The following is a 113255-nucleotide window of genomic DNA, read 5'->3' as shown; positions in this document are numbered from 1 at the left end:
CTTCGCATTCGTAGCCCACGCCGTGCACATCCAGCAGCACATGGGGCGGGGTCTTTTCCAGCAGGATGCCACTGAGACGACCGATCACGGCACGCACCTCATCACCGGACTGAACAGGCGTTTCATCATTGATGTTTCAGCGCGGAACATGGCCAAGGACAGAAGTGACTTCATACCAGACGCCCGCCGCGCACACGAAAACCAGCGGTAGCCAGCTTGCCCATGCCTTGCCCGCCGTGCGCATGACAGATGGCACAGGCCAGCGCATCAGCCGAGTCGGCCTGGGGTGCGGCGGGCAGATTGAGCAGACGTTTGACCATTTCCTGTACTTGCTCCTTGGCAGCGTGGCCATTGCCGACCACCGCTTGTTTGACTTGCAATGCAGTATATTCTGCCACAGTCAGGTCATTTAGCACGGCCGCACAAATGGCGGCACCGCGCGCCTGACCCAGCAGCAAGGTGGATTGCGGATTGACGTTGACGAAGACTTTTTCGACCGCCACCTGCTCAGGCTGATGCAACTGGATGATCTGCTGCAGGCCTGCTAGGATGATCTTGAGGCGGGCCGGCAGATCTTCGGTGTCCTCACCCTTGGCCGCTGCCGTCTTGATGACGCCACTGGTCACATAACGCAGTTGTTCGCCGACCTTTTCGATGACACCAAACCCGGTGCAACGCAGGCCAGGGTCTATGCCGAGGATACGCATCATGTTGCCGACAGGGTGTCAGCCGCGGACTGCATTCAGCCCTCGATGACGGCGGTAGTGTAAACGTCCTGTACGTCGTCGAGATCGTCCAGCGCGTCCAGCAACTTCTGCATCTTGACGGCATCGTCACCGGTGAACACGGTCTCGTTGCCCGGCTTCATGGTCACTTCTGCAAACACCGCCTTGAAGCCGGCCTGCTCCAGCGCCTCTTTGACAGCGCTGAAATCAGCCGGGGCGGTCAGCACTTCCACGCTGCCGTCATCGTCGGTGATCACGTCCTGCGCACCGGCTTCCAGCGCTGCCTCCAGTACCGCGTCTTCGCTGGTGCCTGGCTCGAACACCAGGCTGCCACAATGCGTGAACAGGAAGGCAACCGAACCATCGGTACCCAGATTGCCACCGTATTTGGTCAGCGCATGGCGCACATCGGCGACGGCACGCTGCTTGTTGTCGGTGAGGCAGTCGATGATGATGGCGGCACCGTTGATGCCATAGCCTTCATAGCGGATCTCTTCGTAACTCACGCCTTCCAGCTCACCGGTACCCCGCTTGATGGCACGCGTGATGTTGTCGGCCGGCATGTTTTCTTCTTTGGCTTCAGCCACCGCAGCGCGCAGGCGCGGGTTGAAATTGATATCACCGCCGCCCAGGCGGGCCGCCACGGTGATTTCCTTGATCAGCTTGGTAAATATCTTGCCGCGCTTGGCATCCTGACGGCCTTTGCGGTGCTGGATATTGGCCCATTTGGAATGACCTGCCATGTGTAGAACCCTTCAATTCGTAACTGCCCGGATTCTACCATAGCGCTTGAAGCAGATAAGCCCGACCGGGTTCAATCCTGCCCCATGGCAGGCTCCACTGCCTTGTGCAGGCGCATGGTCTGCACTGAGATGATCACCAGCGCCACACCGATCAACAGCATGCCGAACGCTACACTGGGGACTGGTACCTCACCCAGTTGCAGCCAGGCGGCCAGCACGCCGATCACCGGCGCCAGCATGGAGGCCATGCTGGCCACACCGGCTTCCAGACGCTGCAAGGCATACAGCCACAGCAGCCAGGCCAGCGCATTGCACAGCACCGCATTGAAGGCTACGGCGCCGATGAAGCCCGCAGTCCACTGGATAGGGGGTGCGGGGATCAGCAGCGCCACCGCCACCAGCGGCAGTGAGCCGAACAGCATCTGCCAGGCCGTCAGTGACAGCAGATCCAGATCGGGCGCGCGTTTGTGCAACTTCTTGGCAACGATCACCGACAAGCCCCAGAACGCGCCGCCCAGCGTGGCCAGCATCATGCTGAACATGTCGGCGCCCAGATGCAGCGGATCCAGGATGAACAACAGGCCGGTCAACGCGGAGATCACCGCCAGCCATTGCCAGGCACCACGCACCTTCTCACCCAGCAGAGGCCAAGCCAGCAGCAGCACCCAGATGGGCATGGTATAAGTGAGCACGGCAGTCTTGCCTGCGCCGCCTTCCACCAGCGCCCAGATGATGAGGCCGGTGAAGCCGCAGGTCTGCAGGATACCCAGCACGATCAGGGTAGGCACTTCGCGCGGACGCAGCGGCCTGCGTAACACCAGCAGCAGGGCCATCAGGCACAAGGCACCGATAAAGGTGCGCAAGGCGCCGAACTGGAATGCACCGGCATACTGCAATGCGCCTTTCATCACCACCCAGTTGTAGCCCCACAACAGGGTCAACAACAACAGTGCAGCAAAGGCACGCACGGTCTCTGACTTCCAGGCCATCTATTGCTGACTTTCTGCTCGGTGCTTACGTCCCAATTGGCGACAACTTCCCGCTCAGTTCCAGATATGAGTGAAGATCTTCCAGCCACCTTCGGGCTGCTTGCGGTACAGCAGGTGCAGATTGCCGCTGAACTGCTGACGCTGACCTTGTGCGTCCACCGCTGCGGCGCTCCACAGACCACGCTGGAACGCGAACTGCTCATCGCCGCCCGCTTCGATCAGCTCGATCTTGTGGTCGACGATGCCCTGCGCCAGGGTATTGGTCCAGAATTCCAGTATGGATTTTCCGCAGCTCACTTGCGCAGCACCTGCCGGCAGCACGGTCGCTTCGTCGTCATAGAACGACGCTACCAGCGTGGCCTGCTGGCTGTTGAACGCGGCATCCCACTGGGCATTCATCTCGCTGAACTGGGCTTGCAGTTCGACATTACCGTTATCGATCTTCATGATGCTCTCCTTTGAATCAAACAAATAAAATAATTAGCCAGCTAACCATTGAGGCAATAAAGCGGTGTTTTCAGGACATGGCGCAAACGCTGGCCAACAACAACGCCTAACGCGTGAATGCGTCCACATTGCTGGCGATATGCCCCAGCATGGCTTGCAACTGGGCGCGTTGCGCTTCATCCAGGCCCGCCATGCACAGACGCAATCGGGAGTAATAATCCGGCATCACCTGATCCAGCCTGGCCTGGCCACTGGCGGTAAGGCGTATCGACACACGCCTGCGGTCTTGTGCGTCGAAGATGCGCTCCACCAGCCCATCGCGTTCCAGCCCGTCCAGCAGACCGGTCATGGTGGCGCGTGTGACACCGGCCTTGTCTGCCAGTGTAGACGGCATCGATGACAGGCTCTCTTCACGCATCAGCAGGATCAACACCCACCAACGGCCTTGCAACAAGCCATGGCGCTGCAGGCATTCGTCCAGCGCGCTGGAAAGGTCGGTCGCCACACGCAACAGATGCAGAAAGCTGGAGATGGCGCTGATGTCAGCTTCCGGGTAGCGCTGCGCGAATTTCTGCAGGGTTTCCGGCGTAGGAAGGTCACGTAATTGCAACATAGTTAGCCACATTATAGTTAGGAAGCTAACAATGTCAAGCTTTGCTTTAGCCCATGGAAATTAAGGTGTATATTTTTGTTTAAAACAACAACGACATTGAGGAGGCCATCATGAAAACCGTCCATCAACTGCTGGAAACCAAAGGCAATGCGGTTTACTCGGTGTCAGGCCAGGCCACGGTCTATGAAGCACTGGTGATCCTGGCTGAAAAGCACATCGGGGCCATCACCGTGGTCGATGACGGCAAACTGGTCGGCATCCTGTCGGAACGCGACTATGCGCGTGAAGTGATCGTCAAAGGTAAATCTTCGAAGACCACGCGCGTGGAAGAGATCATGTCCACACAGCTGGTCACGGTGACCTCCCACCAGACCGTGGAAGAATGCATGAACCTGATGTCGGAGCGTCGCATCCGCCATCTGCCCGTAGTGGATGACGGCAAGCTGGTCGGCATCCTGTCCATAGGCGATCTGGTCAAGGAGACCATCGCCTACCAGCAGTTTCTGATCAAGCAACTGGAAAGCTACATCCAGGGTTAGATCCGCGGTTTGAGCCCGTCTCATGGCGGATAGGCTCAAACCACAACATGGTCACAGCGACTATTCGCCGATGATCTTCACCAGCACGCGCTTTTTACGGCGGCCATCGAACTCACCGTAGAAGATCTGTTCCCAAGGGCCAAAATCCAGACGCCCCTCGGTGATCGCCACCACCACTTCACGCCCCATCACCTGACGCTTCATGTGCGCATCGGCATTGTCTTCGCCGGTGTCATTGTGGCGGTAACTGTTGATGGGCTCATGCGGTGCCAGTTTTTCCAGCCACTGGGTGTAGTCATGATGCAGGCCGCGCTCGTCATCATTGATGAACACGCTGGCGGTGATATGCATGGCGTTCACCAGCACAAACCCTTCACGCACACCACTTTCACGCAAGCATTCCTGCACCTGTCCGGTGATGTTGATGAAGGCCACGCGCGTGGGCGGATTGAACCAGAGTTCCTTGCGATAACTTTTCATGGTCATCTCCGCTCAATCACCGCCACGCAGGCGGTCCAGCTTCTTGTCCGTGTTGTATTCGCTGAGTGCATACACGGACCAGATCGCCGCCGGGATCCAGCCGATCAGCGTGACTTGCAGGATCAGACAAATGATGCCAGCGATAGGACGGCCAATGGTGAAGAACTGCAGCCAGGGCAGGAAAATTGCCAATAACAAACGCATGTCACATCTCCAATCTACAGTAAGCTGATCTCGATTCTACACAGCACGCCTGACCAGTACCAGCCATGCCAGGTCGTCACTGCCAGCACATCGTGCGATAATTCATACACCACTTATCAGGAATCACCATGACCGCCTCCGTCACTGTATCCACACTAGAACTGATCAGTCTGGTCTTGTTTGTCATTGCCCTGCTGCACACCTTCGGCGCCAAATCGTTCGAGATCCTTGCGCACCGCTACCCTGCCCACGGTGGCATCTTCCATCTGCTAGGCGAGGTGGAAGTGGTGTTCGGCTTCTGGGCCATGGTGCTGATCGTCATGATGGCGGTGGTCGGTAGCGGGGCAGACGCGATCACGTACGCCGAATCCCGGCATTATACCGAGCCCTTGTTCGTATTCGTGGTGATGGTGGTAGCCGCCTCGCGCCCGGTGCTGGAATTCGTGCGCAGCGCCATGGCCATCACCGCCAATATCGTGCCCATCCCCACTACTACCGCACTGGTGTGGCTGGGGCTTGCGGCCGTGCCTTTGCTGGGCTCGCTGATCACTGAGCCTGCTGCCATGACCCTGGCAGCGCTGATGCTGGCACCGCAGATCTTCTGTCGCGGCGTGCCGGAATGGCTCAAATATGGCGCACTGGGAGTCCTGTTCGTCAATGTCTCCATAGGCGGCACGCTGACCTCATTCGCCGCACCGCCGGTGCTGATGGTGGCAGCCACCTGGCAATGGGACAGCGCCTTCATGGCGGCCAATTTCGGCTGGAAAGCGGCGATCGCGGTGCTGATCAACGCCACGGTGGTGACTTTTTTATTGCGCAAACACATACAGGCCGCCAAGGATGTGAGCAAGGACAAGGCCGTGCCCTGGCTGGTAAGTGGCGTGCATCTGCTGTTTCTGGCCGGCGTCGTGATGTTTGCGCATCACCCGGTGATCTTCATGGGCCTGTTCATGTTCTTCATCGGCTACACACAAGCCTACAAGCGCTATCAGAACCCCCTCATCCTCAAGGAGGGCCTGCTGGTCGGCTTCTTCCTGGCCGGGCTGGTGGTGCTGGGTGGCATGCAGCAGTGGTGGTTGCAACCCATCGTCAGCAGCCTGGAACCGCTGGCACTGTTCTTTGGCGCGCTGGGCTTGACCGCCATCACCGACAATGCCGCGCTGACCTATCTGGGTTCGCTGATCGTGGGGATTTCGGATGAAGCCAAGTACATGCTGGTGGCGGGTGCGGTCGCAGGTGGCGGGTTGACCGTGATCGCCAATGCCCCCAACCCGGCCGGGGTGGCCCTGCTGAAAGCAGGCTTCAATGACAATTCCATCGGTGCGCTGGGCTTGCTGCTGGGGGCCTTGCTGCCCACACTGGTGGCGGGGCTGCTATTCCTGCTGTGACCCGGCAGGCGGCTTGAACACATAGAACAGATTGGGTTCGCTGACGATATACACGCTGCGGTCCGTGCCTATGGTGATACCCTCGGCCTGTGGCACATTGCGGTGCAGACCGTGAAAGCCTGCCCACAGCGCCAGCATGCTGACCGGTTGCATGGCGGTGTCAAATTCTACGGCCAGCTTTGATTCGTCACTGAGTAGCACGAAATGGCCGTTATCGTCTGCGGTCACCGAGGACAGGTCACGCAAGCCGATCAGGGCGTCAACCGGGGCCTGCAGGTTCTTGATGCGCATCACATGGGCGCGCTCCAGCAAGCCTTCGACGGACAGCAAACGCAGGGGGTCACGCTCCTTCACCACCAGCAGGCGCTGCCCTGCGTCGTCCCAGGACACGCCTTCCAGACCTTTGTTGACGCTGCGTTTTTCGAAATCCAGCGAGATCTCGCGGCCCGCGCTTACGTCGATCTCGCGCGTGTCCTGGTCGATCTCCACCTCGAACAATCGCTGGCCGTTCTCGTCACCGAGCACGTACAAATTAGCCGATACATGTGTGATGCCTTCCATGTCCTTCACGCCATGTACCAGCATCTTGCGCAACACCTTGCCATCCAGTGACAACTCCGCCACCACCGGCTCGCGGTTCAACACTGTGAACAAGGTGTCGGTATGGCGGTTGTGGGTCAAGCCGGAAACATCATCCGCCAGACCTTCGATCCTGGCGCCTTCGATGACCACCTGGTAATGCTGCAGCTGCAAGGCATCCGCAGGCGCTTCTGCCGTGTACGTGTGCCAGCCATACCAGAGCAAGGCCTCCAGACGCCAGTAATAGACAGCGGCTGGCAGTGCCAGTACCAAGGAAATGATCAGGAATGGTGTTATGCGCATGGCCTTGCACTTGCTCGTATAGATGGTCGTGTGTGAAGCAATCAGGATGCCAGAAATCATCAGACCCGCTCACCTTAGCGGTGAGCGGGTCTGTAGAGCAACCATAACCTTAGAACCAGTCGCGGCTGACCTTGCGGGTTTCACCGGTTTTGGCGTCGATGTCCACATCCCACTCGACACCGGCCGCATCGACGATCTCGAACTCATAATCCCAGCCTTTGGGCCATTTGCGATCCTCCAGTTCGACTTCGATCACAGTACCTGGCTTGGCGACCAGGGCTTTTTCTGTCGCTTGCTCGACACTGATCAGGCCAGCCGCCTCGATGATGCGCTGCATCTTGGCTGGGTCGTCATCGGCATGGGCAAGGCCCAGACTGGCAGTCGCCAGCAAGCCTGCCAGCAGCATGGATCGCACCGGCTTGAAGTCGGCCTTGAGCATGGTGTTCATACGGGTCATGATGTACTCCTTTGAATGTGGTGGTAAGCACACTCTAGGCAGTCAAACTTAATTCAGCATGAATTATGGCGAAGGGCGCTCATGGCCAGCGAAGATGCGTGTCTCGCCATGGCGCAACAGCAAGAACGCCTCATCTGCCACACCCAGCCTGGCCCTGGCAGCGGGCAGGTCGCCCATCACCTGATCCAGAGGCTCATCAGAAAGCTCGAAGGTGCCCCAGTGCACACCGATGGACTGGCGAGCTTTCACATCACGATGGATCTGCACCGCCTCTTCTGGATTCACATGCTGATTCTTGATGAACCAGCGCGGTTCGTACACCCCCACCGGGATGGTGGCCAGATCGAAGCCGCCGAAGCGGCTACCGATGTCCGCAAAATCAGCGGAATAGCCAGTGTCGCCGGAATAATAGAAACTGAAGTTCGGCGCTTGCGCCACCCAGCCGCCCCACAGCACCCGGTTGCGGTCACCAAGGCCGCGTGCCGACCAGTGCTGTGCAGGCACGAAGGTCAGCTTCACGTCGTTCAGCTCGGTCTGTTGCCACCAATCCAGCTCCAGGCTGTTCGCCAGACCCTGCGCCTTCATCCAGCTTTGCATGCCCAGCGGCACCAGGAACAAAGGCGAACCTCCAGGCTGCTTGCTGAGCGCTTTCAGCGTGGGCAGATCCAGATGGTCATAGTGATTATGGGAGATGACCACCACCTCGATATGCGGCAACTCACTGAGCGGAAACGGTAGCGGCGTCTTGCGTTTGGGCCCTAGCCAGGAAAAAGGCGAGGCGCGCTCCGAAAAGATCGGATCGGTGAGCAGATTGATGCCGCCCATTTGCACCAGCCCACTGGCATGCCCGATCCAGGTATAGGTGGTTTGTGTACGATTGCTGCGCAGGAACGCCGTGTCGGTCTTCACCAGCGGAAAGTGATAACCCTGCACGAACTGCGACGGAGCGGCTGGTTTGCCCTTGCTTTCACGGTACCAGCGCACGATGTCGGAAAACGGCACGTTGATGGGAGGCAGGTAGTTATTACTGAACCCATCGACACGGTGATGCGCTTTGTTGGCGTCGTAATGCGGATTGAGGTGGGTGCAGGCACTGCAGGCCAAAAACAGCAACAGAACGAAACAGGATGGCGGTCGAATTGGCATGACTGCAGTATAGCCCAGCTGGTTTGCACACAAAACATGTGCCCACAAAAGAGACCGTTGTCAGGGCCTGCTGTAAAGCCCTGCTGAAATGACAAAAGGAGGCTTACGCCCCCTTTTGTCACGATCTTTGCAAGCTTGACCGTAACGCTGTTTCTTGCTTACAACTTTAGCGGTTGCGCTATTGCTTGTTTGCAAGCTTGGCGGTTGCGCTATTGCTTGTTCGCAAGCTCAATGGTTGCGCTGTCGCTTGTTTGCAAGCTTAACGGTTGCGCTATCGCTTGTTTGCAAGCTTAACGGTTGCGCTATTTTTTGTTTGCAACCTTAACGGTTGCAAACGTACATCGTCACTTCAAAGCCAAAACGCATTTCGGTAGCAGCTGGGGTGGTCCACATGATGATTCTCCTAAACAAGATTGGAAAGTTTTTCAGCACCGCGCTCTACAGACTGGTGCAAGTGCGTGGTGTGAGTGCATTATGGCAACTTCGTCTTGGCGCCACACGCCCGCATTCATGAATCCCCCATGCGGATTTCCATGAACACAGGCTGGTTTACACGCTGAGTCTATACAAACAGCCCGGATACAAACCGCATGCCCTCCAACACCACCACCCCCTGCATCCAGTGGACTGAAACCACCCCCGACGGCGCATCCCGGCTGCGCAAGGCACGCTGGTATTCAGATAAATCCGCGCCCGGACCCAAACGCGTGATGGCGGTCGATGACCGCCTCAGTGCCGATGAGGCATTCCGGCTGGCCAGCAGCGGCACCGCGCTACTCTGGCAAGGCGATTATCACAATGCGCGCCAGCTGCTACAAGCCATGGCCAGACGCATGGACAGCCGTGCAAGCAAACGCAAGGCCATCCACCATGACAACCCTGCAGAGGCCTTCCACCAGCACCGTCAATCGCAGGCACAACGCGCCAACACCTTGGGGATGCTGCTGATCCCGCTGCAGCAGGATTACCACATCCCCTTGCGACGTGCCCCCGATGTGCAGGCCGCCTGCGAGGCAGCGTGGGGCCCCTATCAAACGAGTCACCAAACGGCCAGCCACAATCAGGCCAGCAGTGAAGATCAAACTAGCCATGAAGAGCAGACAAACTGCGAGGCGGTCCTGCCCGGCGCCGTGTCCCTGCGCGCCCTGCAGGGCGTGACAGGCGCTTATGAATGGTACCGGCAGGGCGTGGAGGTGACGGCCTTGAACGGCAGGATCCACCCGCGCTATGGGGTGTTCTCCCCCGTGCGTGGTGAGTATGTGGCCCTGCTTGCAGAAGCCGCGCTGCCCGCCGCCTTGCAGCAGCACAGTCTGGCGTTCGACATCGGCACCGGCACCGGCGTGCTGGCGGCCATGCTGGCCAAGCGTGGCATCAGCAAGGTGATCGCCACCGATCAGGACCCTCGCGCGCTGGCCTGCGCGGCCGACAACCTGCAACGTTTGCAGTACACACAGCAGGTGCAGTTGCTGGCAACCGACATGTTCCCGGACGGACAGGCGGCACTCATCGTGTGTAATCCGCCCTGGATCCCGGCACGCCCCAGCGCACCGGTGGAATACGCCATCTACGACCCGGACAGTCGCATGCTGCGCAGTTTTCTTGCCGGGCTGGCAGCGCACCTGCTGCCTGGCGGTGAAGGCTGGTTGATCCTGTCCGACATCGCCGAGCATCTGGGCCTGCGTGATCGCGCTCAACTGCTGGACTGGATAGATACGGCTGGCTTGCAGGTGATGCAACGGCTGGATACCCGGCCTCAGCACCCCAAAAGCCAGGATCATGATGATCCGCTGCATCAGGCACGCAGTCGCGAGCTCACCTCGTTGTGGAAGCTGGCACTAAAATAAACTTGGCAATGTCACAAGCCGGTAATGCCTGAATTTACAGGTCAAAGATGACAACACGCGGAGAGCACATGCCTGAAGATAGCGCTGACCATACACTCACAACGATGCTTGCCGCCTTGCTTCTCGCCTTCAGCCTGGTGTGCAGCGCCCATGCTGCCGCGGAACCCAAGCCCGAGGCGGTATACAAACTGAAAGGCTCCATCGTCAAGATCCATACCGTGACGCGTGACGGCGGCCAGGGTGTGGGGTCCGGCGTAGTAGTCGCGGAGAACCATGTGGCCACCAATTGCCATGTGCTGGGCAGTGCCAGCGGCATCAATATCGCGGCCTCCGGCGAGACGCATAGCCCGGTGGCCATCAAGGAAGACTGGCGCCATGACATCTGCATCCTGCGTTTCAAATACCTGCCATTCAAGCCAGTACCGCTGGGCGACAGCGCGCACCTAGAGTACGAACAGGGCATCTTCTCGATCGGCTTTCCAGGCGGACCACCCAAGCCGCAAACCACCTTCGGCAACATCAAGGCCATATATCCGCTGGACGATGGGCACATCCTGCGCGTCTCCACCTCCTTTGTGCTGGGTGCCAGCGGCAGCCCGGTGTTCAACGAACAGGGCGAGCTGATCGGCCTCAGCACCTTCAAAAGTCCGGGGCGCAACAGCTATTTTTACGCCGTGGGCGTCAACTGGCTCAAAACCTTGCTGGCGAGTGATCAAGAACAACTCAAGGTCAGCGACGGCACACGCCCCTTCTGGGATGCGCCACCGGCAGATCGGCCGTTCCTGATGCAGGTGGTGATCCCCATGCAGAACAAAGACTGGAAAAGCGTACAGCAGATCGCTGCCGCCTGGGTGCAAGCCGAGCCATTGAATGCCGAAGCCCACTATTACCGGGCCTTGGCACTGCAACAGCAGGGCGAACCCAGCCTGGCCAAACCGGCTTATGCCACGGCCCTGCAATACAACGCCAAACACGCCAGCAGCATCGCGGCGCTGGCCAGCCTGGCCCGACAGGAAGGGGATACTGGTGGATACGCCAGTCTGATGACCAGACTGGAATCACTGGATGCTGACTTGGCGGAAAGCGTGCGTTCCCAGCCACAATGAGTCAACGCTAGCGCAATCGCTATAGATTCAGGCTGGCCTGCGCCGCAACCGTCACCACGGGCGGCAAGGCCAGACAGCGCACTGCATCCCCACAACGGAGGGTGCCGCCTTGCACGATGCGCGCATTCAGCCCGCCATGACCACGCATGGCGTTGTAGCCGCCTGACCCCAGCACTTCTTCCATATGGGAACATGGCTCGCATGGGCCGGTGATCTCCAGCACGGCCTGCCCGATCTGCAGCCGCAAGGGCTGGTCTTGGAACAAGCTGCGTGCTGCCAGCAGATTCAAACCGGATACCAGCAGATTGCGTCGCAGCAGCCTGGGGTCCACCTCGGCCTGGCCCAGAAATGCCGCGATCAGCACAGGCCTGCGCCGTTCTGGACGCAGCAGGATCAACTCCAACCGCCCCGGGTGCGGGAAACGGCTGGTCAACGCGCGTAGATCTGTTGTTTGTTGCATCTGGCCTGCTGCACCGGGTTTGCGATATCAAACTGCATCTGCCATGGCCTGGTGAAAGGTCACCAGATTGCCATCCGGATCCAGAATAGCGAATTCCAGAGTGCTCCAGGGTGTTTCGGCCAGAGGGGCATGCGGGTGCACGATGCCTGCGTTTACACAGCGCGCATACAGCGCTTCGATGCCATCCACGCGGATGCGGCAGCCGGTAGCTTCGGCGATACGTTTATCTGCGCAGGCCCAGAAATGCAGCTGCACCGCGCCCTGCTCCACGATGCCATAGCTGCCTTGCTGCAGATACACCTGCGCGAAGCCAAGCTGCTCAACGAAAAAGGCGACGGAGCGCGCGATATCCAACGAAGCCAGCACCGGTGTGGCACTTACAAAAGCTGTGGTAGTGGTCATGTTCGCCGCGCTAACTTGGCAGGCTTACTTGCCAGCGATCTTGCAGCCGGTATAACGCAAGGCGCCATCGCTCAGGCTGCCAGCCTCCGGGCTGGTGTTGAGCACGGCGATGCCGTTGCTGTACAGATCGGTACCGGTACGCTCCAGACGCAGCTCACGATCCGGCAGGATCAGCCAGACCGCATTGCTTTCCTTGTCCAGCTTGCGCACGTAGAAGCGCTTGAACTGCTCGCATTGATAGGTGATGGAATTGGCAGGCGCGACCGGGTCCGGATCGATGCGCTCTTCCTTGAACGGATTCAGTGATTTGACGGTACCGCAAGCGCTCAGCAGTAAAGCGGCAACTAGGGAGATACTGATGGAATTAAGCAGCATGGGATCTCGCAATCTAAACTCGGAATCGACACAAAAGGACAGGGCGCCCGCAAGCGCCCTGTAGTCTATCAGTTTCTAACTGCCTGGTTACACATCCAGTTGTGGACGTGCAGGATCCGGCCAGTCCACGTGGAAGAACTTGCCACGCGGCTGATCCACACGCTCAAAGGTGTGCGCACCGAAGTAGTCACGCTGGCCTTGCAACAGGTTGGCTGGCAACACCGCGCTGCGATAACCATCGTAGTACGCCAGTGCCGCACTGAAGCCTTGTGCCGGGATGCCGTTGGTGACCGCCAGCGCGATCACTTTACGCCAGCCTTCCTGACCTTCGTTCATGGCCTGGGTGAAGTACGGGTCCAGCATCAGGTTCTTCAGGCGCGAGTTCAAGGCATAAGCGTCGGTGATCTTCTGCAGGAAGCGTGCGCGGATGATGCAGCCGCCGCGCCAGATCTGGGCGATCTCGCCGAAATTCAGCTTCCAGTTGTACTGCACCTGCGCCTTGTCCATGAGCTGGAAGCCCTGTGCGTAGGCACAGATCTTGGAGCAATACAGTGCGTTCTTGATCGCTTCGATGATGGCCTGCTTGTCGGATTCGGTCTTGATGACCGGGCCCTTGAGGATCTTGCTGGCTTCGACGCGCTCTTCCTTCACGCTGGACAGTGCACGTGCGTACACAGCCGCGGCGATCGCGTTGGCGGGTGCACCCAGCTCCAGCGCATTGGCAGCGGTCCACTGACCAGTGCCCTTCTGGCCTGCGGTATCGAGGATCTTGTCGACCAGGAAGCCTGGGCCGACCGGGTCCTTCTGTTGCAGGATGTCACCGGTGATCTCGATCAGGAAGCTGGATAGTTCGCCCTGGTTCCACTCTTCGAACACCTTGCCGATCTCGTCGGCTTCCATGCCCAGCAGATTCTTCATGAGCCAGTAGGCTTCACAGATCAGCTGCATGTCGATGTATTCGATGCCGTTGTGCACCATCTTGACGTAGTGGCCGGCACCGTCAGGACCGATGTATTCGGTGCAGGAGAAGCCACCTTCGATCGGCTTGCCTGGGGCAGCGCCTTCCAGCGGTTCACCGGTCACGGCATCCACCTTGGCGGCGATGTCACGCCAGATGGGTTCCAGCGACGCCCAGGCCATGCGGGTACCACTTGGCATCAGCGATGGGCCGAAACGTGCGCCGGTCTCGCCACCGGAGACGCCGGAGCCGATGAACTCGATGCCCTTGGCGCGCAGCTCTTTCTCGCGGCGTATGGTGTCGGTCCACAGGGAGTTGCCACCGTCGATGATGATGTCGCCCTGTTCCAGGAACGGCACCAGCGCGTTGATGGTGACATCGGTCGCGCTACCGGCTTTGACCAGCAGCACGATCTTGCGTGGACGCTTGATACTGAGTACGAAGGACGCCAGATCCTCGAACGGCAGCAGACGCGCATGGGATGGTTCGCTTTGTTTGGCTTCTTCGATGAATTTACGGGTCTTGCCTGGATCGCGGTTAAACACAGCGATGTTGTAACCATGATCCGCGATGTTCAGTGCGAGGTTCTGGCCCATGACGGCCAGACCTACCAAGCCGATATCGGCGTTGTCAGTTTTCATAGGACTCTCAAATGTTGGGAATAAACGATATTGGTGAAGAACAGCACTATTATACTAGCGATGAAACATGATAAAAATGTGTTTTGTGTCATTTATTTAACAGCTTAGACTCCTTCATGAAATCCACTGATTTTGTAGCTGACTCACTGCGTCGCGCTGTCGATGCCGCACTGGCGGACGACTGGGATCTGGCTCACCAGATCGCCCAGGATTCCAGCCACCCCCTGGCGAATTGGCTGCACGCCGTGTTGCACAAGATCGAAGGTGATGCATGGAACAGTCGCTATTGGTACTCCAGAACCGACAAAAAGTTCGAGGATTTTGACGATCATCGTGCCGAGTTGATGGCCATCGCAGTTGAATTGAGCAAACTGAACCGCCAAGCACCCACTACTCCGCTTTAAGCCGCCAGCGGTTTGAGCCATAATGGATTCCTGACTTTTGCCATAGCAGAACCTTCCATGCCATCGCTTTATTTCAACCGTGAGGAACGTGTACAGGACGTGGTCGTGGCCTACCTGAATCCGGAAGCCTCCACACGTTATTCACTGACCCACGGTGCCCGCTACCTGCCGTTCAGCGAGGCTGAAAAAGCCGCGCTGCGCGAAGACCGTGCCTGGGCACTGGCGCGCTTGTGCATAGACAAGGTGATGCGCCTGCCTGACACGCACTATCAAACCCAAAGGCAGGGCTGAAAGCGGGTTCACTAGCAGCAGGCGCAGACGGGACAAGCTGCCGGGGAAACCAAGCCACCAAGCAAAATAAGGTGCCGAGGAAAACAAGGCCTCAAGAAAAATAAGATGCTAAAAAATAAGGTGTTAGTGCGCCTGATCTATAGCGGCAGCGTCACACCAGGTCAATGACGACTCATCGGCTTGTTCGCACAAGCTTACTGCCTGATTCACTGCACTAACCCGTTCAGTTTAGCGCCTCACCCGGTTTACCGCTATCATCCTGCCGGCTCACCTCAACGACATCCATGCTCCAGTCCATGCCTCCAGCACCCCATCGCAATTTCAAATTCCTGCAAGTGCTGTCGTTCCGCTTCCAGCTGGTACTGGCTTACCAGATGATGGCCGTGGTGGTGGGCTGGCATATCTACCAGATCACCGGTGACCCCCTCGCGCTGGGCCTGGTAGGCCTGGCCGAAGTGGTGCCTTACATGTGCACCGCCCTGTTCGGCGGTTATCTGGTCGATCATTATTCGCGGCGCTGGTTCGGTGTATTGGCCGCCGTGATGCTGCTGATCAATGGCCTGGTGCTGTTAGGGGTCTCCAACGGCTGGGTGGAAGGCGACCCTGAACTGTGGATCTACGTCTCCATCGCCTTCACCGGCTTTGCGCGCGCCTTCATCGCCCCCACTTACAGCGCCTTGTTCGCCCTGGTGCTGCCGCGCGACCAGTATGCACGTGCCGCCGGGCTGGGTAGCTCGGTATTGCAGATCGGCATGGTCACCGGCCCGGCCATAGGCGGCATCCTGATCGGCTGGGCCGGCACCGGCGCCGCCTACCTCACCGCGGTGGTGCTGTGCTTCGGGGCGATGTTGTCACTTGTCCTGCTCAAGGTGAAGCAGCCGCCTCGCGCCGAGAGCGCCCCCGTATTCACCAGCATCGCGCAAGGCCTGCGCTTCGTTTACAGCAACCAGATCATGCTGGGCGCGCAATGTCTGGACATGTTCGCCGTGCTGTTCGGTGGCGCGGTCGCACTATTACCCGCCTTTGTGAACGACATCTACCACTACGGCCCGGAAGGGCTGGGCATCCTGCGTGCAGCGCCAGCCGTGGGCGCCGTGGTGATGGGCTTGTGGCTGGCACGTCACCCCATCAATCTGCATGCCGGACGCTGGCTGCTGCTGGCGGTAGGCGGTTTCGGACTGTGCATGATCGCCTTCGCACTCAGCACCCACTTCTGGGTGGCGGCTTTTGTGCTGCTGCTGTCCGGCGCCTTCGATGGCGTATCGGTGGTACTGCGTACCACCATCATGCAACTGATCACCCCGGACGAGATGCGTGGACGTGTCTCCTCCATCAATGGCATCTTCATCGGCTCGTCCAACGAACTGGGCGCGTTCGAATCCGGTGTCGCGGCCAGGCTGATGGGCCTGATCCCGTCGGTGATCTTCGGTGGCAGCATGACCATGCTGGTGGTCGCCGTCACGGCCTGGCGCGCACCCAAGCTGCGCAAGCTGGAGTTGCAGCAGCTGCACTGAGCAGACCATGACTGGCAAGCCAGACAGGCTTTGAGTATGCTGTGACTTTAGTGTATTGAACGAGACACCCATGCTGATCACTGACGGGGCGCGTGCCCATGCGCAACACCTGCTCGATTTCATCGACGCCAGCCCCAGCCCGTGGCATGTGGTGAATACCGCCAGTGAGCACTTGCTGACTGCTGGCTATATACCGCTGGAGGAGACGCAGCCCTGGGCATTGGAGGCAGGTGGTCGCTATTTTGTCGCCCGTGGCGGCGCGCTGATCGCCTTCACGCTGGGGACCGCCGCGCTGCACGGCCACGGCATGCGCATCATAGGCGCGCACACGGATTCGCCCGGGCTGCGCCTCAAACCTCATGCCGACCACTGCTGTGATGGCATGCAACGCCTGGGCGTTGAAGTGTATGGCGGGCCTATCCTGGCTACGTTCACCGACCGCGACCTGAGCCTGGCGGGCCAGGTCATGGTGCGCAGCGCACACGGCCATGACCGCCACCTGCTGCGCTTCGACAGCCCGCTGGTGCGCCTGCCCAACCTCGCCATCCACATGAACCGCGAAGTCAATGACAGCGGCCTCAAGCTGCACAAGCAGAACGAGCTGCCCTTGCTACTGGGCCGCCAACTGGATGCCGACACGCCCGGCTTCAAAGCGCTGGTGGCCGGGCAACTGGACATCGCGGACAGTGACATCCTCAGCATGGAATTTAATGTCTACGACACCCAGCCCGGCAGTTTCTGGGGCGTGCATGAAGAGTTCATCGCCGACAGCCAACTCGACAACCTGGCTTCCTGCCATGCCGGGCTGACCGCACTGCTGGCAACCGCCAGCACCGAACATGGCTGCATGCTGGCGCTGTTCGACCACGAAGAAGTAGGCAGCAGCAGCCATAGCGGTGCTGACGGCAGCCTGATCGCGGATGTGATGCAGCGTATTTTCGCGCTTCAAGGCCTGAACGAAGAACAGCGTCAGATCGCTCTGGCGCGCAGCTTTTTCATCAGCGCCGACATGGCACATGCCTACCATCCGAATTTCCCGCAAGCCTACGAGCCGCAACACCGCGTCATGATCAATGGCGGCCCGGTGATCAAAGCCAATGCCAATCAGCGTTACAGTACCAACGCAGAAACAGCTGCGCGCTTTGTGAGCTGTTGTGAACAAGCAGGTGTCCGCTATCAACAATATGCGCACCGCACCGACCTGGGTTGCGGCAGCACCATAGGCCCACTGGTCGCCGCCGGGCTGGGTGTACCCAGCGTGGATGTGGGTGCTCCGATGTGGGCCATGCATAGCCTGCGGGAAAGTGCCGGTGTGCAGGACCACGCCGACATGATCGCGGTGCTGAGCATCGCGTTATCTGCGCCGCGCTGATGACAGCCAGTTGAGCTAGCGCCCAAGCCGGCCCCCACGTAAGTCGTATTGATGTGCACCCTGCCGTGGTAGCACGATATGGGGAATGGTCGCTGCGTAAGGCTGAGCATCAGGGCAAAGCATCAGAGCTGAGCATTAGCGCTGCTAGCGCTAGCACATCAAAAAACAGCACAGGTAAACAAATACGGCGGGCACACGCTGGCAGACTGGTGGTGATGACACGCCAGGCGAGGGAGAGAAGCGATGATGATGGTCTATCGTATGGCGGCAGCACCAGGGACCTTGTACCTTTGGGTGGGGCTGTTCAATGTGCCGCAGCCTGCCATGCCTGTGGCCAGCACATCTTCGGCACCAGTCAATGTCAGCATCCACAGCCCGCTACGCGCCATCCGTGATGGTATCGCCGATAACGACCAGCACCCGCTCAATCATCGTGTGGTGTTCAAACTCACTGGTCTGGCAAACGATCAGGACGCCGAGATCACCATCCGGTCCGGCACCGATCTGCAGACACTGCGCTGTCGCAGCCTGCCTGCGCAAGTGCCCTGGGCCATGGACGGCAGCTTCAATATCCTGCTGTGTTCCTGTTATTCCCAACCCGATGATGGTACCGGCCTGTTAAGCAAGATTGTCTCCGCACCCCATCTGCGCCCCGACCTGACGCTGATGATGGGTGACCAGATCTACGGCGACCTGCCGCTGTTCGAAGACCTGCCTACCGACACGCCGGGCCTGGCACGCAAGCTGGGCCGCAAGTACCTGAACAACTGGCGGCCCATGCAACAGGGAGAATCCGGCTCCGGTCTGAGCAGCGTGCTGAGCAAGGCGCCCTCCCTGTGTGTAGCCGACGATCACGAATACTGGAACAACTACCCCTACCGGCAATACCAGTTACCCAAGACCTATACCGCCAAAGGGCGTGCACAATGGCGCGCAGTGGCGCAGGCCTTGTATCAGGATTATCAGCTCATAGACCCGGCCCTCCCCATCGACCCGGAGATGGACAAAGTGGTGTTCCACAACACAGCTTTGCAGGTGGACCCGGCGCGGCCCACGCTGGATGTGGTGCACAGGCTGGATATAGACCCGCTCAAGCTGCTGGTGGTGGACTTGCGCAGTGACCGCGACCCCGGCTACTGGCAGAAGGACTTTCCCGTCAGCGCGCCGCATGCCCAGCCATTTGACAGCTTGGTCAGCCCCAAGGTGATGGCCGAGATGCGCCGCTGGGCGGACGACCTGCTGCTGGCCAAACAGAACAGGCAACCGGCCTTCGGGCTGTTCAGCTCGGGTCAGGCTTTTCTGATCCCGCCTGCCGAGGAAAAGGACCGTGAGAAAGTCGATGCGGAAATGGCCAATTACCGCCAGTTCAATGAGCAGATCATGCCCATCTTCGAACAGCTGGCAGCCGCCGACATCCCCGTGGTGTACATCACCGGCGATGTGCATTGGGGCCGGCTGGCGCAGGCACGCCAGTCTGGCAGCAGCCACACCACGCTGCACGAGGTGATCAGCTCGCCGTCCTTCGTGATCCATGTGGCCGCCACCGACAGCTTCAAGCTGATCGGCAACTCGGTACGCCGCCTGTTTGGCCAGAGCGACCCCTGGCCCAGGCACCCCAGCGTGCCCCAGCCACCGGGCAAGGTCGGGCGCCTGACCCTGCCGCAGTTCGACCCGGAGCACGGCAGCGGCCTGCGGCAGCGTGGTGACCAGATCGCCATGCTGTCGTTTCGCCGTGCCGGCGCCGGCATCGATTTCGATGTGACCTACCACGCGGTCACCGATAACAGGAAACTCCCCCCACAACAGTACAGCCAGACCTTCAGTCTGCGCGTACTTTAAGCTACCCAGGAGGCATGCTCATGATCCGCCAGACCCGCTCCAAAGCCACCGAACGCAATCCCGAATTCCCGGAACAGCAACGCGAGCCAGGCGAAAGCAACCTGGCCTGGGGCCGCCGTGCGGTCAAGGCCATGGGCATCAAGGACCCCAAAGCCTGGAGCTACATCGTCCTGCTGGGCGGCAAAGACACCATGGCCTACCGGCTGCGCATCGCGCAATCGCAACTGCGCCCGGACCTCAAGCCCTCGCTGTGGTCCGAGGCCATTCTGGTGGAGCTGCAGCACAAGCAGCTGGATGATGCACACGCCATCCATGTGCCACTTCTGCAACCCGCCGAGAGCGGCTTCGCGCCGCCACGCAACGGCGTGGTAGTACGTGACCTTGCCGATTTCGACGACCCGGCACACTACCCCAATATCGCGCTGATCGCACTACCGATCGCGCAGCAGCGCGTCATGGAAAGACTGGAAGCCTTCAAGATGAGCCGCTCCACACTGGACACGCTGGAGCATGTGGTGCGCTGGCTGGCGTTCTGCTGGAGTGCAGGCAACACCGGCAACCCGCTGCTGGAAAGCGTAGGCCTGCCCTCGGCCTGCATGCTGGAAACGCTGCTGGGGGCAGAAGGCTTTGACCTCACGCCCGGCCTGGAGTCACGCGTCTCCTGCCCGGAAGCGATCTGGAGTGCCACCAGCTACTGGCAGGATTATTTCGACCAGTCCGGCAGCAGGCCCCCCATAGGCCGCTTTAACCATGAGCATTTCTACGACATCGTGGAACCGGCCTGAACCAGGCAGGTTACTCAGCACACCTACATGCAGCGCGCATAAAAAAACAGGCCCTCAGGCCTGTTTTTTGTCTGAGCCTGCGGACTGCAGGATCAGGGCGACCTTGCTATTAAGCTCGCTTTACTTCTCGACGAAGGCACGCTCGATCACGTAGTCCCCCAGGTCACCGATACGCTTGGACACCTGCAGGCCAGCCGCGTCGAGGATGCGGCAGGTATCGGTCAGCATCTGCGGGCTGCCACACAGCATGGCACGGTCGGTTTCCGGGTTGAGTGGTGGCAGGCCGATGTCGGCGTACAACTTGCCGCTTTCCATGAGGTCGGTCAGGCGGCCCTGATTGCGGAATGCTTCACGTGTCACGGTCGGGTAGTAGATCAGCTTGTTGCGCACCTCTTCACCGAACCACTCGTTATCGGGCAACGTCTTGGTGATGAATTCTTCATAAGCCAGGTCATTCACGTGGCGCACACCATGCACCAGGATCACTTTGTCGAACTTCTCGTAGATCTCCGGATCCTGGATCAGCGAAATGAACGGTGCGAGGCCGGTGCCGGTGGACAGCAGGTAGACGTGCTTGCCCGGCTTCAGGTCGGACAACAGCAAGGTACCGGTGGGCTTGCGGCCGACCAGGATGTCGTCACCCACCTTGAGGTGTTGCAGGCGCGAGGTGAGTGGGCCGTTCTGCACCTTGATGCTGAAGAATTCCAGATCATCGGCATAGTTGGGGCTGGCCACGCTGTAGGCGCGCATCAGCGGCTTGTCGTTGACTTGCAGACCGATCATGACGAACTGGCCGTTCTCGAAACGCAGGCCCGCATCACGCGTGGTCACAAAACTGAACAGGGTGTCGTTCCAATGTTTGACCGACAACACTTTCTCGGTATTAAAAGCACTCATTGCTATCACTTTCGCTGGATTCGTTGACGCCTGCTACTGCGCGTCGATTCATGAAATTAAGATTTACAAGCCTGACGCTGACTGGCCTCAACCGGCAGCCAGCGCCGCATCCAAAGCAGGCACCGCCTGGAACAGATCCGCCACCAGGCCATAGTCAGCATGCTTGAAGATGGGTGCATCCGGGTCGTGGTTGATGGCCACGATCACCTTGCTGTCCTTGATGCCGGCCAAGTGCTGCATGGCACCGGAGATGCCGATGGCAATGTACAGATCCGGCGCGACCACCGTACCGGTCTGGCCGACTTGCAGGTCATTGGGCGCAAACCCCGCATCCACGCACGCGCGCGTGGCGCCTATGGCAGCGTTCAACTTCTTGGCCACCGGGTCCAGCAGCGGGTTGAACTGCTCGCCCAGACTGCGACCGCCCGAGATCACTACACTGGCGGTTGCCAGCTCAGGGCGCTCGGACACAGTTTTGTGTTCGCTCACCCAGCGCGCTTTGCCGAATGGAGCAGGCACGGCAGCGCTGACGATCTCGGCCACCCCTGCATTGGCCGCCGGGGTGAATGCGGTAGTACGTACCGACACCACTTGTAGCGCATGGGCGTTCTTGACCGTGGCCAGCACGTTGCCAGCATAGGTGGGGCGCACATAGGTATCGGGGGCCTGTATCGAGACCACATCAGACACCATGCCCACACCCAGCAGGGCCGCTGTGCGTGGCAGGGCGCCCTTGCCCAGCGTGCTGTGTGCCGCTAGGATCACGCTATAGCCAGCCGCGTTCTGCAGCAAGGCGGCCGCGACATCTTCGGCCAGCACATGGGTCAGATGCGGGGCTTCGACGCGCAATACGCGGCTTACGCCCGCGATCGCCGCAGCTTCATCCACCACGGCAGACAGGTCGCCGCCCACCAGCAAGAGATGCACGTCCTGTTGCCAGGCGCCGGCCGCTGTCACCAGTTGACGGGTGGATTGCTTGATGTGGTGGCCGTCATGTTCGGCCAGGATCAGTACGCTCATGCCAATACCTTTTCAATACGCAGTTTTTCGACCAGCTCCGCGACGCTGTTGACCAGCACGCCAGGCTTGCGCGGGGCCGGTTCGGCCACCTTCTGCAAGGACAGGCGGGGCGCGTAGTCCACACCCAGCTCGGCGGCGACCAGGGTTTCGATCGGTTTCTTTTTAGCCATCATCATGTTGGGCAGCTTGATGAAGCGCGGCTCGTTCAAACGCAGGTCGGCCGTGACCACCGCTGGCAGTTGCAGCGCCACCAGCTCGCTGCCGCCTTCCACTTCACGCTGCACTTCCACCTCATTGCCGTTCAGCGTGATCTGGGAGGCGAACAAGCCTTGCCCCACGCCCAGCAAGGCCGCCAGCATCTGGCCGGTTTGGCCGGCATCATCGTCAATGGCCTGCTTGCCGAGCAGGATCAGTTCGGGCTGCTCGCGGTCGATCACGGCTTTCAGCAGGCGGGCCACGCCCAAGGGTTCCAGCGCACCTTCCGCCTGGATCAGCACGGCACGGTCCGCACCCATGGCCAAGGCATGACGCAGCGTGTCCTTGCTGTTGTCCGCACCGATGGAGACCGCGATGATCTCCTTGGCGATGCCTTTTTCCTTGAGACGCAGCGCTTCTTCCACGGCGATCTCGTCAAACGGGTTGATGCCCATTTTCACGCCGGCGATCTCGACATCGCTGCCGTCCTGTTTGACGCGCGGCACGATGTTGTAATCCACCACGTGCTTCACGGCCACGACGATTTTCATACCCACACTCCCGGAAACTATTGCCCGCTATTGTAGGGGACACTAGAATATCTAATAAATTGATTATATTGATAACGTATATCTGCAAAACCAATATGCAAATCCTGCTTGCACTGACCATACTGCCATGCGCTACACACTGAGACAGCTCGAGGTGTTCGTCGCTGTCGCCCGCACCGAAAACGTGTCGCGCGCGGCTGAAACACTGGCACTGTCACAATCGGCCGCCAGTACTGCACTCGCCGAATTGGAACGCCAGTTCGACTGTCAGTTCTTTGATCGCGTGGGTAAATTGCTACGCCTCAATGACCTGGGCCGCAGCCTGCTGCCGATGGCCGCCGCACTGCTGGAGCAGGCTGGCGAGATCGAGAATATCCTGCAAGGCAAAACATCGGTGGGGCTGCTCAAGGTGGGCGCCACACTGACGGTCGGTAATTATATCGCGACACTGCTGATCGGCGCATTCATGAAACAGCACGCAGAGTGCCAGATCCAGCTGCATGTGCAAAACACCAACACCATCCTGCAGCAGGTGGCCAACTACGACCTGGATCTGGGGCTGATCGAAGGCAATTGCCAGCACCCGGATCTGGAGGTGGAACCCTGGATCGACGACGAACTGGTGGTGTTCTGCGCGCCCGACCATGTGCTGGCAGGGAAGCAGCATGTCAGCATGGCCGATCTGCTGGCAGAAACCTGGATCCTGCGCGAACTGGGCTCGGGCACACGCGAAACCTTCGATCACGCCATGCGTCATCATCAATCCGCGCTTAAAATACGCCTGGTGCTGGAACACACCGAAGCGATCAAGCGCGCGGTGGAATCCGGCCTCGGTATCGGCTGCATCTCGCGGCTGGCGCTGCGCGATGCCTTCCGGCGCGGCAGCCTGGTGCCCATCGAGATGCCCACGCTGGACCTGCGGCGCCAATTCATGTTCGTGTGGCACCGCAAGAAATACCTGACGGCCAGCATCCGGGCCTTTCTCGATTACTGTCGCGCCTACACGGTGGATGCCGCACGCAGCGACGAACTTAACCTGCCATTGATCAAGTAGCCATTTATGTCACAGCCTCAACGCGATGTCATGCAATATCAAGTCCTGATCGTCGGTGCCGGCCCTGCCGGCCTGTCCGCCGCCATCCGCCTCAAACAACTGGCCAATGCCGAGCAGCGCGAACTCAGCATCTGCGTACTGGAAAAAGCCAGCGAAGTAGGTGCGCACACGCTGTCCGGCGCGGTGATCGACCCCATCGCCCTCAACGAACTGCTGCCGGATTGGCAAGCCTTGGGCGCGCCGCTCACCACGCCGGTCAAGGAAGACCATTTCCTCTACCTCACCGAGCATAAATCGTTCACCATCCCCGATGCGCTGCTGCCACCGTTGATGCGCAATCATGGCAATTACATCATCAGCCTGGGCGCGCTCACGCGCTGGCTGGGCGAACAAGCCGAAGCGCTGGGCGTGGAGATCTACCCCGGCTTCAGTGCGGTAGAACCTTTGTATGACGCATCCGGCGCACTTAAAGGCGTGATCAGCGGCGACATGGGCCGTGCCCGTGACGGCAGCGAAAAACCGGGCTTCGCGCAAGGCATCGAACTGCATGCCGATTACACGCTGATCGCCGAAGGCACGCGTGGCTCGCTGACGCGTCAGCTGGAAGCCAGATTCGATCTGCGCCGTGAAGCCGAACCGCAGAAATATGGCCTGGGCTTCAAGGAGCTGTGGCAACTGGACCCAGCACAGCACAAGCCCGGGCTGGTGCTGCACGCGCAAGGCTGGCCACTCGATGACGCGACAGGTGGCGGCGCGTTCATCTATCACCTGGAAGACAACATCGCCGCCGTGGGCTATGTGGTGCACCTCAACTACAGCAACCCGTACTTGAGCCCATTCGAAGAATTCCAGCGCTTCAAGACCCACCCCGCCATCGCCCCCATGCTGGCTGGTGGCAAACGCCTCAGTTACGGCGCACGCACCATCAACGAAGGCGGCCTGCAATCGCTGCCGCAGCTTTATTTCCCGGGTGGCGCGCTGATCGGCTGCGCGGCGGGCTTCGTCAACGTGCCACGCATCAAGGGCAGCCACAATGCCATGAAATCCGGCATGCTGGCGGCTGAAGCCGTGTTCGAAGCCCTCTCGGCCGGGCGCAGCCAGGACAGCCTGATCGCTTACACCGACAAACTGCACGCCTCCTGGGTATGGCAGGATCTGGATCAGGTGCGCAACGTCAAACCCGCCATCTCGCGCTTCGGCAATCGCCTGGGCTCGCTCATCAGCGGCGCAGAGATGTGGCTGGCCAGCTTAAAGGTGCGCCTGCCCTGGACACTCACGCACGGCAAAGCCGACCACGAGACACTGGACCCCAAAGATCAAGCCCGGCCCATCGCCTACCCCAAGCCCGACGGCACGCTCAGCTTCGACCGCCTGTCATCGGTGTTCCTCGCCAACCTGCAACACGACGAAGACCAACCCGTGCACCTCACCCTCAAGGACGCCAGCGTGCCTATCGCGGTGAACCTGGCCCGTTACGACAGCCCGGAACAACGCTACTGCCCGGCTGGCGTGTATGAGATCGTGGAAAGAGAAACCGCACCACGCCTGCAGATCAATGCGGCCAACTGCGTGCACTGCAAAGCCTGCGACATCAAAGACCCGACGCAGAATATCGTGTGGGTGCCCCCAGAAGGTGGGAGTGGGCCTAGCTACATGCATATGTAATATGGCTTTAAGGTCAGGTGCTTCCAGTTTCCAAAGGTACGAAAGCTATTCAACAACAGCATTCAGGCAATCGGAAACGATTACACACCGTCATGGGAAACCACTTTCCTTATCATCATGCGGTAGCACCAGAAGAGTTAAGCACCTAGCCTCCCACGAAAGTAGGAGTGGGCCAAGCCGAACGAATAGGTAGAATGTTGTGGCAAACCCCAACACCATCCACCGGAGCCTGCCACTGTGAATCGATTGCTCATTCTGTTTATCGCCAGTTTGTTTTTAGCTGGATGTGCAAGTTACGGCCCTTCCGTTCCGACCGACTACGCCGGGCCGCAAGCCTCGATCAAGGATTCAGCGCAAACCCACAGCGCGAGCAAAGTGGATATCTTCTACGTCACCCATGTGGATGGCCGGGAGATCGAGAATAGCCTGATCAAAACGCGCACCACCAACCGGGGGCGCGGGTTGGCCATCACAGCCCAGCTTCTGGAAAACCGAATCCCCGCAAGAGCGACCACGGTTTATATCGTCGGCCGAACCGAATACGCAGCCCCGATCCTGGCGCTTACCAACACCGTGTATCAGGTGAAAGGCTCGGTGGAATTCATACCCGAACCCGACAAGCGCTATGTGGTGCGTGGTGAGCTTGGCGAAACCTACTCTGCGGTCTGGATAGAGGAAGAGGCTTCCAGCCTGCTCATGGGCAACAAAGTGGAGATCCACGGTTCCAGCAAACTCGGCACTTTCGAGAAGTAAGGCGTTCTGTTCACATCAGTTTATGGTCAGGTTTATCTGGTGACATGTATGGAAGATGCCAACGACCATCCATGAATACTGTGATGTCCAGCTAAAAATCCATTCTCGTCAACATTAACAGCCAGGCAAATCCTCAAGCCATCAGGGAAATTCGCTCAAGGTATTACCGCAAGCCATTGCAATCCCGCCCACCGCACCCACCTACCCATCATTCAGCGCATCTCGCCATGCGCGCAAACGAAGCAACTGCCGCGCAAAATGCGCTACGATAAAGTATGAGAACCATCGTCAAGATCGCCACCTCCAAGCTGCCCACCGAAACGGGTGAGTTCGATATCCATATCTATCAGGAGATCAAAACCGGGCTGGAACACGTGGCGCTGGTGAAAGGCGACATCACGCACGGCCAGGATGTGCTGACGCGTGTGCATTCCGAGTGCATGACCGGCGATATCTTCGGTTCGCAGCGTTGCGATTGCGGTGAGCAGCTGCATCTGGCGCAGCAACGTATCCAGACCGAAGGCACGGGCGTGCTGATCTATCTGCGCGGGCATGAAGGGCGTGGCATCGGGCTTTCCAACAAGATCCGCGCTTATGCACTGCAGGACCATGGCCTGGACACCGTGGAGGCCAACCTGGCGCTGGGCCTGCCCGTGGATCAGCGTTCGTTTGCGATCGCGGCCGAGATGCTCAAGTGCCTCAAGGTGTGCAGCATCCGTCTGATGAGCAACAACCCGGACAAGAACTCCTCGCTGCAACGGCATGGCGTCACCGTTAACGCCATCGTGCCGCTGCGTATCCCGGCGAATGCCAACAGCCGCAAATATCTGGAAACCAAGGCCAGCAAACTGGGCCATCTGTTCTAGTAACTGCTTACTATTGGCAGGGAAAATACTCTGCTTTTTAAGCTGCAAGACCGTGCCTATGTCAGAAATCTTCGCTGCGCACTCTTGTTGTAGTGCGCTGAAAAGGCCGTGAAACCGCCATTCAGCGCCGTTTTTGGCCTAAAACCAGCCTGATTATGCTCAGTTACAAAATAGTGTTTGCTATTCGTTTGGTTATGGAGCATAGTCTGCATTGCGATTTCAAGCAGCCTTGTTGTGTTCCGGTTTAGTTCTCCGCTTCAACAGTGTAGTCATTCCCGTGTTACCTTAGTCTTCTTGATATTCGCCCCTGATCGGGGCCAAGCTCCGTTTATTATTATTTTTTAGGAAATCAAGATATGGCAACAGGTACTGTTAAGTGGTTCAACGACGCTAAGGGCTTCGGCTTCATTACTCCAGAAAATGGTGGTGCTGATCTCTTCGCTCACTTCTCCGCGATCCAATCCTCCGGCTTCAAGACTCTGACCGAAGGTCAGCGCGTGACATTCGACATCACCACTGGCCCTAAGGGTCAGCAAGCTTCCAACATCCAGCCTGCAAACTAAGCATTGATTCTGAACCAGGTTCAGAATCAACAAGGGTCTGCCTGGTGCAGACCTGCTTGACCGTCAAGCTACGCAGCCCGGCTTATGCCGGGCTTTGTCTTTTCAGCTAAGGAGTTTGCATGGCAAAAGAAGAATTGATCGAAATGCAGGGCAAGGTCATGGAAGTGCTGCCCGATTCACGTTTTCGCGTCACCCTGGACAATGGTCACGAGCTGATCGCTTACACCGGCGGCAAGATGCGCAAGCACCGTATCCGCATCCTGGCAGGTGATAGTGTCACACTGGAACTGTCCCCTTACGATATCAACAACGGCCGCATCACCTTCCGCCACATCGAAAGCAAGGCGGCGTTCACGCCAAGAAAGCGTACATTCTAAGGCCATTGCCAGCACTGGCCATCGTGCCGGTTATTCGCAGGCCTTTAATCTGCAAGCGCATTTGCATTAAACTGGCAAGCTTTGAGTTTGTCGTTAGTCAAAGGATTGGTATGTCGATACAAGTAGAACACGCCCCCTCCACCAGCAAGCTGGAGACGCTAGGCGTTTCCAAATGGGCGACCTGGAAGAAGGAGGTTTCCGTGTTCCCGTGGGTGTTTCCAGAACAGGAAATCGCTTATATCCTCGAAGGCGAATGTGTGATCACACCTGAAGGTGGCACACCAGTCACTTTCGGCAAAGGTGATCTGGTGACTTTTCCCGCCGGCCTGAAGGCGAGCTGGGAAGTGAAACAGTCCCTGCACAAGCATTACAAGCTGGACGGCAATACATTGACCCAGATCTGGCGTCGCCTCAAACTCAAGGTCTGTGGCTGAAGGTATAGTCCGCTATGCAGGCAGCTCGTCCCTAAGCAGGATGGGCAGGCCAGTCAGCACGCCATTCTCCTCTCTGCCGGCATGCGCGATAAGGGTCACTCTCTTATCCGCAGCGCCTATCCGTATTACCAGACACCCCACACCGACTTAGCATCATGGCTGGATCGGTATTGGCCGACCCAAGCTTGTTGTTTATCATGGCCTGTCAGCATCAGGCACCCCTGAAAAGAAGCCGCCCATGTCCACCCTAGGCATTGCCCACATCAATATCCGCGCACCGCGCGCGTTACTGGAACAGTTGCATGCGTTCTACCGTGAGGTGGTCGGCCTGCAGGACGGCCCACGCCCGCCTTTCACACGCTTCGGTTACTGGCTGTATGCCGGTGGTCATGATGTGCTACACCTGATCGAAGCTTCGCCCGAAGAGCAACGCCTGGTGAATGTGATCACCACCGTAGACCATATCGCGTTCAAATGCACCGACCTGCCCGAAACCACCAGGGGCTTGCAGCAACGTGGCATCCCTTATCGGGTCACCGCCATTCCATTATCGCAACAGCAGCAGATCGTACTTAAAGACCCGGCTGGCAACACCGTGGAACTCAATTTCGCTGACGCCAGCTAGAGCGGCGTGTAGCCCACATCTCAACGCGGTTTGTATTGACTGTAGCAATAGGCTCGCGTCACCTTCGGGCTGCGCAAAGCAGCATGCTTGGTCTTGCGCCCGCTGACGCGTGCACGCCACATGCGGAACGAGCTGGCTTTCATCTCACAGCGCATCAGCGTAATCACCTGAGCTTCACTCAATCCATGCGTCGCCTGTATGGCCTCGAACGGCGTGCGGTCTTCCCAGGCCATTTCGATGACGCGCGAGATCTGTTCTGCCGTCAATTGCTGACTTTTCATATTGCCTTTCACCATGTGCACCTACGGACGGTATTTTGTCCACCGCATTATGAGCGCCAGCACGGCAACAGGTTCGACCGCCATGTGCAAAAGGGGCCACATGTGGCCCCTTTTTCCTACGCTGCGAACCTTGCAGGCTATCTGGATGGGCTGCCTGGCTGCACCAGTAGCGCAACCACACGCTCCACCCAAGGGCTTACCACCAGGATGGAAACGAACACCACCGGGCACGCCGTTACGAAGGCGGCCAGCCACTGCGGCACAAAGGCGACACCTGTCGGCAGATGTAACCAGGTCAGCACCGCAGAAACGATGAGCGACATGCTGACCGACATCACTACGGCATACACCATTCTATGAAAGCGGGCGGGAATACGCATTACCAAGGCAGGCTAGCGTGCTCATGGAAGAACCCGCCCGTCACACCATCGGCTGGCAGGGTGGCGAGGAAGAGACTGGTCTTGTTGCTGTCCACCAGCTCCATCGGAGCATGTTCGCCGCCCAGCTCGGTCTTGACCCAGCCCGGATGTGCAGAATTGACCTTGATATTGGTGTCGCGCAGTGCATCAGCCAGGTGCACGGTCCAGCCGTTCAGGGCCGTCTTGGAGGTGTTGTAGGCAAAGCTCTTGGCTGGCGCGATCGGCGAATCTGCCATGCTGTGCAAGGTGAGCGAGCCCAGGATACTGGACAGGTTCACAATGCGGCCAGCCTCGGCCTTGCGTATCAATGGCAGCAGGCGCTGGGTGAGCGCAATCACCGCAAACAGGTTCACCTCGAAGGTATGGCGCACCGCATCCAGCGCCACGTCCGCACTGTTGTTACCGCCCATCAACTGCTCTTCGGAGATGCCAGCGTTGTTCACCAGCACGTCCAGCTTGCCGAATTGCGCGGCGATGTAGTCATGCACGGTGGCGATGGTCTTGCTATCGTCCGCATCATAGTGCACTGCCACGGCTTGCAAACCCTGTTCACGCAGCGCAGCCGCAGCGGCATTGCCTTTTGCAAGATCACGCGCGCCTATGATCACGGTCATGCCCAGTTCAGCCAGCCCCCTGGCGGTTTCCAAGCCGATTCCACGATTAGCGCCGGTGACGAGCGCGACTTTAGTTGTATTTGCAGACATGCTGATTTCCTTTTTTGTAGTGAGATTCAGGTACTTCATTTATTTAATTACCAATCGGTAAATAAATAATAGTTCGCCTCCCCACAGACTGTCAAATGTTTTTTACTAAGTGGTACAATATTCATATCAATTCAGCCAAGAGCACTACCATGACCACCACCAACAGCACCGACGCCCCACCCCGCCCACGCGGAAGACCTGCTGCATTCGACCGCGAAGCCGCCTTGCAACAGGCGTTGCTGGTGTTCTGGTCACACGGTTATGAAGGCGCCTCCATGGCTGAGTTGACGGCTGCCATGAACATGAACAAGCCCAGCATCTACGCCGCATTCGGCAATAAGGAAGAATTGTTCCGCCATGCCTTGCATGCCTATACGGCCAGGACAGGCACGTTCATCCGTAAAGCGCTTGAAGCGACCAGCGCCAGGCAAGTGGTCGATCAGTTACTGAACGCGGCAGCGGCCATGCTCACCGACACCAGCCACCCGCCGGGCTGTATGATCGTGCAAACCGCATTGGCATGTGGCGCCGCATGTACCGAGATACGTGAGGAATTGACCCGCTATCGCCATCGTATGCGACAGTTGCTACAACAACGCTTTGAACGCGCGCAAGCGGAAGGCGACCTACCTGCCGATGCCGTACCCGCAGATCTGGCACGTTATGTGGCGGCCATACACCAGGGCATGTCCGTGCAGGCCAGTAGCGGCGCTAGCCGCGAAGAGTTACAGGCACTGGTGCGTGTGGTGCTGCAACTATGGCCATCGCGTTAGCAGGCAGTGCGGTTGCCCGTGCAGATCGCTGCAAAAACCGGCTGTACGCTACAGGAGCTACAGTCACTCAATGAGCAATTGACCCGTTTGCGTAGCCGCCTGATCGCGAACTTGTAACAGCGGATTCTTAAATTATTTTCAACTTGAGGAATGGCCATCATGAACAAAACGCGCATCGCATTATTGGTGGCACTGAGCTTCTCGCTCAGCGCCAACGTCTACGCAGAAGCTGACAAACCCGTCACCGAACAACTGGTCGATACCCTGACCAAACTGTCCGGCGGCCCGCATGCCGACTTCCGCGCCAACCATGCCAAAGGCTTGGTGGTGCAGGGTGATTTCGTCCCGGCAGCAAGCGCCAGCAGCGTCTCCAAAGCCGCGCATTTCACTGCCAAATCCGTACCCGTTACGGTGCGCTTCTCCAATGCCACCGGTGTACCCAATATCCCGGATGCCAACGGCAACAGCTTCCCCAAGGGCATGGCCATCCGCTTTGGCCTGCCCGATGAAAGCTATACCGACATCGTGGTCATCTCTGTGAACGGCTTCCCAGCCGCCACGCCAGAAGATTTTCTCGGCTTGCTGAACGCCGTTGCGGCAAGCGGTGGCGATGCGAAACCCAGCCCGGTGGAACAGTTCCTGGCCACACACCCGGCAGCGCTCAAGTTCGTGACCACCCCCAAGCTGCCACCCGTGAGCTTCGGCACGCAGCCCTTCTTTGGCGTGAATGCTTTCAAATTCATCAACGCCAAGGGTGAGGTGAACTATGGGCGCTACCTGATAGCCCCAGTGGCCGGCGCTGCCTATCTGGATAAAGCGGACGCAGACAAGGCGGACCCTGATTACCTGATGAATGAATTGCCGGCCCGCCTCAAGCAAGGCGCGGTGCAGTACCGCATCGCGGTACAACTGGCCGAGGCTGGCGACGCCATCAATGACGCCACGCAAACCTGGCCAGCGACGCGCAAAGTGGTCGAACTGGGCACACTGAGCGTACGCAACGTGCACCCGCAAGGCACTGCGTTTGAAAAACAGACCATGTTCAACCCGCTGATGCTGACCGATGGCATTGAGGCCTCGGAAGACCCTATCCTGCTGGCGCGCCCTGGCGCGTATGCGGTGAGCTTTGGCCGTCGCCTGAAGTAAGCCGCTACTACTTCACACTCAAAACAAAAGCCCCTGCGATGTTGCAGGGGCTTTTTCATGCTCAGTGAGCGCGTACTCTGCAAAAATCAGGTGCCGCAGAAGGTCTGGTATACCTCATCCGAAGGCGGGGCCGGGCTACGGTAAGCCAGGTTCTCCGGCGTTTCTTCGAACGGCTTGGCAAGCACCGCCAGCAACTGGTGCAAAGGCCCGAGGTCGCCATGGTCGGTGGCGGCATCCAGCGCTGCTTCCACCTGATGATTCCGCGCAATGACTGCCGGGTTGGCGGCACGCATGCTAGTGCTCACATCCTCCGGAGTGGCTGTCTGTCGCCGCACACGCTGTTGCCAGCGCTTGAGCCAGTTTTGCACGTCCGCCGCGTCGGCATTCGGCAAAGTCTGCTCTATGCTCAGGCGACGGAAGCTGTTGGTGAAATCCATGCCGTGGTTCTGCATGCAGGTGAGCAGATCCTCAACCAGCGCCGCGTCATCCTCCGCCTCATCCAGCAAGCCAAGTTTTCGCCGCATGCCAGCCAGCCAGGACTGCTGGTATTGCTCAGGGTAGGCATACACCGCCGATTCCGCCAGGCGGATGGCGATGGCTTTATCTTCATGCAGCAAGGGCAGCAATGTCTCGGCGAACCGCGCCAGATTCCACTGCGCGATGGGCGGCTGGTTACTGTAGGCATAACGGCCCTGCCGGTCGATGGAACTGAACACTGTGGCAGGCGCATAACGGTCCATGAATGCACACGGGCCGTAGTCTATGGTCTCGCCGCTGATCGCCATGTTGTCGGTGTTCATCACGCCATGGATGAAGCCCACCTGCATCCATTTGGCCACCAGCGCAGCTTGGGCCGCACAGACCGCATTAAGGAAGGCCAGGTACGGGTTGTCGGCCAGAGCGGCCTCCGGGTAATGGCGCTGTATGGTGTAATCCGCCAGTGCCTTCAATGCCACCGGGTCCTCCAGCACATAGGCATACTGGAATGTACCCACACGAATGTGGCTGGCTGCCACCCGCGTCAGCACCGCACCCGGCAATGGGGTCTCGCGGTAGACCGGCTCGCCTGTAGTCACCACTGCCAGGCTGCGCGTGGTGGGAATGCCCAGCGCATGCATGGCCTCGCTGATGATGTACTCGCGCAACATCGGCCCCAATGCCGCCCGACCGTCACCACGACGCGAGTACGGCGTCACGCCTGAGCCCTTCAGCTGGATATCGACACGCGTGCCCTGCGGCGTGATGTGCTCACCCAGCAACAAGGCACGGCCATCGCCCAGCATGCTGAAACCACCGAACTGATGCCCCGCATAAGCCTGCGCGAGTGGCCTCGCCCCCTCGGGCACCTGATTGCCGGAGAACAACTGCGCGGCGGCTGTGTCAGTCAACGCTGCCGAGTTCAAACCCAGCTGCTCTGCCAGCGCATGGTTGAAAATGACCAGATGCGGATCGCGTGCCCGTGTGGCGCTTTCACGCACATGGAACGGCGCAGGCAGCTGGGTGTAACTGGTGTCGAAACGCCAGCCGATAGATGAAAATTGTTGTTCAGACATAGACCAGCACTGTACCGTGAAGCAGCCGGGACGTCATGAGTTACAGAAAGCCTATGCTGAACCTGCCACGCTCTGCAGCCGCCTAGGCAGCGTATCAGCCAGCAGTGGCCTCAGGAAACCCGTCAATGCTCACTCCAAAAAAGCTATTCAATTACACCTTATTCATTAATTTCCTGAGTGGGCTTTCATGGTTTTAGGCACCGTTAAGCCAGGTGATGTAACACATCATTACCAGGCTGAATATGAAACGCAGTGCTTAACCATTTTCAAGATAAGGGAGTTACTCATGAAGAACACATGGATCACAGCCGCACTACTGGCTGGTGCTATCAGCGCCTGCAGCGGGGATAAGGCTGGCGACAAGATAGACCGCATGCACTCGGACAAGATGGAGTCGTTCAGCTCTGCCACGCTCAATTGGCAGGATGAAGCCATCCTGCCGCCGGGTGCTCAAAGCGCTCTGCTGGTAGGTGACCCGACCAAAGCGGGGGTGTTCATCGTACGCCTGAAATTCCCACCCAATTACCCCATCCCGGCACACACCCACCCGTTCACGGAGGTCATCACCGTGCTGAGCGGCAAACTGGGTAACGGCATGGGCGAAACGTTCGACACCAGCAATGGTGAGGTGCTCAATGCGGGTGACAGCTTTGTATTACCGGCTGGCCATTCGCATTATGTATGGACCACGGACGAGGAAACCATCGTCGAGTTGATCGCCACCGGCCCGTGGGACATCAGCTACATCAACCCCGCAGATGATCCGCGTAACAGCAAACCATAAGCGCACGGTCAAAGCTGACCAGCAGCGCCGACCAGGAGGCACCATGATAAGACTCAGCGCCCTGATGTTATCCACTCTGTTGCTTGGCGCATGCGATGCGGAACAACCCAAACCGCCGACGCCAGAAACCGCAGGCATCTCCCTGTTCCCAGACCAGCTCACCTCGCCATTGGCGGGCATCATCAACGTGGATAGAAACAGGAATATCGCCAAGGTGCTGGCCGAGCGCGATGTGTGCCAATCAGAAAAATCTGCCCAATACCGGCAGTCGAATTGGTTGGTGGTCAGCAATCAGTGATGTGGCGTGCTGCCAGCACCTCGTTGCAAGAGGTGGGGCAACCGCCGTTTTATCGACCTGAGCTGTATCAGCGCAGCATAAGCGGTATGCCCGGCCTCACTGTTTAAGGCCTTACTACTTGCTGTCTTACTGCTCGGGCTTGATGCCCATGGCCAGTTTGAGGCGGTCCGCCATGGGCGCGTCCAGGCTGTTCAGCATGGCCACCCGACTAAGTGCCTCGTTACGCTTGCCGCCTTCATCTGCGATCAGCCCCAGATAATACAAGGCCTGGGTATGCTGATCGTTTAGTGCCACCACGCGCGCCAGATGCTGTTCCGCCACCTGACTTTCATGCTTGCCATAGGCCGCGGCCGCCAGATAGAACCAGGCCTCGGCGTTTTCCGGCTCGTTTACGGTCCATTGCTGTGCGATCACTTCCAGCGCCTGCCAGTCCTCAGTGAGGTAAGGCTGCACCACGCGCATGAAAGCTGGCCATTTATCGAACGATTCCGCCCAGAACGCCACCTTGTGCGGCTCACTAAAGCTGGCCTGTGCTGGCTGCTGCATCAGCGCCTGTATCCACTCCACCGGCATGAAGTAGTAATAGGCGTTGCGTCCTGGGCTTTTCAGGGTGATCACGCCCACCAGATTTCCTGCATCGTCAAACAAGCCACCACCACTATCGCCCAGCCTGAAGGTGGCCGAAGCACGGACGATGACACTGTCTTCCATGGAATAGAGTGCCTGAACATGCCCAAAACTGGTGCATGCGATCATGGAGAAATTGGGGAAGCCTGTCGCAAAGACCGGTTGCTGATATTTAAGGGCTTTGCTGGAACCGATGCTGGCCACTGGCGCATTGAGACCCTCCACCTTGAGCAGGCACAGGTCATGATGCCAATCCGCCTTGGTGGTTTTGGCCACATACACAACACCACTATTGAGTACACGGATGTTGCCGGCATTAGCCACCACATGGCAGTTGGTCACCACCTCATCCTTGGCCACCACCACCCCGGAACCCACGCCCATGCCGCCATTCGCAAGGCCAACCTGCACCCGCACCACCATGGCGTTGGCTTTTTGCAGCAGTTCATCGGTGGGCAGCGCGGCTGCCGGAAGTACCTGACTCAACAACAATAACGCAAGAACAAGCCGTGTCATGTTTGCCTCCTGTTTACTCAAGCAATCTGGTTACACCTCATAGATCGAAATATCTGAACGTTCAGTAGTACCTAAGCAACGGATATGCCACTTGTCATGCAAGCGGATAAACCGGCCCAGTCGATGTAGAATCGGCAATCGCGCAGTTTTCTTGATGTTAACCCGCTGGTTCAGGAGGCTTTTGATGAAAAAGAGTGTTGTTTTGCTGCTAGTTCTGAGCTTATTCAGTGTGATGAACACCGCCTGTTTCTATAAACCACACCCGCATGGCTGCCCACCGGGTCAGGAAAAGAAGGGGAATTGCTAATAAGCAAGCGAGTAGCTCAACAACGAGCGAGAGCACGGTTTGACACTGACCAACTGATGCTGTGCCAGCAGCTGTTCAGCAGTGCTGGCCAAGTTGCGCAGGAGCACACGCCAATATGGACATGATCAAAGTCAGCGCAGGCAAACTGCGCGCCATCGGCTACCAGCCGCAAACCCGCACCTTGCGCGTAGAGCTGGAGGACGGCAGCGCGCTGGAATATGCAGGTGTGAGCGACAGCCTGTGGCGCAACTTGAAAAGTGCCAGCGCGCAGTGGAGCTATTACCGCGACAACATCGAAGACGAATTCACCGCGCAGCGCGTCTCGACCAAACCCTCCGGTGGCAAGAACCCGCTGGACGAGCTGTTCGGTTCATAGCCAGGCAAAATGCGCTGGCACGGCAAGGTTAAGCGTCGGGGCGTGAGGCTGACGACAGGGCAGGCTGCTGTGGAGCAGGCTTAAGGCGATTCATGAAAATCCGTAGCCGTATCTCATGGTGGGCAGCAGGGTGGAAACGGAACGTGTGGGTATGATGTGAATCATACAAACAAGCAATCATTGCTTATTTGATCAACCAAACAAAGGAGATACATCATGTGGACCAAGCCAGCTGCTACTGAAATGCGTTTCGGTTTCGAAGTCACGATGTACGTTTGCAATCGCTAAGTCGATCTATCGACTAGTCGATACGCATTCAAATAAAAACGGCGCCTAGTGCGCCGTTTTTATTTGTGCAAAGGTTACTAAAGCTGTTTGGCTACCGACAACAAAATAAATGTTCTTGACACCATAACTTGCAGCCTCTTCTGTAGCAGGTGAAGTTATTTACAAGTGGCAGTATCAACATAAAGCACAACTGTACTACTCCAAAAGGTGCAAGTTTATTTACACAATGTACGTATAACTTGCAGCTCGTCTTCTTAAAAACATCCAGTAATCCAGTTGGCGCTGCTTTTCAACACCGAATCCATTGGCTTAGAATCAATCCCAGCCAATTTACGATCGGGAAGAACCAAATGGCATTCGTGTTTCAGCAACCTGGAACTGCAAAACTTCTGCATGCAATTGACAACGCTGCAGTCAATGCGGACAAAGGTGGCGGGGTTTTTGCGTTTGCTTCAAAAGGGGGGATTGATGCGCTCTTCGACAGCCCCAACATTGCCAACATGCTTGCTGCTGGTCGGCACTTCCATTTGATCGTCGGTATCGATGCAATAACCAATGCCGAAGCGTTGCTATGCCTCAGTGAAAGAGTAGCCTCGTATCCTGCATTGTTGGCGGTTAATGTTTTTTTTCACAATCACCCAAATAGCACTTTCCATCCGAAATTCTCGTGGTTTTGGCAGGGAAACAATCTCCGTCTAGTTACTGGTTCGGGGAATTTGACACGACGTGGTCTGGGTCAAGTTAGTATGGACACTCCCCCTCCTGGTAATTGGGAAGCTTTCAGCGTACAGAATCTATCAGGGGCGGATGCAGAAGCTGCCCAATTAGAGATCGATAATTGGCTATCAGCACAGCAGGAAACCGGAAGGCTACTTTCGCTCGATGATGAAAAGGTTCGCGAACAAGCAATGGCTAACGGGCGCGTACGTTTCTCCTCCACTATCGCTGCGGCTCCTCCAGCTCCAGCAGCCGGCGTTCCAGCTCCAGCAGCCCCAGCGATCCATGCAACCCTCGTTGATGGTGTGGATCTAGGTACGCCAGAGGTATTGGTGCGAGAAATACCCGTTAACCGAACAGGCCAAGCCGACGTGGGAAAAAGTGCGTTAATGGAGTTCTTTGGTTATGAAGGGGTAGCGAAAAATGTCTTTGTGCAGCATGTTTCAAGGGATGATGTACTTGGACCTGTCGAATCAATTCGCTTGTTTGTGAATCAGAGCCAGAACTACCGCCTTGAGTTACACGCTATAGCCGACTTGGAATACAAGGTTGGTGCTGATGATAGCCGGATGATTCTGGTTGCTACCAAACTTGATCGCCGCTCTTTCCGCTACACCATAGTTCCTGTCACATCTGCCGACTACACCTTCGTCTCTGAACTGTTGGGACCAATTCCGCCCCATGGACACCGGCGCTTGATGAGAGAGAGGCGTATCTTGCCGGAGAATTTGCGTGCTGCATGGCCCGATGCGCCTCCCAACTTGCTTCCTGTTGAGCTGCTTACGCCAGAACCTTAATCGCTTCACGACAAACTCTTAGCGGAAACACTTGAGAAGTATTTCTGCTTGGTCGCGAGTCTTTAAGGTCAGCTCGCTACTGTTGAGTTTGTTGTGAGTCACCCCGTCGACAGTGCAAACTTCGACTCGATCATAGTGGGCGTGTGCCAGTTCGACTATCTGGTTCATAGACACCACCCGAGGATGCGTCCCATCCCCAGTTTCATGGGGTGAATATGAGAGCACCAAAGGTAGATCATGTTCCCGTGTCGCTTTGAAAAGCGCATCAAAGGCTGCGGGTGCAGCGGATCGAATACAAAATGCTGATTGGTGGCGGTCCTCTCGATACGCGCCACGACTAGGGACGCGTTTACTGTCCTTCATTACCTTCGTGATAGCCGGATTGTCTCGAAGGCACATAGTTTCAAGGACATGATAAAAGCGACTGTAATGATCTCTTGTATAGGGCGGATCAGCATATGCCACGGTGCAATTGGAAGCGTTCTGACCAATTGCGGCAAGGTAATCTTGGCGAATGGCTTGTGACTTGCCTCTTGCGCTTGGCAACCTGGCGTACCGATCCAACCATGTCCGATACAGTTGCAATGTATCTAGCGAACGATCACGCTGAACAACTTTCACAAGTCCGGGCTTCACGGCGCCAGATTTGTTTTTTGGTTGAATTGGCTGAGCGAACTGTTTCCCTACGGTATTTACAAGTTGACTTGCAGTCCCGAGAGCGGCTGCAGTTAATGTGTCACGACATTGTTCATCAGAGGAATTGGCAACAGATAAAAGTGCATCAAGCATGGCGGCCTGAATAAACGAAAAATATAAGCCTCCAAAGTACCGAGACACCGTAGTTTCTGCCGATTGCCACAATCCTTTCCCGTGCAATCTATGTATAGCCTCATGAGCAGCGTCGCCAAGACGGGTAGAAGGAGCGGCAAATTCGGGGATGGAGTGCACCGCTAATGGGGGAGATTCCAGTAATTCGACGAGCTCACTGAAGTCGCCCATGATAGCTTCGCGAATACACTCTCGTTCATGGTCAAGTAGTGGCTGGAGACACCATAGCACCTGTTTCGTAGTTTCATTTGATGCGGCACGAGCAACGATGTTTGTTATCTCGGCCTGCGACAAAGCTGATGGACTTAAAACCGCCGAGCATAGGACACGAGAGTATTCCTGCACATCGACTGTCGTCACTTCGCGACGACACCCTAACGCCGCCCCAACAGAGCCCGTACCAGCAAACAAGTCAAGCAGTCGACCGCCGCTAGGATCTACGTCGTCGATTGCTGCCTGAATGGCTGATGTAAAGCTATTTTTGCATCCCAGATAATAGATGGGGCGAAAAAGGTCTGCCTGTTGCTCTACTTGTTCTCTATAGTCGATAGAAGTCAAAACCGCCGCCACCTTGCCACCCAATCAGTTTGGATATACCACCTTTTTCCCCGCCGACAACTTGCTGCAATCTCTCTACACAGTGTGTCTTGATATGCGCACCGACTTCTATGCCTATATAGCCTCTGCTCATCTTGTGGGCTACTGCCGCAGTGGTTCCGGAACCAAGATAGGGGTCAAGCACCAAATCACCCGGGTGAGTACTGATTTGTAGGATGCGATAAATCAATTGTTCGGGTTTTGGAGTGTCGAATAGGGAGGTCTCCTTGAACAACTCCAGGAGGTGTTTCTTGGCTGTACTCGTTGTCCCAACCTCATCTGCACGCCATAGAGTTTCGGGGGTCAGCCCTTTTTTACGATCAGTCAAGAAACGCTTTAAGCGTGGGACAGCGTTACCGTCTTTGCCAAACCAAACATTGTTTTTCACGATTTCTTCGAGCATTTTTGGTTCGCTATATACCCAGCACCGCCCTTTAGGAGGATGGTGGACCCGTCCATTGGGCGCACGAAGTGCATAATATTGCTGTGGGGTTGCATGTCCTTCTTGGACATTAGCGGATACGGACTGCCATGGGCCACGGGGATCGGAATCTAGATTCTTGTAACGTTTCTTCACATCCTGCGTGAGTGGCAATGAATTACGTACCCTCGACCATGCCTCTATATTTTTTGCATAGACGAGAAGATACTCATGGTTTCTCGAGAGCACTTTGCGGTTTTCCCGTGTCGTCCTGCGCTCCCAAATGATCGTGCCTACAAAATTGTTTCGCCCGAATACTTCATCAGCGGAAACTTTAAGATAGTGAAGCTCGGAATCATCAATGGATATCCAGACACTACCATCTTCGCGGAGCAGGGCTCTGATCTGTTGTAAGCGGGTAGTGACTGCTTCCAGCCACTCATCGTGACTCATACTGTCGAAATAATGCTGGTAGCTTTCACCGTTATTGTACGGAGGGTCGAGGTACGCACATTTCACAGAGCCAGCGTGCGTTCTGGCTAGCAGTCGAAGCGCTGTTAAATTATCTCCGTGGATTAGCGCATTCCCTGTCCCCTCAATGCCAGCAGACCACTTTTCTACGCGTTTTATTGCCTTGTCAAATTGATCACGAGGGCCAGTCGAAACTCCCATCGGGTTATGTATCGCCAAAATGGCTTCGGAGGCGTTATCCAGATTCATGTCATCTCTCACCATTTAAGTCCCGTCTGCAGAGCTATGGTGAATCGCTGCTTTCCACATTGGACTGACCTGCAGCTTCTTTCCATTCGCGTACCACCTTCACAATCTCGTCGTTTTCCAGCAAATTCAGCAGATTCAATAGTGCTTTCATGGCCAAAGGGGCGTTAGTTCCCCGTTGATACTCCAAATAGGTGCGGTGCCCCACACCAATACGATGGGCCATGTCGACTTGAGTAATACGCTTTTTTTCTTTTGCCTCAATTAGATGATGCGTACCGCGTATCAGGTCTTTTAGCTCCACTGAAAATCCCGGCAACAGTTTCCAAGCACCAATTAAACCACGTTATCGCATTAATGCAAAGAATATGTCTTTTATTGATATATATAAATCTTTTTTAGATATAATTATGTCAACATTCGCATTCTAATAATACATATTTATGTATAAATAATACATTTAAGTAACAAATGCATGCTCTCCGACATATCGGCACTATTTTTCTTAACAGCCATGGTTAGTATTTTGGCTTTTGGCCGACCATGGCAATGTCCTCACAGAACGTGTGTCTGGCGAATCACAGCAACGAAACGGTTTACCAGACCTCTTGCACCATCAATGACGCGAAAATCCCAGAAGGTATAAATGGTGATCTGGGGACAGTCATAGCCATGCCGACAGATCAAAGGAGGAACCGCACTTTCTGTTCAATATGACGGAATGTTCACGTCACGTGAACATTCCAAAAAGTGAACAGCCAATGTAAGATTGGCGGGGTAAAAGTTGCGTTAAGCGGGTGAAAAAACGTAGCGCCGCCCGGGCAGCCGGGTGCCACCTGGAGTGGCTAGGTGCGAAAGCACCGAGAGAACCTCGCATGCAACGGCCGCTGAAGCGGCCGTTTGTTTTTTCCGCATTCAAGGCCTCCTCACGCAGCTAGCAGTCTTGACGATGCATCGCAGTGAATACCCAGCAACATGGCTTGCCGCCGCTCAATAAGGCAGCCTTCTGCCGATTGCCCATCGCCATGCCAATTCAGCACTTCAAGCTGTAACTCCTTGCACAGGGCAATGAGTTCTTTTTGCGTAAGGCTCCTTAAAGAATTAAGCGTCAGTTGTCTCATTCAGCAGCTTCAAACTGACCGTCCGCTTAAGTCGATAACGGTCGTTGAGCACAGACAAAAGCCCGCATGTGCGGGCTTTTAATTACTTGCAACTTATGGTGTTAAAAGTTGCAGCTTATGCTGTAAAACCTGCAACTTATGGTGTCAAGAACAAAAGGGGCTCTCGCCCGTTTTAAAAATCAACCGCACTTACTTTCCCCACAATTCAAACACGTCAAACACCCGTCCATCACGATACTGGCCTTGGTGTGGCACTTGTTACATAGCTGCGCACCCTTGGGGAAGCCTTCTTCGTTCACTGGCTCGTCTGCGTGCTTTTGCAGGTATTCGGTCTTCTTTTCTTCGATGAGCTTTTTCTGGTGTTCGTCCGGGCCGGACTTTTTCAGCATGCCGATCTCTTGCAGGTGCTGTTCCAGCACTTCGCCGATCTCAGCCACCAGGCTGGGGATGTATTTGCCGCCCTTTTTAAAATAACCACCGCTGGGGTCGAACACACTGTGCAGTTCTTCCACCAGGAAGGTGACATCGCCACCCTTGCGGAACACGGCGGACATGACGCGGGTGAGCGCCACGATCCACTGGAAGTGTTCCATGTTTTTGGAGTTGATGAACACTTCGAACGGGCGGCGGTGTTCCTGCGGCGTGCCTTCGTGCATCACGATGTCGTTGATGGTGATGTACAGCGCGTGTTCGGTGACCGGGGTCTTGATCTTGTAGGTGTTGCCGACCAGTTTTTCCGGACGGCTCAGCGGCTCGCCCATTTGCACCACTTCAGCGGATTTTTGCGCCGCAGCGTGTGCTTCGGCCGCGGCCTTGGCTTTGTCTTCTTCTGTCACCACGTTGTAACCGGTGATTTTCTTTTCGATCTTGATTGCCATTGTGTTCTCCTTAGTCGAACGTGAAATGTGAAAGGGGAAAAGTGAAATGTATGAACCACCCTACGTTTCACCTTTCACGAGCCGCATAGCGGCATCACGTTTCACAGTTCTTAAAACTTGCCGTAGTAGCCCTCTTTCAGCGCGTCGTACAGATTCGCTGCTGAGTGGATCTCGCCGTCGTATTCGATCTCTTCATTACCCTTGACCTCGATCTCGCTGCCGTCGTCCAGGGTGAACTTGTAGGTGGTGTTCTCCAGATCCTTCTCGGTCACCAGCACGCCCTGGAACGCTTCAGGGTTGAAACGGAAGGTGGTGCAGCCCTTCAGGCCCTTGTCGTAGGCGTACAGGTAGATGTTCTTGAAGTCCTCAAAGTCGTAATCGGTCGGCACGTTGATGGTCTTGGAGATGGAACTGTCGATCCACTTCTGTGCTGCCGCCTGGATATCCACGTGCGCTTTGGCCTGTATGGTGGAGGAGTCGAGGAAGTAATCCGGCAGCTTTTCTTCTTCCGAGGTGCCGAACGGCATGGCCTTGGCGTTGATAAGCTCGCGGTAGGCCAGCAGCTCGTAGGAGAACACGTCCACTTTCTCTTTGGACTTCTTGCCTTCGCGAATCACGTTGCGGCTGTAGTGGTGCGCGAAGGATGGCTCGATGCCGTTGCTGGCGTTGTTAGCCAGCGATAGCGAGATGGTGCCGGTCGGTGCGATGGAGCTGTGATGCGTGAAACGCACGCCTTTTTTGGCGATCTCCTTGCGCAGCGCCTCCGGGAACTGCTGCATGTAGCGGCTATACAGGCCCAGCAGCACCTTGCCCTTGACCTTGGCACCCAGTTTGATGCCGTCTTTGAGCATCTCCGGGCGCTTGGCCAGCATGTCACCGGTGACGATGAACTCTTCTTCCATGATGGGCGCAGGGCCTTTTTCATCGGCCAGCTGCACGCCGATCTCCCAGCCCACTTCAGCCATGATGCGGGTGACTTCTTCGGTGAACTTGATGGAGTCGGCTTCGCCGTACTTCATCTTCAGCATGGTGAGCGTTGACCCTAAGCCCAGATAGCCCATGCCGTGACGGCGCTTGCGCATGATCTCGGCTTGTTGCTCGGGCAAAGGCAGGCCGTTCACTTCTACCACGTTGTCCAGCATGCGCGTGAAGATGGCGACCACATCGCGGTATTCGTCCCAGTCGAAATAGGCCTTGTCGGTGAACGGGGCCTTGACGAACTTGGTGAGGTTGACCGAACCCAGCAGGCAGGCGCCATAGGGTGGCAGTGGTTGCTCACCACACGGGTTGGTGGCGCGGATGTTCTCGCAGAACCAGTTGTTGTTCATCTCGTTGACGCGGTCGATCAGGATGAAGCCGGGCTCGGCGAAATCGTAGGTGGACGACATGATCACGTCCCACAGGCGGCGCGCCTTGATGGTCTTGTAGACACGGCAGGCGACCTTGCCGTCGGATTCGCGCGTGACGTATTTGCCCTTGACCGGCCATTCGCGCCAGACCACCTGCTCGCTGTCGTCCAGGTTCAGGCCATCGGCTTCGGCTTCCTTGGCGCTGACCGGGAAGGCCAGCTTCCAGTCGGCTTCGGCCTTCACGGCTTCCATGAACTCTTTGGTGATCAGGCAGGACAGGTTGAACTGACGCAAGCGGCCGGCTTCGCGCTTGGCCTTGATGAAATCGGTGACGTCCGGGTGGGAGATGTCGAAAGTGGCCATTTGCGCACCACGACGGCCACCAGCAGAAGACACGGTGAAGCACATCTTGTCGTAGATATCCATGAACGACAGCGGGCCGCTGGTGTAAGCGCCTGCGCCTGCCACGAACGCACCCTTGGGGCGCAGCGTGGAGAACTCGTAGCCGATACCGCAACCGGCTTTCAGCGTCAGGCCGGCTTCGTGTACCTTGCCCAGGATGTTGTCCATGCTGTCTTCGATGATGCCGGACACGGTGCAGTTGATGGTGGAAGTGGCAGGCTTGTGCTCCTGCGCGCCAGCATTGGAGGTGATGCGGCCAGCCGGGATGGCACCACGGCGCAGCGCCCACAGGAACTTGTCATACCAGACGGCACGCTTCTCGTCGCTGTCTTCGGCATCGGCCAGCGCACGAGCCACACGCTGATACGTGCCGTCCATGTCCTGGTCCAGGAATTCGCCCTGCTTGGTCTTCAAACGATACTTCTTATCCCAGATATCCAGTGATACGGGTTGCACGGGAACCTGTTGCAGATCCGGTGCTTGATCCGGGCTCGATTTGACGGCCTTTAGCATGGGTTTTCTCTCCTGATGGATGCGGGTTTTAATTAGTCGCGGTTACCGCTTAAACCACAATATGTAGTGATTGGATGCAAAGTTATTTCATTTAGTAGGGGCGGTCAAGCGCATTCTTATTGAAAATCCGTCTCAAAAATACAACACCGCGCTGCAAGCCTTGTCATTCCACAATTCCCGAAAATCAATAGGGTCAAAAATATTTTCTGCAGGCAAAAATGGCTGGCGAAACACGCTGGCAACACAGCGCACCAAACGTCGATTCTTTGCATGGCTTTCCGTGCAGATGCACCGGGCATATTTAGCATGCCGAATGGCGGCTTTGACGCTGGTGTTCATGGCGTCACGCTCCTATCGCAACGCTTGCCGCGCCGCGCAAGCGAAACAGGTGTGCGAGAATACCGCCATGCCGCGTTTGCTCTACACCTTGCTGATCTATGCCCTGCTGCCGCTGACGCCGCTCAAGCTGCTCTGGCGCGGGCTGCGCCAGCCCGAATACCGCCAGCACTGGGCGGAGCGCTATGGCTTTTACGGTCAGCCAGACCAGACTCCCCACTCATCGCAGCGCCCGCCCCTGATCTGGCTGCACTGCGTCTCGGTGGGCGAGACGCGTGCCGCAGCGCCTCTCATCGCGCTGTTGCAGCAACGCTACCCGCAACACCAGATTTTGCTCACCCATGCCACACCGACCGGCCGCGAGGCGGGTGAACAGCTGTTCGGCGAACGCGTACTGCGTTGTTACCTGCCTTATGACACACCGGGCGCGGTGCGGCGCTTTCTCAACCACTTCCGTCCGCAGTTCGGCCTCATCATGGAGACTGAGCTGTGGTTCAATCTGATCGCCGCCTGCAAGGCACACAACACCCCATTGCTGCTGGTGAACGCCAGGCTGTCGGCGCGCTCGGCGCGCGGTTACGGCAAGTTGGCAAGGCTGACCGCGCAGGGCCTGCAAAGCCTGCACGCCATTGCGGCACAAAGCGAAGCCGATGCGGCGCGTCTGCATGCGCTGGGTGCCTGCAGGGTGACCGTGACTGGCAACCTGAAATTCGATGTGACGCCGCCCGCCGATGCGGAGGCCAGCGGCCAGGCATTACGCAAGCGGATAGGCGCTGACCGGCCAGTGTTCCTGGCTGCCAGCACGCGTGAAGGTGAGGAATCCCTGATCCTCGATGCCATTGCCGAAGCCAATATCGCGCAGTTGTTGACGGTGATCGTGCCGCGTCACCCGCAGCGTTTCGATGAAGTGGCCAGCCTGCTGCAGGCCCGTGGTGTACGGTATGCGCGCCGTTCCGGGCTGGGTGACGCGCTATTGCCTAGAGAGACTCAGGTACTGCTCGGTGACAGCATGGGCGAAATGTTCACTTATTATGGCGCCTGCGACCTGACCCTGATCGGTGGCAGCCTCTTGCCCTACGGCAGTCAGAACCTCATCGAGGCCTGCGCCATGGGCAAGCCGGTGCTGATCGGCCCGCACAGCTACAACTTCGCCCAGGCCAGCGCACAGGCGCTGGAATGTGGTGCGGCGCAACAGGTGGACGGGGTGGAACAACTGGCACAGGCACTGCAACACCTGCTACTGCATCCGCTGCAGCGCGAGGCCATGGCGCAGGCGGGGCTAAAGTTCACGCAGGAAAACCGGGGCGCTACAGCGCGCGTTGTAGCGGTGATAGTCAACAGCCTGGCTGCTTCGCTGCACAGCGCCTGAACGGCTCAACCATGGAGCGCCGCAAGGAAGGGCGCGGCTCAACGATTTCGCGCCGCAAGGCACCAATCGCCTGACAGGCTCAGCGTAACAGCTTGCTGATCTGCTTGAACACATCGCCTTCGGCTTTGCCCAGCCACTCGAACACGATGGATTCACTATTGCTGATGATGACGCCAGCCTCGCGCAGCCGCGCCATTGCATTGGCATGATGGCGCGGGTCACGCGAGATGACGGCATCCTCGGCCACGAACACCTGTTTACCCAAGGCCTGCAAGCCCATGGCGGTCTGCAGCACACAGATGTGTGCCTCCATGCCGGCCAGCATCACCTGGGGCCGGTCGCTGTGCAGCTGGCGGCAGAAGGTAGGGGCGGCTGTGCAGGAGAACGCGGTCTTTTCGATGCGCGGCGCTGTGCCCAGCAGCTCCTGCAACATGGGCACGGTGGGGCCCAGGCCACGCGGGTATTGCTCGCTGCATAAGGCCGGCACTTCCAGCAGGCGCGCCGCCTGCAACAGCAGTGCACAGGCGTTCAGCGCTGTCTTTAACTGCGACTCCGGCATCACCGCCACCAGCCTGGTCTGCACATCAATGACCACCAACTGGCTCAAATGGGCTTGCGACAGGGCGCTGCTGCTCATGGCTTATCCTTTGGGCGTGTGCACATCGAGTTGCTGGTTGACGATAGCGAGGTCGTCCGGCGTGAGCAAGCCCACGGCGGCCTTGAGCCTGAGCGTGCTGAGCAGATAGCTGTAGCGTGACTGCAGCAGATCGCGCTTGGCGTTGAACAACTGCTGCTGCGCATTGAGCACATCCACGCTATTGCGCATGCCCACCTCGTAACCCAGGTTGGTTGATTCCAGCTGACTCTCGCTGGAAGTGAGCGCCTGCTCATAGGCCCTGATCTGGGCCACATCGCTCATCAACTGCAGGTAGGACTGGCGCGTTTCCAGCGCTGCCTGGCGACGCGCCGTCTCCACGTCGTCCTGCGCCTTCTGCTGATTGGCCACGGCCTGACGGGCACGCGAACTGATGGCACCGCCCTGATACAGCGGCACTTGCAACTGCAGGCCGATCACGGCGCTTTGCAGATCGCTACCGAAACCGTTGGCGCTGCCATTGGCGTAGGTATCGGTGTAGGCCCCCACCAGATCCAGCGTGGGCAGATGGCCGGCATTGGCACGGTCCACTTCCTGCTGGGCAAACAACAAAGCCTGCTGACGTATGGTGAGCGCCAGATTGTTCTGCTCGGCCAGCTCCACCCAAGGCTCGATCTTTTGCGGCTCAGGCAGTTGCGGCTGAAAGTCGCGGCGCGCACCAGCCAGCGCACTGGCAGGCTGACCGATGATGGCCTGCACGGCATGCCGGCTGGCCTGCAGCTGGTTCTCGGCAGCCAGTTGCTGGGCGGTGACAAGGTCGGCGCGCGCCTGCGCTTCGTTGACATCGGTGATGGCCACCGTGCCCACTTCAAAACTGGCCTTGGCCTGATCCAGCTGTCGCAGGATGGCCGTCTTCTGCGCCCCCAGTAATGACAGCCTGTCCTCGGCCAGCAGCACGTCGAAATACGCTTGTGCCACGCGCAGCATCAGGCTTTGTTCGGCCAGCAGCAGTTCGCGGTCAGCCTGCGCCACCTGGGTCAGCGCCTGCTGGTATTGCACGCTGTTCTGTTTGCGGAACAAGGGCTGGCTGATGTTGATGCCAAAACCGAACACCTCGAAGCTCTGGCGGCCTTCGGTACGGAACACCGAACCGGGACCGATATAACGGATATCGGTCTCGGAACGGTTGGCATTACTGGTGAAATTGACGGTGGGACGGGACAACGCCTTGCCCTGCTCGATCAACTCCTGTGCGGCGCGGTTGCCGCTACGCGCAGAAGCCAGTTGCGGGTCGCTGAGCAGCGCTTGCTGGTAAATATCCAGCAGCGTCTGGGGTGGGCCATCTGCTGCTGCCGGGCCTAACCACAGCGCCAGCAGCAGGGCGGTCAGCAGTGTGGGCAGAGCCCCGGACCGGGCAGATTCAGAACTGGAACTTCTCGGGCTGCGGGGCATGCGCGAGCATGGGCAAACAGGTTTCAAACAACACCTCACGCTTGATGTCAGTGGCATCGGACAACCGACGGAACAGGGTGGCATGCATGACAGGCACCTCGCCGATGACAGCAAACAGACGACCACCCGGCTTCAGGCTGGCTAGCGCCTGCGTTGGCGGCAAGGCCAGCGAACCAGTGTAGACAATGACATCGTAGGGCCCTTCCGCGTTCCACCCCTGGCTGGCATCACCGACACGCAGCTGCACATTGGGGTAAGCCTGCAAACGCTTGGCCGCCTGCTGGCTGAGTGCCGCATGCAGCTCCACACTCACCACCTCGCGTGCGGCACTGGCCAACAGGGCAGTCAGATAAGCGCTGCCGGTGCCGATCTCCAGCACACGGTCGTCCGCCTTGATCTGCAGCCCTTGCAGGATGCGGCCCTCGACCTTGGGCGACAGCATGGTCTGCCCGTAGCCCAGCGGGATCTCGATATCGGCAAAAGCCAGGCCTGCATACTGGGCCGGAACGAAGTCTTCGCGCGGGATGCGCTGCAATAGCGCCAGCACCACCGGGTCCAGCACGTCCCAGGGGCGGATCTGCTGCTCGATCATGTTGAAGCGTGCGGTTTCAGTTTGGATGTCGGTGTGCATGGGAGTGACCAGAACAAAGATTTAACTACGATTATAGCGTAAGCCCATGGCTACGTTGAGAACGTCTGCACGGCCTGTCAGCCGGCATCACACAGCCTGCAACATTGGGATGACTGCGCAAATTTTGCAGGCAAGCAGCCCTGCAAAATTTGTCCACACTCACGCTCAGCATCTTGAGCGTAGGCTTGATAAAAATTTCAAGCCATTGATTAAAAACACAATACATACACCCCACTACAAACCTGCATCTTTCCCAGACCTTATCTTGCTCTCGGGCACAGCGTTTGCGCCACCTGTCATGCCTGCAAACAAGCGCGGCAAGCCCGGGCTTATCGCTTGTTAAGGCGTAAGCCGCTGCTTGCTGGCGCTTCATTTTTACAACCTTGATCCGCTGTCTCACGATGCCGCTGTTAGGAACACCGATGTCTAGCTTTTTCTGGCGCACACTCAACCGTGCCGGCTTTTACGCACCCTTGCTGGCCATGTACCTGCTTACGTTACCTTTGCTCACGCTGTCCCGCGTCGGCCTGACCTTATGGCAATCCGACCGTGTGCTGGCCACGGGTGCCTGGGCCGACATCCTGCTGCAAGGCGTGCGTGTAGACCTCATTATGCTGGGGCTGATCAGCATCATCCCTCTGCTGCTGGCCCCGTTGTTTGCGGCGCGCCCTGGCTGGGTGTGGTGGCGCCGCTTCAGCCACTTCTGGGTACTGGCGGCCATCACGCTGCTGGTGTTCATGGAAGCGATCACACCCGGCTTCATAGCCGAATACGATACCCGCCCCAACCGCCTGTTCATTGAATATCTGCAATACCCGCATGAAGTGATCCCCATGCTGTGGAATGGCTTCCGTGTGCATGTGTTCGTCGGCCTGGGCGCACTGGCACTGACGCTGTGGCTGGTGATGGGCTACCTGCGCCCCTGGCTGCAGCAAGCGCGCCCGGCGACTACGGGCAAGCACTGGCTGGCTTTGCCGCTGGTGGTTCTGCTGGTGGCGTTCTCGGTACGCTCCACCACCGACCACCGCCCTGCCAACCCGGCCATGTTCGCCATCACCACGGACAGCATGGTGAACACGCTGATCCTGAATTCCAGCTGGTCGGTGGCGCATGCCATCTACAACCTCAGGCACGAGAACAAATCCAGCGAGATCTACGGCGAGATGACCCAGACCCAAGCCATGGACCAGATCCGCGCCAGCCGATCATATCTGCGCGATCAACGGCCACTGATAGGCGATGCCAACCTGCCCACGCTGACGCAGCAGACCGCCAGCGTCCAACGCGATAAACCGCTCAACCTGGTCATCATCCTGCAGGAAAGCCTGGGGGCGACCTTTGTGGAGTCGCTGGGCGGTGTGCCGGTCACGCCAGAGCTGGAAAAGCTCAAGGCCGAAGGCTGGTGGTTCGAGAACCTGTATGCCACCGGCACGCGCTCGGTGCGCGGCATCGAGGCGGTGGTGACCGGCTTTCCACCCACACCTGCGCAAAGCGTGGTCAAGCTGTCCAAATCCCAGGACAACTTTTTCACGCTGGCCAGTCTGCTCAAGACCAAAGGCTACCTGACCGAATTCATCTACGGCGGCGAGGCGCATTTTGACAATATGCGCACCTTTTTCATCAACAACGATTTCGATCAGGTGGTGGATGAAAAAGACTACGTGAACCCAGTGTTCATGGGCAGCTGGGGGGTGTCGGATGAAGACCTGTTCAACAAGACCCATGAACAACTCCTGAAACACCATGACAGCGGCCAGCCGTTCTTCAGCCTGGTGTTCACTTCCAGCAACCATTCGCCGTTCGAGTTCCCGGATGGCCGCATCAGCCTGTACGAGCAACCCAAAGCCACCGACAACAATGCGGTGAAATATGCCGACTACGCCATGGGCCAGTTCTTCAAACAGGCCAAGGACAGCCCGTATTGGAAAGACACCGTATTTCTGGTGGTGGCCGACCACGACATCCGCGTACGTGGCGATGACCTGGTGCCGATCAAACACTTCCATATCCCCGGGCTCATCCTGGGCGCGGATATCCAGCCACGCGTGCTGAAGACCGTGGCCAGCCAGATCGACCTGCCCACCACGCTGATCTCGCTGATGGGCATCGACGCCGTACACCCCATGCTGGGCCGCGACCTCAGTAGCGAGCCGGACGGCCTGCCCGGACGCGCCATGATGCAATATGAGCAGAACTACGCCTGGATGGAAGGTGACAAGGTGGTCGTGCTGAGGCCGGGCAAGCCAGCAAGCTACGGTCACTATGACCGTGACCGCAAGACCCTGCTGACAGCACCTATGCCCGACTCCAGCCGCAATATCCAGCAAATGGCCATGAGCAAACGCGCGCTGGGCCACGTGCTGCTGCCCTCCATCCTGTACCGCGAACAGGACTATCACCTGCCGATGTGAGCCTGCATTCGCTTGATTAAAGAACCGTTTTAGCGTAACTTCCAGCCATTGCTAGGGGTCTGTATGCAGCTGCATGCAGTGAGAAATACCCTTCGAACCTGATGCGGGTGATGCCGCCGTAGGGAAGCACATCGCTTCCCTACGAATTTGAGTGAGAAGCACATCGCTTCCCTACCAGATTAAACGGGAAGCACATTGCTTCCCTGCCAATTTGAGTGAGAAGCACATCGCTTCCCTACCGGATTACAAAGGGAAGCACATCGCTTCCCCATCAGGTCAAAAAGGAAGCACTAGGCTTCCCTACTAAATCACAATGGCGGGAAGCAACTGGCTGCTTCTCTGCACAATTCCATCCTTGAGGAGCCGCCTGATGAATGCCACTGACAAGAATCTCCATTCCCAGTTTTTAAATGAAACCGCTGAGGTGGACGCTGGTGCCACCCAGCCGTTTGCCAAATCACGCAAGATCTATGTTGAAGGTTCGCGCCCGGATATCCGTGTACCATTCCGCGAGATCTCGCTGTCCGACACGCCATCCGTGTTCGGTGCAGGCAAAAGCGAGCCTAACCCGCCTGTCGTCGTTTACGACACCTCCGGCCCGTACACCGACCCTGACGTGAAGATTGACATCCGTGATGGCCTGCCTGCCCTGCGTGCCGGCTGGATCATGGAACGCGGCGACGTTGAACAACTGGACGGCCCCAGCTCCGAATTCGGTAACGAGCGTCTGAATGACCCGGCCTTGTCCAAGATGCGTTTCAACCTGCATCGCAAGCCACTGCGTGCCAAACCCGGCATGAACGTGAGCCAGATGCACTATGCGCGCAAAGGCATCATCACGCCGGAGATGGAATTCATCGCCATCCGCGAGAACCAGCGCCGCGAGAACATGAGCGCGCTGCTGCAAACCCAGCATCCGGGTCAGCACTTTGGCGCCAGCATCCCCAAGGTGATCACGCCTGAGTTCGTGCGTGACGAAGTGGCGCGCGGCCGGGCCATCATCCCGCTGAACATCAACCACCCGGAGATCGAGCCGATGATCATCGGCCGCAACTTCCTGGTGAAGATCAACGCCAATATCGGCAACTCCGCACTGGGCTCCTCCATCTCCGAAGAAGTCGAGAAGATGGTGTGGGGCACCCGTTGGGGCGGCGACACCGTGATGGACTTGTCCACCGGCAAGAACATCCACGAAACGCGCGAATGGATCATCCGCAATTCCCCCGTGCCTATCGGTACCGTGCCTATCTATCAGGCGCTGGAAAAGGTCAACGGCAAGGCCGAAGACCTGACCTGGGAGATCTTCCGCGATACGCTGATCGAGCAGGCGGAACAAGGTGTGGACTACTTCACCATCCACGCTGGTGTGCGCCTCGCCTACATCCCGATGACTGCCAAGCGCATGACCGGCATCGTCAGCCGCGGTGGTTCCATCATGGCCAAATGGTGTCTGGCCCACCACAAGGAAAGCTTCCTGTACGAGCACTTCGAAGACATCTGCGAGATCATGAAGCAGTACGACGTGTCGTTCTCCCTGGGTGATGGCCTGCGCCCCGGCTCCATCTACGACGCCAACGACGAAGCACAATTCGCTGAATTAAAGACGCTGGGCGAACTGACCCAGATCGCCTGGAAGCACGACGTACAGTGCATGATCGAAGGCCCTGGCCACGTGCCCATGCATCTCATCAAGGAGAACATGGATTTGCAACTGGAGCACTGTGGTGAAGCCCCGTTCTACACCCTGGGGCCATTGACCACCGACATCGCGCCTGGCTATGACCACATCACCTCCGGCATCGGCGCCGCGATGATAGGCTGGTATGGCTGCGCCATGCTGTGCTACGTAACGCCCAAGGAACATCTGGGCTTGCCGGACAAGGAAGACGTGCGCGTCGGCATCATCACCTACAAGATCGCTGCGCACGCCGCCGACCTGGCCAAGGGTCACCCGGGTGCGCAGATCCGCGACAACGCGCTCTCCAAAGCCCGCTTCGAATTCCGTTGGGAAGACCAGTTCAATCTGGGCCTGGATCCTGAGAAGGCCAAGGAATTCCATGACGAGACCCTGCCTCAGGAAGGTGCCAAGCAGGCGCACTTCTGCTCCATGTGCGGTCCGCACTTCTGTTCCATGAAGATCTCGCAGGATGTGCGTGATTACGCGGCAGAACAAGGCATAGACGAGACAGAGGCCTTGCAAAGAGGCATGCAGGAAAAAGCGATTGAGTTCGTGAAGAAGGGCGCGGAGGTTTACAGCAAGGTTTAGTTCGAACGTCCACTTTCGATAAAACAGCCAGCATCGCTGGCTGTTTTATTTTGTAATTACCGAGTTGCGGCGTATCCATTCAGCAAACGCCTCCTCGCTGATTTCTCCAGCAGCAACATCCATCATCACCAATACACAGTTCACGTCACTGGCCGTTAACTCCCAGCCATTCAGATCAAGAAACAATTCGCACGCCACAAACGCCGTAAGCTTATTTCCATCAATAAATGGATGATTGTTTGCGATGCCATAACCATAGGATGCAGCAAGTTGAGCCGCATCCGGAGTGCCGTACAAACTCAGATTTTTTGGTCTGGCGAGTGCAGATTCCAGCATATTCTTATCGCGTATACCCGACCGGCCACCATGCTCTGAAAGCTGCCTGTCATGAATAGTTAAAGCGAGCAACTCACTGACCCAGTGCCAATCTACATCCGTCATTTAGCCAGCTCTCGCAGCACGTTACGGCGCTTACGCATGATTTTTTCTGCTGCCTTTAGTTCTTTTTCAAACTCTGAATCATGCGGGATCAGGTTGAATCCATCGGGGCTTTCGCTAACGATCAACTCGTCACCTTTTTCCAGCTTGAATTTACCCAGTAACTCTTTGGGCAGGATCACGCCCAGCGAATTACCGATCTGTGTCAGTTTTAGTGTGGTCATGTCTGGCTTTCCAATAAAGTTATAACAATAGTTATAATACTCGTGAAGTTATTTGCTGAAAATAAGAAATTCGCGGTTAGCGGGGATGCGCTGTAAAATGAAGCCATTCAAGAAAGTACGCCGTGACCACACTCAAACTCCCTGGAAAATCAGCGCCTGCTGACAGCGCCACCCACAAGCCGGTACGTCGCGGCGACCCGGCAAAACGTTCGCGCCTGACACCACCCGTCAAAGCAACCGCCCCGGTGCCCGGTGCCGCCCCTGCTGCCAAGCCACGCGCCACCGAACAAAGCCGCCCGGCACGTACCCGTGATGCCGAGCCGCGCCCATATTCAGCAAGACAGCCGAAATCGGCCACACCGGACAGTCGCCAGGCACCGGCGCGCGGTATCCAGATCGATGGCAACAAACGCAACACGGAGACACGCGACCGGCAGTCGCGTGGCAATCCAGAGCGCCAGCAATCAGAGCGCCAGCAATCAGAGCGCCGCCAGCCAGAACCTGGCCGTGATGAGCGCAGCCCGTTCCAGCGTCGTGCCGCACAAGCGCATGCAAAAGACCCGGCACAAGGCCGCGATACGCCACGCCGTGGCGGCAAGGCACGTGACGGTTTCGAGCAGGGCAGCTTCAATCAGGACCGGGCCAGTAACCCCATGTTCGCGCCCAAGCCGGTTGCCAGCCAGCCCGACCTGCCACGTCTTTCCAAGCGCATGGCCGAGCTGGGTTTATGCTCGCGCCGGGAAGCCGATGAGTGGATCGTCAATGGCTGGGTAAAAGTGGACGGTGCCGTGGTGGACACGCTGGGTACCCGCATCAGTCCGGATGCCAACATCGAAGTGAGCAAACAGGCGCAACAACATCAATCCGAGATCGTCACCATCCTGCTCAACAAGCCGGTGGGCTATGTGTCGGGTCAGGCGGAAGACGGCTACGAGCCTGCCATCGTGCTGATACACCCGGATAACCAATGGGAAGAAGATCCGGTCGACAAGGTGTTCCAGCGCGGCTTCCTCAAAGGCCTGGCGCCCGCCGGGCGGCTGGATATCGATTCCACCGGCCTGCTGGTACTGACGCAGGATGGGCGTGTGGCGCGCCAGCTGATCGGTGAAGACTCCACCACCGAAAAAGAATATCTGGTCCGTGTCGAGGGCGAGCTGTCCGAACAGGGCATGCGCAAGCTCAATCACGGCCTGTCGCTGGACGGCGTGGAGCTCAAGCCCGCCAAGGTGTCCTGGCAGAATGAAGACCAGCTGCGCTTTGTGTTGCGTGAAGGCCGCAAGCGTCAGATCCGCCGCATGTGCGAACTGGTCGGTCTGCACGTGGTGGGCCTGAAGCGGGTGCGCATCGGCAGCGTGACCTTGGGCAAGCTGCCCCCAGGCCAATGGCGCTACCTGCGCCAGGGCGAACGATTTTGATCATGAAAGTAGCGAGATGGGCATACTCGATAGCATCGCCAGCTCCGTGGCGCGTCAGGTCAGCGACGATCCGGCCAAGCAGGCGCAGATCCTGCTGGGCTGGAAACTGCTGCGCGATTACGGCGGCGTAGACGGCCTGCTGGAACGTTTCCGCAGCAGCGGCTTCAGCGCGCAGGTGGATTCCTGGCTGGCAGTGGGTGACAACATCGCATTGAAACCGGAAGACATCCGCACGGTGTTCGGCGCAGAGGGCGTGACCAAGATGGCCAGCGAGTTCGAACTGCCGGAAAGCCAGGTCATGAGCCGCATGGCCAAACACCTGCCTTTGGTCATCGACAAACTGTCGCCGGATGGCAAGCTGCCGGGCAATCAGGCTGCCATGCTGATGCAGGGCCTGCGCCTGTTCAAAAGCTGATCCACTCAAGAAGCCAATCAAGAAAGCCGCATGGACCTCCTGTTATTGCTCAAAGCCCTGATCCTGGGGCTGGTGGAAGGCGCAACCGAATTCCTGCCGGTCAGCAGCACCGGTCACCTTATCATCGTTGGCGATCTCATCGGTTTCAACGATGAGAACAGCAAGGTGTTCAAGATCGTGATCCAGCTGGGCGCCATCCTCGCCATCTGCTGGGAATACCGCGCACGCCTCGGTAACGTGGCCACCCGGCTGGGCAGCGATCTGGGAGCACAGCGCTTCGCCCTGCACGTGGCGCTGGCTTTCCTGCCTGCAGCCCTGCTCGGGCTGGCCTTCCATGACCTGATCAAGGTCTATCTGTTTTCACCCGTGACCGTGGCCGTGGCACTGATCCTGGGCGGCCTGGTCATCCTCGCCGTGGAACGCAGCGCTGCCAACCCGCAGGGGGTGATCCGCATGCGCACCGCCAGTGTGGAGCACATGACGGCAAAACAGGCGCTGCAGATCGGCTGTTTCCAGGCATTGTCGCTGGTGCCCGGCGTGTCACGCGCAGGCGCGACCATCCTGGGTGGCATGGCCTCCGGCCTGTCGCGTCAGGCGGCGACCGAGTTCTCCTTCTTTGTCGCCATCCCCATCATGTGCGCCGCCACCGGCTATGACCTGCTGAAAAGCTGGCACCTGCTGGGCGCCGAGGATGTCGCCGCGATCGCGGTGGGCTTTATCACCGCATTTCTGGCCGCGCTGGTCGCGGTGAAGACCTTGCTGCGCTATGTGGCGCAGCATGATTTCCGTGTGTTCGCCTGGTATCGCATCGTATTTGGCCTACTGGTGTTGGCCTATTTCTGGGAATTTTGATGAAAAGTTATGATGAACTGGTGGCCACCCTGCTGCGTTTTGCCGAGCAGTCCAAACTGCAGCCACTGACGCTGGGTGAAGCACTGGACAGCCTGGACCGCACCGCCTTTGCCTTGATATCGCTGATCCTGGTATTGCCGTTCCTGCAACCGCTGCCGCTGGGGCCGATCACGGTGCTGGGCGGCATCACCTTCGCCACCCTGGGCTGGCAGATGTGGCGTGGGCATGAATCACCGCGCCTGCCGCAAAAGGTGCGCGCCATCAGCATGAACGAAAAGACCTGGTCGGTGCTGGCCTCGGTGAGTGTGCGCATCGTCAACTTCTGTCACCGCTTCACGCGTGAGCGCATGGTGCACCTGGTGGACGGTCGCAGAGGCCAGAAGATAGGGGCTTTCATCCTGATGGCGGCTGGCCTGCTGATGGCCATCCCGTTCGGCGTGTTACCGCTCAACAACCTGGTACCCGGCCTGGCCGTGCTGTTCTATGCGTTCGCGCACATGGAACGGGACGGCCTGATGATCATCATCGCATTTGGCTGGCTGGTGGTGACGGTTGTATATTTCTCATTGTTCTTTCTTGCACTGTACTATCTTGGTAACGAAGCGTTGCAATACTTCCAGTTCGGCAATTAAGCCAGGCGCTCATCCAGACCGCGCCATGACCCGGCTCTGTACGGGTCGCCCCCTGAAACGAGGTTGCTCATGAATAAATACGTCAAATACGCTCTGATCGCCGTCGCCAGCGTGGTGCTGGTGGTCGTGGCACTGGTCGCCGTGGTGGCTGTCACCTTCAACCCCAACGATTACAAGCCCATGATCGTGAAGCTGGTGCAGGACAAGAAGCAGCGCACGCTCAATATCGAAGGTGATATCAAACTGGCCTTCTGGCCCAAGATAGGTGCCGACCTCGGCAGGATCTCCATCTCCGAGCACAACAGCGACAAGCAGTTCGCCTCGGTCAACGGCCTCAAGGTGTCGCTGGCACTGCTGCCGCTGCTGGCCAAGCAACTGGTGGTGGACACCGTCTATGTGGACGGGGCACAGGCCAACATCGTGCGCAACGAAGATGGCAGCTTCAACTTTGATGACCTGCTCAGCAAAGAGGAAGAAGAGCCCTCCGAGCAGATCAAGTTCGATGTGGAAGGCATCGTGATCAGTGATTCGGCAGTGAGCTTCAAGGACCTGCAAGCCAAAGCGGAATACAGCATCAGCAAGTTCAACCTGAAGACCGGTGAAGTGGCACTGGCCAAACCGTTCGACCTGAGCACCAATTTCAGCGTAGCCGCCAGCCAGCCCAAGGTGCTGGCCGATGTGAAACTCAAGGGCAACTTCATGGCGGACCCGGAACAGCAACATTTCGTGGTGCAGGGCCTGGACGCGCTGGTGACCGGCGCTGTGGACGACATCCAGGATCTGCAAGTGAAACTGAGCGGCAATGTGGACGCCAAACCACAGGAGCTGGAATTCATCGTAGACCGCATCCAGCTGGCTGTTGCCGGCAAGCGTGATGGCGCCAGCATCAAGGCCGACCTGGACGCGCCACAACTGGTGATGCGCAAAGACCAGTTGCTGGGCAAGGAAGCGACGCTGAACCTCAGCCAGCAAAAGGATAAACAGTCGGTGACCGCCAAGGTGGTGCTGGCCGACATCGCCGGCACGCCAGCACAATTCACCAGTGGCGGCATCCGTGCGGAGGTGAACGCGGTGCAGGGCGAGGACACGGTACAGGCCAAGCTGACGCTGGCCGATGTGAAGGGCACCCAGACCACCCTGCAAAGCAGTGGCGTCAACGGCGAATTCACTGCCAAACAGGGCGCACGCAATGTGGCAGGCAAGTTCTCGGCACCGTTCAACGGCAATCTGGAACAACTGGTGTTCGACATTCCCAAGCTGGCCGGCACCCTCAACATCAAGGACCCGGCACTGCCCAAGGGCGCACTGGCGGGTGACTTTGCCGTGAAACTGCATGCCGATGTGAAACAGCAGCGTGCCGATACACAGTTCACGCTCAATGTGGACAGCACGCGTCTGCAAGGGGATGTGGACGTGGCCGGCTTTGCCACCCCCGCCATCAAGTTCAACCTGAATGCGGACAAGCTGGACCTCAACGCACTGCTGGGCAAGCCGAGCAAGACCGCGGCAGCCGCACCGGCCAAGGACAGCGGCCCGGCCAAAGCACCAGACTTGAGCGCGCTAAGCCAGTTGCAACTGGACGGCAAGGTCAACATGGGCAGCATCCTCTACGACCAGTACCGCATCAGCAACCTGGCGCTGGCGGTCAAGGCCGATGGCAGCAAGCTCAGCATCAACCCGATCAGCCTCAAGCTGGATGACTCGCAGATCAAGGGCATGCTGGCCATCAGCCAGTTCGCCAAGCCCTTGTACAGCTTCGACATCGAGATCGACAAGATCGATGCCAACCGTTATGTCAGCGCGGCACCAGCCGCTGCCGAGAGCAAGCCTGCTGCCAAGACGGCAGGCGACGACAAGCCACTGGACCTGAGCGCACTGAAGGCGCTGAACGCCAATGGCAGCCTGCGCATAGGCTCGCTCAAATATGGCGAGATCCAGTCTTCCAACATCCGCATCGACCTCAAGGCAGATGGCGAAAAACTCAGCCTGAACCCGCTGGCCGCCAAAGTGGATGACAGCCAGATCAACGCCAACCTTGGCATCACGCGCTACGCCAACCCGGTGTTCAATTTCAATGTGAACATCGACAAGCTGGACGCTGACCGTTACATCACCAAAGACAGCTCCGCCCCGGCCAAAACGGCAAAACCTGCCGCCAAGACCGCAGAAGACACGCCTATCGATCTGAGCGCGCTAAAAAAGTTTAATGCCAGCGGCGAAGCCAATATCGGCGCGCTCAAGCTGGCGAATGTGAAGACCAGCAATGTCAAAGTGGGCCTCAATGCCGCAGACGGTGTGGTGAATGTGTCACCGTTCGCCGCCAATCTGTACCAGGGCTCCATGGCGGGCAACCTCAAGGTGGATGCACGCAGCACGCCGGTGATCAGCTTCAAGCAGGACATGCAAGGTATCACCATCGGGCCCTTGCTGGCAGATGCCATCAATAACGACATGCTGGACGGCAAAGGCAGCCTCAAGCTGGATGTCAGCACCCAGGGCGCCAGCGTCAACGCGCTCAAGCAGGCACTGAATGGCACTGCCGCGCTGAACCTGGCCGATGGCGCCGTGAAGGGCATCGACATCGCTGGCACACTGCGCGGGGTGAAGAACAAGCTCAACGTGCTCAAGGGGCAGGACACGCTGGGTGCAGACCAGAGCAAGAAAACCGATTTCAGCGAAATGAAGGCCAGCTTCAACATCAAGAACGGCGTGGCGCATAACGACGATCTGAGCATGAAGGCGCCGCTGTTCCGTATCACCGGTGCAGGCGATATCGACATAGGCAAGGAAACCATCAACTACCTGGCCAAGCCTACCGTGGTGTCCTCGCTCAAAGGGCAGGGCGGCGATGATCTCGCGGCGCTGAACGGGCTCACCATCCCGGTCAAGCTCACCGGTACCTTCTCAGCACCCAAGTACGGCATGGATTTCGCCGCCGTGGGTAGCGCTTTTGCCAAGAGCCAGCTGATCGACAAGGTCGGTGGGGACAAAGCAGAGGCCGTCAAAGGCCTGCTGGGTGGCAGCAAGGAAGACGCACTGAAATCATTGATCGGTGGCAAGAAGGCCGCACCGGCAGCTGCGCCTGCAGGCACGGAGTCTGGCACGCCAGCACCTACCGAAGCCGCCCCCGCAGAACCTGCACCGGCCCCTGCCACACCGGAAGATCAGGTAAAAAAGAAGCTCAACAACATCCTGGGCTTCTAGTCTGCTGCGTTCAGAGAACCACTAAAGCCCGATATGCAAGTGCTGACCTCGCTACCGGTCGACCTACCACGACCGGTAGCTGATGGCGCTTGTGACCACCTGCCCGGCATGCGCTTACCGGAAGTGGCACTTAATTCTACACAGGGCGGCCTGGTCGCCTTGGCCAGCCTGCCGGAGCGGCTGCTCGTTTACTGTTACCCCATGACCGGCCAGCCCGGCGTGCCACTGCCGGACGGCTGGGACCAGATCCCGGGCGCGCGTGGCTGCACCCCGCAAAGTTGCGCCTTGCGCGACCATCATGCCGAACTGCAAGCCCTGCATATCCAGGTGTTCGGCCTGAGCACCCAGACGACGGCATATCAAGCGGAAGCCGCGACGCGTTTGCACCTGCCATTCGCTTTGCTCAGTGATGCTGATCTGGCTTTCAGTCAGGCGCTGCGCCTGCCCATGCTGGAAGTGAAGGGCATGCAACTGATCCGCAGGCTGACGCTGATCGTGGATGAGGGCGTCATCAGCAAGGTGTTCTACCCGGTGTTTCCACCGGACCAGCATGCGCAAGTGGTGCTGGACTGGCTTAACACGGCACCCTGAACAGGACAGCGACAGACTCACTCAAAGCGCCAGTTTGAGCTGGTCTTTTTTGCCCGGCTTGCGTCTGCGCTTGCTCTGTATCAAATCCACGTTCATTTCACCGTTCAGTGTGGACGCATAGTGCCGCTCTATCATCTCAACGGAGGTGCGTGCGTTGCGTGCCAGGGTCAGCACATCGATGCCCTCGCCATACAATAGACGGAAGGTGATGGCGGTATGGCGCAGGCTGTACAGGCTGCGCCCGATGCCGTGCGGGCCCTGTTTGATGTCGACCTCTTCCATCAGCCAGTTGAACAAAAAGCCCATCACCCGCAGTGCATAGACACGGTTGGTGAATTGCGGCAAAAACACATAATCGTCAGGCGAGCCAAAGCCACGTGCTTTCGCATCGCGCTGCAAACGTCTGTAGATGCCCACCGCGCAACGCATGGTGACGATGGGCTTGTCGTGTTTTTTGGTCTCGGGCAATGACAATCTGAGGTAGGTGTTCTCGCGTTCCACGATCTCGACATGTTTGTGCTGCATCAACCTCAAGTCACTTGGACGCACAAAACTGTTGACCATGAAGCCGATCAACCAGCGCATCTCGCTGGTGATCACCAGATAATCCTCGTCTATGCCCTCGGTGCGCAAGTTGATGTAATGCGCGCGCTGTTTGAAACTCACCCCGCGCATGCGCCAGGACATCTTGAGCAGCTGGTGATACTCGGGCAAGGTGAAACCACCACGCGAGGTACGCTTGGCTTCAACCGTAGGAAATTGCGGCAGCGCATCGATAAAGCGCATGGAATGTGCATATTTAAGCACTTTGCGCACGATCACCAGGTACTGGCCTATGGAGACGCCACCCAGTTTTTCTTCATTGAGCAGATTCACGAACGCTTGCAGGCTGTCGATCTGGATATTGCCGATCTGCATGTCCTTGAAGAAAGGCAGGACAAATTTTTCGATGCGGTAGTGCGTGATTCTGAGTGCTTTCTCGGCCAGCTCGCCTCGATTGACGCGTGACTGCTCGTTGTGCAGCATCTTGGGCAGCAGATTGCCAAATGTCATGCTGTTATCGTTGATGAGTTTTTCAACGTTCTGAACTGCAGGATTGGCAAGGGCCACGGGCGTGGCGCGCTTCTCTGCCAGAGCTGCCAGCAAGGCCTCATAGACTTGCGGATCCAGCAGGTAAAACGCCGTGGTATTGCGCGAGATCACCGCAACCGGGTTCATCCCAGCGTCATGTTTGACTTTGGACGGGTTGCGCGTCAGCTCAGACATTTTGACGCAATACCCAGCGCACATTTGTTCCAAGGCGGTCAGATCCACGTTTTACCCCGAAGAGCAGAGGCAAAAGCGCTCTGTGACTCCAGGGTTGGTCGTCAGAAATTTACTTTGCTTACAAAATTTTAGGCAAAGAAATGGATTCCTCTGTTTTGCTGAGGGGGAGAAGACGGTGACCACCTCGTGGACACCGTTAAAGCTGGCTTGCTTGTAAGGGCACCTACCCAGGCAGGTGCCCTTACTGCAGGGTTTAACGCTTTAGAAGAACAGGATGGCACCCAGGGAGATGTTGTCCTCTTCTACACTACGTGCTGGACCGTTGTCGGTCTCCGATTTGGTGCGCACATACTCGGCAACCAGGTTCAGGCTCTTGGTGAGTGGGTGGTAAGCACCAAATACCCAGGAGCTGTTCTTGGAAACCAGGTTGGTGTTGGCATCGACCGCATTGGCATCCAGGTTGGATTCACCATAGCTGACAGCCAGCTTGGTACCAATGCCTGGCAGCTTGTAGGCTGCTTGCAGGTAACCACCGTCGGAATCACGCTTTCTGCCGTTGGCATCATGCGACAGCACCAGGAAGCCGGTCGTACCAGCACCACGGCCATCGTAGTAGTAAGCCAGCAGTTCAATGCCGGAGAATGCGATCTTGCCGCCGATATCGACGATGGTGGCACGGTAGTCCTGCACACCGTTCAACTGGGTGTTGATGCCGTCCACTTCCTGCGTCCAGAAGCTGGACCAGACCTTGCCGGTCACGTCACCGGTAAACTCATAACCCACCTTGCCCTGGAAACCAGGCGAGCTGTAATCGCCCTGAACACCAGAAAACGCATCGGTACCGGAAGCGGTGGTCTGATACGGCTCAACCGCAGCGACAGCAAAGCTGAAACCGTTCCAGTTTGGCGAGGTATACGAAACTTGTGCCACCCAGTCAGCATACAGATAGCCGATACCGATACGGCCCAGCGAGGTGCCAGAGCTGGTGGCACCACGCGCACCACCCTGGTTGGAACCGGTTCTGTAGTTGCCACCGGCAAAACTGGAACCGGTACCCAGCAAGGTCACATCCGACAGAATCGCGTCTGCGCCGAACAGGCCCAGATCACGACCCAGCTTGATGCTACCCCAGCTGCTATCCCCCACGGTCAGGAAGGTCTGACGGTTTTCCTGGTCGGTGGTACGCAACGCGCCTGCCGTTGAAGTGCCTGGCTGCAGGCTGATGGTAAAGCCGATGTCCAGATCGTTCTGGCGGGTTTTACCGGAAACGCTCAGGAATGCGGGCAACAAGCCGGTACGGACATTGCTGATATCAGCGTTCTGGCCGGGGACAGATTCGTCCACATTACAAGCCAAACCGCCCACGATGCCAGGACCTGTTTTATTGTCGCATTTGGTGAAGTTGTAGTAAGTGTTGACGTTACCGCATCCCCGTTTCAAGGCCGAAATAGAGAAAATTCAATGCGGTGACACCAGCATCGGCAAAGCCATTTATCATGCTGGAATGTCAGAATTCGCTACCGCTCTGATCGCCTGGCAGAAACAGTCCGGTCGTCACGATCTGCCCTGGCAGAATACCCATGACCCCTACGCCATCTGGGTGTCCGAGATCATGCTGCAGCAGACCCAGGTCAGCGCCGTGATCAGCTATTACGCCCGCTTCATGCAGCGCTTTCCGGATATCGCCAGCCTGGCGGCAGCGGATCAGGATAGCGTGTTGCAACACTGGAGCGGCCTGGGCTATTACTCACGTGCGCGCAACCTGCATAAAGCTGCGCAGCGCATCGTGGCCGAGCATGGCGGCGTGTTCCCGCAGCAACTGGAAGCCATTGTGGACCTGCCGGGTATAGGCCGCTCCACCGCCGCCGCTGTGGCGGCTTTTGCCTTCGGTCAGCGTCAGGCCATACTGGATGGCAATGTCAAACGCGTGCTGGCACGCCATGCGCTGATCGAGGGATGGCCGGGCCTGCCCAGAGTGGAAAAGCAGTTATGGGCCTTGGCAGAATCCCTGCTGCCCGCACACGATATCCATGCCTACACGCAAGGCTTGATGGATCTGGGTGCCACCCTGTGCACACGCAGCAAACCACGCTGCGATGACTGTCCAGTGCGCGCCGACTGTGGGGCACGGCTGCATCAGCGCACGGCCGAACTGCCTCACAGCAAACCGCGCAAGACCTTGCCGCAACGCGACATCACCATGCTGTTGCTGTTGGATGACGGCCGCATCCTGCTCGAGAAACGTGCGGATAGCGGTATCTGGGGCGGCTTGTGGAGCCTGCCGGAACTGGCCTGTGGTCAGGCTGTGCTGGCCCATGTGCAGCAGCGCTTCGGCATATCAGGTGAGCTGCTCGCACCCATGCCGGAACTGCAACACACGTTCTCGCACTTCAGGCTCAACATCCAGCCGCAACCCGTGCAGATCCGCCGCCCCGGCTTGATTGCCGCCGAGCCTGGCATCGTGTGGTTGCCGCTACAGCAGGCGCTGGAGGCAGCACTGCCTACCCCGATACGCACGCTGCTGCTTCAACATCTGGCCAGCGACCCGGCATCTGATGGCCGCTAGTCCCCGCAACACTTGTCTTAACCTGCAGTTATTGCAGGGTCGCAGCAAGGCACAGATACACGGCGTTTATTGAATATTCTTTTATTATCAATGCACTGATTGCCATGTGATCAATCTTTCCCGTCGTGTGCCTGCAGGCACACGACTTGCCAATAGGGTACTTGTCTCCTTAACGACAAGTAGCCCAATTGAAACTCGCCAAACTGTATACCCCGCAACACCGCTTGATCATGCTGGTCGCCTTGTTCCTGATGGCAACGGCCAACCTTAGTTTTCTGCATCGTTTGCTGGACGACTACCCTGCAGGACTGCAACATATCCTGTTCACCGGCTCGGTAGCGGCGCTGTTCACGCTGGCGACCATGTGGCTACTCATGCTGTTCTGCTTTGGTCGTGGCACGCGCTGGGTACTGGCGCTGGTACTGGTGCTGGCCTCTGTACTGGCTTATTTCATGGACCATTATGGTGTGGTGGTCGATCAAGTCATGCTGGTCAACCTGCTACAGACCGACTGGCGCGAAGCCAGTGACCTTTACAGTCTGAAGCTGTTGACTCATGTCGCAATCACCGGCCTGTTACCAGCCTGGCTATTGCTTCGCAAGCCTGTACACATTGAACGCTTCAAGACCGAGGCTATCTCCAGGCTGTTCAGCCTGGCCACTGTCAGCCTGCTGATTCTTGCCTGCGTATTGCCTTTTACTGCGTCTTACGCCAGCTTCGCACGCGAACATAAAGAGGTGCGCTATTACGTCAACCCGGGCTATTTCGCCTATTCCGTCATCAAGCTGGCCAGCACCAGCATGGAATCCGCGAAATCCGCCACACTGACCAGAACGGCCAGTGATGCACGCCATGTCGGCACACATGACAAACATGAGCTGATCATCATGGTAGTAGGGGAAACCGCGCGTGCCGATCATTTCGCGCTGAATGGCTACCCGCGCAACACCAATCCTCGTTTGATTAAACAACAGGTAGTGAGTTTGAAGCGGGTGAGCTCTTGCGGCACCTCGACAGCTATCTCGGTACCCTGCATGTTCTCGGCATTGTCGAGAGCTGGCTTCCAGAGTGGCGAGCAAGCAGCTCGTCATGAGAATGTACTGGATGTACTGAAGCGCACCGGCGTCGATGTATTGTGGCGCGACAACAATTCCGACTCCAAAGGCGTTGCCACTCGGGTCAAGTATGAAGATTTCCGTCACGCCAATACCAACCCGGTATGCGACCCCGAGTGCCGCGATATCGGCATGCTGGCGGGGCTGCCTGCACACATCGAGCAGCATCAGGACCAGGACATGCTGATCGTGCTGCACCAGATGGGCAGTCATGGGCCGGCGTATTACAAACGTTATCCGGCAGACTTCGAGCAGTTCAAGCCTGCCTGCCAGAGCAGCAATCTGGCGGACTGTTCATCCGAAGAGATCGTGAACGCCTATGACAATACCTTGCTTTACACAGACTATTTTCTGGCTGAAGTGATCGATCTGCTCAAACAATATGACGGTCGCTTTGAAACAGCGATGCTCTATGTGAGCGATCATGGTGAATCTCTGGGCGAGCATGGTGTTTACCTGCATGGGGCACCTTACCTGTTTGCCCCGACTGCGCAAACACACGTGCCCGCCGTAGTTTGGATGGGTAGCAGCTTCGATTACTCGTCCAGTCAGTTCAAACCTCTTGAGAACATCGCCCTCAGCCACGATGACCTGACTTGCAGCCTGCTGATCGGTTACGAGATCGACAGCAGCTTATGCCGCGACCGACTCGCGGTATTCAGTCAGTACCTGAACCGCTACACGGCCATGGCACTGACCGGCACTTCAAGCAAAGCTGTGCAGCAGCAATAATAGCGCGGCAAGTACAGCAAGCAGCGCAAATCCGCCCTCGATCAGACCCTGTCCCAGTTTGCCAGCCAGTGCATGGCCCAGCACCAGGCCAGTCACCGCCCCAATACTGAATGTGAGAGCCAATTGCTCATCCAGCTGACCACCGATCAGGCTGGCCGTGACGATGCTGGTGGAGACCAGCGCGATCACGGTGAGCGTGGTGGCCACCACGGAACGCATCCCCAACGGCGAGATGCGCTGCAGCGCAGGCACTAGTACAAAGCCGCCGCCCACCCCGACCAGCCCGGACATGAAGCCAGCCAGGCCACCGGACAGCAGTACCGAACGCGAGCAGCGACTGGTCCAGACGAACCGCCCCGTGTCCTCACCCAAGGTGCAGGGCAGACTGTTATCCAGCGCGACCTCGTGACGGTCACGCACTGTTTTATAAGCCACATACACCAGCACCAGTGCAAACACTGCCGCCAGCAGACGCTGATCCAGTCTATGGCTCAGCCACACACCTAGCGGAGCGACCAGAACACCGGCCAGCGCCATCAGCAGCGCGGCGCGGTAGCGCACCAGACCGGCACGCAAGCCCATGACGGCGGCAAGCCAGGCAGCCAGCGCCACGCCCAGCAACGCAATGGGCACCGCTGCTGTGATGCTGATCCCCAGGCCAAACACCAGCAGCGGCACGGCCAGCATGCCGCCACCTGCGCCTGTCATGCCCATGGGAAGTCCGACCAGCACGCCCAGCGCGATCACCAGCCACATGGGTTTGCGCCTGCGTGCTGCTTATCTGGCAGCGACACGTCGATACAGCTCATACAGGCCCATGCCGGCCAGCATGGCCACAAAGATGATCCAAGGCTGCTCGGCACCTGTAGCCAGTGAGGCAACGATGGGGCCGGGACAATACCCGGCCAGGCCCCAGCCTATGCCGAACAATAAAGCGCCGGTCAGCAAAGGCTTATCCACTTTGCTGCTGGCAGGCAGCTGCATGGGCTCGCCCAAGCAGGTTTGCTGGCGACCACGCGCCAGCCGGAAGGCGGGGAAGGCCACCAGAATGGCACCGGCCATGACCAGCGCCAGAGACGGGTCCCAGGCACCGGTCACATCCAGAAATCCGATCACCTTGGCTGGGTTGGTCATACCGGAAACGATGAGGCCGATGCCAAACAGCAGGCCGGCGATGAAGGCAGTGATTAATGTGTTCATGTGAGCTCCCTATCACCAGTGACGCAGCAGGGCTACGGTCAGCATGCCCGCCAGCATGAAGGTCATGGTGGCCAGTAAGGAACGCAAGGAAAGACGACTCAGCCCGCAGATGCCATGACCACTGGTACAACCAGCTCCCAGACGGCTACCGAACCCCACCAGCAGGCCGGCCAGGATCAAGGTCGCGCCCGAGGCGCTCACCAGGGCTTCCGGCAAAGGGCTGACCAGACCATACAGCACAGGCGACGCCACCAGACCCGCGAGGAAGACCAGCCGCCAGGGGTGGTCACGCCCCGGCGCTTTCAACAGATTGCCGAGGATGCCACTGATACCAGCGATACGGCCGTTGAATAGTAGCAACAGGGCGGTGGCGAGGCCGATCAGCATGCCGCCAGCCAGCGCGCTCCAGGGGGTGAATTGAGACCAGGCGATCATCACGACTCCTTGTTGGATTGACAGAATTGGGTATACAGCAGCTGCATGATCTGCAAAGCTTCCGGACGGACGATGCGGTAATACACCTGCTTGCCGTCGCGACGCGTGTCCACCAGCAGTTCCTTGCGCAGCACCGTCAGTTGTTGTGACAAGGTAGGCTGGCGTATGCCGGTGTGCTGTTCCAGCTCACTCACGCAGCGCTCGCCCTGACTGAGCTGACACAGCAGCAACAAGCGCTGCGGATTGGCCAGCGCCTTGAGGAACTGACTGGCCTGGCTGGCATTGGCGTGCATGGCGCTGTAATCCAGCATGCTAGGCTCCGTGGTGGTCGCTGACATCATCTGCACTTGATATACATTATATAAAATAATATTATGTTATTTAATAAAACGTTGCAAGCATGATGTGGAGCACACGATGATCTTCAGGCAATTGTTCGACCCTTTGTCCAGCACCTATACCTACCTGTTGGCCTGCGAGCAAACTGGGCAGGCCATGCTCATCGACCCGGTGATCGCCACACTGGAGCGCGATCTGGCCGAACTGGACAAGCTGGGGTTGAAGCTGGCCTACAGCGTGGACACACACATCCATGCCGACCACATCACCAGTGCGCTACAACTGAAACAGCGCACGGGTAGCAAGATCGCCAACCCGGCCATCGACCGCCTGCCCTGTGCCGATGTCTGGCTGGAAGAAGGCACGCCGCTGCAATTGGGCAGCGTGCGGCTGGATCCTCTGCACACGCCCGGCCACACCGATGGACATTTCGCCTACCTGGCTGGCGATAGACTGTTCAGTGGGGACGCCTTGCTCATCGACGGCTGTGGACGCACCGATTTTCAGAACGGGTGCTCAGAAGCGCTCTATCACAGCGTGCACACCAAACTGTTCAGCCTGCCGGACGAGGTGCTGGTCTACCCCGGCCATGACTATCAGCAACGCTTCGTATCCAGCATCGCCCAGGAAAAACAGCGCAATCCACGCCTGGGTGGCGGCAAGTCGCTGCAGGAATTCGTGACCATCATGGACCAGCTCAAGCTGCCCTATCCCAAGTTCATCGACTACGCCGTGCCGGGCAACCGCGCCTGCGGGGTGTGCCCGACCGACTTGCCTGCACATCTGGAAGACTACTGCGGGCAGAGCAGTGACAGCATCCAGGGCTGAGCTAAAGTCCGGCACAATAAAAAAGCCCGCTGCGTTACAGCGGGCTTTTTACATGCGCAGCTCAGTCAATCGCTGCTGCGTATGACCTACTGGAAGCTTAGATATCGCCCCAGGATTCGTCCCACATGCAGTGCTTGATCTTGTGGCGGTTGGCGATCAGCTCATCAATGGAAGGCTCGTCGTTGAGGGCACGCTTGATCGCCAGCTTGGTGGCTTCGTAGTTGTTCTTGTACATGTCGGCCTTGTCCAGCTTGCCTTCTTTTTCCAGCGCGATACAGCCCGGATCGATCCACACCAGGCTGATGATGCACAGCTCGTTGACCTGGTCCTTGGGGATGATGCCTTCGATGACACAGTCCACGATCGCATCGGCCGTTGCCGCCTGCACCACACCGCCGAACAGACCCACGTCGGTGCTGCCCTTCAGGGTGACCTTGGGCACCATCATCGCCGCCGGGCGCACCAGCTGGTTGATGTCACGCACCACGAACATGGCGGTGTGACCCTTGTTTTGCGCCATCATGTTGGCAAAGGAAGCACCCACAGGGCCGTCCACGCTACCAATGAGGATCTCCGGCATGGCCGCAGTTACGTCCTTGCCTTCGCTGAAAACAGTGGCTTCACCAGCCTTGAATACGATCTTTGACATGAGTGTTCCTTAAGAGGGGAGTGAATTGAGCTAAAAATCCGTGTGCGCATTGTATCCAAAGCCAGTCTGCATGGCAAACCTGGTTTGACGCTTATCAATATAAATCAATCGCTTATATCAAGCAGCATGGTCTGGTGCGGGATGCCGGCATCGTCATAGACCTCGCTGGACACGACAAAACCGAAACGCGCGTAGAAAGGGATGGCGTGCACCTGAGCCGACAGACTCAATTGCCGCAGTCCGTGGTCACGACAGTAGCTGATGGCCGCCTGCAACAAGGCACTGCCTATACCCTGCCCACGCCAGGCTGGCAACACGGCCATACGGCCTATGCTGCCGCCCGGCAGCACGCGCGCGCAGCCGACCGCACACTGCTCGCTCACCAAGGCCAGCAAATGGGTGCAATCGGCATCGATCGCCTCCCACTCCAGTACTTCCGGCACCGCTTGCTCGTCGATGAACACCTTGCGGCGTATGGCCTCCAACGCGGCCTGAGCCTCCGCCCAGCGCACGATTTGTATGCGGAATGGACGACCACTCGCACGAGCGGGCTGCTCACGGTTACAATAGCGCGTCATTTACTCAGTTGGATAGGATCTGAACGTCATGAACAAATTGCTCACTGTTGTTGCCCGCCTGCTACTGGCACAATTGTTTTTGGTACACGTCTGCATTCTGCTCGCACAAATCATGAGCCACCCTGCTGGCTATGAACAGTATCAGATCCTGCTCGGTCAGTATGGCCTGCCCGGCATCTTCGCACCGCTCACCATCCTGATCCAGTTGCTGTTCGGCGTGCTGCTGCTGATCGGCTACAAGACCAAACTGGCGGCTTATGTACTGGCAGGCTATGCCGTGTTCATCGCAGTGGCACTGAAACTGGCTGACCCCATCGTGTTCATGCAATATCTGGCGATCGCAGGCGGCATGCTGGCACTGGCGCTGAATCCGGTCACGGCGTTGAGCATAGACAGCTGTGTATGCAGAAAGAAAGCCTGATGACGATCCACACCAAGGCATAGCCCTGATGATGACAACAGCCTGCTTCGCTTGACGAGGCAGGCTGTTTTGTTTGGTGATTCGAATCAACGCTTGATGGTCGGCACGGCGCTGGTCAGGTTGCGTGGCAACTGGAACACCACATTCTCCACCACTCCTTCCAGCTCCTTCACTTCGGCTCCGCCCAGCGATTGCAGCTTGGCGATCACTTCCTGCACCAGCACTTCCGGCGCCGATGCGCCCGCCGATACCCCGATACGGCGTCTACCCACCACCCAGGCCGGGTCCAGCTGGGTGGCGTTATCGACCATATAAGACTCCACACCCTGGTGCTGTGCCACTTCACGCAAGCGGTTGGAGTTGGAACTGTTGGGCGAGCCCACCACGATCACCAGATCGCAATCACCCGCCATCAGCTTGACCGCATCCTGTCGGTTCTGGGTGGCATAGCAGATGGAATCACTGCGTGGCGAGCGTATCTGCGGGAACCTGGTTTGCAGGGCGCTGACCACCGCGGCTGCATCATCGATGGACAAAGTGGTCTGCGTCACATAGGCCAGCTTGGCCGGGTCGTTGACCTGTAGCTTGAGCACATCGTCCACCGTTTCCACCAGATACATGCCGCCTTCGGATTGGCCCATGGTGCCTTCCACTTCCGGGTGACCGGCATGGCCTATCATCACCACTTCCAGACCTTGGGTGCGCATCTTGCTGACTTCGATATGCACCTTGGTGACCAGCGGGCAGGTGGCATCGAACACGCGCAAACCACGTGCCTCGGCATCGGCACGTACAAGCTGCGGCACGCCATGCGCACTGAACACCACGGTGTTGCCGGCTGGCACTTCGTCCAGCTCCTCGATGAACACCGCGCCTTTGCTGCGTAACTGTTCCACCACGAATTTGTTATGCACCACCTCGTGGCGCACGTAGATAGGCGCGCCGAACTTCTCCAGCGCCTGTTCGACGATGATGATGGCACGGTCCACCCCGGCGCAAAAACCGCGCGGGTTGGCCAGCACGATATCAATGGCGTTCACATCTGTAGTGGTTAGATCGATAGCAGTCACAGCGGTATCTCGCAGAATCTTGTTGAAAGCAGCCTCAATGGCCCAGCCAGTTGGCGAAGGTGAGCAGGAACAGCAAGCCGACCATGAGCACCAGCACACGCCACACCAGCCCGACCGAGCTACGCAGATAATCCGCATCTGCATCATCCCCCAGGCCGATCTCGGGGCGGTAGCGCAGCACGCCCTGCTCGGGCAGCGGCTGCCCCAGCTTCACCCCCAGCGCACCGGCACCACTGGCCAGCAGGATGCCCAGCGATTTATCGCCCCAGCTGGCTGACTGCATGCGCCAGCAATACACGGCATCCTCAAAATCACCCACGATAGCGAAACAACCGGCCGTGATGCGGGCAGGCAGCCAGTCCAGATAATGGAAGGCGCGCTCGGTGAACTGACTGAACTGCGGGTTTTGCGGGTCCTGCCATTCCTGTCTGGCCAGATGCGCGAGGCGATACAGAAAAGCACCCGCCGGACCCAGCACCGCGAACCAGAACACCGGGCCGAACAGGCCTTGATGCGAGCGCCGCAGCACGGTCTCGATGGCGGCACGTGCCAGCTCGGTTCCGCTATAACTTTCGCTATCGGCACCTTCCCAACCATTGTAGATGGTGCGCGCCTGCTCCATATTGCTGGTCTGCAAGGCACTGGCGATGCCCTCGGCACGGCGCCCGAACTGGCTGATACGCAGGGTCAGATACAGCACGCCCATGCCGAACACGATGCCCAGCAGCGCATGCACGGCAAACAAGGCGTAATAGATTGCCGCCACGGCAGCCACCGGCAGCAGCACGCCCAACAGCCAGGCGATGATGCCGTGCTGGCGGCGACCATCATTGCAATTGTGTTCCAGCCAGCGCGCATAAGGCGCGTACAGCTGTTGCAGCAGGTCGATCTTCTGGTGCGGTTTGTAATAGCTCAGCGCAAGCGCACCGAGCAGGGCGAGAAACTTCATGGTCGGCCTCCTTGTGGCGGCATGGACGCGTTTTCAGGCAAGGGCATCTCAACGGTGAGCACGCTGTGCTCGCTGAGTTCCACGGTAGGCAATTGCAGGTCGAGCTGCAACTGCCCGGAAAAATCAAGCAAGGCAGAGTACGCCTTGCCATAGGCGAACAGGGGATGCGCCTTGATGCGGGCGACCGCTACATGACGAACCGGCACGCTGGCCACTTGCAAGGGTGGCTGCGGCTGCACGCCCTCAGCCAGCAGATAACCGGTCTGCGCGCGCAGCTCCTTGTAAGGTGTGCTGCGTGGATCGGACAGCATCAGGGTCAGTTGTACGCCAGGCGTGATGCCCTGTTTTTCCAGCTCGAACAACACTTCCTGCTGTTTGTTACCCAGTTTGGAATATGGGCCTTCGGCTTCCAGGTAGGCGTAACGGTAAGGGCCGCGTTCGGCCACTTCCACGCTGGCACTGGAGAACATGCCCCACCACCACAATACGCCGACAACAGGGATCGCGAACACCAGCAGGAAGTAAGGTAATTGCTTTTTCACCAGTTGGACTCTTTAACACGTGCTGCGACCACATGGCTCGCCTTGCTCAAAAGATACCATGCCCCGCTTGCACTGACCAGCCGGGCGTGCAGCATGCAATCCGTTATAATGCGGCTTGTTTTGCTTTTAAAGACAGTGCACTGACCATGAAAAATACCGCCACTTTGTTGATCACCTGCCCGGACCGCAAAGGTCTGGTTGCCACCATCGCGGATTTCCTGCACCGCCATGGCGCCAACATCCTGCACGCAGACCAGCATCAGGACGCCGAGAACAATCTGTTCCTGATGCGTATCGAGTGGGATCTGGATGCCTTTTCCATCCCGGTAGCGGAGTTCGATGCGCAGTTCGCGCCGGTGGCCGCACGTTTTGACATGCACTGGCAACTCAAGCTGTCCGGACAGCGTCCACGGGTGGCCATCATGGTGTCGCAATACGACCACTGCCTGGCCGACCTGCTGCACCGCCACAAGAGCGGCGAACTGGCCTGCGACATCCCGCTCATCATCAGCAATCACCGGGACACCGAGGCGCTGGCCGCCTTCTATGGCATCCCCTTCCATCACATCGCCGTGAGCAAGGACACCAAGGCCGAAGCCGAGGCCGCCCAGTTCGCGCTGTTCGATGCGCACCAGATCGACCTGATCGTGCTGGCGCGCTATATGCAGATCCTGTCGCCGGATTTCGTCACGCGCTACCCGCAACGCATCATCAACATCCACCATTCCTTCCTGCCAGCCTTCATAGGCGCACGCCCGTATCACCGTGCCTTCGAGCGCGGCGTGAAGCTGATCGGTGCCACCAGCCACTATGTGACCGAAGTGCTGGACGAAGGCCCTATCATCGAGCAGGACATCGCGCGCATCTCGCATCGCGACGAAGTGGAAGACCTGATCCAGAAGGGCCGCGACCTGGAGCGCATCGTGCTGTCACGCGCCGTGCGCTGGCATATCGAGAACCGCATCCTGCTATACGCGAACAAGACCGTGATCTTTAACTGACCGTGATCTTCAACCGATAGCGCCGTTGCAGACACAAAAGCCCGCTGGCATCACTGCCAGCGGGCTTTTTCAATACGCACAGCGGCTTAGCCTGGCAGCACGGATTCCAGCGCGAACAGTTGCTGCACGGTCTCGCGCTGACGGATCAGCGTGACACGATCACCGTCCACCATCACTTCAGCGGCACGTGGCCGCGTGTTGTAGTTGGAGCTCATGCTCATGCCATAAGCGCCAGCCGACAGGATGGCCAGCACATCTCCCGGCTGTAGCGCTAGTGCGCGGTCGTGCCCCAAAAAGTCACCGCTTTCGCATACCGGGCCGACGACCTCATACACTGCCGTGGCGGCTGCGCGAGACTGCACTGGCACGATGGCATGGTAAGCGTCGTACAGGGCCGGACGCATCAGATCGTTCATGGCGGCATCGACGATAGCGAAGTTCTTGCTCTCGCCCGGCTTCAGGTATTCCACTTTGGTCAGCAAGGCACCGGCATTGCCGACCAGCGCACGGCCAGGCTCGAACACCAGCTTGACCTTGCGCGTACCAAGGCGCTGCAGCATGGCAGCGGCGTAGGCGGAGAAATCAGGTGGCGTCTCGTCGCTGTAACAGATACCGATACCACCACCTGCGTCGATGTGCTGCACCGCGATGCCCACCGCGGCCAGTTGATCCACCAGCGCCAGCACGCGGTCGAACGCATCCAGGAACGGCGACAGCTCGGTGAGCTGCGAACCGATGTGGCAATCCACGCCATGCACCGCAAGGTGGGGCAAGGCGGCGGCGCGCTGATACAGGCTGTAGGCATCTTCATAAGCCACGCCGAACTTGTTGTTCTTAAGGCCGGTGGAGATGTAGGGATGCGTCTTGGCATCCACATTGGGGTTCACACGCAGCGACACTGGCGCGACCTTGCCCAGCGCAGCTGCCACCGCATTCAGGCGCTCCAGCTCGGCGGCCGATTCCACGTTAAAACAGAAGATACCCGCTTCCAGCGCAGCACGCATCTCGGCTTCGGTCTTGCCTACGCCCGAGAACACCACCTTGGCCGGATCACCACCGGCTGCCAGCACACGCGCCAGCTCACCACCCGACACGATGTCGAAACCTGCTCCCAGACGGGCGAACAGGTTGAGGATGGCCAGACTGGGGTTGGCCTTGACGGCGAAACACACCAGATGGTCATGCCCGCTAAAACCGGCACTGAAGCGCTGGAAAGCCTCGGTCAGGGCCGCGCGCGAATAAACATAGCAAGGCGTGCCGAATTCGGCAGCCACCTGCGACAAGGCGATATCTTCAGCATGGAGTTGGCCATGTTTGTTTTGAAACGCGTTATGAAATGCGTTTTGGATTGAATTGGCGTATGAAGTCACGTGTGAACCATCTCGATTGCGGCTGATTGTCGGACCGGACTCACTTGTCCGGTGTTTGAGCTGGCGTCGCCGCAGGCGCGGGTTTGGCGGCAGGCGCAGGGTCTTGCGGATACTGCTGCTCGGGGATGTACAAATCTCCCTTGGTACCGCAGGCACTGAGCATCAGGCACAGGGTCATGGCGATCAGGCATGGGCGCATCGGTGTCTCCGGTCAAGGCCAGCCGGGCTGGCGCATTGCAATGGGTATAGGCAAGCAGGCATCGCTAAAACAGCGCTGATTTTATCACGAGCGCGGCGCTGCATCGTGGCTTGCCAGCAAGCGGGCGACCACCAGCCCGTTGACCAGGCCGAAGATCAGCGCCGCCGTGGCGAACACGGGCACCAGATATGCCACGCCCACATGCGGGATCAGCCACAAGCGCACCACCAGCAACTGCCCGGCGATGTGGGCGAAGGCGGCCAGCACACTGAGGCTGACCGGGCCGAACCAGCGCCGGGGCAGGCGACTGGCCAGCACCAGCATCAGCAGGCTGGTCAAGGCACCACTCAGGCTCAGCATGAAGGTCGGGGTGAGGAACTGCCCCAGCAGCAAACTTGCTGCAAACACGCGCAGCAGGCTGACCCAGGCGGCCGTGGTCAAGTCGAACCGGTACAGCACGAACAGGGTGACGATGTTGGCGATGCCGGGCTTCACACCCGGGATGGGTGAGGGCAGGATGGCTTCCACCATATGCAGCCCGATCGCCAGCGCCGCCAGACGCGCAATGTGATGGTCCTGTGGGGTGGTCTGTATCTGCACGTCAGTAATTCAGGCTGTCGTAGGACTTGCGCTTGCCCAGCAGCTCCAGACTGATCTGATTGGGCAGACAGATGGCGACCTGACCGGCACGCGTCAGCCAGCCCTGATGCACACAATACTGGCTGTTGCAGGGTGCGCGCAGGAAGCGCACGCGGCCATGATCGATGACGATCTCGGTCTCTCCCTGCGGCCCGTGCAGGTGCAAGGTACGCTTCTGGTCCAGGCTCAGTGTGGCATACACGGTATCGCCCTGACGGATGCGCAGCTTGCTGGCTCCCTGGCTTTGCCACAAGGCCTGGAACAGCAGCACCACCAGCAGCAAGCTCGCCAGCAATGTCAGCCAGTCGCCCGCCAACAGACGCGGGAAGGGATGGGCGCGGGCGGCACTGAGCGCGGCGCGCATGGAGGCAGCGCGGCGTGTGAATGCTGGTCTGGAAAAGCGCTGCCGCAAGGAGCGCACGCGGCCGAGGTGCCTTCTGGCGTACAGCCCGGACCGGCTGGACAAGCTAGAAAAGAAGCTGCGTCTTCGCATGTTTGTCCAACCAGTTCAGGCGATCGGCCATGGCGCGACTAAGAAAGCGCTGTCCGTGTTCATCCACCACCAGCACGTGCTGCACCTGCATGGCCTGTGCGACTTGCGCACGCTGCTGTTGCGCTGCGATGAAGATGGGTTTGGATGCCACATCCGAGAGTGTACCGGCTTGCGGCCCGGGCGGGATCAATACCGTCACCGCCTGCGTATGCTGTGCCGGATAGCCGCTGCGCGGGTCGATGAGGTGACAGTAGCGCTGGCCGTCCAGCTCGAAATAGCGCTGATAATCGCCCGAGGTACCGATGGCCCAACCGTCTTGCAAGGCCACGGTGGCCATGGCGCCGGGCTGGCGTGGATGCTGGATGCCGACGTTCCAGGGCCGTTCGCCATGCTGGCCCAGCGCGATCACATTGCCGCCTATATTGACCAGCGCATGCTGAATACCTGCCTGGCGCAACTGACGCAGCGCACGGTCCAGTGCCAGGCCTTTGGCATAGCCACCCAGATCCAGCTGCACAGCAGGGTTGTCGCTGCGGATACTGCCAGATTCGATATGCAGATCAGACATGCGCGGGGCGGCCGCGACCAGCGCCTCTACACGTACCGGGTCTATGTCTACCGGCGTATATTCATCACGCTGGAATCCCCATTGCCGGATCAAGCCACCGATGGCAGGGTTGAACAGCCCGCCAGCGCGTGCTGAAAGTTGACTGGCATCATTGAGCATGTCCGCCAGGTCGGCCGCGACTGGCGCGGTTTCACCGCGTGCCAACGCACGGTTCAGTTGTGATAGCTCGCTGTCCGGCTGCCAGGCATGCAAGCGTTGATGCAGGGTTTGAAAATCCTTCAACACCGCATCGGCGGCCGCACGTGCTTGTGCCTCGGGTGCCCCATAGATACTGATATCGACCAGCGTGCCGAACACATAGCTCTGCGCCTGATACAAGGGCGGATCCGCGCAGGCACCGAGCAACAGCAACACCGTCAGCGACAGCTGACGCGCTAGCCAGCGCATAGGGTTTCGAGCGCTTCCACGAAGGTCAGTGCAGGGTCGCAATCGGTCTGCGCGGCGATCTCCACCATGCCGGTCGGGCTGGTCACATTGATTTCGGTTAGATGGTCGCCGATGACATCCAGGCCGACCAGGAACAGGCCGCGTGCACGCAGCTCGGGGCCGACCGTGCCGGCGATGTAATGATCGCGCTCACTCAAGGGCTGTGCCACACCGGTGCCACCTGCGGCGAGGTTGCCGCGTGTTTCACCCGCCTTGGGGATGCGCGCCAGCGCGTAAGGCAAGGCATGACCGTTGATCATGATGATGCGCTTATCACCCTGCAAGATTTGTGGCAGATAACGCTGCGCCATGATGGTACGTGTGCCAAGTGCGGTCAGCGTCTCCAGTATGGAACCGATATTGGGGTCGTCGGTACGCAAGCGGAAGATGCCGCTGCCACCCATGCCATCCAGAGGCTTGACCACGATATCGCCCTGCTCCGCCAGGAACTGCCGGATCAGATCGTTATCACGCGTCACCAGGAAGGCAGGTGCCAGCTCGGGAAACTGCGCGACGGCGAGTTTTTCGTTCCAGTCACGCACCGAAGCTGGATGATTGAGGATGCGCGCACCCTGCTGCTGGGCCAACTCCAGCAGATAAGTGCTGTACAGGAACTCGTTATCGAAAGGCGGATCCTTGCGCATCAGCACGGCATCGAAACTGGCGGGCGTCTGTTCCTGATGTGGGCCCAGCGCGTACCAGTCTGGACCATTGCCGTTGAACTCGAAACTGCGTGTACGTAGAACGGCCCGCGACTGGCGCAGCAGCAGATCGCCCTGTTCGGCCACATACAAGGCATGACCACGCGCGGCGGCGGCGCGCATGATAGCGAGACTGGTGTCCTTGTACGCTTTGAGACTGGCTAGCGGATCGAGGATGACAGCGATACGCATCAGTGCTGGTTCTCGGGATCTTGTTCCTGCAACTCGATGGCGGCGGCCAGCAATGCCAGACGTGCCACCACGCCGTAGGCATAGAAGCGGTTAGGCAGTGAATCCGGTGCGCCGCCACAGTCGGGCATGGAACATGGCTGTTCGAACGCCAGAGGCACGAACTGCATGCCAGGCGCATTGAGGTTCTCGTCTATGCCACGCCCGGTGTGCACGCGATAGAAACCACCCACCACGAAGTGATCCATCATATAGACCACAGGCTCGGCGACCGCATCCTCTATGCTCTCAAAGGTGTAGACCCCTTCCTGGATGATGACTTCGCTGACCTGCAGGCCTTCTTTCACCACCGACATCTTGTTGCGCTGCTTGCGATTGAGGTCACGCACATCGTCCGGGCTCTTCACCGTCATGATGCCCATGCCATAGGTACCGGCATCGGCTTTGACGATCACGAACGGCTCCTGCTCCACACCGTATTCTTTGTATTTGGCACGGATGCGCATCAGCATGGCTTCCACATTGGCGGCCAGACAATCCTCGCCTTCACGTGCATGGAAGTCGATCTCGCCACACGTCGAAAAGTAGGGGTTGATCAGCCATTCGTCGATGCCGATCAGCGCAGCGAATGCTTCGGCCACGCGGTTATAGGCAGCAAAATGCTGGGACTTGCGCCGCGTCGCCCAGCCGGCGTGCAAGGGCGGGATCAGCGTCTGTTCCAGATTCTGCAAGATATCGGGGATGCCGCCGGACAGGTCGTTATTGAGCAGCACGGCGCAACTGTCGAAGCCGTCCAGCACCAGACGGTTGCCCTTGCGTTGTACGGGTTCCATGTGCAGCGCATGGCCATTCTGCAGATCCAGATCCACCGGTGCGGTGATCTCGGGCGAGATGCTGCCCACGCGCACATCCATGCCGGCCTGACGCAGGATATTGGTCAGCGCCGCCACGTTACGCAGGTAATAGGTGTTACGGGTATGGTTCTCCGGGATCAGCAACAAGCGGCGCGCATCCGGACAGATCTTCTCCACGGCGGACATAGCGGCCTGTATGCCTAGCGGCAGGAAATCCGGATTCAGGTTATTGAAGCCGCCCGGGAACAGATTGGTATCGACCGGGGCCAGCTTGAAGCCGGCATTGCGCAGATCCACCGACGCATAGAAGGGCGTAGCGTAGTCCAGCCATTGTTGGCGGAACCAGTGCTCGATCTCCGGCATGGAGGCCAGCATGCGTTTTTCGAGGGTGAGCAGGGGGCCGTTGAGGGCAGTTGTAAGGTGGGGGACCATGGTTTGTTTTCCTGAATCCGGCTGATTCTAGCGCAGATGCTACAGTTGGGGGCGAAGCCGCCGGTTTCAAGCAAAAAAAACGGACGCTGATGCGTCCGGAGAGGAGGAGATTGAAATGCAGATGAACGTTCACGGCGGGTATTGCATACGCAGATCGCGTTCAGTGTTTATCATGCAATAACAATGCCAACTTCAATCTGTCTATAAACATGACTTATTCCTTGCAGTTTGTGGCTTAACCCGGCTGGTAGCCAGGCTTGCGCTACGGATTACGCACCAAATATGGGCAACTGCCACCCACAAGCTGACAAACAAGTGACCATTTTTGACAGCCAAAACAAAGCGGACACCGAAGTGTCCGCTTTGATTAACTGCTAAGGCTTAAGCTACAGGCTTAGTAGTGGTAGGCACGCTCACCGTGTTCGGTGGTGTCCAGACCTTCACGCTCGGATTCTTCCGAAACGCGCAGACCAACCAGCACATCCACGATCTTGTACAGGATGTAGCTGATGACGGTCGCCCACAGGATGGTGACGCCAACCGCAACCACTTGCGAGTACATCTGTGCACCCATGGTCACACCTTCAGCGTAACCAACACCGCCCATGGCGCTATCCATCAGTACGCCAGTACCCAGTGCACCGATCAGACCAGCCACACCGTGGATACCGAATACATCGAGAGAGTCATCGTAACCAAGCTTGGCCTTCATGCTGGTGACGGCCCAGTAGCTGACGATACTGGCAACGAAACCAAGGATGATGGCACCCATCGGGCCGATGAAGCCACAAGCCGGGGTGATCGCCACCAGGCCAGCAACTGCGCCGGAAGCACCACCCAGCATGGAAGGCTTACCCTTGCCCAGCCATTCAACGAAGATCCAGCCCAGTACTGCAGCAGCGGTCGCCACTTGCGTGTTGACCAGAGCCAGGCCAGCCACGCCGTCAGCAGCCAGTTCGCTACCGACGTTGAAGCCGTACCAACCCACCCACAGTAAGGAAGCACCAATCATGGTCATGACCATGCTATGCGGAGGCATGGCTTCCTTGCCGTAACCCAGACGCTTGCCGAGGACCAGAGCACCCACCAGCGCGGCGATACCAGCGTTGATGTGTACCACCGTACCACCCGCAAAGTCCTTGGCACCCAATTCAGCCAGGATACCGCCGCCCCACACCATGTGTGCGACCGGGATATACACAAAGGTCACCCACAGTGCCACGAACAGCAACACTGCAGAGAACTTCATGCGCTCAGCGAAACCACCGACGATCAGCGCAGGGGTGATCGCAGCGAAGGTCAGCTGGAAGGTGATGAACACGAACTCGGGAATGGTGCCGCTCAGCGTGTCAGGCGTGATACCCGCCAGGAACGCCTTGCTCAGACCACCGATGTAGCCGTTGAGGCTGCCACCATCCGTGAACGCCAGACTGTAGCCATACACCACCCAGATCACAGAGACCAGCGCACAGGTGACGAACACTTGCATCAGTACCGACAGCATGTTTTTGGTGCGTACCAGGCCACCGTAGAACAGGGCCAGACCAGGAATGATCATCGCCAGCACCAGCACCGTCGCCACGATCATCCAGGCGGTGTTACCAGCATCCAGCGTAGGCTCTTCTTCTGCAGCAGCGGCTTCTTCAACAGGTGCCGCTTCTTCTGCGGCAACAACCGGCGCTGCTTCTTCAGCAGCAGGTGCTGCCTCTGGTGCAACGACTTCAGCAGCCGCTTCAGCTGGCATTGGCTCTTCGGCAAAACCTTGGGTACCAAAACCCAGGCCCAGCACGCCAACCAACGCCATCATGGATAAGATTTTTTTCATTTCCATCCCCTTTTACAGTGCGTCCGGGCCGGTTTCGCCGGTGCGGATACGATAGACTTGTTCGAGGTCGAATACGAAAATCTTGCCATCACCGATCTTGCCGGTGGTAGCCGATTTCTCGATCGCCTCGATCACCTGATCGAGCAAGTCGTCTTTGATGGCGACCTCGAGCTTGACCTTGGGCAGAAAATCAACAACATATTCAGCACCACGGTACAACTCCGTATGGCCCTTTTGACGCCCAAAGCCCTTGACTTCGGTGACGGTGATGCCCTGCACGCCGATGGCGGAGAGGGATTCACGCACTTCGTCAAGCTTGAATGGCTTGATGATCGCGGATACGAATTTCATGCTTGTCTCCTGATGTTATGAATGGGCGGCAACCAACCCCGGACGCCGCCCCGCAAAGCCTAACTTAGAAGGTTTTCTGAACGAAGACCGTGAACTGATCCTTGGCCAGGTTGTAGCCGGAAGCATCGGTGAAGCGGGAAACTTGACCATCGGTCGCAGTGAAGTAGCCACCCAGGTTCACGCCGTTGTCCCAGGACTTGGTCAGACCCAGTTTCCAGTCGGTGTAATCAAAGGTGCTGTTGCCAGCGCCGGTGAAGTCTTGATAACCCACATGAGCCAGACCAGTGAAGCCCTTGCCCAGTGGTACGTTCAGGTTCAGTTCGGAGTAGGTGGTGCCATCTGCATCAGCAAAGCCGAATGCATTGCTGGAAGCAACAGCGGAGATCTTGGCAGAAACCCAGCCGTAAGCCAGGCTACCGTAGATTTCGGTGGTGTCTGCATTCTTGGAACCAGAGAAGCGGTTACCTGGATACAGATACTGCAGGATACCAACGTTGTAGCCGATGCCGGTTTCACCGATTTCGCTGGCGTAGCCGCCGTAAACGTCAACTTCCAGGCTGGAGTTGGCGTAGTAGTCACCGTCGGTCAGCCAGCTGATGTTGGAACCCCAGGCGCCCAGGTAGAAACCGCTGGCGTGGGAGTAATCGACACCGCCTTGCAGAGCAGCGGTTTCGCGGGTTTGGGTCAAGCCACGGAATATGTACTGGCTGTACAGACCAACGTTGTAGGTGAACGTGTGCGGGGATTCAGCTGCTGGGGCTACCGCTTCTTCTGCAAGTGCTGCCACTGGCAAAGTCAGAGCGCCAAGTACGGCGGCAACGAGAATAGGGTTACGCATGGAAAATCCTTTCGAAATTAAAATAAACAAAACACACTGCAAATTTTGCGATAAATGCTAAGCAACCGCCGTGCCAAAATAATGGATTAAATGAAATCAAGCACTTACTCAACCCATCGGAAGCGGTGTCCACAAAAATACCGTTGGAAGGATGTTTGCAATAGAATGCAGCACAACAACAGTGCAGTCAGCACTGGAGAAGATGGTTTGCACTTGCCATGACAGTCAGAGCACATTAGGAGAGTACCATGCTCAACAACCCGACGATTGAGAATTTATCAAATAAATTCAGGGATTTAATCAATTCAAGCCCCGCCGGTGATGTGGAAAACAACCTGCGTGCACTATTACAGGGCGCGCTCACCAAAATGGAACTGGTGACACGCGAAGAGTTCGATATCCAGCAAGAGGTGCTGCGCCAGACCCGCGCCAAGCTGGATGCACTGGAAGCCAGAGTGGCTGAACTGGAACAACCCGCCACGCAGGAAAACGCACTCTAATCAGGCAGAGCGCACTTATGGGCCTCGCAATTGTGCATAGCCGTGCGCTGGCCGGCATGGACGCCCCACCGGTGGTGGTCGAAGTGCATCTCGCTAACGGCCTGCCCAGCTTCACCATCGTCGGCCTGCCCGAGACCGAAGTCAAAGAAAGCAAAGACCGTGTGCGCGCGGCGCTGCAAACAGCGCAATTCGAATTCCCCATGCGCCGCATCACCGTCAACCTGGCGCCCGCCGACTTACCCAAGGAAAGCGGCCGTTATGACCTCCCCATCGCGCTCGGCATCCTCGCCGCTTCCGGGCAATTACCGGCCAGCGTGCTGGACAATTACGAAGTGGCTGGAGAGCTGGCGCTGACCGGTGAATTACGGCCCATACGCGGCGCACTGGCCATGACCGCCAGCCTGCAAGGACAAACCTCAAGCCCGTCACGGGCTTTTATTTTGCCCGCTGCCAATGCGGCAGAAGCGGCGTTGGTGCAACAGGCGGTGATTCTGCCGGCCAACAACCTGCTGCAGGTCTGCGCGCACCTGCAAGGGCACGCCTTGCTGACACCGCAGGCCGCCAGCACCTTGTCATTGGCCAGGGATTATGCAGATTTTGAAGAAGTGAAAGGCCAGGCGCAGGCCAGGCGCGCACTGGAGATCGCGGCCGCAGGCGGGCACAGCGTACTGATGAGCGGGCCGCCGGGCACCGGCAAATCGATGCTGGCCAGCCGTTTCCCCGGCATTTTGCCTACCATGACGGAAGCCGAGGCGCTGGAATCGGCCGCCATCCAGTCCCTGAATGGCGGTTTCCGGCTGTCGCACTGGCGGCAACGGCCGTTCAGAAACCCCCACCACACCGCATCGGCTGTGGCGCTGGTCGGTGGTGGCGGCAACCCGCGTCCAGGCGAGATCTCGCTAGCCCATCATGGCGTGCTGTTTCTGGATGAACTGCCTGAATTCGACCGCAAGGTGCTGGAAGTGCTGCGCGAACCGCTGGAATCCGGCCACATCACCATCTCGCGCGCGGCACGGCAGGCTGACTTCCCGGCCAGTTTCCAGTTACTGGCCGCGATGAACCCCTGCCCATGCGGCTATCTGGGCCATCACAACAACAAATGCCGCTGCACGCCAGACCAGGTGGCACGCTATCGCAGCCGCATCTCCGGCCCGCTGCTGGACCGCATCGACCTGCATATCGAAGTGCCTGCACTGCCAGAACATGAACTGCTTAAATCCAGCAAAGGTGAGCCCAGTGCCGCCATCCGCCGCCGCGTGGAGCAGGCGCGCGCCTTACAACTGCAACGCCAGGGCAAAGCCAATGCCAGCCTTGGCAGCCTGGAGATCGATGCCTATTGCCAGCCCGACCCAGCCGGACTGCAACTGCTGAGACTGGCCATCGCCAAGCTCGATCTTTCTGCGCGTGCCTATCATCGCATCCTCAAAGTGGCACGCAGCATCGCCGATCTTGCGGCGTCCAAACAGGTACAGCCAGCGCATATTGCAGAAGCCATCCAGTACCGGCGTCTCGCTGGTGACTGAGTTCTGCGCTTGCCGCCTGGTTAAACCGTGATTTAGCCGCGTGCACCCTTCGGAAGCGGGCTGTTAAAGTGTTAAAATCAAGCCTTTAATCCTTGCTGCGGCAATCGTTGTTTTTGATGACACAATCCACCGTTCCAACTGCTACTCCATCCCCTGCTTACCGCATGTCGCCGACCGAAGCACGCCTGCGCGCACTGCTGGCCGAGCGCATTCTGATCCTGGACGGCGCCATGGGCACCATGATCCAGCAGTACAAGCTCACCGAGCAGGATTACCGCGGTACGCGCTTTGCCGACTTCCAGGCACCCGCAGGGCAGCGCGAGATCTTCCTGAAGGGCAATAACGAGCTGTTGACGCTGACGCAACCGCACATCATCCGCGATATCCACGCGCAGTATCTGGCCGCCGGTGCCGACATCATCGAGACCAACACCTTCGGCGCCACCACGGTCGCGCAGGACGATTACCACATGGCCCATCTCGCTTACGAGATGAACGTGGAAGCCGCCAGGCTGGCCCGTGCTGCCTGTGACCAGTACAGCACGCCGGACAAACCACGCTTCGTGGCGGGCGCACTCGGCCCCACGCCCAAGACCGCCTCGATCTCGCCGGACGTCAACGACCCGGCCGCACGTAATGTCACCTTCGACCAGCTCACCGCCGCTTATCTGGAACAGACGCGTGGCCTGGTGGCAGGCGGGGCGGACATCCTGATGGTGGAAACCATCTTCGACACCCTGAACTGCAAGGCGGCCCTGTTCGCCATCGAGACCTTTTTCGAGGAGCACGGCACACGCCTGCCCATCATGATTTCGGGCACCGTCACCGATGCCTCCGGCCGCATCCTGTCCGGTCAGACCGTGGCCGCGTTCTGGAACTCGGTACGCCATGCCCGTCCGCTCACCATAGGCCTGAACTGCGCGCTGGGTGCCACGCTGATGCGTCCGTACGCCGAAGAGCTGGCGCAGATCGCCGACACCTTTGTGTGCATCTACCCCAACGCGGGCTTGCCCAACCCGATGAGCGACACCGGCTTTGACGAAAAACCGGCCGATACCTCCTCGCTGCTGCGCGAATTCGCCACCAGCGGCTTCGTCAATATCGCCGGTGGTTGCTGCGGCACCACGCCGCCGCACATCGCCGCCATCGCCCGCGAAGTCAGCAGCCTGCCACCACGCCTGCTGCCCACACCGCCGGTCGCGACGCGCCTGTCCGGGCTGGAGCCGTTCGTCATCGACGATGACGCGCTGTTCGTCAACGTGGGCGAGCGCACCAACGTCACCGGCTCCAAGGCGTTCGCGCGCATGATCATCAACGAGCAATACGAAGAAGCACTCAGCGTGGCACGCCAGCAGGTGGAGAACGGCGCGCAGGTGATTGACATCAACATGGACGAAGGCATGCTGGACGCCGTCAAGGCGATGACGCATTTCCTCAACCTGATCGCCTCCGAGCCCGACATCGCGCGCGTGCCGGTCATGATCGACTCCTCCAAATGGGAAGTCATCGAAGCCGGCCTCAAGTGCGTGCAGGGCAAGGCCATCGTCAACTCCATTTCCATGAAGGAAGGCGAGGCCGAGTTCCTGCGCCAGGCCACGCTATGCCGTCGCTATGGCGCGGCCGTCATCGTCATGGCCTTCGACGAGAAGGGACAGGCCGATACCTACGAGCGCAAGATCGAGATCTGCAAGCGCGCCTACGATCTGCTTGTGAGCGAGATTGGCTTTCCGCCAGAAGATATTATCTTTGACCCCAACATCTTCGCCATCGCCACCGGCATCGAGGAACATAACAACTACGCTGTGGATTTCATCAATGCCACACGCTGGATCAAGGACAATCTGCCCTACGCGCGCATCTCCGGCGGTGTGTCCAATGTGAGCTTCAGCTTCCGTGGCAACGACCCGGCGCGTGAAGCCATCCACACCGTGTTCCTGTATCACGCCATCAAGGCGGGCATGACCATGGGCATCGTCAATGCCGGCATGATGGGCGTCTACGACGACCTGAATGCCGAGCTGCGCGAGTGCGTCGAGGACGTGGTGCTGAACCGCAGACCGGACGCTACCGAGCGCATGATCGCCATCGCCGCCACGCTCAAAGCAGGCGGCAAGAAAGAGATGGCGACCAGCGAATGGCGCGGCAGCGCAGAAGCCCCGGTGCCGGTGGAGAAGCGCCTGGCACACGCCATGGTGCATGGCATCACCGAATTCATCGTCGAAGATACCGAAGAGGCACGTCAGGCGGTGTTCAACAAGGGTGGCCGACCCATCCACGTGATCGAAGGTCCGCTCATGGACGGCATGAACATCGTGGGTGACCTGTTCGGCCAAGGCAAGATGTTCCTGCCACAGGTGGTCAAATCCGCTCGCGTGATGAAACAGGCAGTGGCCCACCTGATCCCCTACATCGAAGCCGAAAAACTGGCTGAAGAAGAACGCACGGGAGCGAAATCCAAGCCCAAGGGCAAGGTGGTGATCGCCACCGTGAAGGGCGATGTGCACGACATTGGCAAGAACATCGTGTCGGTGGTGCTGCAGTGCAATAATTTCGAAGTGGTCAATATGGGCGTGATGGTGCCGGCCAGCGAGATCCTGGCCATGGCCAAGGCCGAGCATGCCGACATCATCGGCCTGTCCGGGCTGATCACGCCCTCGCTGGAAGAAATGGCGCATGTGGCCCGCGAGATGCAGCGCGACGACCATTTCCGTGGCCTCAAGACGCCGCTGCTGATCGGCGGTGCCACCACCTCGCGCGCGCACACCGCCGTGAAGATCGCACCCCACTACGACGGCCCTGTCATCTACGTGCCGGACGCCTCGCGCTCGGTGTCGGTGATGCAGTCACTGCTCACGCCCGAGCAGCGCGACCACTATGTGGCCGAGGTCGCCAACGACTATGAACGGGCACGCCAGCAGCACGCCAACAAAAAAGGCACGCCCCTGCTCAGCATCGAAGATGCGCGCGCCAACAAGACGCGTGTGGCATTCAGCGGCGCACAAGCCCCGGTCAAGCCCAAGTTCATCGGTCGCCGCGAGATCAACAATATGGATCTTAGCGTGCTGGCGGATTACATAGACTGGGGCCCGTTCTTCCAGACCTGGGACCTGGCTGGCTTTTACCCGGCCATCCTCGATGACGCGGTCGTTGGCGAAGCGGCGCGCAAGCTGTTCGCCGAAGGGCAGGCCATGCTCAAGAAGATCATCGATGGCCGCTGGTTGACCGCCAACGGCGTGGTGGCCTTGTTACCGGCCAATAGCGTCAATGACGACGATATCGAAATCTATACCGACGAGACCCGCAGCGAAGTGGCGTTCACCTGGTATGGCATGCGCCAGCAGAGCGTCAAGCCGGTGGTTGACGGGGTGGCCAGACCCAACCAGTGTCTGGCCGACTTCATCGCGCCCAAGCTGGTCGATGGCCAGCCCAGCGGCATCGCCGACTACATCGGCCTGTTCGCAGTGACGGGCGGCCTGGGCATAGAAAAGCATGAACAGCGCTTCCTGGCCGCCCATGACGATTTCAACAGCATCATGCTGAAATCACTAGCTGACCGCCTGGCTGAAGCCTTTGCGGAATATCTGCATGAACGCGTGCGTACCGACCTGTGGGGCTATGCAGCGGGCGAACAACTGAGCAAGGCAGCGTTGATCAAGGAAGAATATCAGGGCATACGGCCGGCGCCCGGCTACCCGGCCTGCCCGGACCATACCGTCAAACCGGACATGTTCCACTGGCTGCAGGCCGAGGCCATCGGCATGACGCTGACCGACTCGTTCGCCATGACGCCAGCGGCGGCCGTGTCCGGCTTTTATCTGGCGCACCCGCAAGCGCGCTACTTCAGCGTGGACAAGATAGGCGCAGACCAGCTGGCCGACATGGCCGCACGTCGCGGCCTGCCAGTGGACTATCTGGAGCGCTGGCTGGCGCCCAACCTGAGCTAGGAACCCCATGCACATCCATATCCTTGGCATCTGCGGCACCTTCATGGGCGGCATCGCGGTGCTGGCCAAGCAGGCCGGTCATACCGTCACCGGCTGTGACGCCAATGTGTACCCGCCCATGAGCACGCAGCTCGAAGCGCAGGGCATCCAGCTCATCGAAGGTTTTGCACCCCAGCAGACCGCGCTGAACCCGGATATCTATGTGATCGGCAATGTGGTGTCGCGTGGCAATCCGCTGATGGAGGAGATCCTCAATCGCGGCCTGCCCTACATCTCTGGCCCGCAGTGGCTGGCAGAGAACGTGCTGCACAGCCGCTGGGTGCTGGCGGTGGCGGGCACCCACGGCAAGACCACCACCAGTTCCATGCTGGCCTGGATACTGGACTATGCCGGCCTGGCACCGGGCTTTCTGATCGGTGGCGTGCCACAGAACTTCGGCATCTCGGCGCGCCTGCCTGGCATCTCGCCCAATGACAGCCTGTACCAGCGCCCAACCAGCACACCAGGCAATAGCGCGCCCGATGATGATGCATGTTCGCCGTTCTTCGTGATCGAAGCCGACGAATACGACACCGCCTTTTTCGACAAGCGTTCCAAATTCGTGCATTACCGGCCACGCACGGCGGTGCTGAACAATCTGGAATTCGACCACGCGGATATCTTTGCCGACCTTGCCGCCATCGAAACGCAGTTCCACCACCTGGTGCGCACCGTGCCGCAACAGGGCCTGGTGGTGGCCAACGGCACGGAGGCCAGCTTGCAGCGCGTGATCCAGCGCGGTTGCTGGACCCCGGTAGAGACGTTTGCCATGGAGAACTTCGGTGCCACTGACGGCTGGACCGCCAGCCATGTCGATGCCGAAGGCAGTTTCGATGTGCACTTCCAGCACCAGCGGCTGGGCCGCGTGCACTGGGCGTTGCTGGGTGAGCACAACCGCATGAATGCCCTGGCAGCCATCGCTGCCGCACGCCATGTGGGCGTGGCACCGGATGTCGCCATCGCGGCGCTGGCAGAGTTCCAGAACGTGAAGCGCCGCATGGAAGTGCGCGGTGTGGTGCATGACATCACCGTCTACGACGACTTTGCCCACCACCCGACCGCCATCGCCACCACAGTGGCCGGGCTACGCGCCAAGGTTGGCGCCAGCCGCATCCTCGCGGTGCTGGAGCCACGCTCCAACACCATGAAGCTGGGCGTGATGAAAGCCGCCCTGCCGGACAGTCTGCGCGACGCCGATCTGGTGTTCTGCTATGCGGGCAACCTGGGCTGGGATGCTGCAGCGGCATTGCAGGCTATCGCCGCCAGAACAGTGGTCTCGGAACACCTGGATCTGCTGGTGGATGCCATCGTGCAGGCGGCCCGGCCGGGTGACCATGTGCTGGTCATGAGCAATGGCGGCTTCGGCGGCATCCATCAGAAGTTACTGCAAAGGCTGGCGGGGTGAAGTTCATGTTGCAGCGCTGGCGCGATCCTTTGACCGCCATGCTGGCGGTATCGGGATTGATCCACCTGGTGCTGATCGTCAATCTGCACTTCCAGCCGCCCGAACCACACATCCTCAAGCACAACACCCCGCCCATGGATGTGGTGCTGGTGAATGCAAAATCGCAAACACCTCCGGACGACCCCAAGGCACTGGCGCAGGCCAACCTGGATGCGGGCGGCAACACCGCCAAGGTGGTACGCAGCCAGTCGCCATTGCCTGTGGAAGCACGTGCCACCAGCAGCAAAGCGCCCAAACCGCAGCCAGTGCCGGACATCGCCGAACAGGAAGTGGAGCAGAAGCAGGCACGTGTGGCAGAGCTGGAAAAACAAGCCCAGGAGTTACTCAGCCGTTCGCAGGCTGAGCCTGTGCTGCCAGTGCCCGAACCCGCCAGATCCGGTACGGCAGACCAGCCGCGCAAACCCCTCAGCGGCGTCGATCTGGCCGCCAGCAGCATGGAGATCGCGCGCTTACAGACCCAGATCTCCAAGCAGCAGCAGGCCTACGAACAGCGCCCACGCCAGAAATTCATAGGCGCGCGTACCCAGGAATCCCGCTTTGCTGCTTATGTGGAAGCCTGGCGGCAAAAGGTGCAGCGCATCGGCAATCTCAATTACCCGGCGGAAGCCCGTGAAAAGAAACTGTATGGCCGCCTGCGCATGACGGTGTCGATCCGTCAGGATGGCAGCCTGGAACGCATCGAAATCAACCAGAGTTCCGGCCATGCCGTGCTGGACGATGCCGCGCGCCGCATCGTGGAACTGGGTGCCCCCTACGCGCCGTTACCTGACGATATCCGTGTGGATACCGACATCCTCAGCATAGAACGCACCTGGACCTTTACTCGCCAGGACAGCCTGAATTCAGATTGAACCCCTACCACCCAAGCAGATGAAGATAGCCAGCTTATGAGCGACAGCCATTACCGATACCATGTGTTTTTCTGCCTGAATGCGCGCGAAGATGGCGCACAGTGCTGTGCCGACAGCGGCGCGGAAGCGGCATTTGACCACATGAAGTCACGCGTCAAGAAACTGGGTCTGAACGGCGCGGATGGCGTGCGCATCAACCGCGCCGGCTGCCTGGACCGTTGCGGCCTGGGGCCGGTGATGGTGGTCTACCCGCAAGCGGTGTGGTACACCTTCGTGGACCAGGAAGATATCGACGAGATCATCGCCTCCCATCTGGTGCAGGGCAAGCTGGTGGAGCGGCTGCTGGTTTAGTGCCGCTTGCGGGCTGGGCTGGTCAGGTCAGCAACTGCTGGATGCGGTTCTTGAGTTTGCTGGCGGTGTGCACATCGATGGCGTGTGCAGGCGTCTCACGGCGGGCAGGCCCCCAGATGGCGTTAGGGAAATGCCGGTCCAGCGTGAAGCGCGGGATCACATGCCAGTGCAGATGCGGGATCACATTGCCGAAGCTGGCCAGGTTGATCTTGTCCGGGTTCATCACGTCACGCACGGCCTGCTCCACACGGAACACGATGTCCATCAGGCGCATGCGGTCTTCCACATTCAGATCGGTCATTTCCTTGATGTGGCGATTGAGGATCACCCGGCAAAAGCCCGGATAGTCCGGCTCATCGATACGCACCACACGACACAAGGCGTCCTGCCACAGCAGTTCGCCACCCGGGTTGTCACACAGATCACATGCAGCCATACGTCTCTCGTTGAATAACAGCTTGGCGTTTATCGCCACATTGCGTTTATCGCTACATTAGCGACCAGGCTGGATTATAGCGGACTTGCGCCTGGACCGCGCCGCATCAGCCAGCGACGGGCGATATCAGCATAAAAAGTGCCCAGCACCAGCATGATGGCCAGCAGCAGATACAGCCAGCGTACGGAATAGGCGGTCACAAAGGTTGCCACCGGCGGCTGCGCATGCAGGAAGCGGTAGAAGGCCGCGTCATCCTGCGCCTCGATGTAGCGCGCGCCGATCTCCTGCGCCAGTTCACGCAGATAGCCATCTTCCAGCTGCGACAGGTAGCGGTCGAATTCGGCAGACGCCACCACCGGGTCCGGGTCATCCTTGCTGGTGTCGTTATAGGTCACGCCCACTGCACCCGCCGAGAACTCCTTGGCATCCGCAGCCCAGAAACCCACCCACTGGTTGTTGCTGTTGTAGCGCGGGATAGGCACCGGCTGTTTGCCGCCCACGCCGACGAAGATCACCTGCTTGCCGATCTGCACACCACGGAGGTCCAGCTTGTTGATGGCGTTGACCTTGGGCGCCTCGTCACCATCGGTGAAGAACAACATCTGAGCGGGTGCATTCAGTGAATCCAGCACCGTGGCCGCCGCCTTGACGCCAAAGCTGAGCCTGCTATTACCACGCCAGGACATGCGCCACTCCAGATGGTCGATGGCATCGACGATCACATCATAGTTGGCACACACTTCCAGGGGCATGAAGGTGAGCGCCACATTCTCGGCAGCGAACACGCCCAGGCTCACATAGGTGCCACAGGGCGAGGACTCGACGGTTTTACGCATCAGGTGGCGCACATAAGCCATACGGCTGACGTTGCGCCCGTCCAGCACGGCATCTTCCGCATTCATGCTTTGCGAAACATCGGCCAGCAACAAATAGTTATGCACATTCTGGCGTAGCGCTATCTCCGGCTTGAACACGGCCAGCAGCAACAGCAGCAATGCCGCGCCATACAGCAGGCTTTCCTGGTAGGCGTGCAAAAACCATCTGACCTTTTTCATGATCAAGGCAAACCTATCGGCAGGTTACTCAGCTCCATGCCGCTCTGCTCACGCTGCGGATTGCGCAGATGTTGCGGCAATATGGCCAGCAGCAGGCTGAGATTGAAGCGCGCCGCAGGCTGCGGGTTCAGACGCAGCGACTGCTCATAAGCCACCCGTGCCTGAGTCAGGTCATACAAGGCTGCGTCGATCAGGCTGCCATCGTCGTTGATACGCCGGTTCAGAGCCGACAGGAACAGGTTGTTGCCGATGTTGTATTGCAGGCTGGCCTGACGGGCTGGCGTTGGACTGGTCTCCAGCAGCTGCCCATAGCTTTGCACCGCATGCTTGTAATCCTGCGCACGGCCATGCTGGTAAGCCGCTGCGAACTTGGCCTCATAGGCATAGCGTTCATCGGCGATCGTTTTCCCTGCTATCGTTTCCCCCGAGAGCAAGGCCTGATTGAGCTGGCGGATATGCGCGACCTGATAAGCCTCATAGGCGGTAGCGGCAGCACCCAGGATCAATAACAGCGCCCACCAGGCGCTCAGGCGTTTGATGCGTTTTTCCATGTATGCACTCTCAGATTCTTGGCGATCAGCAATAGCAGACCGCACAGGATGGCCAGCAGGATCAGCGGCCGGGCGTAGTTATGGCCGGGCACCGTGACCGTGTATTTGATCAGGTTCTTCTCGCGGCTATCGATATCCTGGATGGCCGATTGCAGCGCCGTCGGGTTATCCGCCTCATAAGCCTTGTACTTGATGCCCAGCGACTTGAAGAACAGATCCAGCTCGATGGCCGCCGGAGCCAGGCCTTCTTCATAGTGCGCGCCATTGAAGATGCTGATGTCATCCGGCTCGCGCAGCACGATCCAGTACAGGCTCAGGCCGTTCTTTTTGAGCGTTTGCTTGATACGGCTCTTGACGCGCGGGCTCAGCTTGCCGGCACCGTCCGACATCAGGATGATGGCGCGTGAGCCCGAGTTCTGGATATGGTCGAACAAAGTGGTCGCTGCCGTCATGCCAGCGCCTATATTGGTCTGATTGATGCCGGCACTGGTGGCCGCGTTGATGGCGGCATGGATGGCGTCACGGTTGGAGGTGATCTTGATGCCATACAAAGCCGAGTTGGTGAACGCCACCACGCCCATCATGTCGTCCGGCCGTGAGTCGATGAAGCGCGTGATGAGGCGGCGTGCAGCAGCCGATTTGATCTCGCCAGCGCGGCCACTCTGATCCCCTGCGAAGGGATGATCCATGCTCACGCTGCGGTCGATCACCATCACGGTCTGGGCCCCCTTGCCGACCTTGACCACTTTACGTTCCTCGCCATGCAGGCCGGCCAGCGCCAGCACCATGCAGGCCAGCATCAGCGCTGTGACGATGCGCAACGCCAGGCTGGCCAGGTCAGAAACACGGTCCATGGGCACCATCTGCAACCAGGAATAAGCCTGCCCCTGACGGCCCTTGAACACAAACGGCACCAGTACCAGCGGCAATAGCAGCAAGGCCCATGGATAAACAAAGCTGGCTTGCAGAACAGTCATGCCAGGCGCCGCTCACAATGGCGTAAACGACGTGCCAGCGTCAGCAGGCCGTCAATGAAGTGCGCATCGCCAGCCTGCCCCGTGAACAGACGCTGGCTGGATTGTGCATAAAAAGCAGCAATATCTTCACGCAGGCTTAAAAACTGCGGATGGGCGGCGACAAAGTCATCCACTCCAGCTGCGAACAGGCTGACGCCATGCACACGGTCGAACGCCTGATGCAAATGCAGCAGCGCTTGTGCCTCGTGCTGTTGGGTAGGCGGCAAACGCCGGATGTGGCGGTAAGCCTGCGCAAAAGCGCCGCCCATGAACGGCAGCCAGCGCCGGTCCGCATGCACATAAACGAGGCCAGTCAGGCCAGCTAGCAGACACAACAGCCCCAATGCCAGCCGCTGGTAATGCTTGGACAAGCTGATAAGTGCAGGGGGTACCTGCGGCTGCAGATTGGTTTTGGCCAAGCCTACAGTGCCCGCCGCCAGCGGCGAGAACCAGAAATGCCAGGCTGGCACTTCCAGCACCAGCGCCCTGGGGCCACCATTGAGCGCGATGCGCTCGGCCGGTAACTGCAGAATGGCCGGACTGGTACTGGCGGCGAACACCTGATAACGCAGCAGCAGTGTGTAGATGGTGGATGCCGATACGCTGGTTTTCTCCAAACGCACATCGGCAAGTTCGATGCCATGACGGTTGGTGCCCTTGAGCGGCAGCGCGCTGATGGCCAGCTGATAGGGCTGCGCGATCTCCACCTGCAGCCTGCGTTCCAGATAATCACCGATCTGGATGCCGGTGCTGCGCTTGGGATTGTGTAGCTCAAGCACCCTGATCTCGGCATCAGCCGCGTGCTCAGTAGACGCCACCGCTGGCACGGCTTGCCCGGCGAGCGCGGCGCCAGATGCCAGCCAGCCCAGCGCAAACAGCACCGTCAAGGTCAGCAGGCGCAATAGCGCAGTCCATGTGGTGCGTGATGGTATGGTCATGAGGCAAAGTACTTTTCAAAGTAGTGGGTCAGGGCCTCGGCATGGTATTCACCATGCAGGAACAGGGCGGGGCTATCGAACCGCAGGAACAGGTCCTGCAGATCATGTCTGCGCTGCTCGAATGCGGCGATGAACTGACGGCGCAAGGCGTCGCGGAAGAACACGGTCCTGTCCTGCCCGGTCTCAGGGTCGATCAGCGTACCAAAGCCAAAACGCGGCAGACGCAGGTACTCCTGCTCGTCCCACAATACGATGGGCACCACCTGATGCTGCGACAGCATGCTCAGCGCCTGCTCGACCAGCAGCAGCGGCATGTGAAAATCAGAGATCCAGAACACCAGCGCGCGTGACTGGCTCAGATACTGCGCCACCTCCAGGATGCCCTCACCAGCCGGCACCAGTGTTTCGCGCTCCTCCAGTGCCGTGAGCAGTTCAACCACGCTATGCAAAGAAGTCCCCAGCGGCAGGCTGAAATCTTCCACCACGTGGCGGTCATAGCCCACCAGCCCGAACTGGTCACCTGCATCGCTGGCCGAGCGGGCAACAGAAGCAGCGATATGGATGGCTTGATCCAGCTTGCGGCGTCGGCCCCGGTAGTACATGGAGGCCGACAAGTCACACACCGCGAACAGGGGCGTGATGTTGTCCTGATTGAACAGGCGTACCTGCACCTGCTCATAGGGGTCGCGCAGCGTCTGGCGTATGTCGATACGCCGTGCATCCGGGTAATCCACCAGCGGCAGATTACCGCGGTAATCAAAGCCCAGCCCACGCTGATTGCCGCGATGTCCGCCCAGATGCTGGCTGCTGGACTTCCATGGCACGTAGTACTGGAACGGTTGTGCCGTCTGAACTGCCATGAGCTTAGCGCGCCGGAACCGCGATGTGGGCAAGGATGCGGCTGGTCAGCTCACGCGACAGCGCAGTACGGCGGTTCTCGTACATGCTCTGGAACACCAGCCGGTGCGCGATGATCTCGTGGAACACCGCATGGATATCTTCCGGGTAGACATGTTCGCGGTTCATCAGCCAGGCGTGCACACGCGCCGCTTTGAGCAGCATGCCCATGCCGCGCGGGCTGGCGCCAGCCTGCACCAGGCGGTGGATATCGGCACTGTCCAGGGTGATGCCGAAACGGGCCGGGTCCTGCGTGGCCTCCCACAGGTCCAGGGCATATTCCTCCAGTGTTTCGCTGGCCTGGATATGGCGTTGCAGCAGGTCGGAAAAGGCATTCAGCTGGTCGTACTGCAGGATGCCGGACGGCACCTGCTGGGTCAGCGTTTCAGCGTGCTGGAAGCGCGTATCGAACATCAGCGCCCGGCGCAGGTCGCGGTCATCCGGGATATGGATGGGGATCTCCATCATGAAGCGGTCACGTGCCGCAGACGGGATCTCGAAGGTCTCGTTCTTCTCCACCTGGTTACGGTCAGCGAACACCACCATGTGCGGCAGCCGGTATTCACGCTTGAAGGCATGCAGATGACGTTCGGCCATCACGCGCAGCATCAGCGCATGCACTTGCGGACGGGCACGGTTGATCTCGTTGAAGAAGAACACCGACAGCCGCTCGCCTGATCGCAGCAATGGGCCTTCGTCGATCTGCGGGCGACCATCGCTACCCAGATAAGTGTGGTAGACCAGGTCATTGGGCATCAGGTCTACCGTGCCCTCGATACGCTCATAGCTGCCGCCTATGCCACGTGCGATGGATTGCAGCAGTGTGGTCTTGCCCACCCCCACGCCGCCTTCAAGCAGCACATGCCCACGTGCAAAGATTGCGATGGTGATGTGGCGGATCGCCTTGTCCTGGCCGACGATGACACCTTGTACGGCTTGTTCCAGTTTAAGCGCGTGATCGCGCCAATCGGTCAACTGATTCTGCGAGACGAGAGTTTCCATGGGTTCCCAGGTAGTGGCTTAAGGTGAGTAAACGTGGTTGCGAGCCTGTGATACAAGCAATTGGCACAACAAAATATACAGGTCTGTATATACCACTCTACTGGATAAGTTTGTGGTGATGCAACCAGAATGATGAAGTCAGGCGCATATCGGGAGAAATTCCCGGTCCGCGCCTGCTAGACGCGATCAGCGCTGATGCACAGCGGTGGGGCTGGCCGACCTGCTCAGCCAGTCCACCAGCCTGGCGTTGAGTACCCCCATGCTGGCACCGATCAGGATGCAGGGCGGCAAGGCGAGGATGACATTCTGCATGGACAGGCTATGCAAAGCCTGCAGGCTGAAATGCCCGCCTGTGCTCAGAAACGCCCATACGCTGGCATAGCCATAGATGATGGCCGGTGTGACCGCAAAATAGCCGACCACGCCCAGACGCACCAGCGCACCGATGACCAGGCCGATTACCACCGGCCCCCACAAGGCATGCAGCAGGCCCTCGTTCCAGGGGCTGGCCAACAGCAATAAAGCCGTCAGCCAGGCGGTGAGCACACCCAAACCGATATGCGTCACCACGGTACGGAACGCTGCAGCGGGATGTTCACCGCCACCAACATGGAAGAAACAGGCCCAGGTGATGAACAGCATCCAGGCCGGCAAGGCCGGGTAGCCCTGGGTGAGCAGCAGTACGACGGTGGTGAGCAGGGCAGCGCAACAACAGGCGGCGTTGAGACGGGTCATGGCAATTCTCCTCTAGCAGGTGGCAGATTCAGGCCTGGCCTTTCATGACCAGCTCGCCATATTGTTCCGGTGTGATCACACCGCCCAGACGCTCGGCCAGCGCTGCATCACGCGGATGCAGCACCTCCTGCAGGGCGTCGATACGCTTCCATTGCGCCAGCGGGGTCTCGCACTGCGCTTGCGGCACATAAGGCGAAGCGGCCAGACGCTGATAGCGATGGATGTAGCGCGGGCAATTGATGAACACTTCGCTGATGGTCACGCGCACCACCAGCTCGGCCTCGTGGAATGCGGCCAGCAAGGGGTCGTCGCGGCTGACACTGGCAGTGCCATGCAGACGCACGCGATGCGGTGTCTCGAAATCAATGAACAACATGCCGATCTTGTCGTTGGCGGTGATGTTGCCCATGGACAGATACATGCCGTTGCCGTCCAGACTGGGGAATGCCAGCGTCCTGCTGTCCAGCACCTTGACGAAACCGGTCTGGCCACCTTTGTAGGAACAGGTTGGGAAGCCGCGATGGTCCACCGTGGTCAGAAAGAAGAAATCGCGCGATTCGATGAAGCCGCGATGGGCATCGGCAAGCTCGGGGACGACGATCTGTTCGCCCACCCGGTCGGCCAGCCTTGTGCTCTCGAACGCTGCCTGCATGGCGCGATGCTGAGTTCCGTATAGCTGGTTTTCATGTGGCTCGTTTTCGCATAGCTCGCTCATCTTATCCTCCACAATGTCATCCGATTTTCGGACATCATTAAAATCTCGTGGAGCTGATATTAATAAGCATGCTTTAATACAGTCAACTGAGCGACCATATTAATATGTCCGGTATTCGGATAACTTTAAGGACAGATGATGAGCACTCCGGAAACCAGCCCGCAGGCCGCCGGCAGCCTTAACCGCGCCACCATACTGCTGACCACGCTGGCACGCGGCTCACGCAAAGGCAGCACGCTGACAGAGCTGGTGAAACGCAGCGGACTGCCACGCCCCACCATCCACCGCGTGCTGGATAGCCTGATGGAGCTGGGATGGGTGGAGCGCGAGCCGGACAGCGGCCGCTACAATCTGGGTGCCGACCTGGCCGCGCTGGGCTATTCCGCGATCGCACGCCACCCCATCGCACGCGTGGCCGAGACCACACTGAGCGCACTGGCGGAAAGCTTGCGGCAAGTGGTCTATCTGGGGGTGCGTTCAGGGCTGGACATGGTGTGCATAGGCCGCTACGAAAGCCCTTCACAGATCCAGATCGGCAAAGGCTATGTAGGCCTGCGCGGCCCGTTCGGCATGAGCCTGAGCTGCATGGCCATGTTCGCACACCTGCCAGAAGCAGAGGTGCAGGACATCATCAACGCCAATATGGCCCGCTATCACCGCATCGAAGGCTTTGACGAGCAGGGTTTCCACCGCACCGTGGCGGATGCCATGCGCAATGGCTACGGCACCTATGACAACATCATCCTGGATCGCAGCACCAGTGGACTGGCGGTGGCCATCCTGGACCCGTCCGGCCACCCGGTCGCCGCCATCGGCACCACCTACATCACCGGCTGGCTGGACGACGCAGGCAAACAGCGCTGTCTGGAGCAACTACAACTGGCTGCCAGCAAGCTGGCGCAGCGCTTGTTCATGGAGCTGCCAGCCAGCTGAATACCTTGCGGAATGCCGGACAAGCAGCCCGAGCTGGCAAGCAGGATTGAAAAATCACTAGGTGCGCAGGATAATCCTTGCTGGGCGACAGCCCGGTTCACAAGCGGTTACGGGGTGTAGCTTAGCCTGGTAGAGCGCCACGTTCGGGACGTGGAGGCCGGAGGTTCGAATCCTCTCACCCCGACCAAAGCCATGCCCTCACCTGCCGTCAGAACGCCCAGGTCCCGCCGATCAGCCAGGTGCCGTTTTCCTTGAAGTTCAGTTGGTCCAGCCGGTTCTTCTCGTAGTTGTTGTATTGGATCGAGAACGTAAAAGGCCGCCAGTCGCGTCTGCCGAAAGCATAGCTCCAGGTGGCGTTATCGCCATTCACCGGGATATCGATCGCCGTGTATACATACCAGGGCGCCACCGGTGTCCATTGCATACCCAGCCGCATGGACGGCGCATCCTGCGAGAAGGGTGAGATCAGCGCAGCAAAACTGGAGATGCGTTTCTGCTCCAGCAGTTCAGAACGGAAGTTATAGCTGAGTGAGGCCACTGCACGTTCTTCTGCCAGCGCCTGGCCAGTCTGGATAGGCCCCCAGTTATTGACTTGCAAAGACCAGGTGCCTGGACGCCAGTCGTAATAGCCGAAGCCCCAGGAGTAGTTGAATTTGTCACCGCTGTCATTGCGGTATTGCACATCCGCACCCAGCCGCACGAACCAGTTCGGTTTGGGTGCCCACAGCGCCACGCCACCGTAAGACGGGATGTTACTGCCCGACCGGTAGGCGGTGTAGTAGTTACCGGAAAACTTGTTGTTCTCGCTATCGATAGGAACCGAGGCGATAGAAGGGCTGGAGCCGGCATTGGGGATGGCGCCTGCCAGGCTGGCAGGCGGTCCGTTTTGCATATCCGGCACGATAGCCAGTTGCTGCAGCTCCTGCGGGCTGCGCTTGCTGACCACCGTAGCAGGTTCCGCCTGGTAGGCTGCCGTCAGCCCATCGCGATAGCCAGCCTGGCGACCTTCAGCCAACCCCGCTTCGTAACTGGCAGCAGACCAGAAGCGCTGTTTTATGGCGGTGCGCTGCTCAGGGGAGATCAGGTTCTCGCGCCCGGCGACATTCGCTTCCAGCGCCGCATCGCGACGGCCCAGACCAGCTTCCAGGCCACTCACATAACCTTCGCTGTAGCCATCGGCAGCACCGAGATCGACTTCGCAGGCTGGCCGCCATTGATAAGGATAGGCGGTGGTCTTTCCGGGGGCAGAAGCTGTGGCCTGACGCAAGCTGCCGGACAAAGGCAGCAGATGCGGATTGACCAGCTCACCATCCTGGCTACGCACCGGGATGCATTGACGCCGCAGCTGTTCAGGGCTGGCGACCGCCGTCGGGGAAGCCCTCTCCGGGGCCACCAGCGCAGGGAAGCCCCACTGTGCCAAGCCTAGTTGCCCGGCCGGGAAGGTGGTGGCTGGGGTGCGTTTCTCCAGGCGACCATAGCGGGTTTCGATATCGAACATAGCGCCGTCCTGCAACACACCGCAGTAGTTCCAGCCAGCGAACAGACGGTTGATCTGCGGGGTCAGCTGCGGGAAACGTGCGGCGGCTTCGTCCAGGCTGCGCAATACGATATCCAGCGAAGCCAGATACAGCGCATTGTTGTTGCGGTCGTGGAACACATCATAGGGCAGCTCCATGTCGGCCGTGGTGTGGCGTTCCATCTCCTGCAGCGCAGCCGCCGCCTGCTCCTGCGTGCTGGCACAGTGCAGGGCCTGAGCGGCCTGAATGAACACAGGCGGCGTCTCCTCGGCCCGGGCCAGCGCGCTCATGGCGCATACCAGCAGGGCCGCCAGCCAGCGGGCGGGGGGCAGTGGCGCTACTTTCTGGGAGCGGCGGCGCATAAGTCAGGATTCACACACGCGTTGGCCTGGCCGGTCGGCAGGCAATGATCGGCATAGCGCTTGTCTTCCAGCACCAGTCGGTCGAATTGCAGATGACGCTGGCATTGACGGCAACCCTCTGCCAGCGGGCCATAGGCACGGTACAGGATGGTCTCCAGAATCACACCGTTGGTATTGGCAGTGAGCGCCTTGTTATAACCCAGCCCGGTCTCATAGACACCGGAATACCAGCCGTAGTCCGGGTCATAAGCGCTGCGCACATGGTCGATGAGCACCTTGGAATAGAACTCGCGTGGCTTGAACAGGGCCATGCTGATGGCCGCCTTGGTGGATACCGAGCGTAGCTGGCTCATGTCCCGGCCGGTGTCCGTGATGGCCGACCATGGCTTGCCTGCAACGAAGATGGTGTTGTAGACGAACCAGGGATCACGGTCCACATTATCTTCGGATACCGCCGTCACCTGACCGGTCTGCTCCCAGCGCTTCTGCTGCACTTTGTAGATATTATCCACCAGCGGTGACAGCTCGGGATCCAGGCCATTCTCCATGGCGTCCATATAGAAGGACTCGGTCACTACATAGTTGTAAGCGCCCAGGTCCTTGGGGTCACGTTTGTCATACGGGATGCTCACCCCGTAGATGTCTGTGGCCGTGGCGTGCTTGTTGCGGTAGGTTTTGGAGATGCCGGTATCAAAGCCCAGGCGCGAGAAGATCTTGCCTGCATATTGCTCGTAGCCAAGACGGCCTTCCTGCAGCACCTGGATCTGTTTGCCCTCTCGCGACAGGCCATACATCTCGCCATTCTTGATCAGGCGGCAGTATTTCCAGCGCGCCATCACCTGGCGTGCGATCAAACGGTGTTTGGGATGCATGCAGGACAACACGTTCAACCATTGCGACAAGCGCGCCAGATCCAGCGTGGACACGCCGATACCATCCTGGGTGGGCTTGTTGTTGTAGTCCGACATCTCGCCGTCCAGCGTGTTATAGGCTTTGTTGGGCGCTTCTTCGTTGAACAGACGCATGGTGTTCAAGGTGGCCAGCAGCGCAGTGATGCGGTCGTCGAACTCCTTCTGGCTGATGAATTCCAGCTCGCGTGCAGTCAGCGTGGCAGCAATCGACGAGCCGGTGTCCCACATGGTGGTGGAGGGATACTGATTGGCTGAATTGACCAGCCCGGTCTTGGCCTGGTAATTCTTCTCGAAGTATTTCCAGGCGATGCGCGCCATGTCGAGCTCCTGCTCGGACAGGATGTTCTTGCGCTTCAGGCAACAGCGCTCGGGGTAGCCGACAAACGGCATCTCATCTTCGGTCAGCGTGGTACTGGACATGGCGTTGGCATTGATCTCGCAGGCGTTCTTGGGCAGGTCGGGGGCGGCCATGGCCAGACCGGGCAGGCTGAGGCTCAGGGTCAGCAGGGCAACACTGCACAGCACGTGCAGCTTCATCAGTGGGGCGGTTGCAGTGTTCATGGTTATTGCGCCTTTTCTGTAATCGTTGTTTGCGCTTGTCGCATCAGCGGGCCGAACTGCCGGTAGCACAAGCTTTCCAGCACGATGGCATTGGTGTTGGCGGTAATGGCCTTGTTAGGCTTGCCACTCTCTTCATACACCCCGGAGTACCACCCCTTGTCCGGGTCATGCAGGCCAGCCACCGCCTCTACCAGTTGCTGCGTGTATGGCGTACCGTACAGCGCGTGCCAGCCGAAGGCCGCCTTGGTGCTCAGGCTGCGGAACCTGGAAGCATCCTGACCGCTGTCGGTGATGGTCTGCCAGGTTTTGCCGCCGGTATAGACGGTGTTATAGACGAAATACGGCGCCTCATCGATGTTGTCTTCGCTGACCGCAGTGAGTTTGCCGGTGGCCTGATAGCGTTTTTCCTGCACGGCATAGACCCGGTAGGCGAACTCACGCGAGACCTGATCACCACCGTACTCCAGCCCATCCAGGATATAAGGCTCGCTGACCACATAGTTATGCGCGATGTACTTGGCGGGATCACGGCTGTCGGTCGGCACCGGGATACCGTAGATGTTGACATAGCTCAGATGGGCCGCGTAGTTCATGGCTGTGGAAACATCCTGACCCAGCAGGCCGATGGACTTGGCGGCATACTGTTCGTAACCCAGACGGCCTTCCTGCACCAGCTGGGTTTCGCCGGTGCTGGTCAAGGTGGCACCGAACATCTCGCCTTGCTCGATCAGGGCCGGGAAGGACCAGCGCACCAGCAATTGCTGCACCAGCGCCGTATGCTGCGGGTAATTCCACACCAGCAGGTTCAGCGGCACCAGGATACGGCCGATGTCGATGGCTGACCAGCCTATGCCACGCGCGCTGGGCTGGTTGTTGTAGTCCACCATCTGCAAGGTCTGGGTGTTATAGGATTTATTGGGCAGCTTCCCGTCGAACAGCTGCAAGCCGGCCAGGCTCTGCAACAGCTTGGCCACACGGGCATCGAAGCTGGCACGGTCGATCAAGGCCAGCCGTTCGGCGGAGATCAGTGCCAGCAGATAAGAAGCGGTATCCCACAGCGTGGAGGCCGGGAAGGCATCCGCCGAATTCACCAACCCGGTCTGCGGCTGGTAGTTGTTCTCGAAATAGCGCCAGGCGATGGCGGCCCAGGCACGCTCCTGCTCGGTCAGCACGGCCGTAGGGGCTAGCAGCGTAACCGGCTGCAGCTTCTGCGGCACCGGGTTATGTGCCTGGGCACTGAAAGCGGGTTGCCATTGTTCCAGCCAGATCACCAGACTGAAGGCGACAGCCAGGCCGATAAGGAACACGAAGTGGCTACGGGCTCGGATCAGGTTCTGTTTGAAGCTCATGGTAGTCGCGCTTTCGTCATACGGGGTCGTTGATGTTCATGGGGAACCCGGGCTTGCCTCAGGTCGCGGCCAGTTCGGCTGTGCTCGCCGCTGCAGGCTCAGGCTGCCAGAATGCCGCCAGCACGATACCGCTCAAGGCCACCACATTATTCATGCCCCAGAACGTGTTCACGATCAGGCCATTCAAGGTGTAATCGGCTGCGAACAGCAGATACTGAAGCCAGGCATACAACAAACCCAGCAGGGTCAGCATGATCACCACGAACTGCGGCATCACCAGATGGAAGAAATTACCTTCCTGGCGGTCTTTGGGTGTGGTCGGGAACTTGATCTTCTGACCACGCATCACCGTCCAGATAGCGCGCAGGTTGATCGGAAAGAAAGACAGATAATTGGTCTTGGCCTTGTAACTGGAGATCCCCCAATACGCTGCCATGAACGCGATTTCCGTGGCCACCAGGAAAGGCAGGATATGTTTGTAGAAGTCGATGGAGTAGGCACTCACGGGCGCGATTGCGGTAAACAGGTAGACCAAGGGGGCGATCAGGAAGATCAGGTTCCACACCCCGCCCAGATAAGACCATACCGTGGTCAGGTACATCAGCCGTTGCGGCAGGCTAAGACCAGGACGCATCACCGGATTGTCGTGCACGGCGATGTCCAGCGTGCCACCGGCGTACTTGAAGCGCTGGATGGTCCACGACAGCAAGTCCTGGGGTGACAGCATCTTGGATTCCACTTCCGGATGCATCACCGACTTCCATTTACGGTGCGGGTCGGAATGCAGCACGATGGAGGTGTAGATGTCCTCGGAGACGTGAAAGCGGTAGGGCGTCAGCTCTTCTTCCTGTGCCATGCCCTGCCGCAACAGGCCTGCCGTGCTGGTATCCGCCGATTTCTCGCCGGTCAGACGCTGCATCTGCTTGAGTTGCCGCTGTGACTTGCGCTCGACCTCGTCAGCAAAGCCCTTCAGAGCCGCCTCCATCACCGCGTCGCGGCGGTGGATGGACCCGGCACCGCAACAGAACGAGGCATTGGCCCAGTTCCGCCGACGCTGGATCAGGTCATAGAACATCTTGGGATCATTGACGAACGGGTCCTCACCGAGGCGGATCGGGCCGATCAGCCGCTCCACACCACGCCCCAGCCAGTAGCCGGGGCGGCCCAGTCTACGCTGCAGCGCCACAGGCAGCGGCTTGCCTTCCGGCAGGTCGAAGAACCATTGCGGTGTTTGCACCCAGGCTACATCCGGGTCACGGAAATAACCCAGCGTGTGTTCGAGTATGGTCGGGAAAGGCCGCGTATCGGCATCGCAGATGACGATGAAATCACCGGAGGTCTGTTCCATGGCGTTACGCATGTTGCCGGCCTTGAAGCCGATGTTGTTGCTGCGCGTGAAGTAGCCTACGCCCTCCTCGTCTGCCATCTGCTTCATGCTGGGGCGCCGGCCATCATCGAGTACGTAGATGTTGAGTTCGATGGGATGCGGGTAGGTCACGCGCTTGGCATCGCGCACACTCAGGCGCACCAACTCCGGATCTTCATCGTAGGACGGAAAGAACACGTCCACCTTGAGCGGGCGCTGCTCTGCCGCTTCATCACGCGTACATTCACTGATGAACTGTGGCGGCGGGCGTCTGGGATAATCCTTGACCTTCCAAAGATTGAATGCGAACAATATCAGGCCGATGTAAGCGCCGGTCTCAGCGATCACCAAGGGGATGGCGTACCACAGTGCATCGTAGTTAAGCGAGGCAGTCCAGCGCCAGTGCACATACCAGGCACCTAGCACCAGCGCGATGACGAACAGGCACTGCCACACCGCCTCCAGCACCGGAGAATAGGGCAAGGGCGGCTCCGGGCGCCGCTGTTCGAACTGGTCAAAATAAAACGCCATCACTATGGTCCCGTGTGTGGTTGTCCCTCAGCCGCAAGCGGCCGTGTTCTGCTCAGCGCTTCGATCAGACCGATCAAAGCGGCATTGTAATCAATCGCATATTCGTTCGACGCATAAGCCTGAGCATGGTCGATATAGCTCAACGCGCCTAGGTTCTTGGGGGTGATGCCGTCTTCGCCATGCACAGAAGGCCCACCCACCATGAGGCCGGCGAGTCTGGCATCGCTGTTACGCATGGGAATGTGGTTCGGGTGCTGTACCGAGCGTTGTCCGAAACCGGTCACATAGGCCATCGCGAACGGATTCACACCGAGTAGATAATCTAGCTGATGTGTGGCCGCACGTAAATATTTGGTGTCCGCGGTAAGCCAGTAGGCATACACCAGATTGATGCCTTCCTCGGCGATCAGCTTGTTGGACCCCCACACGAACTGGGTGTCGGCCAAGCCATAAGCGTTGCCATCGGCGGTACGCAAGGCCCGTTCAGCACGGGCCAGCAACTTCTTGCGGATATGTGCACGCGCCGCCTTTAGCGGCTCTCCGCTGCTGCGCTGCAACAGATGCCACAGGCCCAGTGAAGACATGTCCTTCCACTCGAACAAGGTATAGTCGGCACGCGGGATATAGCGCTGTAGGTAGCCCAGGTACTCGGGGCTGGCGGTAGTCAGGTAAAGCTCGCTGGCAGCCGCCAGCCTGTCGTCCCGGTCGGTGGCCAGACTGGGCTCGCGGTCTATGCCAGAGGCAAGATAGCTACCAGAGCCACCATCATCGGCAGGATGGTAGTCGATGGTCTGGTCTTTGACGGCGGGGATGTCCTTTGCCCCGTCTACGCCCTTGCTGCCTTGCAGCCATGTCCAGGCACGGCTGGCGGCCTGCAGGCAGCGTGCCGAAAAGACCGGATCGAACGCAGCGTAGACACGCGCCGCCTGCGCGAGCGTGGCGGCGAACTTGCCCGTATCCGGGCTGGAGACCCCATACACCAGTCGTACTTGATCGTCTTGATGCGGCATGACTTCCTTGGGCCACCGCGCACCTGAGAGCTTGCGATACACTGCGCCGTCCTGACGCTGCATGTTCAGCATCCATTCCAGCTCGAACCTGGCTTCATCGAGCAGATCCGGTACTGCGTTGGCAGATTCCGGGATATCCAGACGCAGGGTGTTGAACCGGTCTGGCGCGGCTTCGTACAGGCTGAGCAAACGGCTTACCGTCACAGCGGCGGTGGCGATGTACTTTCCATAATCACCCGCATCATGCCAGCCACCGTTGGCTGGCCAGGCTTGGCCCTGGCGGTTGATGCCGTCGTCACGCGCGATGCGGCCGTCCAGCGGGTGGCAGACCGGATGCCGCAAGCCGGAGACCGGGTCATGGATGGCCGTGTTGCAGCGCTGCAAGTAATAACTGCGTAATGCCGATTTCATCAGCGCTGCATAAGGCAAGGCCTCGATGCGGAAGCGGCTGGAACGCAGCGCGCCCTGCACCAGCAGATACTCGCCGGAGGTATTGAGTGCGCTGAACTCCACCTGTTGTACCGCAATGCCATGCCCGGCTTTGCGCACCACACCCGGCGTGAGGCTGGCCAGTTCGATCTGGCTGTGTGCATCCAGCACCAGGACTGGCAGGCTAGGTTGCGGGCTGTTGAGCAAGAGGGCACGTTTATGGCCGTGCAGCGTATAGCCCAATTGATTGACTGCGATCGCAGCCGTCAGCGCTGACGTGGGGGCAGTCTGCGCCAGTGCTGGTGCAGACAAGCCCAGGATGGCGAGCATCAGCGGGGCCGGCATCCATCCTCTCATAAGGCCCCCTTGTTACCGGCTGGCTGGCTCGATGGGGCAGTCTGGTCTGGCGCTTGCACCGCGAAATCCAGGCTGTTCTCGCCTAGCAGGCGACCTGTGTTGCTGACCTTCACACGCAGTTGATAGGCACCGGCGGGCAAGCTGGCGAACTGCAGGTCAGCCACCGCCGTGCCGCTGTCCGCTGGCATGGCCACCGCCCAGTGTTGTTCATGATGTCGTTTACCGTCACGCCAGAGCGTCGCCTGGTAGTCGACCTGAGAATAGTCTTGCCAGCTGTCGTTGATGAGCCACAGCCCGAGATTCACGGCTTCGCCCGTGACATAACGGTCACTGCGCCAGGCGATGCTGGGCAACACCGGCTGGTAGGCTTTTTTGAGCGCATGATAGCCCTGTTTAGGCGTACGCCAATAGTCCACCACTCCCCAGTTGATGGACGGCCAGTCTTCATTGAACATGAACTGGAACAAGGCACTGACGGGCGCATAGCGCTGACGTCGATAGGATTCGGTGGCGTACTGGATCACCCTGGCCTGATGCTGCTGGCTGTTGTGGATGAACTGCTGGATATTGTTGCCTTGCTCCACCTTGGCGATGTTGAAGGTCTCGTGCGGCTGAAAATTGTGGAAACTCCATTTCTGCCAGTGCTGCTCGGTGGTCGGCCACAATTCCTCATCACTGAACATGCGCTTCAGCGCGGCCAGATCGGGCAGCGCCTGGGCGCCGTATTCGGTCACCCAGGGTAGCAAGGGCTTGCCCGCATAATCCTGCCAGCGTCCAAAGTACCAGCCCAGCCAGACATGCTCATCGGTGGCGGATTCGCGCCTTACCACGCGCGTGGGGTCCAGGCGGCTCACATCCTCAAACAGCAACTGATCCAGCTCACGGTTCTGATCGGCGCGATAGTTCGGGTATTTGTCACGCATCCAGGGCGCATCCCAGGGCGGCTCGTTGTGCATGGTCCAGGACACGATGGACGGATGCCTGTGGAAATGGTGCACCATGTCGGCGGCCTGACGGCGGGCTTCCCGCACGAATCCGGCCTCATCGCGGTATCCCCACTGCAAGGGGAAATCCTGCATCACCAGCATGCCCAGCCGGTCACAAGCCGCGTAGAACGCTGGCGCTTCGATATGGGCGTGCACCCGGACAGCGTTGATATGCGCCTGCTGCATCAGCTGCAAGTCGCGCTGGTAAGCGGCAGGCGTCATTTCGGCCAGCCACTGGGTGGAAATATAGTTGGTACCGCGGATGAACAGGCGACGGCCGTTGATCTGCCACTGCAAGGTCTTCGGGTCGACCTTCACTTCCCGGAAACCAATCTCGGTGGCGCGCTGCGCGATGAGCCGTCCCTGCGCATGCAAGCGCACTTGCACTCGGTAGAGCCGCGGGTCCCCGTGCCCGACTGGCCACCACAAGGCGGGCTGCTGCACCGCCACCCGCACGGGCAGGATCTGCTCGCCAGCTTGTACGCGGCGCTGCGTGGTGTAGCGGTAGCGCCTGGCTTCGAAGCCGACCGGATCGATGACGATCTCGATCTGGACATCACGTGCAGCGCGCCCAGCCACCTTGAGCTGCAGCGCAGTGTTCAACTGCCAGCCCCAGTCCTGGCGCGTGGCGACCGGTGTGATGCCACGCAGGGAAACCGCACCATCCAGCTCCAGATGGACCGGCCCCCAGATGCCGCCGGTGTTCTGCTCCTGTCCACGCTCGGACCAGGCCCCGCCGGGACGGGTATCGTGATGCGACAGCACGCCTTTGATCAGGCGCTTGTTGAGGGACCAGTCGGCAGGCTGCTCCAGCGGGCTGTCCACCAGGACCAGCAACTCGTTCTGGCCGGTGCGCAGATGACGGCGTACCTCGAATTCAAATGGCTGGAAGTAACCTTCATGCTGGCCCAGATGCTGGCCGTTCAGCCAGACATCGGCACGGTAATCCACGGCAGCGAACACAAGGTGTGCACTGGCATGCTGGAGGGCATCCAGCTGAAAGGTCTTGCGGTACCAGGCACGACCGCTGATGTCGTACCCCTGTCGATACCAGTTGTCCGGCACCTGGATAGCCGTCCAGGATGAACCGGGGACTGGCTTGGCGGCTGCCGTGATCGGCACAGGCTGGAACTGCCAACGCCCCCCCAGATCCAGCCGCTGTGCCGGGCCGTCACTGGCAGCGAGCGCCGGGCTGAGCAGCGTCAGGGCAAGTAATGCGAGCCAGCCTAAGCAAGAAGCGCGCTGTTTACTCCGTGCCATTCAACAACTTCACCAGCACCAGTCGGTTCATCGTGCCGTCACTGAGGTAATCGACATCATCCACCAGCTGGGTCATCAGACGCAGGCCTCGGCCGCTTTCTTCCAGCAGCATGAGGGTGATGGCGTCGTCGTCATCCTGTTCGGCTTTGATCTTTTCGAGCTTTTCCGTATTCATGGTCATG

At 58.7% G+C, this 113255-nt stretch carries 118 protein-coding genes, 1 tRNA gene and 1 riboswitch (2 of these 120 running past the window's edge); of the genes, 47 read left to right on the top strand and 72 right to left on the bottom strand.

The features are described 5' to 3' along the window. The 6 genes from ruvA to ED236_RS04995 all read right to left on the bottom strand — a co-directional run. Positions 1-88, bottom strand: the start of a protein-coding gene (ruvA, locus tag ED236_RS05020) for a Holliday junction branch migration protein RuvA (RefSeq protein WP_123237125.1). Its footprint begins 485 nt before the window's first position; the window shows 88 of its 573 coding nt (coding positions 1-88); its start codon is at positions 86-88; its stop codon lies off the left edge, out of view. A gap of 82 nt (positions 89-170) precedes the next feature. After that, positions 171-707, bottom strand: a complete 537-nt coding sequence (gene ruvC / locus ED236_RS05015) for a crossover junction endodeoxyribonuclease RuvC (RefSeq protein WP_123237124.1) — start codon at positions 705-707, stop codon at positions 171-173. Positions 708-742: 35 nt separating this feature from the next. Then, positions 743-1468 (bottom strand): YebC/PmpR family DNA-binding transcriptional regulator, encoded by a 726-nt coding sequence (locus tag ED236_RS05010; protein ID WP_123236855.1) that lies wholly within the window; start codon positions 1466-1468, stop codon positions 743-745. 71 nt (positions 1469-1539) lie between these two features. Continuing rightward, positions 1540-2457 carry a DMT family transporter gene (locus tag ED236_RS05005; protein ID WP_123236854.1) on the bottom strand — a complete coding sequence of 306 codons (918 nt, stop codon included), beginning with the start codon at positions 2455-2457 and terminating at the stop codon, positions 1540-1542. 54 nt (positions 2458-2511) lie between these two features. Further along, positions 2512-2904 (bottom strand): YybH family protein, encoded by a 393-nt coding sequence (locus tag ED236_RS05000; RefSeq protein ID WP_123236853.1) that lies wholly within the window; start codon positions 2902-2904, stop codon positions 2512-2514. Between the two features lie 106 nt (positions 2905-3010). Next, complete coding sequence (locus ED236_RS04995; protein WP_123236852.1) at positions 3011-3517, bottom strand: MarR family winged helix-turn-helix transcriptional regulator; 507 nt, start codon at positions 3515-3517, stop codon at positions 3011-3013. Positions 3518-3627: 110 nt separating this feature from the next. Between ED236_RS04995 and ED236_RS04990 the strand changes: the two genes are divergently transcribed. Continuing rightward, positions 3628-4056: a CBS domain-containing protein gene (locus ED236_RS04990; protein ID WP_123236851.1), complete on the top strand. Its 429-nt coding sequence runs from the start codon at positions 3628-3630 to the stop codon at positions 4054-4056. Positions 4057-4116: 60 nt separating this feature from the next. Here ED236_RS04990 and ED236_RS04985 read toward each other — a convergent pair whose 3' ends face one another. Together ED236_RS04985 and ED236_RS04980 are read right to left on the bottom strand one after the other, a co-directional pair. Further along, the gene (locus tag ED236_RS04985; RefSeq protein WP_123237123.1) at positions 4117-4536 is read right to left on the bottom strand and encodes a secondary thiamine-phosphate synthase enzyme YjbQ; all 420 of its coding nucleotides are present in this window, start codon (positions 4534-4536) and stop codon (positions 4117-4119) included. A 12-nt stretch (positions 4537-4548) separates the two neighbouring features. Further along, positions 4549-4740, bottom strand: a complete 192-nt coding sequence (locus ED236_RS04980) for a YqaE/Pmp3 family membrane protein (protein WP_123236850.1) — start codon at positions 4738-4740, stop codon at positions 4549-4551. Positions 4741-4868: 128 nt separating this feature from the next. Here ED236_RS04980 and ED236_RS04975 point away from each other — a divergent pair, with 128 nt between their 5' ends. Next, positions 4869-6128: a putative Na+/H+ antiporter gene (locus ED236_RS04975; protein WP_123236849.1), complete on the top strand. Its 1260-nt coding sequence runs from the start codon at positions 4869-4871 to the stop codon at positions 6126-6128. Here the strand turns inward: ED236_RS04975 and ED236_RS04970 are convergent. The 4 genes from ED236_RS04970 to pqqA (ED236_RS04955) form a co-directional block, all read right to left on the bottom strand. Next, complete coding sequence (locus tag ED236_RS04970; RefSeq protein ID WP_123237122.1) at positions 6114-7010, bottom strand: SdiA-regulated domain-containing protein; 897 nt, start codon at positions 7008-7010, stop codon at positions 6114-6116. The genes ED236_RS04975 and ED236_RS04970 overlap by 15 nt on opposite strands. A 109-nt stretch (positions 7011-7119) precedes the next feature. Then, positions 7120-7467, bottom strand: coding sequence for a PepSY domain-containing protein (locus ED236_RS04965; RefSeq protein WP_240032039.1), 348 nt, complete (start codon positions 7465-7467; stop codon positions 7120-7122). Positions 7468-7530: 63 nt separating this feature from the next. Continuing rightward, entirely contained in the window at positions 7531-8580 is a 1050-nt protein-coding gene (locus tag ED236_RS04960) for an MBL fold metallo-hydrolase (protein ID WP_205125641.1), read from the bottom strand. A gap of 354 nt (positions 8581-8934) precedes the next feature. Next, positions 8935-9006, bottom strand: a complete 72-nt coding sequence (gene pqqA, locus ED236_RS04955) for a pyrroloquinoline quinone precursor peptide PqqA (protein WP_123236554.1) — start codon at positions 9004-9006, stop codon at positions 8935-8937. A 197-nt stretch (positions 9007-9203) separates the two neighbouring features. On the opposite strand from pqqA (ED236_RS04955), the gene ED236_RS04950 reads away from it, so the two are divergent. Next, positions 9204-10457, top strand: coding sequence for a methyltransferase (locus ED236_RS04950; protein WP_123236848.1), 1254 nt, complete (start codon positions 9204-9206; stop codon positions 10455-10457). Between the two features lie 68 nt (positions 10458-10525). Then, the gene (locus ED236_RS04945; RefSeq protein ID WP_240032038.1) at positions 10526-11563 is read left to right on the top strand and encodes a S1 family peptidase; all 1038 of its coding nucleotides are present in this window, start codon (positions 10526-10528) and stop codon (positions 11561-11563) included. 19 nt (positions 11564-11582) lie between these two features. On the opposite strand, the gene ED236_RS04940 is transcribed toward ED236_RS04945, so the two are convergent. The 4 genes from ED236_RS04940 to gndA form a co-directional block, all read right to left on the bottom strand. Beyond that, positions 11583-12023 carry an MOSC domain-containing protein gene (locus tag ED236_RS04940; protein ID WP_123236846.1) on the bottom strand — a complete coding sequence of 147 codons (441 nt, stop codon included), beginning with the start codon at positions 12021-12023 and terminating at the stop codon, positions 11583-11585. Positions 12024-12050: 27 nt separating this feature from the next. Further along, positions 12051-12425 (bottom strand): bleomycin resistance protein, encoded by a 375-nt coding sequence (locus tag ED236_RS04935; protein ID WP_123236845.1) that lies wholly within the window; start codon positions 12423-12425, stop codon positions 12051-12053. Between the two features lie 24 nt (positions 12426-12449). After that, positions 12450-12800 (bottom strand): hypothetical protein, encoded by a 351-nt coding sequence (locus ED236_RS04930; protein WP_123236844.1) that lies wholly within the window; start codon positions 12798-12800, stop codon positions 12450-12452. An 87-nt stretch (positions 12801-12887) separates the two neighbouring features. Then, the gene (gndA, locus tag ED236_RS04925; RefSeq protein ID WP_123236843.1) at positions 12888-14399 is read right to left on the bottom strand and encodes an NADP-dependent phosphogluconate dehydrogenase; all 1512 of its coding nucleotides are present in this window, start codon (positions 14397-14399) and stop codon (positions 12888-12890) included. Between the two features lie 116 nt (positions 14400-14515). On the opposite strand from gndA, the gene ED236_RS04920 reads away from it, so the two are divergent. The 6 genes from ED236_RS04920 (at position 14516) to ED236_RS04895 (ending at position 20604) form a co-directional block, all read left to right on the top strand. Continuing rightward, entirely contained in the window at positions 14516-14803 is a 288-nt protein-coding gene (locus ED236_RS04920) for a hypothetical protein (protein ID WP_123236842.1), read from the top strand. A 57-nt stretch (positions 14804-14860) separates the two neighbouring features. Then, the gene (locus ED236_RS04915; RefSeq protein WP_123236841.1) at positions 14861-15094 is read left to right on the top strand and encodes a hypothetical protein; all 234 of its coding nucleotides are present in this window, start codon (positions 14861-14863) and stop codon (positions 15092-15094) included. 284 nt (positions 15095-15378) lie between these two features. Further along, positions 15379-16608: an MFS transporter gene (locus ED236_RS04910; protein ID WP_123236840.1), complete on the top strand. Its 1230-nt coding sequence runs from the start codon at positions 15379-15381 to the stop codon at positions 16606-16608. Between the two features lie 70 nt (positions 16609-16678). Next, a complete protein-coding gene (locus ED236_RS04905) occupies positions 16679-17980 on the top strand; it encodes a M18 family aminopeptidase (protein ID WP_123236839.1) in 1302 nt (433 codons plus the stop codon). 243 nt (positions 17981-18223) lie between these two features. Beyond that, positions 18224-19819, top strand: coding sequence for an alkaline phosphatase D family protein (locus tag ED236_RS04900; protein WP_123236838.1), 1596 nt, complete (start codon positions 18224-18226; stop codon positions 19817-19819). A gap of 20 nt (positions 19820-19839) precedes the next feature. Then, positions 19840-20604: a hypothetical protein gene (locus ED236_RS04895; protein WP_123237119.1), complete on the top strand. Its 765-nt coding sequence runs from the start codon at positions 19840-19842 to the stop codon at positions 20602-20604. A 120-nt stretch (positions 20605-20724) separates the two neighbouring features. Here ED236_RS04895 and ED236_RS04890 read toward each other — a convergent pair whose 3' ends face one another. The 3 genes from ED236_RS04890 to ED236_RS04880 form a co-directional block, all read right to left on the bottom strand. After that, positions 20725-21501: a ferredoxin--NADP reductase gene (locus ED236_RS04890; RefSeq protein ID WP_123236837.1), complete on the bottom strand. Its 777-nt coding sequence runs from the start codon at positions 21499-21501 to the stop codon at positions 20725-20727. Positions 21502-21588: 87 nt separating this feature from the next. Continuing rightward, the gene (locus ED236_RS04885) at positions 21589-22521 is read right to left on the bottom strand and encodes an electron transfer flavoprotein subunit alpha/FixB family protein (RefSeq protein WP_123236836.1); all 933 of its coding nucleotides are present in this window, start codon (positions 22519-22521) and stop codon (positions 21589-21591) included. Beyond that, positions 22518-23267 carry an electron transfer flavoprotein subunit beta/FixA family protein gene (locus ED236_RS04880; protein WP_123236835.1) on the bottom strand — a complete coding sequence of 250 codons (750 nt, stop codon included), beginning with the start codon at positions 23265-23267 and terminating at the stop codon, positions 22518-22520. Before ED236_RS04880 ends, ED236_RS04885 begins: the two co-directional genes overlap by 4 nt. Positions 23268-23394: 127 nt before the next feature. Between ED236_RS04880 and ED236_RS04875 the strand changes: the two genes are divergently transcribed. From ED236_RS04875 to ED236_RS04840, 8 genes are all read left to right on the top strand, one after another. Beyond that, the gene (locus ED236_RS04875) at positions 23395-24321 is read left to right on the top strand and encodes a LysR family transcriptional regulator (protein ID WP_123236834.1); all 927 of its coding nucleotides are present in this window, start codon (positions 23395-23397) and stop codon (positions 24319-24321) included. A 6-nt stretch (positions 24322-24327) separates the two neighbouring features. Next, the gene (locus ED236_RS04870; RefSeq protein WP_123236833.1) at positions 24328-25986 is read left to right on the top strand and encodes an electron transfer flavoprotein-ubiquinone oxidoreductase; all 1659 of its coding nucleotides are present in this window, start codon (positions 24328-24330) and stop codon (positions 25984-25986) included. Between the two features lie 246 nt (positions 25987-26232). Beyond that, complete coding sequence (locus ED236_RS04865) at positions 26233-26739, top strand: hypothetical protein (protein ID WP_148042251.1); 507 nt, start codon at positions 26233-26235, stop codon at positions 26737-26739. A gap of 275 nt (positions 26740-27014) precedes the next feature. Continuing rightward, complete coding sequence (gene ribA, locus ED236_RS04860; protein WP_123236831.1) at positions 27015-27605, top strand: GTP cyclohydrolase II; 591 nt, start codon at positions 27015-27017, stop codon at positions 27603-27605. A 356-nt stretch (positions 27606-27961) separates the two neighbouring features. Next, on the top strand, positions 27962-28168 hold the full coding sequence (locus tag ED236_RS04855) for a cold-shock protein (RefSeq protein ID WP_123236830.1): 207 nt from the start codon (positions 27962-27964) through the stop codon (positions 28166-28168). 119 nt (positions 28169-28287) lie between these two features. After that, a complete protein-coding gene (gene infA / locus ED236_RS04850; RefSeq protein ID WP_123236829.1) occupies positions 28288-28545 on the top strand; it encodes a translation initiation factor IF-1 in 258 nt (85 codons plus the stop codon). A 110-nt stretch (positions 28546-28655) separates the two neighbouring features. After that, the gene (locus ED236_RS04845) at positions 28656-28979 is read left to right on the top strand and encodes a cupin domain-containing protein (RefSeq protein WP_123236828.1); all 324 of its coding nucleotides are present in this window, start codon (positions 28656-28658) and stop codon (positions 28977-28979) included. Positions 28980-29217: 238 nt separating this feature from the next. Then, positions 29218-29604 carry a VOC family protein gene (locus ED236_RS04840; RefSeq protein ID WP_123236827.1) on the top strand — a complete coding sequence of 129 codons (387 nt, stop codon included), beginning with the start codon at positions 29218-29220 and terminating at the stop codon, positions 29602-29604. Positions 29605-29624: 20 nt separating this feature from the next. On the opposite strand, the gene ED236_RS04835 is transcribed toward ED236_RS04840, so the two are convergent. The 3 genes from ED236_RS04835 to ED236_RS04825 all read right to left on the bottom strand — a co-directional run bounded on the left by ED236_RS04835 (position 29625) and on the right by ED236_RS04825 (position 31008). Next, entirely contained in the window at positions 29625-29885 is a 261-nt protein-coding gene (locus ED236_RS04835) for a TIGR03643 family protein (protein ID WP_123237118.1), read from the bottom strand. 137 nt (positions 29886-30022) lie between these two features. Continuing rightward, entirely contained in the window at positions 30023-30265 is a 243-nt protein-coding gene (locus ED236_RS04830) for a DUF2798 domain-containing protein (RefSeq protein ID WP_123236826.1), read from the bottom strand. Then, on the bottom strand, positions 30265-31008 hold the full coding sequence (locus ED236_RS04825) for an SDR family oxidoreductase (protein WP_123236825.1): 744 nt from the start codon (positions 31006-31008) through the stop codon (positions 30265-30267). Before ED236_RS04825 ends, ED236_RS04830 begins: the two co-directional genes overlap by 1 nt. A gap of 149 nt (positions 31009-31157) precedes the next feature. Here ED236_RS04825 and ED236_RS04820 point away from each other — a divergent pair, with 149 nt between their 5' ends. Together ED236_RS04820 and ED236_RS04815 are read left to right on the top strand one after the other, a co-directional pair. After that, on the top strand, positions 31158-31781 hold the full coding sequence (locus tag ED236_RS04820; protein ID WP_123236824.1) for a TetR/AcrR family transcriptional regulator: 624 nt from the start codon (positions 31158-31160) through the stop codon (positions 31779-31781). 159 nt (positions 31782-31940) lie between these two features. Continuing rightward, entirely contained in the window at positions 31941-32927 is a 987-nt protein-coding gene (locus tag ED236_RS04815) for a catalase family peroxidase (protein ID WP_123237117.1), read from the top strand. 86 nt (positions 32928-33013) lie between these two features. On the opposite strand, the gene ED236_RS04810 is transcribed toward ED236_RS04815, so the two are convergent. Further along, positions 33014-34480, bottom strand: coding sequence for a protein adenylyltransferase SelO (locus ED236_RS04810; protein WP_123236823.1), 1467 nt, complete (start codon positions 34478-34480; stop codon positions 33014-33016). A gap of 286 nt (positions 34481-34766) precedes the next feature. On the opposite strand from ED236_RS04810, the gene ED236_RS04805 reads away from it, so the two are divergent. Together ED236_RS04805 and ED236_RS04800 are read left to right on the top strand one after the other, a co-directional pair. Beyond that, positions 34767-35264, top strand: a complete 498-nt coding sequence (locus ED236_RS04805) for a cupin domain-containing protein (RefSeq protein WP_123236822.1) — start codon at positions 34767-34769, stop codon at positions 35262-35264. A 43-nt stretch (positions 35265-35307) separates the two neighbouring features. Continuing rightward, the gene (locus ED236_RS04800) at positions 35308-35562 is read left to right on the top strand and encodes a hypothetical protein (protein WP_148042250.1); all 255 of its coding nucleotides are present in this window, start codon (positions 35308-35310) and stop codon (positions 35560-35562) included. A gap of 126 nt (positions 35563-35688) precedes the next feature. Here the strand turns inward: ED236_RS04800 and ED236_RS04795 are convergent, their stop codons facing one another. After that, positions 35689-36705 carry a trypsin-like peptidase domain-containing protein gene (locus tag ED236_RS04795; protein WP_123236820.1) on the bottom strand — a complete coding sequence of 339 codons (1017 nt, stop codon included), beginning with the start codon at positions 36703-36705 and terminating at the stop codon, positions 35689-35691. A 422-nt stretch (positions 36706-37127) separates the two neighbouring features. Here ED236_RS04795 and ED236_RS04790 point away from each other — a divergent pair, with 422 nt between their 5' ends. The 3 genes from ED236_RS04790 to ED236_RS04780 all read left to right on the top strand — a co-directional run bounded on the left by ED236_RS04790 (position 37128) and on the right by ED236_RS04780 (position 39190). After that, positions 37128-37388, top strand: a complete 261-nt coding sequence (locus tag ED236_RS04790; protein WP_123236819.1) for a KTSC domain-containing protein — start codon at positions 37128-37130, stop codon at positions 37386-37388. A 216-nt stretch (positions 37389-37604) separates the two neighbouring features. Next, positions 37605-37676, top strand: a complete 72-nt coding sequence (gene pqqA, locus ED236_RS12725) for a pyrroloquinoline quinone precursor peptide PqqA (RefSeq protein ID WP_081987173.1) — start codon at positions 37605-37607, stop codon at positions 37674-37676. Positions 37677-37915: 239 nt separating this feature from the next. After that, the gene (locus ED236_RS04780; protein ID WP_148042249.1) at positions 37916-39190 is read left to right on the top strand and encodes a phospholipase D family protein; all 1275 of its coding nucleotides are present in this window, start codon (positions 37916-37918) and stop codon (positions 39188-39190) included. A gap of 18 nt (positions 39191-39208) precedes the next feature. On the opposite strand, the gene ED236_RS04775 is transcribed toward ED236_RS04780, so the two are convergent. From ED236_RS04775 to ED236_RS12370, 6 genes are all read right to left on the bottom strand, one after another. After that, positions 39209-40576, bottom strand: a complete 1368-nt coding sequence (locus ED236_RS04775) for a DNA adenine methylase (protein ID WP_162299581.1) — start codon at positions 40574-40576, stop codon at positions 39209-39211. Then, on the bottom strand, positions 40557-41756 hold the full coding sequence (locus tag ED236_RS04770) for a site-specific DNA-methyltransferase (RefSeq protein ID WP_205125639.1): 1200 nt from the start codon (positions 41754-41756) through the stop codon (positions 40557-40559). Before ED236_RS04770 ends, ED236_RS04775 begins: the two co-directional genes overlap by 20 nt. A gap of 34 nt (positions 41757-41790) precedes the next feature. After that, a complete protein-coding gene (locus ED236_RS04765) occupies positions 41791-42057 on the bottom strand; it encodes a helix-turn-helix domain-containing protein (protein WP_123237115.1) in 267 nt (88 codons plus the stop codon). A gap of 996 nt (positions 42058-43053) precedes the next feature. After that, positions 43054-43752, bottom strand: a complete 699-nt coding sequence (locus tag ED236_RS04760) for a TSCPD domain-containing protein (RefSeq protein WP_123236816.1) — start codon at positions 43750-43752, stop codon at positions 43054-43056. A gap of 110 nt (positions 43753-43862) precedes the next feature. Next, positions 43863-46016: an adenosylcobalamin-dependent ribonucleoside-diphosphate reductase gene (locus ED236_RS04755; protein ID WP_123236815.1), complete on the bottom strand. Its 2154-nt coding sequence runs from the start codon at positions 46014-46016 to the stop codon at positions 43863-43865. Between the two features lie 132 nt (positions 46017-46148). Beyond that, positions 46149-46355: a hypothetical protein gene (locus ED236_RS12370; RefSeq protein WP_148042248.1), complete on the bottom strand. Its 207-nt coding sequence runs from the start codon at positions 46353-46355 to the stop codon at positions 46149-46151. A 67-nt stretch (positions 46356-46422) separates the two neighbouring features. On the opposite strand from ED236_RS12370, the gene waaA reads away from it, so the two are divergent. After that, positions 46423-47721, top strand: a complete 1299-nt coding sequence (gene waaA / locus ED236_RS04750) for a lipid IV(A) 3-deoxy-D-manno-octulosonic acid transferase (protein ID WP_123237114.1) — start codon at positions 46423-46425, stop codon at positions 47719-47721. Between the two features lie 79 nt (positions 47722-47800). On the opposite strand, the gene ED236_RS04745 is transcribed toward waaA, so the two are convergent. The 3 genes from ED236_RS04745 to ED236_RS04735 are packed head-to-tail and all read right to left on the bottom strand — an operon-like array spanning position 47801 to position 50399. After that, the gene (locus tag ED236_RS04745; RefSeq protein ID WP_123236814.1) at positions 47801-48358 is read right to left on the bottom strand and encodes an isochorismatase family protein; all 558 of its coding nucleotides are present in this window, start codon (positions 48356-48358) and stop codon (positions 47801-47803) included. 3 nt (positions 48359-48361) lie between these two features. After that, positions 48362-49768, bottom strand: coding sequence for a TolC family outer membrane protein (locus ED236_RS04740; protein WP_123236813.1), 1407 nt, complete (start codon positions 49766-49768; stop codon positions 48362-48364). Next, positions 49737-50399 (bottom strand): protein-L-isoaspartate O-methyltransferase family protein, encoded by a 663-nt coding sequence (locus tag ED236_RS04735; protein WP_123236812.1) that lies wholly within the window; start codon positions 50397-50399, stop codon positions 49737-49739. The genes ED236_RS04740 and ED236_RS04735 overlap by 32 nt, the downstream gene beginning before the upstream one ends. 422 nt (positions 50400-50821) lie before the next feature. Between ED236_RS04735 and ED236_RS04730 the strand changes: the two genes are divergently transcribed. Together ED236_RS04730 and thiC are read left to right on the top strand one after the other, a co-directional pair. Further along, positions 50822-52810, top strand: coding sequence for an LTA synthase family protein (locus ED236_RS04730; RefSeq protein ID WP_240032037.1), 1989 nt, complete (start codon positions 50822-50824; stop codon positions 52808-52810). A 43-nt stretch (positions 52811-52853) separates the two neighbouring features. Then, positions 52854-52952, top strand: a riboswitch (TPP riboswitch). Between the two features lie 228 nt (positions 52953-53180). Beyond that, positions 53181-55076 (top strand): phosphomethylpyrimidine synthase ThiC, encoded by a 1896-nt coding sequence (gene thiC / locus ED236_RS04725; protein WP_123236811.1) that lies wholly within the window; start codon positions 53181-53183, stop codon positions 55074-55076. Between the two features lie 45 nt (positions 55077-55121). Here thiC and ED236_RS04720 read toward each other — a convergent pair whose 3' ends face one another. Both ED236_RS04720 and ED236_RS04715 read right to left on the bottom strand, forming a co-directional pair. Then, entirely contained in the window at positions 55122-55517 is a 396-nt protein-coding gene (locus ED236_RS04720) for a type II toxin-antitoxin system death-on-curing family toxin (RefSeq protein WP_123236810.1), read from the bottom strand. Continuing rightward, a complete protein-coding gene (locus tag ED236_RS04715; RefSeq protein ID WP_123236809.1) occupies positions 55514-55738 on the bottom strand; it encodes an AbrB/MazE/SpoVT family DNA-binding domain-containing protein in 225 nt (74 codons plus the stop codon). The genes ED236_RS04720 and ED236_RS04715 overlap by 4 nt, the downstream gene beginning before the upstream one ends. A 122-nt stretch (positions 55739-55860) precedes the next feature. On the opposite strand from ED236_RS04715, the gene ED236_RS04710 reads away from it, so the two are divergent. From ED236_RS04710 to ED236_RS04685, 6 genes are all read left to right on the top strand, one after another. Beyond that, positions 55861-57153, top strand: coding sequence for a pseudouridine synthase (locus ED236_RS04710; RefSeq protein WP_193726063.1), 1293 nt, complete (start codon positions 55861-55863; stop codon positions 57151-57153). A gap of 16 nt (positions 57154-57169) precedes the next feature. Beyond that, the gene (locus ED236_RS04705; protein WP_123236808.1) at positions 57170-57568 is read left to right on the top strand and encodes a YidB family protein; all 399 of its coding nucleotides are present in this window, start codon (positions 57170-57172) and stop codon (positions 57566-57568) included. Positions 57569-57598: 30 nt separating this feature from the next. After that, positions 57599-58420 (top strand): undecaprenyl-diphosphate phosphatase, encoded by an 822-nt coding sequence (locus ED236_RS04700; protein WP_123236807.1) that lies wholly within the window; start codon positions 57599-57601, stop codon positions 58418-58420. Then, positions 58420-59052 carry an exopolysaccharide biosynthesis protein gene (locus ED236_RS04695; RefSeq protein WP_123236806.1) on the top strand — a complete coding sequence of 211 codons (633 nt, stop codon included), beginning with the start codon at positions 58420-58422 and terminating at the stop codon, positions 59050-59052. The genes ED236_RS04700 and ED236_RS04695 overlap by 1 nt, the downstream gene beginning before the upstream one ends. Positions 59053-59121: 69 nt before the next feature. Then, entirely contained in the window at positions 59122-62256 is a 3135-nt protein-coding gene (locus tag ED236_RS04690) for an AsmA family protein (RefSeq protein ID WP_123236805.1), read from the top strand. Between the two features lie 33 nt (positions 62257-62289). Further along, positions 62290-62847, top strand: coding sequence for a peroxiredoxin (locus ED236_RS04685; protein ID WP_123236804.1), 558 nt, complete (start codon positions 62290-62292; stop codon positions 62845-62847). Positions 62848-62868: 21 nt separating this feature from the next. Here ED236_RS04685 and ED236_RS04680 read toward each other — a convergent pair whose 3' ends face one another. After that, positions 62869-64113, bottom strand: a complete 1245-nt coding sequence (locus ED236_RS04680) for a hypothetical protein (protein ID WP_123236803.1) — start codon at positions 64111-64113, stop codon at positions 62869-62871. A 261-nt stretch (positions 64114-64374) separates the two neighbouring features. Next, positions 64375-65457: a porin gene (locus tag ED236_RS04675; RefSeq protein ID WP_148042247.1), complete on the bottom strand. Its 1083-nt coding sequence runs from the start codon at positions 65455-65457 to the stop codon at positions 64375-64377. Positions 65458-65617: 160 nt separating this feature from the next. On the opposite strand from ED236_RS04675, the gene mutY reads away from it, so the two are divergent. Together mutY and ED236_RS04665 are read left to right on the top strand one after the other, a co-directional pair. Beyond that, positions 65618-66679: an A/G-specific adenine glycosylase gene (mutY, locus tag ED236_RS04670; RefSeq protein WP_123236801.1), complete on the top strand. Its 1062-nt coding sequence runs from the start codon at positions 65618-65620 to the stop codon at positions 66677-66679. Positions 66680-66867: 188 nt separating this feature from the next. After that, positions 66868-68526, top strand: coding sequence for a phosphoethanolamine transferase (locus tag ED236_RS04665; RefSeq protein ID WP_240032036.1), 1659 nt, complete (start codon positions 66868-66870; stop codon positions 68524-68526). On the opposite strand, the gene ED236_RS04660 is transcribed toward ED236_RS04665, so the two are convergent. The 4 genes from ED236_RS04660 to ED236_RS04645 are packed head-to-tail and all read right to left on the bottom strand — an operon-like array spanning position 68500 to position 70472. After that, a complete protein-coding gene (locus ED236_RS04660) occupies positions 68500-69282 on the bottom strand; it encodes a sulfite exporter TauE/SafE family protein (protein WP_123236800.1) in 783 nt (260 codons plus the stop codon). The two genes, ED236_RS04665 and ED236_RS04660, sit on opposite strands and share 27 nt — an antisense overlap. Before the next feature lie 21 nt (positions 69283-69303). Further along, positions 69304-69726: a YeeE/YedE family protein gene (locus ED236_RS04655; protein WP_123236799.1), complete on the bottom strand. Its 423-nt coding sequence runs from the start codon at positions 69724-69726 to the stop codon at positions 69304-69306. Positions 69727-69738: 12 nt separating this feature from the next. After that, a complete protein-coding gene (locus tag ED236_RS04650) occupies positions 69739-70161 on the bottom strand; it encodes a YeeE/YedE family protein (protein WP_123236798.1) in 423 nt (140 codons plus the stop codon). After that, entirely contained in the window at positions 70161-70472 is a 312-nt protein-coding gene (locus tag ED236_RS04645; RefSeq protein WP_123237110.1) for an ArsR/SmtB family transcription factor, read from the bottom strand. The genes ED236_RS04650 and ED236_RS04645 overlap by 1 nt, the downstream gene beginning before the upstream one ends. Positions 70473-70578: 106 nt before the next feature. On the opposite strand from ED236_RS04645, the gene ED236_RS04640 reads away from it, so the two are divergent. Further along, entirely contained in the window at positions 70579-71328 is a 750-nt protein-coding gene (locus tag ED236_RS04640; protein ID WP_123236797.1) for an MBL fold metallo-hydrolase, read from the top strand. 97 nt (positions 71329-71425) lie between these two features. Here the strand turns inward: ED236_RS04640 and fae are convergent, their stop codons facing one another. Continuing rightward, the gene (gene fae / locus ED236_RS04635) at positions 71426-71977 is read right to left on the bottom strand and encodes a formaldehyde-activating enzyme (protein ID WP_123236796.1); all 552 of its coding nucleotides are present in this window, start codon (positions 71975-71977) and stop codon (positions 71426-71428) included. A gap of 104 nt (positions 71978-72081) precedes the next feature. Continuing rightward, the gene (locus ED236_RS04630; protein WP_123236795.1) at positions 72082-72555 is read right to left on the bottom strand and encodes a GNAT family N-acetyltransferase; all 474 of its coding nucleotides are present in this window, start codon (positions 72553-72555) and stop codon (positions 72082-72084) included. A 28-nt stretch (positions 72556-72583) separates the two neighbouring features. On the opposite strand from ED236_RS04630, the gene ED236_RS04625 reads away from it, so the two are divergent. Continuing rightward, the gene (locus tag ED236_RS04625; protein WP_123236794.1) at positions 72584-72976 is read left to right on the top strand and encodes a DoxX family protein; all 393 of its coding nucleotides are present in this window, start codon (positions 72584-72586) and stop codon (positions 72974-72976) included. An 86-nt stretch (positions 72977-73062) separates the two neighbouring features. On the opposite strand, the gene ispH is transcribed toward ED236_RS04625, so the two are convergent. The 3 genes from ispH to ED236_RS04610 form a co-directional block, all read right to left on the bottom strand. Then, the gene (gene ispH / locus ED236_RS04620; protein WP_240032055.1) at positions 73063-74007 is read right to left on the bottom strand and encodes a 4-hydroxy-3-methylbut-2-enyl diphosphate reductase; all 945 of its coding nucleotides are present in this window, start codon (positions 74005-74007) and stop codon (positions 73063-73065) included. Positions 74008-74080: 73 nt separating this feature from the next. Continuing rightward, positions 74081-74995, bottom strand: a complete 915-nt coding sequence (locus tag ED236_RS04615; protein ID WP_123236792.1) for a CobD/CbiB family protein — start codon at positions 74993-74995, stop codon at positions 74081-74083. Next, entirely contained in the window at positions 74992-75537 is a 546-nt protein-coding gene (locus tag ED236_RS04610; protein WP_123236791.1) for a GyrI-like domain-containing protein, read from the bottom strand. Before ED236_RS04610 ends, ED236_RS04615 begins: the two co-directional genes overlap by 4 nt. 146 nt (positions 75538-75683) lie before the next feature. On the opposite strand from ED236_RS04610, the gene purU reads away from it, so the two are divergent. Further along, positions 75684-76538, top strand: a complete 855-nt coding sequence (purU, locus tag ED236_RS04605; RefSeq protein ID WP_123237109.1) for a formyltetrahydrofolate deformylase — start codon at positions 75684-75686, stop codon at positions 76536-76538. Positions 76539-76624: 86 nt separating this feature from the next. On the opposite strand, the gene lysA is transcribed toward purU, so the two are convergent. The 10 genes from lysA to ED236_RS04555 form a co-directional block, all read right to left on the bottom strand. After that, positions 76625-77887: a diaminopimelate decarboxylase gene (gene lysA / locus ED236_RS04600; RefSeq protein ID WP_123237108.1), complete on the bottom strand. Its 1263-nt coding sequence runs from the start codon at positions 77885-77887 to the stop codon at positions 76625-76627. 61 nt (positions 77888-77948) lie between these two features. Then, positions 77949-78107, bottom strand: coding sequence for an LPS translocon maturation chaperone LptM (lptM, locus tag ED236_RS04595; RefSeq protein WP_123236790.1), 159 nt, complete (start codon positions 78105-78107; stop codon positions 77949-77951). Between the two features lie 84 nt (positions 78108-78191). Next, a complete protein-coding gene (locus ED236_RS04590) occupies positions 78192-78707 on the bottom strand; it encodes a Gx transporter family protein (RefSeq protein WP_123236789.1) in 516 nt (171 codons plus the stop codon). Between the two features lies 1 nt (position 78708). Next, positions 78709-79239, bottom strand: a complete 531-nt coding sequence (locus tag ED236_RS04585) for a NusG domain II-containing protein (protein ID WP_240032035.1) — start codon at positions 79237-79239, stop codon at positions 78709-78711. Further along, positions 79214-80254 (bottom strand): FAD:protein FMN transferase, encoded by a 1041-nt coding sequence (locus ED236_RS04580; protein ID WP_123236788.1) that lies wholly within the window; start codon positions 80252-80254, stop codon positions 79214-79216. Before ED236_RS04580 ends, ED236_RS04585 begins: the two co-directional genes overlap by 26 nt. Next, entirely contained in the window at positions 80242-81186 is a 945-nt protein-coding gene (gshB, locus tag ED236_RS04575) for a glutathione synthase (RefSeq protein ID WP_123236787.1), read from the bottom strand. The genes ED236_RS04580 and gshB overlap by 13 nt, the downstream gene beginning before the upstream one ends. Then, on the bottom strand, positions 81186-82469 hold the full coding sequence (gene gshA / locus ED236_RS04570) for a glutamate--cysteine ligase (protein WP_123236786.1): 1284 nt from the start codon (positions 82467-82469) through the stop codon (positions 81186-81188). The genes gshB and gshA overlap by 1 nt, the downstream gene beginning before the upstream one ends. A gap of 394 nt (positions 82470-82863) precedes the next feature. Then, a complete protein-coding gene (locus tag ED236_RS04565) occupies positions 82864-84294 on the bottom strand; it encodes an ammonium transporter (RefSeq protein ID WP_123236785.1) in 1431 nt (476 codons plus the stop codon). A 12-nt stretch (positions 84295-84306) separates the two neighbouring features. Continuing rightward, complete coding sequence (gene glnK / locus ED236_RS04560; RefSeq protein ID WP_123236784.1) at positions 84307-84645, bottom strand: P-II family nitrogen regulator; 339 nt, start codon at positions 84643-84645, stop codon at positions 84307-84309. Between the two features lie 64 nt (positions 84646-84709). Beyond that, on the bottom strand, positions 84710-85483 hold the full coding sequence (locus ED236_RS04555) for a TorF family putative porin (RefSeq protein WP_123236783.1): 774 nt from the start codon (positions 85481-85483) through the stop codon (positions 84710-84712). Positions 85484-85731: 248 nt separating this feature from the next. Here ED236_RS04555 and ED236_RS04550 point away from each other — a divergent pair, with 248 nt between their 5' ends. From ED236_RS04550 to ED236_RS04525, 6 genes are all read left to right on the top strand, one after another. Then, entirely contained in the window at positions 85732-85983 is a 252-nt protein-coding gene (locus ED236_RS04550; RefSeq protein WP_123236782.1) for an accessory factor UbiK family protein, read from the top strand. 17 nt (positions 85984-86000) lie between these two features. Further along, positions 86001-87506, top strand: coding sequence for a YifB family Mg chelatase-like AAA ATPase (locus tag ED236_RS04545; RefSeq protein WP_123236781.1), 1506 nt, complete (start codon positions 86001-86003; stop codon positions 87504-87506). 116 nt (positions 87507-87622) lie between these two features. Beyond that, a complete protein-coding gene (gene metH / locus ED236_RS04540; RefSeq protein ID WP_123237106.1) occupies positions 87623-91450 on the top strand; it encodes a methionine synthase in 3828 nt (1275 codons plus the stop codon). A gap of 7 nt (positions 91451-91457) precedes the next feature. After that, a complete protein-coding gene (gene mpl / locus ED236_RS04535; RefSeq protein WP_123236780.1) occupies positions 91458-92894 on the top strand; it encodes a UDP-N-acetylmuramate:L-alanyl-gamma-D-glutamyl-meso-diaminopimelate ligase in 1437 nt (478 codons plus the stop codon). Between the two features lie 5 nt (positions 92895-92899). Further along, positions 92900-93805, top strand: a complete 906-nt coding sequence (locus ED236_RS04530) for an energy transducer TonB (RefSeq protein ID WP_123237105.1) — start codon at positions 92900-92902, stop codon at positions 93803-93805. Between the two features lie 36 nt (positions 93806-93841). Further along, positions 93842-94156, top strand: a complete 315-nt coding sequence (locus tag ED236_RS04525) for a (2Fe-2S) ferredoxin domain-containing protein (protein ID WP_123236779.1) — start codon at positions 93842-93844, stop codon at positions 94154-94156. 22 nt (positions 94157-94178) lie between these two features. On the opposite strand, the gene ED236_RS04520 is transcribed toward ED236_RS04525, so the two are convergent. From ED236_RS04520 to ED236_RS04480, 9 genes are all read right to left on the bottom strand, one after another. Further along, a complete protein-coding gene (locus tag ED236_RS04520; RefSeq protein ID WP_123236778.1) occupies positions 94179-94592 on the bottom strand; it encodes an HIT family protein in 414 nt (137 codons plus the stop codon). A gap of 74 nt (positions 94593-94666) precedes the next feature. Then, a complete protein-coding gene (locus tag ED236_RS04515; protein WP_123236777.1) occupies positions 94667-95647 on the bottom strand; it encodes a vWA domain-containing protein in 981 nt (326 codons plus the stop codon). 2 nt (positions 95648-95649) lie between these two features. Further along, the gene (locus ED236_RS04510; protein ID WP_123236776.1) at positions 95650-96198 is read right to left on the bottom strand and encodes a hypothetical protein; all 549 of its coding nucleotides are present in this window, start codon (positions 96196-96198) and stop codon (positions 95650-95652) included. Next, complete coding sequence (locus tag ED236_RS04505; protein ID WP_123236775.1) at positions 96174-97175, bottom strand: vWA domain-containing protein; 1002 nt, start codon at positions 97173-97175, stop codon at positions 96174-96176. Before ED236_RS04505 ends, ED236_RS04510 begins: the two co-directional genes overlap by 25 nt. Next, positions 97172-98152 carry a nonribosomal peptide synthetase MxaA gene (locus ED236_RS04500; RefSeq protein WP_240032034.1) on the bottom strand — a complete coding sequence of 327 codons (981 nt, stop codon included), beginning with the start codon at positions 98150-98152 and terminating at the stop codon, positions 97172-97174. Before ED236_RS04500 ends, ED236_RS04505 begins: the two co-directional genes overlap by 4 nt. Beyond that, positions 98149-99012: a DUF58 domain-containing protein gene (locus tag ED236_RS04495; protein WP_123236774.1), complete on the bottom strand. Its 864-nt coding sequence runs from the start codon at positions 99010-99012 to the stop codon at positions 98149-98151. Before ED236_RS04495 ends, ED236_RS04500 begins: the two co-directional genes overlap by 4 nt. A 4-nt stretch (positions 99013-99016) precedes the next feature. Further along, positions 99017-100051, bottom strand: coding sequence for an AAA family ATPase (locus ED236_RS04490; protein ID WP_123236773.1), 1035 nt, complete (start codon positions 100049-100051; stop codon positions 99017-99019). Positions 100052-100237: 186 nt separating this feature from the next. Further along, positions 100238-100786: a DUF1097 domain-containing protein gene (locus ED236_RS04485; protein WP_123236772.1), complete on the bottom strand. Its 549-nt coding sequence runs from the start codon at positions 100784-100786 to the stop codon at positions 100238-100240. 28 nt (positions 100787-100814) lie between these two features. Then, a complete protein-coding gene (locus ED236_RS04480; RefSeq protein ID WP_123236771.1) occupies positions 100815-101501 on the bottom strand; it encodes a pyridoxamine 5'-phosphate oxidase family protein in 687 nt (228 codons plus the stop codon). 138 nt (positions 101502-101639) lie between these two features. Here ED236_RS04480 and ED236_RS04475 point away from each other — a divergent pair, with 138 nt between their 5' ends. Then, on the top strand, positions 101640-102434 hold the full coding sequence (locus ED236_RS04475) for an IclR family transcriptional regulator (protein WP_240032033.1): 795 nt from the start codon (positions 101640-101642) through the stop codon (positions 102432-102434). Positions 102435-102544: 110 nt separating this feature from the next. Next, positions 102545-102621: transfer RNA gene (locus tag ED236_RS04470), tRNA-Pro, on the top strand. Between the two features lie 21 nt (positions 102622-102642). Here the strand turns inward: ED236_RS04470 and ED236_RS04465 are convergent. The 7 genes in view from ED236_RS04465 to ED236_RS04435 are tightly spaced (at most 58 nt apart) and all read right to left on the bottom strand, a layout consistent with a single transcriptional unit that may run on beyond the window. Further along, positions 102643-104313, bottom strand: coding sequence for a hypothetical protein (locus tag ED236_RS04465; protein ID WP_123236769.1), 1671 nt, complete (start codon positions 104311-104313; stop codon positions 102643-102645). After that, on the bottom strand, positions 104289-105785 hold the full coding sequence (locus ED236_RS04460) for a DUF3131 domain-containing protein (protein WP_205125636.1): 1497 nt from the start codon (positions 105783-105785) through the stop codon (positions 104289-104291). The genes ED236_RS04465 and ED236_RS04460 overlap by 25 nt, the downstream gene beginning before the upstream one ends. 2 nt (positions 105786-105787) lie before the next feature. Continuing rightward, on the bottom strand, positions 105788-107134 hold the full coding sequence (locus tag ED236_RS04455) for a DUF3131 domain-containing protein (protein ID WP_123236768.1): 1347 nt from the start codon (positions 107132-107134) through the stop codon (positions 105788-105790). A 58-nt stretch (positions 107135-107192) separates the two neighbouring features. Then, on the bottom strand, positions 107193-109031 hold the full coding sequence (locus ED236_RS04450) for a glycosyltransferase family 2 protein (protein ID WP_123236767.1): 1839 nt from the start codon (positions 109029-109031) through the stop codon (positions 107193-107195). Between the two features lie 2 nt (positions 109032-109033). After that, positions 109034-110815: a glycoside hydrolase family 9 protein gene (locus tag ED236_RS04445; protein WP_162299580.1), complete on the bottom strand. Its 1782-nt coding sequence runs from the start codon at positions 110813-110815 to the stop codon at positions 109034-109036. Positions 110816-110823: 8 nt separating this feature from the next. Beyond that, positions 110824-113073 carry a glycoside hydrolase family 2 protein gene (locus ED236_RS04440; RefSeq protein ID WP_123236765.1) on the bottom strand — a complete coding sequence of 750 codons (2250 nt, stop codon included), beginning with the start codon at positions 113071-113073 and terminating at the stop codon, positions 110824-110826. Then, a protein-coding gene (locus ED236_RS04435; RefSeq protein ID WP_123236764.1) for an ATP-binding protein crosses the window boundary here: on the bottom strand, positions 113060-113255 show its 3' end. 245 nt of this gene lie beyond the right edge of the window; 196 of the gene's 441 nt are visible here — the last part of the coding sequence; its start codon lies beyond the right edge, outside the window; its stop codon occupies positions 113060-113062. Before ED236_RS04435 ends, ED236_RS04440 begins: the two co-directional genes overlap by 14 nt.

The sequence above is a fragment of the Pseudomethylobacillus aquaticus genome (genome assembly GCF_003730115.1).
GTDB classification, from domain to species: domain Bacteria; phylum Pseudomonadota; class Gammaproteobacteria; order Burkholderiales; family Methylophilaceae; genus Pseudomethylobacillus; species Pseudomethylobacillus aquaticus.
Note: the sequence above shows the minus strand (reverse complement) of the source record. Positions and strands in the feature narration are given on the sequence as shown.

Excerpts from the sequence above, each read along its gene's own strand:
- ED236_RS04890 (WP_123236837.1), bottom strand. The coding sequence starts at position 21,501 with ATGAGTGCTTTTAATACCGAGAAAGTGTTGTCGGTCAAACATTGGAAC.
- ED236_RS04885 (WP_123236836.1), bottom strand. The coding sequence starts at position 22,521 with ATGAGCGTACTGATCCTGGCCGAACATGACGGCCACCACATCAAGCAA.
- ED236_RS04630 (WP_123236795.1), bottom strand. The coding sequence starts at position 72,555 with ATGACGCGCTATTGTAACCGTGAGCAGCCCGCTCGTGCGAGTGGTCGT.
- gshA (WP_123236786.1), bottom strand. The coding sequence starts at position 82,469 with ATGGTCCCCCACCTTACAACTGCCCTCAACGGCCCCCTGCTCACCCTC.
- ED236_RS04815 (WP_123237117.1), top strand. The coding sequence starts at position 31,941 with ATGAACAAAACGCGCATCGCATTATTGGTGGCACTGAGCTTCTCGCTC.
- ED236_RS04475 (WP_240032033.1), top strand. The coding sequence starts at position 101,640 with ATGAGCACTCCGGAAACCAGCCCGCAGGCCGCCGGCAGCCTTAACCGC.
- ED236_RS04565 (WP_123236785.1), bottom strand. The coding sequence starts at position 84,294 with ATGAAAAAAATCTTATCCATGATGGCGTTGGTTGGCGTGCTGGGCCTG.
- ED236_RS12370 (WP_148042248.1), bottom strand. The coding sequence starts at position 46,355 with ATGAACACCAGCGTCAAAGCCGCCATTCGGCATGCTAAATATGCCCGG.
- ED236_RS04800 (WP_148042250.1), top strand. The coding sequence starts at position 35,308 with ATGATAAGACTCAGCGCCCTGATGTTATCCACTCTGTTGCTTGGCGCA.
- ED236_RS04440 (WP_123236765.1), bottom strand. The coding sequence starts at position 113,073 with ATGGCACGGAGTAAACAGCGCGCTTCTTGCTTAGGCTGGCTCGCATTA.
- ED236_RS04645 (WP_123237110.1), bottom strand. The coding sequence starts at position 70,472 with ATGCTGGATTACAGCGCCATGCACGCCAATGCCAGCCAGGCCAGTCAG.
- ED236_RS04920 (WP_123236842.1), top strand. The coding sequence starts at position 14,516 with ATGAAATCCACTGATTTTGTAGCTGACTCACTGCGTCGCGCTGTCGAT.
- metH (WP_123237106.1), top strand. The coding sequence starts at position 87,623 with ATGACACAATCCACCGTTCCAACTGCTACTCCATCCCCTGCTTACCGC.
- lptM (WP_123236790.1), bottom strand. The coding sequence starts at position 78,107 with ATGCGCCCATGCCTGATCGCCATGACCCTGTGCCTGATGCTCAGTGCC.
- ED236_RS04615 (WP_123236792.1), bottom strand. The coding sequence starts at position 74,995 with ATGAAGTTTCTCGCCCTGCTCGGTGCGCTTGCGCTGAGCTATTACAAA.
- ED236_RS05010 (WP_123236855.1), bottom strand. The coding sequence starts at position 1,468 with ATGGCAGGTCATTCCAAATGGGCCAATATCCAGCACCGCAAAGGCCGT.
- ED236_RS04895 (WP_123237119.1), top strand. The coding sequence starts at position 19,840 with ATGATCCGCCAGACCCGCTCCAAAGCCACCGAACGCAATCCCGAATTC.
- ED236_RS04580 (WP_123236788.1), bottom strand. The coding sequence starts at position 80,254 with ATGCGCTGGCTAGCGCGTCAGCTGTCGCTGACGGTGTTGCTGTTGCTC.
- ED236_RS04805 (WP_123236822.1), top strand. The coding sequence starts at position 34,767 with ATGAAGAACACATGGATCACAGCCGCACTACTGGCTGGTGCTATCAGC.
- ED236_RS04875 (WP_123236834.1), top strand. The coding sequence starts at position 23,395 with ATGCGCTACACACTGAGACAGCTCGAGGTGTTCGTCGCTGTCGCCCGC.
- ED236_RS04935 (WP_123236845.1), bottom strand. The coding sequence starts at position 12,425 with ATGACCACTACCACAGCTTTTGTAAGTGCCACACCGGTGCTGGCTTCG.
- infA (WP_123236829.1), top strand. The coding sequence starts at position 28,288 with ATGGCAAAAGAAGAATTGATCGAAATGCAGGGCAAGGTCATGGAAGTG.
- ED236_RS04995 (WP_123236852.1), bottom strand. The coding sequence starts at position 3,517 with ATGTTGCAATTACGTGACCTTCCTACGCCGGAAACCCTGCAGAAATTC.
- ED236_RS04930 (WP_123236844.1), bottom strand. The coding sequence starts at position 12,800 with ATGCTGCTTAATTCCATCAGTATCTCCCTAGTTGCCGCTTTACTGCTG.
- ED236_RS04485 (WP_123236772.1), bottom strand. The coding sequence starts at position 100,786 with ATGACCCGTCTCAACGCCGCCTGTTGTTGCGCTGCCCTGCTCACCACC.
- ED236_RS04745 (WP_123236814.1), bottom strand. The coding sequence starts at position 48,358 with ATGAGCAGCAGCGCCCTGTCGCAAGCCCATTTGAGCCAGTTGGTGGTC.
- ED236_RS04480 (WP_123236771.1), bottom strand. The coding sequence starts at position 101,501 with ATGAGCGAGCTATGCGAAAACGAGCCACATGAAAACCAGCTATACGGA.
- ED236_RS04810 (WP_123236823.1), bottom strand. The coding sequence starts at position 34,480 with ATGTCTGAACAACAATTTTCATCTATCGGCTGGCGTTTCGACACCAGT.
- ED236_RS04520 (WP_123236778.1), bottom strand. The coding sequence starts at position 94,592 with ATGGCTGCATGTGATCTGTGTGACAACCCGGGTGGCGAACTGCTGTGG.
- ED236_RS04640 (WP_123236797.1), top strand. The coding sequence starts at position 70,579 with ATGATCTTCAGGCAATTGTTCGACCCTTTGTCCAGCACCTATACCTAC.
- ED236_RS04555 (WP_123236783.1), bottom strand. The coding sequence starts at position 85,483 with ATGCGTAACCCTATTCTCGTTGCCGCCGTACTTGGCGCTCTGACTTTG.
- ED236_RS04525 (WP_123236779.1), top strand. The coding sequence starts at position 93,842 with ATGAGCGACAGCCATTACCGATACCATGTGTTTTTCTGCCTGAATGCG.
- ED236_RS04900 (WP_123236838.1), top strand. The coding sequence starts at position 18,224 with ATGATGATGGTCTATCGTATGGCGGCAGCACCAGGGACCTTGTACCTT.
- ED236_RS04660 (WP_123236800.1), bottom strand. The coding sequence starts at position 69,282 with ATGTGGCTGGTGATCGCGCTGGGCGTGCTGGTCGGACTTCCCATGGGC.
- ED236_RS04530 (WP_123237105.1), top strand. The coding sequence starts at position 92,900 with ATGTTGCAGCGCTGGCGCGATCCTTTGACCGCCATGCTGGCGGTATCG.
- ED236_RS04460 (WP_205125636.1), bottom strand. The coding sequence starts at position 105,785 with ATGAACACTGCAACCGCCCCACTGATGAAGCTGCACGTGCTGTGCAGT.
- ED236_RS04465 (WP_123236769.1), bottom strand. The coding sequence starts at position 104,313 with ATGCGCCGCCGCTCCCAGAAAGTAGCGCCACTGCCCCCCGCCCGCTGG.
- ED236_RS05005 (WP_123236854.1), bottom strand. The coding sequence starts at position 2,457 with ATGGCCTGGAAGTCAGAGACCGTGCGTGCCTTTGCTGCACTGTTGTTG.
- ED236_RS04545 (WP_123236781.1), top strand. The coding sequence starts at position 86,001 with ATGGGCCTCGCAATTGTGCATAGCCGTGCGCTGGCCGGCATGGACGCC.
- mpl (WP_123236780.1), top strand. The coding sequence starts at position 91,458 with ATGCACATCCATATCCTTGGCATCTGCGGCACCTTCATGGGCGGCATC.
- ED236_RS04495 (WP_123236774.1), bottom strand. The coding sequence starts at position 99,012 with ATGGCAGTTCAGACGGCACAACCGTTCCAGTACTACGTGCCATGGAAG.
- ED236_RS04845 (WP_123236828.1), top strand. The coding sequence starts at position 28,656 with ATGTCGATACAAGTAGAACACGCCCCCTCCACCAGCAAGCTGGAGACG.
- ruvC (WP_123237124.1), bottom strand. The coding sequence starts at position 707 with ATGCGTATCCTCGGCATAGACCCTGGCCTGCGTTGCACCGGGTTTGGT.
- ED236_RS04735 (WP_123236812.1), bottom strand. The coding sequence starts at position 50,399 with ATGCACACCGACATCCAAACTGAAACCGCACGCTTCAACATGATCGAG.
- thiC (WP_123236811.1), top strand. The coding sequence starts at position 53,181 with ATGAATGCCACTGACAAGAATCTCCATTCCCAGTTTTTAAATGAAACC.
- ED236_RS04820 (WP_123236824.1), top strand. The coding sequence starts at position 31,158 with ATGACCACCACCAACAGCACCGACGCCCCACCCCGCCCACGCGGAAGA.
- gshB (WP_123236787.1), bottom strand. The coding sequence starts at position 81,186 with ATGCGTATCGCTGTCATCCTCGATCCGCTAGCCAGTCTCAAAGCGTAC.
- ED236_RS04685 (WP_123236804.1), top strand. The coding sequence starts at position 62,290 with ATGCAAGTGCTGACCTCGCTACCGGTCGACCTACCACGACCGGTAGCT.
- purU (WP_123237109.1), top strand. The coding sequence starts at position 75,684 with ATGAAAAATACCGCCACTTTGTTGATCACCTGCCCGGACCGCAAAGGT.
- ED236_RS04770 (WP_205125639.1), bottom strand. The coding sequence starts at position 41,756 with ATGAATCTGGATAACGCCTCCGAAGCCATTTTGGCGATACATAACCCG.
- ED236_RS04830 (WP_123236826.1), bottom strand. The coding sequence starts at position 30,265 with ATGCGTATTCCCGCCCGCTTTCATAGAATGGTGTATGCCGTAGTGATG.
- ED236_RS04500 (WP_240032034.1), bottom strand. The coding sequence starts at position 98,152 with ATGACCATACCATCACGCACCACATGGACTGCGCTATTGCGCCTGCTG.
- ED236_RS04445 (WP_162299580.1), bottom strand. The coding sequence starts at position 110,815 with ATGCCGGCCCCGCTGATGCTCGCCATCCTGGGCTTGTCTGCACCAGCA.
- gndA (WP_123236843.1), bottom strand. The coding sequence starts at position 14,399 with ATGAAAACTGACAACGCCGATATCGGCTTGGTAGGTCTGGCCGTCATG.
- ED236_RS04740 (WP_123236813.1), bottom strand. The coding sequence starts at position 49,768 with ATGCCCCGCAGCCCGAGAAGTTCCAGTTCTGAATCTGCCCGGTCCGGG.
- ED236_RS04910 (WP_123236840.1), top strand. The coding sequence starts at position 15,379 with ATGCTCCAGTCCATGCCTCCAGCACCCCATCGCAATTTCAAATTCCTG.
- ED236_RS04505 (WP_123236775.1), bottom strand. The coding sequence starts at position 97,175 with ATGACTGTTCTGCAAGCCAGCTTTGTTTATCCATGGGCCTTGCTGCTA.
- glnK (WP_123236784.1), bottom strand. The coding sequence starts at position 84,645 with ATGAAATTCGTATCCGCGATCATCAAGCCATTCAAGCTTGACGAAGTG.
- ED236_RS04790 (WP_123236819.1), top strand. The coding sequence starts at position 37,128 with ATGGACATGATCAAAGTCAGCGCAGGCAAACTGCGCGCCATCGGCTAC.
- ED236_RS04695 (WP_123236806.1), top strand. The coding sequence starts at position 58,420 with ATGAAAAGTTATGATGAACTGGTGGCCACCCTGCTGCGTTTTGCCGAG.
- ED236_RS04450 (WP_123236767.1), bottom strand. The coding sequence starts at position 109,031 with ATGGCGTTTTATTTTGACCAGTTCGAACAGCGGCGCCCGGAGCCGCCC.
- ED236_RS04950 (WP_123236848.1), top strand. The coding sequence starts at position 9,204 with ATGCCCTCCAACACCACCACCCCCTGCATCCAGTGGACTGAAACCACC.
- ED236_RS04755 (WP_123236815.1), bottom strand. The coding sequence starts at position 46,016 with ATGCTAAAGGCCGTCAAATCGAGCCCGGATCAAGCACCGGATCTGCAA.
- ED236_RS04985 (WP_123237123.1), bottom strand. The coding sequence starts at position 4,536 with ATGAAAAGTTATCGCAAGGAACTCTGGTTCAATCCGCCCACGCGCGTG.
- ED236_RS04760 (WP_123236816.1), bottom strand. The coding sequence starts at position 43,752 with ATGGCAATCAAGATCGAAAAGAAAATCACCGGTTACAACGTGGTGACA.
- mutY (WP_123236801.1), top strand. The coding sequence starts at position 65,618 with ATGTCAGAATTCGCTACCGCTCTGATCGCCTGGCAGAAACAGTCCGGT.
- ED236_RS04940 (WP_123236846.1), bottom strand. The coding sequence starts at position 12,023 with ATGCAACAAACAACAGATCTACGCGCGTTGACCAGCCGTTTCCCGCAC.
- ED236_RS04795 (WP_123236820.1), bottom strand. The coding sequence starts at position 36,705 with ATGACACGGCTTGTTCTTGCGTTATTGTTGTTGAGTCAGGTACTTCCG.
- ED236_RS04905 (WP_123236839.1), top strand. The coding sequence starts at position 16,679 with ATGCTGATCACTGACGGGGCGCGTGCCCATGCGCAACACCTGCTCGAT.
- ED236_RS04585 (WP_240032035.1), bottom strand. The coding sequence starts at position 79,239 with ATGCGAAGACGCAGCTTCTTTTCTAGCTTGTCCAGCCGGTCCGGGCTG.
- ED236_RS04870 (WP_123236833.1), top strand. The coding sequence starts at position 24,328 with ATGTCACAGCCTCAACGCGATGTCATGCAATATCAAGTCCTGATCGTC.
- ED236_RS04655 (WP_123236799.1), bottom strand. The coding sequence starts at position 69,726 with ATGAACACATTAATCACTGCCTTCATCGCCGGCCTGCTGTTTGGCATC.
- ED236_RS04490 (WP_123236773.1), bottom strand. The coding sequence starts at position 100,051 with ATGGAAACTCTCGTCTCGCAGAATCAGTTGACCGATTGGCGCGATCAC.
- ED236_RS04730 (WP_240032037.1), top strand. The coding sequence starts at position 50,822 with ATGTCTAGCTTTTTCTGGCGCACACTCAACCGTGCCGGCTTTTACGCA.
- ED236_RS04840 (WP_123236827.1), top strand. The coding sequence starts at position 29,218 with ATGTCCACCCTAGGCATTGCCCACATCAATATCCGCGCACCGCGCGCG.
- ED236_RS05000 (WP_123236853.1), bottom strand. The coding sequence starts at position 2,904 with ATGAAGATCGATAACGGTAATGTCGAACTGCAAGCCCAGTTCAGCGAG.
- ED236_RS04720 (WP_123236810.1), bottom strand. The coding sequence starts at position 55,517 with ATGACGGATGTAGATTGGCACTGGGTCAGTGAGTTGCTCGCTTTAACT.
- ED236_RS04835 (WP_123237118.1), bottom strand. The coding sequence starts at position 29,885 with ATGAAAAGTCAGCAATTGACGGCAGAACAGATCTCGCGCGTCATCGAA.
- ED236_RS04455 (WP_123236768.1), bottom strand. The coding sequence starts at position 107,134 with ATGAGCTTCAAACAGAACCTGATCCGAGCCCGTAGCCACTTCGTGTTC.
- ED236_RS04680 (WP_123236803.1), bottom strand. The coding sequence starts at position 64,113 with ATGTCTGAGCTGACGCGCAACCCGTCCAAAGTCAAACATGACGCTGGG.
- ED236_RS04970 (WP_123237122.1), bottom strand. The coding sequence starts at position 7,010 with ATGCGCATAACACCATTCCTGATCATTTCCTTGGTACTGGCACTGCCA.
- ED236_RS04625 (WP_123236794.1), top strand. The coding sequence starts at position 72,584 with ATGAACAAATTGCTCACTGTTGTTGCCCGCCTGCTACTGGCACAATTG.
- ED236_RS04650 (WP_123236798.1), bottom strand. The coding sequence starts at position 70,161 with ATGATCGCCTGGTCTCAATTCACCCCCTGGAGCGCGCTGGCTGGCGGC.
- ED236_RS04855 (WP_123236830.1), top strand. The coding sequence starts at position 27,962 with ATGGCAACAGGTACTGTTAAGTGGTTCAACGACGCTAAGGGCTTCGGC.
- ED236_RS04990 (WP_123236851.1), top strand. The coding sequence starts at position 3,628 with ATGAAAACCGTCCATCAACTGCTGGAAACCAAAGGCAATGCGGTTTAC.
- ED236_RS04825 (WP_123236825.1), bottom strand. The coding sequence starts at position 31,008 with ATGTCTGCAAATACAACTAAAGTCGCGCTCGTCACCGGCGCTAATCGT.
- waaA (WP_123237114.1), top strand. The coding sequence starts at position 46,423 with ATGCCGCGTTTGCTCTACACCTTGCTGATCTATGCCCTGCTGCCGCTG.
- ED236_RS04880 (WP_123236835.1), bottom strand. The coding sequence starts at position 23,267 with ATGAAAATCGTCGTGGCCGTGAAGCACGTGGTGGATTACAACATCGTG.
- ED236_RS04980 (WP_123236850.1), bottom strand. The coding sequence starts at position 4,740 with ATGCGTTTGTTATTGGCAATTTTCCTGCCCTGGCTGCAGTTCTTCACC.
- ED236_RS04915 (WP_123236841.1), top strand. The coding sequence starts at position 14,861 with ATGCCATCGCTTTATTTCAACCGTGAGGAACGTGTACAGGACGTGGTC.
- fae (WP_123236796.1), bottom strand. The coding sequence starts at position 71,977 with ATGTCAAAGATCGTATTCAAGGCTGGTGAAGCCACTGTTTTCAGCGAA.
- ED236_RS04550 (WP_123236782.1), top strand. The coding sequence starts at position 85,732 with ATGCTCAACAACCCGACGATTGAGAATTTATCAAATAAATTCAGGGAT.
- ribA (WP_123236831.1), top strand. The coding sequence starts at position 27,015 with ATGAGAACCATCGTCAAGATCGCCACCTCCAAGCTGCCCACCGAAACG.
- ED236_RS04690 (WP_123236805.1), top strand. The coding sequence starts at position 59,122 with ATGAATAAATACGTCAAATACGCTCTGATCGCCGTCGCCAGCGTGGTG.
- ED236_RS04945 (WP_240032038.1), top strand. The coding sequence starts at position 10,526 with ATGCCTGAAGATAGCGCTGACCATACACTCACAACGATGCTTGCCGCC.
- ED236_RS04515 (WP_123236777.1), bottom strand. The coding sequence starts at position 95,647 with ATGAAAAAGGTCAGATGGTTTTTGCACGCCTACCAGGAAAGCCTGCTG.
- ED236_RS04715 (WP_123236809.1), bottom strand. The coding sequence starts at position 55,738 with ATGACCACACTAAAACTGACACAGATCGGTAATTCGCTGGGCGTGATC.
- ED236_RS04700 (WP_123236807.1), top strand. The coding sequence starts at position 57,599 with ATGGACCTCCTGTTATTGCTCAAAGCCCTGATCCTGGGGCTGGTGGAA.
- ED236_RS04975 (WP_123236849.1), top strand. The coding sequence starts at position 4,869 with ATGACCGCCTCCGTCACTGTATCCACACTAGAACTGATCAGTCTGGTC.
- ED236_RS04965 (WP_240032039.1), bottom strand. The coding sequence starts at position 7,467 with ATGACCCGTATGAACACCATGCTCAAGGCCGACTTCAAGCCGGTGCGA.
- ED236_RS04705 (WP_123236808.1), top strand. The coding sequence starts at position 57,170 with ATGGGCATACTCGATAGCATCGCCAGCTCCGTGGCGCGTCAGGTCAGC.
- ED236_RS04510 (WP_123236776.1), bottom strand. The coding sequence starts at position 96,198 with ATGGAAAAACGCATCAAACGCCTGAGCGCCTGGTGGGCGCTGTTATTG.